Genomic DNA, 115343 nt, shown 5'->3' with positions numbered 1-115343 from the left:
TGAGGCAGCCGCTTTTTTGGGGTTTGAAGTTGAGAACAAGGAAGGTCATGAAAAAAGTGATACATATCCAAAAAATGTTGCATATACGCCAATTATGAAACCGCATACAATTTGGTTATCAACAAAACGAGAGAAAAGGGGATGACAGGATGAATAAGCGTAAAAAGATGGCTTCGCTGCTGCTCGGGTGCATGATGCTGACTGTATTCAGCGGCTGCGGCGGGAGCGCTGGGGACAGCGCACAGCCGCAAATTTCAGAACAGGACTTTGAGCCTTACGGGAAATACGAAACGCCGGTGGAATTTACGATCGGCCGGAATACCAATCATGTGAACAACCTGCCTCCCGGCGATACGATTGAGGACAATTTGGCTACCCGCTATGTGGAAGACCGGGTGAACGTAAAAGCTAAGGTGGCTTGGGAGACGGACGATATGGATCAGAAGCTGTCGCTGTCGATGACAACGGGCGATCTGCCGGATGTGATGCTGGTCAGCCGCGATATCTTCAACCAGCTGGTGGATAACGACCTGATTGCCGATATGACGGAGGTGTACGAGAAGACCGCATCCGACGGCGTCAAGAATATCTACGCTTCTTATGGCGACTTGCTGCTGGACCAAGTCAAGGTGGACGGTAAAATCATGGGCCTTCCGATGACGAATATCGGAAACCAGCACCAACTGCTGTGGGTACGGAAGGACTGGGTGGATAAAGTCGGCGCACAGATGCCGGAATCCGTTGAGGATGTATGGAATCTCGCCAGAACGTTCGTAGAGAAAGACGCCTCGGGAACAGGCAAAACGGTTGGGATGGTGATGGATGCCAATGCCATGAACTTTACACCCGTTTTTGCTGCACGCGGTGCTTTTCCAATGAATTGGATCGAGAAGGATGGCCAGGTTGTGTATGGATCGGTTCAGCCCGAGATGAAGCAAGCGTTGGCGGAGCTGAGCGCCATGTACAAAGAAGGTCTGATTGATAAACAGTTCGCCGTCCGAACGAATGAAGAGAAGGAAGCGCTTGTGATCAACGGGCAGGCAGGGATACTGTTTAACCCATGGTGGATCGGCTACACCAACTACAAGGATTCCATCAAGCAGGATCCCGATGCTGTCTGGGTTGCTGTATCGGCACCCGTGGATGAGAACGGCAAGTTCAAGACCATCCGTCAGGATCCGGTGGGCGGCGGTATCGTCGTAGTCAAGAAGGATTTCGCCCATCCCGAAGCGATCATGAAATCGGTCAATCTAACAACGGATTTCCTGTACTCCTTAACCGATGATGCGGTCAATTATAAGAAAGAGCACCCCGATGAGATGCTGACAGACGCAAGCCGCTGGAATAATGATCCGACACAAATTCCGATGCAAGTGGACTATGACGATGTGTTGAAACGTTATTACGAGGATCTGATGAAGGCGGATGAATCCGGTGATGCTTCCTCCGTGCAGGAAGATCGGGTGGTGTCCTTCAAGGCGTATCAGGAATTCAAGGAAAAAGGAAATGCCATCGACGTGAACACATACGGCGAATACCTCTCCCGCATTGAAGGTCAGCGCGAAGCGAACAATCCGAATCTGGAAGTGATTCCTGCCGGCTTCTATGGAACCACCGAGACGATGAAGCTGAAGTGGGCCAACCTCCAAAAGCTCGAAGAGGAGACCATATTGAAAATTATTATGGGACAAGCTCCCGTTGATGAATTCGATAAGTTCGTGGACACCTGGAAGCGTACCGGAGGCGATGAGATTACGGAAGAGGTCAACGAGATGAGCAGTAGATAAAGATAGCATGGGCCTTGGCGCGGAGGGCTATGGTGGTCAGCCGCGCGGGCTTTTTTATTCGATAAGGCTTGTCCTGACAGGGACATGATGGAGGTGAAGCGGACGATGGCGCAAGTGGAAACAACCGTCAATCAAGAGCTGGAAGTACGATACCGTAGGAAAAAGAAACGTAAAACCTTTGACGAAATGACCTATCATGCGATGCTGCTGCCTGGCATGGCCATGCTGTTCATTTTCTCGATTGTGCCGATGTTCGGGGTGGTCATGGCTTTTCAGAAGTTCATCCCCGCAAAAGGAATACTCGGTTCCGCATGGGCAGGTCTCGACAATTTCACGTATATGTTTCAATTGCCGGATGCCAAGCAGATCTTCGTCAATACGCTGGTCATCGCGGTCGGGAAGATTGTTCTCGGATTGATTGTGCCGATCGTATTCGCCTTGCTGCTTAATGAGGTGCGTCTGAAGCTTTTCAAAAGCACGATTCAAACCATTGTGTATTTGCCGCATTTTATGTCATGGGTGGTCCTGGGCACGATGCTGACCATGATCTTTTCCTTTGACGGCATGATTAACAATTTCCTTGAGTTTCTGGGGCTGGAGCGGATCATGTTTCTGGCAAGCAACGACTGGTTCAGGCCGCTGCTCATCGTGACGGATACCTGGAAGGAATTCGGTTACGGGACGATTGTGTATTTGGCTGCATTGACGGCGATTAATCCGGCTTTGTATGAATCCGCCGCAATGGACGGCGCAAGCCGCTGGAAGCAGACCCTGAATATCACGCTGCCGGGCATGTTTCCGACGATCATCCTGCTGGGCACGCTGAGTCTCGGCAATGTGCTCAATGCGGGATTTGACCAGGTGTTCAACCTGTATAATCCGCTGGTCTACGAGACGGGTGATATTATCGATACATTTGTGTACCGCATGGGTCTGATCAATATGCAGTATTCATTTGCAACCGCGATTGGACTGATGAAGTCGGTTATCAGCTTTGTACTGATCGTGATTTCCTACAGGCTGGCATCGAGGTATGCGGGGTACAGAATTTTCTAGGAGGGTTAGCATGATTCAATCGAAAACATTAGGATCCAGGCTATCCCGCCTGATGATTATGTTCGCTTTGGTGCTCATTACGTTTGTGTCGCTGGCCCCCATCGTCAACACGATCATGGTGTCCGTCAGCAGCAGTGCGGCCGTTAATGCAGGACGCGTCTATTTCTTCCCGGTGGAGCTGAACTTCTCTTCCTACGGGCAGATCCTGAACGACGCGAAGTTTTGGAAGGCGTTCCTCATATCCGTGGAACGGGTGCTGCTTGGGGGAGCGATCAACATGATCTTAACCATCCTTATGGCTTACCCATTGTCACGGAGCGTCACGCAGTTCCGATCGAGAAACAAATACATGTGGATTATCGTGTTTACCATGCTCTTCAGTGGAGGAATCGTCCCCTGGTATATGGTGATCAGCAAGCTGGGGTTGATCAACAGCATCTGGGCGTTGGTTCTGCCGGGTGCGGTTCCAGTCTTCAACGTGATTCTCCTGATGAACTTCTTCAAGGGCATTCCGAAGGAGCTGGAGGAGGCTGCATTCATAGACGGTGCCGGTCCGCTGAAAATCCTGCTCAAGATCTTCATCCCGATCTCCATGCCCAGTCTGGCGACCATTACGCTGTTTGTCATCGTCGGTCACTGGAACAATTTTTTTGACGGGATCATCCTGATCAATGACAGCGAGAAAATACCGCTTCAGACCTATCTCCAGCAGCTCAGCCTGACGCGCGACCAGATGCAGAATCTCTCGGTCGAACAGCTTCAGCAGTTCAATAAAATCTCCAACACGACCCTGAACTCTGCCAAAATTCTGGTCTCCATGATTCCAATTCTGCTCATCTATCCATTTTTGCAGCGTTATTTAATCCACGGAATCGTCCTGGGGGCCGTGAAGGAATAGTTCAATACACGGAGTAGGTATCGACAGGGAACAGCGCTATTGCATGAATCTTTCGGAGCGAAAGATCATACGGCGCTGTTTTGTCATGTATGGGATTGTTTAGAGGGGAATGATGATCTGATTATTTATGTAAGCGGTTATCCGCGCAACATGGACAAATTAAACATATCATGTTATATTGTTATATGAATTAGCATGTTTTGGAGTGCCGTTGGAGGGATATCAATTTGAAAGATGCAGCTTCCGCAAAGCCGATGTATGAACAGATTTTTAACGAGATGAAGCGAAAGATTTCCACACATATTTTCCGCATTGGCGATAAAGTTCCTTCGGAGAAGGAACTCGCGGACGAATACGGAGTTAGTCGAATTACAAGCAAGAAGGCATTAGATATGCTGGCGGCTGAAGGCGTGATTGTGCGTAAACCGGGCAAGGGATCCTTCGTAGCTGACCCGGATGAGCCCGTGGCACAGAGGGAATCATTTTCCTCAGAAGGCGGAGTTGTCAGAGCAGCTAGCCAAGAGAAGATGATCGGTCTTGTCATTACAGATTTTTCTTCAAGCTACGGAACACGCCTTGTCTACAGCATGGAGCAGTATTCGAGGGAGAATGACTGTTTTCTGGTACTGCGCAGAACGTTTGGAGACCAGGATAATGAGGAATTATCCATTCAGAAGCTGCGCAATCTCGGCGTGAACGGTCTCATCGTGTTTCCCGCTCAGGGGGAATATTTCAATGCCGAAATATTGAAGCTGGTCATTGCCCGTTTTCCGCTTGTTCTGATTGATCGCAAGCTGAAGGGAGTAGCAGCGGCTTCCATCAGTACAGATAATCTGGGAGCAGCCGTTCAGGTAGTGGAGCATTTATTTGATTTGGGACACCGTTATATATCCCTGCTGTCTCCTCCGCCGAGGGACACGACAGCGGTTGAAGAGCGGATTGAAGGGTTCGTGCAGGCTCATGCCGCCCGGGGCATCGCGTTTGATAAGGAGATCTGGATTAGTGACGTGACGGCCACTTTGCCCAATGCCTTCCATGAGAGCAATATTGAACGGGAAATCCAGCGGATCGTGCAGCACTTGCAGGATAACCCGGCGATTACTGCCTTTTTTGCGATCGAATATAACATTGCATTGCTGGCCAAGGTAGCTGCAGAGCGCCTCGGTTTGCGGGTGCCGGAGGATTTATCCATCGTATGCTTTGACAGTCCGCAGCTGAATATCGGTGAGGGCTATTTGTTTACCCATATGCGGCAGAACGAGGAAGAAATGGGGAGGCTGGCGATTGAGACGGTACTTGGCATCATGAATCACGATGATGTAGCAGTCGAGAAGCGATTGCCTGCGGAATTGGTGGTTGGAGCATCTACCGGTCCTGTAAAGAGTCAGTGAGAGTGATATATTTGTATTCTTGTCCGCTATAGATATACATGAACAAACCATGTGCTCGGGTAAATGCGAGCGCATGGTTTGTTGTTTTTCTTTTGAATGGATAACTGCTTCATTATTCAAGTAGAGATCGCAGTTAATATGATATAGCATTTCGTTTTTATATATTTACTCAAAGCGGTGTTTCTTTGCCATTCGCTTCACATTTATTTTTCTACTTCAATATCGCTCAAATGAATAGCTCTTGTATGCTTTGTAGGATTCCAATTCACGTTCTTCATCGTAATGAGTGACCAAAGGAACAGCGGGACGTAAGTTAGATTGAAGAAGTACAGGTATGCATAGCTCCGAAAGAGGCTTACTTTATTTTTCGAGTCAAGAAACTGTGCGTATCCTACATAAATGAATTGGAATAACAAGCACATCATCCAAACTTGCCAAGGAATCAAATGATGAGCATCTAATAAGTCGGTAGCCATAGACATGAGAACAAGGAGACCTGTTGCTGCACTCAAAACAATTTTGCCAGGATTAATAAGGTACATAAAACCATCAAAAGCTTTGAAGTCCAGCTTGCTAATGAATCTCCAAATTAATTTGTGAGCGTATTTGAAGCAGACATCCCAATGCCCTCTTGCCCATCGGAGACGCTGAATGCAGGAAGATTTGAAGCTTTCCGGCTTTTCATCGTACACGCGCGCAAAGTGGCACCATGTAGCTGGTACTCCTTCAAGCAAACACTGCATAGTAAACTCAAGGTCTTCCGTTAAGGATCGAGCGGTCCAACCGATCGTTTTGAATAGAGTCGTGTCTACGCAGAACCCGGTTCCACCGATCGCGTTTCCTAACCCCAATCTGGACTTGGCAAGCTGCCAAGAGCGGTTCATGAAAATGTAGCTTACGGAGTAACCTATGGTCACCCAGTTGTCATCTGGATTCTTGGAATCCAGGTAACATTGTATTAATTGATCTCCGTTCAACAAGTGGTTATTCATTTCCCTTAAATAGTTCAACGAGACGAGGTTGTCGGCATCGAAGAAGGCGATACCGTCAAAATCATCGATTAACCTGTCGCCATACTGCTCAATTGCGTATTTGATTCCGTAAGGTTTCCCCTTTTGCTCTCCTGGCAGGTATGTATGTTCAATAACGGTAGCACCAAGTTTTCCAGCGATCTTACTTGTTTTATCCTTACATCCATCAGCAATAACGCACACTTCATAGAGCTCCTTCGGGTAATCCATGTTATGAAGATTCTCTACAAGGTGTCCGATAACCGCTTCTTCGTTGTGTGCAGGAATCATCAGAAGAAATCTTTTTAAAGGCTTATGTTCTTTCAGTCTCTTGGGTTTTCCAAAGCCAAAGAGACTGATCAGCATCCAATATGCCCAGAAGAACAGTAGGAGGTATTGAATAAGGGTTAATCCAACACCAAATGCATACTCAAAATTCATTACTAGCCCGCCCTTTTTTACAAATTCCTTGCTGGATTGATAACGATAGAATAATAGAATGTAATACAGGAAGATGAATATGAATGGGCAAGGATATAGAAAAAGGCAACCCCATTCGCCCCCATCATGTGGCGATGAGATTGCCTTGGCAGCCAATTAATCGAACTTGATCACGCCCGTGGTATGGAGCAGCACCAGTAATACGAGAACCGGCGCGATATAACGGAGCATGAACAGCCATACCCGGAACCAGCCGGCTTTAAGGCCTGCCGCATCTGCCGCTCTCTTCCAGAAGTACCCTGCAAAGATAGTGGTGATCAGACCCCCGAGCGGAAGCAGAATATTCGATGTGACGAAATCCAGCCAGTCAAAGAAGTTTTTGCCGCCGATATCGGTAAGCCCGGGTACGATGCCGAATGACAACGCGGAGGGTAGACCGACCAGCATAACCAGCGCGCCGATGACCAATACAGCTTTGGTACGTCCCCAATTCCAGCGGTCCATGACATAAGAGGTTGGGACCTCCATCAATGAGACGGAAGAGGTTAAGGCGGCGATGGCTAGAAGTATGAAGAACAATCCCCCGAAAAAAGAACCCAGCGGCATGGCCGAGAAGGCAGCCGGCAAGGCAATGAAGACAAGAGAAGGGCCGGCATTGGGCTCGATCCCGAAGGAAGCGGTTGTCGGGAATATAATAAGCCCGGCAATAAACGCATAAATCAGGTCGCCCGCGCCGATGGCGAGGGTTGCCGGACCTAGCGATTGCCGCTTATCCACATAAGCGCCGTAGGTCAACAGAATCCCCATCCCAAGCGAGAGGGAGAAGAAGGCGTGTCCCAACGCGACCAGCGCCGCTTCCGGGCTCAGCTTCGAGAAATCAGGATTTAAGAAGAAGGATACGCCTTCGCCGGCTCCAGGCAAGGTTACCGCGCGGATCATTAATACGATCAACAGAATGATCAGGCCCGGGATCAGAACCTTGTTGAATTTTTCGATTCCTCCGGAGATGCCTTTAGCTACCACCCATCCTGAGATCGCAATAGCGACGATTTGCCATATAATCGGCATGTAACCTTCCGTAAACGCAGTAAATTGGCCACCGAAATCGGTGTTGTTATACAGATTGCCGCTAAATGACATGACCGCATAATGAAGCGTCCAGCCTGCCACAATGACATAGAAGGTCAGAATGAGAAATGGTGCAATAACCTGGAGCAATCCCAGGTGCCCGAAGGCTTTCGGTCCGCCCGCTTTGACAAAGGAAGTTGCGGCACTCCCGCGGCCAGCTCGTCCAATGGCGAGTTCTGCCAGCAGGACAGGCAAACCGATCACGATGAGACAGACGATAAAGAGCAGGAAGAATGCTGCACCGCCATGTTCTCCCGTAATGTAAGGGAACTTCCACATGTTTCCGAGGCCGACAGAGCTCCCGATCGCGGCCAGAATAAATCCAGCAGAGGAAAACCGATCATTTTTTCCTGTTGAAGCTGGGTTGTTGAGCTGAGATTTCATAGATGTTCCCCCAGTTGATTAAAGTTAAGTTCCTCTATTATATTTCATGTTCTGTCAGAAAGGCATAAGTAATTTTTCCTAAGGAATCAGAACCCGTATTTTTATTATGCTGCGAACGCAAAGTTTTCAATACTAACATTAACCACGATTTGTAAATAAATAAACCTTAAACACCAAGTTTAAGGAAGTGAAGAGACTTTGGGTAGGGAAAAAATCACAAATGCGCCTGTCGATAATGAATGCTGGCAGGGGTTGACAAATATCTTGGTTTATTATATCTTTATATTAAGATAACTGTTTGATCAAAATCATATGGAAAAGAGGGATATCATGATTCAAAGCTTAACCCGGATTAATGAATTGGCTAAAAAACAGCGGGAGGGCACACTCACTGCTGCGGAAAAAGCCGAACAGCAAGTTTTACGCACGGACTATCTGCGTGAAATTCGCGGACAGGTGCTAAGCACCTTTTCGGGATTAAGCATCGTGGATCCCGCCGGAAATGATGTGACACCTGCGAAACTTCGTAATGAGCAGAAAAAGCTGAGAGAAAATTAAAGTTTCGGTGACTGTGTAACGCCCTTACACAATAAACATAATGAAACAAGAAGAAAGGGTCGCCATGTATCATGGTAATCCCTTTCTTCTTATTTTAAACGTAGATACGTGGGGACTCTCCTATCCAAACCGCTCCGTCTTATACCATTTGGACTCCCTGCCCGTGATTTTATCCACGATCATGGAGTAGAAGGCCTTAACGGATATAACAAGAAACAGCTGGGCGTAGGTGAAGTACGACACGCAGGATAGAATGAAGTTACGTGTGTTGCTCTGGCCGATGTCCGTTGCGAGCGCCAGGTTAATCTGCAGGACGTAGATGTAATACATTAAGGCCCAGGCAATAATGAGATACATATAGACATCGCCCTCAAACCTGAAGGGAGAGACGACGGCCGGATTAAACAGCGCGATGATTTGATACACAATATTGGTCACAAAAATAATATCCGAGATGATGATGGCAATCATAAACCAGAAGTAACTGGCCGCATAATACAGCACATGCAGCTTAATCCGCCAGCTTGTCCGATCGAACAGATGATGAATGTTATCTGTGACGACGCTGTAGTTGCCTTTGGCCCAGCGTTCACGCTGCTTCATGTACACCTTCAGGTCCTCGGGCTCTTGCTGATAAGCTTCGGCTTGGGGTGCCAGCGCAATCAGCTGGCCTCTTGTCAGGATCTCGAACGAAATTGCGGTATCTTCGGTGATCGCATGCTCATCCCATCCGCCGATGTCCTGAATGAGCGCGGTTTTCACGATAAAGTTCGTGCCGGGAATGGTACCCAGCTTAAACAGCTGCCATAACCCGGTATGATGTACGCGCTGAATGGTCACCAGCTCCAGATTGATACAGCGGGACAGAAAATTCTGTCCGCGGTTCCGGGCCTTGTTGCGGCCGAAGACGGCCCCGTAGCGTTCGGGCTGCTCCATCGCTTTCTGCGTCAGGAATAACAGCGCATTTTTCTCGGGTGCGGCATCCGCGTCGTAGACACAGATCCATTCGCCTGTTGCCCTTGAGCGCATCGTTCAGGGCGCCTGATTTGCCGCCGGTTCCGGTTCTCTCCAGAATAAGAAAGTCGCGGTCCCGGTAATGTTCATTGGCTTTCAGCGCCATTAAGCGCTCGACCGTATGATCCTTGCAATTGTCGGCGATGACAATCACCTGCATTTTGTGATGCGGGTAATTCATCTGCAGAATGTGCTCTACCGTTGCCTGGATGACCAATTCCTCGTTATGCGCGGGCACCATGACCGTCACGGTGGGGAAATCCTCCAGATTGCTCGGATTCACCAGCTTCTGCCGGTTTTGTTTATGAATGAACACGATGGCCCCGGCCATGATAATGATCGATTCCAGCACGGCAATCCATATACTGATAATGGAGATGACCAGGAAAAAGTCAGTCACTGAACTTCCCCCGATCGTATTTTCGTTTGACTTTCGAACGGAAGCTTAAGGTGGAAATCGTCAGAATGATGATGGCTATGGAGAACATGATGCTGACCCCGATGCACAGAGGGATAAACCAGTTGGTATACGACATCGGCTGCAAGCCTCCTTTTGATTGATGGTGGCAACTTAACTTGATTAAATATATTCCCCGATGAGGTCGGTTTCGGTATTCCGTTCTAATGCAGAGATGACGTCATCGATATTTTCGTATCGGCTGAATTGCTCCTTCTGGAACACAAGGCCGCCGGCGCGGACTACAAGCTTGAGGGACATGCCTTTCTTGTCACGGAAGGGCACGTTCATCATGGCGATTTTGATGCGGTCCATGAGGCTTTTGAGGTACTCCGGCTTGGTGAGCGGGCACAGAATGATAAAGCGTCCTTCGCCAATAGAGAATTTATAGTCCTCGTAACGAATCTGCTTCTGAATTGTGCTCGACAGTTCCATAATCAGCTTGGCAAAACGGTGGGATCCGACAGACTCCCTGGTCAGGGGGAGAAAATCGAGCTTAAACATCATGATGCAGAAGCTGTACTGATCCGCATACCGATTGGCCAGATTGGCTTGTTTCACCAGCGTATCTGCGAAGGCATCCTTGCTGCCAAGAGAGGTGTCGATATCAATATCCGGATTTGTTTTTCTTAATTGCTCGAGACGTCGGATAAACCTGCGGCTTCGCACCAGAGCCAGTTTGATGAAGATGGCAACGGCAGTATTGGCGGGCAGCAGCAGAATCCAGGACAGCGTGAGCGCATTGACCGGGGCCAGCGTGGACAACCATACGAAATAAGTGACCAGATACACAAAAGCCGCCACCGTCGACACGCCTACCGGAAGAAAGAAGCCGATCAATAAGGCGGCCAGTGTGCCAACGCTGAACAGGAATTCCGTGAAAGTAAAACTTTGATTTACATAGATGTTCCAGAATATGAACAACTGCTGGACCACGGCGAGAGCAATCAGCAGAAAATATCCGAATTCGACGCGACGTAAAGGAGTGGATTTTTTCATGTTTTACCTACTTTCTAAACTCTTCAACCTTTTATCGCTGTAGTTAAGCCATTCCATATGTTATTTAAAAATTACCCAAATGTCGATAGATTTATCGAATGTTGTCATAATCTGCATATTGGATGACGAACGCTGTGTTGGTTGACCTTCAAACTCTCTGATAAACTGACCCTTCCGGGAATCCGGGGATATGGGGTAGAGTAGAGAATAACATCTTCAGATGTCACAGGCGGTATGGCTCATTTGTCTTATAAGTGGTGTAGCTTTCATGCCGAAAATATACAGAGTAAGAAGGTGTGTCTGATGTTATTGGATCAAATCTATACCGAATACAAGCCGATGATGTTCGGCCTGGCTTACCGGATGCTGGGGAGTGCAGCGGATGCGGAGGACATCGTACAGGATGTTTTTTCCCAATTTGTACAAATGGATCGGGGAGAAGTGCTGAACGAGAAAGCGTATTTGGCCAAAATGACAACGAACCGCTGCATCAACCTGTTGAAATCGTCCAGACGCCAGCGCGAGACGTATACCGGTCCCTGGCTCCCGGAGCCGATGCCGGATTATGACATGCTGACGCGGTCCGATCCTGCGGAACGCCGCGAAACGATTGGTTATGCCTACCTGGTGCTGCTTCAGCGGTTAACGCCGCTGGAGCGTGCCATTTATATCGCCAAGGATACGCTGGGTCTTGAATACCCGATCATAGCGGAGATGCTTGGAAAGACGGAGATCAGCTGCCGCAAAACCTTCAGCCGTGCCAAGCAGAAAATGGGCCAGGCCACGGAAAGGGCTAATGGAGAAACCGCCCGGACGGAAACGCAGGAACGCTTCGTTGAAGCATTCCTGCGGGCGTCCGATATGGGCAATTTTAAGCCGCTGCTGTCTTTTTTGAAGGAAGAGGTTACGCTGCTATCGGATGGCGGCGGCAAAGCGAAGGCTGCCATTAATCCGATACTGGGCGTGGAACGGGTACGTGCGTTTTTCGAGGGGTTGTCTGCCAAAGGCTCGTTTCGAGAAGGCTTTGAGCCTGTTTCCGTAAACGGAGAGCCCGGCTTATTGCTGAAGCGGGACGGCAGGGTCTCCATGGTGCTAACGGTAGAGTGGGAACCCGACTTATCCCGCATCCGCCAGATTTTCCTTGTGGTGAATCCGGATAAATTGCAGCTATTTAATCAAAACAGCCCGGGAACAGCCCTGTAGCGACACCGATCCGATTCCAGGCATTGATCGTTGTGATCGCCATGACCAAATCGACGAATTGTTTCTCGTCAAAATGCTTGCGGACGCGTTCGTATACCTCTACAGGAACGCCGGCCTCGGACAGCTTGGTGACGCACTCTGTCAATTCGATGACGGCCCGTTCCTCGTCGGAATATATCGGAACTTCGCGCCACATGGGCAGCAGGAGGAGGCGGTCCACGCTTTCGCCCATGGAGAGCAGATCCTTGGAATGCATATCCACGCAGAAGGAGCAGCCGTTGATCTGGGATGCCCTGAGCTTAATGATCTCGTACAGCTTGTGATCGAGTCCGCTTTTTTGGGCCGCTTGCTCCAGGGCAAGCAGGGTTTTGAAGGCTTCGGGATTGGCTGATCGGTAATTCATTCGCAGTTCCATGTTCAGTTCCCCTTTACGTATGATTTTGGATGTTCACCCATATGACAGTTAGCCGTGCAGAATTGTGACATGTTCAAACGGAAAAAAGAAAGAAACCCTCAAAAGGTGGAGAACGGAAGACAGAAAAAGGAATGGCGCTTCTTGGCAGAAGCGCCGTTCCGGGTACTGTTTATGTCCATCCAGAGGGTTTCTTTTATCGTTTATTCCGTATATGTTATTTTCCGGCCTTAAGCGGAACGCGCAGGACATCGTCCCGTTTATGGGTGGTATAGTTCCAAGCGTAAATGTTGAGCTCGGTCTTGTCGAAATTCTCATACACGTCCATATGTTTATTGTTGTCATCGCCGAGCAGGCCGATCATGGCCGGCATGCCATAATTTCGGTCTTCACCGTCAAGATAATAGGTTTGGTTGACGCCGCCGAACGTCGGGTCGGAGCTGAAGGATTCCACATAGAGATTATTGTCCTTCATGTAATAGGTCCATGTGATCGGATAACCTGCAATGCTGGACGTTAAGCTTTGATGCTCAGCTGAGATGCCGGTCAAGCGGATTGGATTCTTGTCTCCGGCATGTTCATCAACGCGGTGCTTGGCGATCAGGGACACCGGCTGGTTCGCCAGGGAGGCCGCATTCAGTCCGGCCATTTCAAAGCGCAGCTCCGTTGTTCTGGGTTGCCCCTGAACATACCACATACCTCCGTCCAACAGCGTCCCGCCTACATCCAGTTGATAATTCATGTAAGGAACACGGGTATACTTTTCTTCATGGGTCAGGATCAGCCTTACTTGGGTCGGCGTAACAATCATTTCATGGATTTTTGTTCCTCCAGGAACTTGATCAACAGGGATATTCAGCGCTTCTTTAAATGTGCCGTTGTCCATTTGCGTCTTGGACAAGGCCATATTTAAGCTCCAAGTACCCTCTGCGGTTTCAAGCGTGCGATCGTAAGCAAGCTGGAACCTCGTACCCTCAGAACGTAGGGAGTCAGACTTGAATACTTGCTGGCTCAGGTATTCTCCGGAGGCTGCCGGGGTTCCAAAAGTAGGGGGTTTAACCTCCTTAATCATCTCTTTCTTGTCATCGATCGCCTGAATTCGTACCCAGCTTCTGCTATTCATTTCGGGATCCGTAAACGTAATGGCCGATTGGATCAGGACATTTCCTTCGGTTTGTTCGAAAGATTGCAGGGTCACGCTGTCGATGCCATCCTTCTGAATAGGGAATACCTGTGTATTTTCATCGTTAGGGTCGTAGTTGATGGACTGTATTCCATCGCCGGTAAAGTGGATATTCCCCATGGCAAACTCAATATCCGCCGATTGGCCGTCAGCCACCCAATCGGTCTCAAAATACCCCTGGAATACGCCTGCATCCGCGTTCCACTGATGGGAATAACGGCCCTCGATGGAATGGCCCTTCTTATCTTTAAGCCCAATATGATCAAAGGCTACTTGCTCGCCAGCTCGTGATGAACCTGGATCCAGACTGTAGAGCAGGAACGTTCGGTTCTCATCGATAAACGCCGTGTGAACTATTAAGGTTATGCCATTCTTTGTAACGGATTGCTCAATCGTCTGGCCAAGCCCCTGCTCCAATGCAGTCTGGATACCGGCCCTGTAAGACAGAAGATTGGACCAATCATAGTTCAGGGCTGCATAGACCGGCGTTGCCATCAAAGCGACGGATATCCCGGTGATGATTGCAATCCGCTTTCGTTTTCGCGGGCGAAGCGGAATCGATTCACCTCCGGCCACCTTCAGTTCATTGTGCTGGATACTGCTCCACATCCGGTCAAAATCAGGATAAGACACGTTATTCGCCGTTTTCATCTGGTTTTTCAAATTGTCCTCAAAACGTTCCAAATTGGTTCTCTCCCTTCAGCCAGAAGCCGTTATGGTGTTCAAGTTTTTTGCGCATGATTTTCAATGCTTTGTGAAGCCTTGATTTAACCGTCCCGACGGGAATCTTCAGCGTTTCGGCGATTTCCGCCAACGACAGCTCACCGATATAGCGGAGCGTGACAACCGCCATCAGCTTGTCCGGAAGCTGCCGCAGCAGTTTCTCCCATTCCGCCGCCGCTGCTTTTTCCAATACGATGGTGTCTACGGATTTAACCGATGCCGTGGTCTGCTCGTGGAGCCACTCGACCTGGCTTTGCTTGTCTCGCTGGGTCTGATTCCTTCTAAGCAGGTTCAAGCAATGATTCATCGCGATGCGCATGATCCAGGCGCGTGTATGTTCAACGTTTCTCCAATCCTGGCGAAATACAGTGACGAATACATCGTGGCAGAGGTCTTCCGCATCTTGGGCGTTCCGCAGCATATAGTAGCAGGTGCGGTACACATCCTTGTTATAAGAATCGAATAACTCGCGTTCCGTCAATCCGAAGCACTCCTTTCTTCGCGTTATGTCTAATAAACAAATGACTCTAGGAAAGGGTTCATCTTTTTTTGCTCTCTTAAGCAACGAAGGCCTGAGTCCTTCTCTGTAACGGTTCATGATTTAATTGATTTCATTCTAACAAAAAAAGAACATCTGCCCTCAGTATAAAAAGAAGGGCAGATGTTCTATGGAACATCGGTAAGTTTAGAAGACGCTGACAGAAAGGCGCAATGGAATCTGGCGACTAAGCAAACTTATATATGAGTCATCGCTAAGATATGAGTTATCGCTAAGCTATGCGGAACCAGCTGATTTGCACTTCGCCTTGCATGATGAGGAAGACGTCAGACCGTCCTGTTAATCCCGTCAATTCGGACTGGACTGTCGTCCAGGCTTGGCGCCCTCCAGTCGGCAGAACCTTGCAGCTTCCAGCTGCAGGACCATCCGGGCTGCCGGTCGTAATGACGATTTCGCCGCCCTTGATATGTCCGCTCACCCTAGCTTGGAACGTTACCGAAGCGTCGCCGAGATCCACGTCATGGAAAGCGATCCAGCCCGTTTCACCGGTTAAACGGATGCTTTCGCCGCCTTCACGGCATTCATCCAGGAAGACACCCTGGTAGTCGTCATAATTCACCGCTCGAGCAGGCTCGCGCAGCGTGCGTGGTGGGATCGTCTCCCCTTCGACTTGAAGGGCTGCGGTGACCGGCAATTGGCTGGAGGACGGTCCAGCCATGAGCGTATAGGTTCCCTTTTCAACGCAATAGCGATCCCGGGTGACATCCCAGAAGGCCAGATCCTCCGCTTTGAGCTCAAAGCTTACCGTTTCCGAAGCGCCCGGGGCCAGATGGATGCGACGGAAGCCTTTCAACGATTTGAGAGGACGGATGACGCGGGAGGAACCAGCCTTCACATACAGCTGAACCACCTCATCCCCAGCCAACTGGCCCTCATTCTTGACGGCAACGGTGACGGTTACGCTGCCTTCAGCCGTGATTTTCAGCTGGCTTAGCGACAGACCGCTGTAATGGAAGCGGGAATAGCTGAGACCATGACCGAACGGGTACAGCACATCCCCGTCGAAATATTGATAGGTCCGCTTCCCTTTGATGATGTCGTAATCCATCAGATCCGGAAGCTGTTCGGTCGACTTGTACCACGTCATGTTTAAGCGGCCGCCCGGATTGTAATCTCCGTACAGAACGTCGGCAACTGCATGGCCCAGCTCCTGCCCGGCGTGAGATGTGAAGAGGATGGATGGCACATGCTCCTGTTCCCAGTTCACGGCGAACGGATACCCGCCTACGATGACAACCACCGTATTGGGATTAGCTTCGTACACCGCCTGAATTAAGGCTTGCTGGGCGGGCGGGAGCGTAATGTCGGGACGGTCGATCGTTTCCTTGCCGTTAATGAACGGACTGTTCCCCACGAATACCAGGGCGGTTTCAGCCGATGCTGCCGCTGCGACGGCTTCAGCGATGCCGTCCTGAACCGTCTCGATGACAAATGGCGTTCCCGTATCCTCAGTACCGCCAACGACAAGCCGTCCATGCTCATCCAGCAGGATCGGTTTGCCTTCCCAATTCTTCATCATAAAGCTTCCATCCAGTAACGCCTCAAAGCTGAAAGCCTCTTTTACGAACCAGCCACGAGCTTCGTCGGCCGTTGCGTGCAGTCCCGTTTCGGTTTCGGTTACGAATTTGCCGCTGCTGGCGAGCCGGAGTGTGACGGAACCCCAGCCCCAGTCGTTCCGCTCGAACACCGCTGCATTGGTAGATTCAGCCGTGTTTGCAAGCAGCCGGCCATTCTCTTCCGAAGATAGGGCGACATATTGACCACTAACAGCAGAACGAAGACGTACCTGATCTAATCCCGTATGAAAATGGACGCTGCGGTCCTGCATTTTCTCCTGCACGCCCTGAAGCGGCGTAATCCGGTATGGAGGCGTGCCGCTGTACCAATCCGTAAATGCTTCGTTAGCCAGGGGCCCGATGACAGCAGCGGATTTCAACTGATCGCGCTGAAGGGGCAGCAATCCGTCGTTTTTCAGCAGCACGATCGATTCCCGGGCGGCCCGCAGAGATAGTTCGGCATGCTCGGACGCGCAGAGCTTTGACTCCGGAACATGGCTGTAAGGATTCCGTTCTTCCGGATCGAACTCGCCGAGGCGGAACCGGACACGGAAGGAATTGCGGATGGCATGATCGAGATCCTGCTCTTCCAATAACCCTTGCTCCAATGCGTCACGGAGCGCGCGGAAGGAGATGTCCTGGTCGTCGGTGATGCTGTCGATTCCGGCTTTAACGGAGCCGGCAACGGCCTCTGCATAGGAAGAGACATAATGATGGTCCATAACGGTGCCCAGAACGTCACCCGCGTCTCCAACCACGAATCCGTCCATGCCCCATTCCTGTTTGACGATGTCGTTTACTTCATGGTTCAGGTTGCACGGCGTGCCGTTGATGCCGTTATACGCGGTCATCATGGAACCGGCTTTCCCTTCCCGGAACGGTGCCTCGAAAGCCTTCAGATAATACTCACGCTTGTTTCTCGGATCGATGCTTACCGAGGCGCTGCCGCGGTCAACTTCGTTGTTATTGCCGTAGAAGTGTTTCAGCGTAGCTACGGTTTTATAGTAGAAGGGATGGTCTCCCTGCATGCCCTTCACAAGCTCGGTGGCGAGTTCCCCGGTCAGATGCGGGTCTTCCCCGTAGGCTTCTTCGGTGCGTCCCCAGCGAGGGTCGCGTTCCAGATCCACCGTGGGCGCCCAGATGGTCAATCCGTTGATGGCCCGGTCGCGCTGGTAATAGACGCGGGCTTCCTCCGCGATGACGGATCCGATCTCCCGCATTAGCTCGGGATTCCAGGTGCACGCAAGCCCGGTATTTTGCGGGAACACGGTTGCTTCGCCAAGCCATGCCACGCCGTGAGCGCCTTCGGTGCCATGTTTATATTTTTGCACGCCGAGGCGGGGGATTTCCGCCTGGTATTGGCACATTAATTCGATTTTCTCGTCCAAGGTAAATCGGGATACAAGATCGTTAACCCGTTCTTCCAGCGGAAGATCCGGATTCTGGAATGGATATTTCATGGAGCAAAACCTCATTTCTATGCATAGTTGGAATGGAAACGCTATCAGTTATACATGCGATAAGTTCATGCTTCTCTTATTTCGGTTGGTCCAATCCCATCATAGCGTGCACAGCGGAGTTGTAATACACCGAGAATTAGCGCATTTTTCATGTGATAATCTCGATTCCTTCAGGACAACTAATTTGGCGCCCTCGTTGCCTCTGAGCCTCAGTTGATAACCTGGTAGTGATTGGGAACGGGTTCGGGAGGCTGGAGGATGAACAGGTTGCCGGGGATATCCCTGTACCTTTTGTAACCCACTCATAAGATCAAGCGTTTAGATTAATGAATGAAATGAATGGAGGAAACGAAAGAGAGGAGTGATTTTATTCCAAGAGTAAAGAAAATCATAATGGCAATGGCAGTGGTGCTCTTAGCAGTTACTATAGTGATTATCTATTATTCTGTTCGATTGCCTTCTAAAAGCGTCATTGCCCATTCTACTAAAATAGAAAAGATCTCTTTTCTTTACCTGAAAGGAGCTAACATGACACCTTACCTTATCGAATTCGAAGACAAAAATGAAGAGCTCGACCAATTAATGAGCATTTTAGATTCCGTTTCGTATACGAGATCGCCGCGATCGTTTTTCAACAGAAACATAAGAAATGATGGAGGTCCTACGTTTGCATTCATTATTTTTTACCGTGATCGTGACGGAGAAATGAGTGATTATTTTTTGGATATGAATCAAGGGGGCTATGTTTTAAGGGGAGGAAAGAAAATGTATAAGATGGTCGATAGGGAAAAGGAGGTTTTTGATCAGCTATCTACATGGCTTTTTGAAAAAGCTGTTAGAATGCTTGTAAACTAGAAGCTGAAAAAAATGAACCGCGAAATGAACGCATGAAATATGAAACCTCTCCGATGAAAAGGGATGCTTATGCGCCTTTCGTTTCTTCGTGAGAGGTTTCTTCTCATTTGTCAGTTACATTCGGCAAATCTCTCGGGGACAGTCCTCACAGTGGCAAATATTCCTTAAATAGTCGGGATCATTGAGAACGATGCGTCCCCGTTCGGTAGAAATGACGCCAAGATCCTTAAGCTCGTTCAATATCCGGTTAACGCTTTCACGGGTAGAACCAATCATCTCCGCCATTTCCAGATTCGTAATCCGCTTGCCGATGATGGCTCGTGTTTCCTTGTTTGTCCCGCTCGTCCCGTACATATTGTACAGCCGCAGGAGCAGAGAGCACAGGGCGCCGGATTTACCATGCAGCAGCAGATCGCGTAATTTGCTTTGCGCGGTGCGCTGCATGAGTGCCATCCAGCCCATATACTCCACGGCAAAGTCACCGTTGGTTCGGATGACTTTATCCAGTTCGGCCTGCGGCACAATTCCGACTTCACTATCCTCCAAGGCTTTGGATTCGAATTGATGAACGGCTCGTCCGAACGGATCGGGTTCACCGAACAGATCGCCGGGAATGTGAAGCGATAAGGTGGCCGACGATCCGTCTTCCAGCAGCTTGGATACCTTCAGGCTTCCACGATTTACAAAGTACAGCCGGTCTGCAGGATCATTCTCCTGGTATAGATAATCACCTGCAAACAAACGGACAGGCTCGGCCAATTCCCGGATCAGAGCGAGATGCGGTTGTGAATAGACGGAGGAAGTGCCTGCTGGAAACAGCCCTCCATCCCATGCATCGGATCTTATAGCACGATTCTGTTTCATACCATCTTCTCCTTCCATAAGTTTATTCGGCAAGCTGGTAATCGCCATTGGTCAGTTTAAATGTTTGGGTCAGACCTGAGGTGAGATAGATTTGATGATCGGTGGTGACGAAAATAGCCTCGGCATCGCCGCGGCTCTCTACCAGTTTCCGCCCTTCCGTTAGTCCAAGCGAGAAGACGGAGGTCGACATGGCGTCAGCATCCATGGATGTGTCGGTCACTATGGTAACGCTGAGCAGGTCATTGTCGACCGGATAACCGGTGAAAGGGCTCAGGATATGATGATACACTTTTCCCTCTGCTTCAAAGAAACGCTCGTACACGCCGGAGGTCACGATGGTCTTATTGATGACTTCAAGCGTACCCAGGGATTGCCCGCGATCTTTACCAGGATCCTGGATGCCGATATTCCACGGCGAACCGTTCGGTTTTGATCCCATGGCAAGGATGTTACCCCCAAGGTCGATGATGGCCGAATGAAACTCCTGCTGCTGCAAATAATCTGCGATGACGTCCGCCGCATACCCTTTGGCGATGGCCCCCAGATCCAGCGACATTCCTCCTTTCTTCAGCAGGATGGCATGGGATGCCGGATTTAAAATGACATCCTTATAGTTCATTCGCTTCATGGCAGCATCCAGTTCATCCTCTTCCGGCACAATGGGGTGTTCACCGCCAATGCCCCAGAGGTCTACAAGCGGACCTATGGTCGGTTCGAAATGTCCACCTGAAGCCGCTGCGTAATCGATGGCGGTTTGGACAACCTTGAAGGTTTCCTCGGATACGCTCACTTCGGATTGGCCCGCCGCTTGATTGACCCGATCGATCTCGCTGCCCGCCAGCTTCCGGTTCATGCGTTGGTCGATACGCTCTAGCAGTGCGCCTATCTCATCGAAATGCTGGGACGTCATCCGTTCATCGTAAACGCGGAGACTTACAATGGTATCGAATATAAAGTAACGTTCGGTTGCCGGCTCGTTACTGGCGGCTACCTTCTGATCTGCTGTGGTTGTGCAGCCAATCGATCCCGTCATCAACAGGGTGAGCATGATCAACAGGCTGCTGTAGGAAAGAAGCTTCCTATACATGACAGTGCCTCCTCTTTTCAGTTCTGGTGCTGTTCTAAATCGACTTCCGATGATCCCAGCGTATCAGACCCGTACCTTGCTGAATGTGAGAAAAATCATTTCTGGCACTTGGTGCAGCACTGATAATGAAGATAAGCAAAGCGAAGTGGAGAGATGCTGATGAAACGCGGAGATATTGGAATAGCGCTCGTGCTGATTGCGGTTGTCGCCTGGTTTGGAATATCCAAGTTTATGGGAGAAGACGGAGCGGCGGAGGGAACCTATGCCATGATCGAGGTGAATGGAAAGCATTATGATACGGTGGCGCTTACGGAAGAGCCCCGAGATATAGAAATCCGGACGGAGCGGGGATATAACCTCTTGCGGGTCTCCCGCGAGGGTATCGAGATGGTGGAGTCGGATTGTCCGGATCAGCTCTGCGTGGGGTTCGGCCACGTTCACGACATTCATGACACCATCGTATGTTTGCCTAATCGCGTGTTCGTCGAAGTGACCGGAGATCAAGATGAAGGAAGTGAGCCGGATGCCGTTGTCTCCTGATCCCTATGCTCTCCGCAAGCTGGTCGTGATTGCCATCTGCGCCTCCTTATCGGTGGTGCTTGGCATTGTGGAGGCCCTGATTCCATTCGCGGTCACGATACCCGGTGCGAAGCTGGGACTTGGCAATATTTTGGTGCTGACCTGTTTAGTTTGCCTGGGGGGCAGGGATGCCCTGTGGCTTATTGTTTTAAAAACACTGCTGACAGCCTTTATACTCGGAAGCTTCTCGACCTTCCTATTCAGTATGTTCGGGGCGCTGGCAAGTTATCTGGTGATGTATGTCATGCTTAGGCTCGGGGGCCATAGTTTCAGCTTAACGGGCGTGAGTATCGCAGGCGGCATCGCTCATAATGTTGGTCAATTAACGGCAGCCTCGCTGGTATTGGGAACAACCAAAATTTATTATTACCTGCCATTTCTGCTCGGGGCGGGTGTCGTGACAGGGATCTTTGTGGGATGGGCTGCAAAACATCTGATCGAATCCCTGCGACGTATCGATCCGTTTGGCATGTTTCATACGGAAACCTAGGGAGGAGGCGTTAGGCATGGGCACAATGGATAAGTCAGAGCATGCAGTAAAGCTCAAGCATGTATATTACGGTCAGGGCTGCACGAACGTGCTCAAGGACGTCTCGCTGACGATTCCCCATGGGCAGTGGGTATGCATCGCCGGAAAGAATGGGGCAGGCAAGTCTACGCTGATTCGGTTGTTAAACGGTTTGCTCCTCATGAGCCGGGGGCGCATCCTTATCGATGGCATAGAACAGAACGGCTGTACGCTGGGGGAGATTCGCCGGCGTATAGGCATGGTGTTTGCCAATCCCGATGATCAGTTTGTCGGCTTGACCGTAGAGGATGACATTGCGTTCGGTTTGGAGAATCTGTGCTTGAGCCGGGAAGAGATGCTGCGGCGGATTCGGGTATACGCGGAGCGGCTGGACATTGTCCATCTGTTAGACCGGCATCCGGCAACCCTGTCCGGCGGACAGAAGCAGCGCGCTGCTATTGCTGCCGTACTGGCCATGGAGCCTTCTATCATTGTCTTGGACGAGGCAGCTTCCATGCTGGATGAGAAAGCTAAGCATGAGCTGCTGGATTTCATGCGAACGATGCATGCCGAAGGCCGATACACCATCATCTCCATCACCCATGATGTAGAGGAGATGGCCGAAGCAGACCGAATGATCGTGCTGGATGGCGGAATGGTGACGGCGGACGGAAGTCCAAGGGAGCTGCTGCTGCAGGAAGAGCTGCTCCAGCGTTGCAGGCTAAAGGTGCCTTTTGCCCTCCAGCTGTGCAGGGAGCTCAAAGCGCGGGGAATTGATATCGGCGAGCTGGTTAGGGAGAAGGAGGTGCTGGAGGCGTTATGGTCATATCATTCGAAGAGGTTTCTTACCGCTACCGGGACCGGGGGATGAGCCCGATTCTTGGACTCGACGGCCTTCATCTGGAGCTGGAGGAAGGCAGAATGATTGCCGTTCTCGGTGCGCCGGGTTCGGGAAAATCAACGCTTCTCCAGCATATGAACGGATTGATACGGGCTGATGAGGGCTTGATTCGCATAATGGATTTCCGCCTTGAACCGGGTGACAGCAAGAAGGTCCCTGCCGGTCTGCGGCAGCGCGTCGGCCTTGTTTTTCAATACCCGGAACAGCAGCTGTTTGAAGAAACGGTGGAGAAGGATTTGCTGTTCGGGCCGCTTAATTTCGGGATGAGCCCAGCCGAAGCCGCCGAGGCGGTCCGCAGAGCGGCATCCTTCGTCGGATTGGACGAGGAGCTGCTGGCACAGAGTCCCTTCAAGTTAAGCTCGGGTCAGATGCGAAAAGCGGCCGTAGCTGCCGTACTGGCGGCTGACCCCGACATTTTGGCTTTGGATGAGCCTACCGCCTCCCTTGATCCTGCCAGTCGCGAGGATTTGCTGGAACGGCTGCATGGATTAACGAGGACCCAGGGCAAGACGGTTCTCCTCGTCTCCCACCGGTTAGAGGAAGTCGAGGCCTATGCGGACGAATTCGTTGTCATTAAAGATGGCCGAGTCGTATTTCAAGGAACGGCCAAGGAACTGGTACACCGGCAGGAGGTGCTGGAGCAGGCAGGATTGATGGCTCCGTCGTCTGTGCGGATGGCGGGCAAGCTGGCATCGCAGCTTGGAGTACAGCCTCCGGAGATGCCACCGGATGCGGCTGCGCTGGCGGACTGGTACGCAGGGCAGCTTGAAATGTAGGGCAGAGCGAAGCAGAGGCGAAAGGAGGAAGCATGGATGAAACGAAAAATCATCCTGGGCCGGTATATGGAAGGCGATTCATGGGTTCACCGCCTGGATCCGCGTGCCAAAACGGCTGCCATGCCGCTCTTTATGGTGGCCGTGTTCCTGGTAGACGGATATATGGAGGTGCTCGCGCTGCTGCTGTTCACTGCGGCGGTGATCCGGGCTACGGGTATCCCGTACCGCTATTTCATCAGAGCTATGAAGCCGCTGATGTTCCTGCTGTTGTTTATCCTGGTATTTCACATTGTATATGATGCGGGAGGCGGGAAGCTGCTGGATATGGGCGCGTTCAAGGTGTATGCGGGCGGATTGGAAAAAGGTATCGTATCCGCCTCCCGGATGGCGCTCTTCATCATGTTGGCGGCGGTGCTGACCTTCACGACCCAGCCGGAGCAGCTGGCCCAGGGTCTGGGCAGCCTCCTGCGGCCCCTGACCTATATCGGCGTGCCGACCGACCGGCTGGTGCTGATGCTCGGCATTGCCCTCCGGTTCATTCCGACCATCTTCGAGGAAGCGGAGCGGCTGTGGAAGGCACAGCAGTCCAGGGGACTTGACCTGTCGTCGCGGCCGCTGAAGGAGAAGGCACGGCTGATCATTGCCCTGCTGGTGCCAGTAACGACAGGCGCGTTCCGGCGCGCCATCGGGCTTGCCGATTCCATGGAAGCCAGAGGCTACCGGCTGGGTGCTCGGCGAAGCAGGTTCAGGGCCTTTGTATGGAAGCGGGCGGACACGCTGTTTGTCGCCTTGTTCCTGCTGCCCGTGGCCGCGGCCGCGCTGCTGTAGTAGTGGCTTGAGGAAATGAAAACCGCAGTCCTTCAGGACTGTGGTGTAACAACCTTTGCACGTTACAAAAAGCAGCCGATCATGGTGATCAGCTGCGTCTCTTCCCAATTAAGCTGTGGTTTGCCGTCCCTCGGTTTCACTGGCGAATTGTATGTCGTGCACCGTTGCTTCCACAGCTGCAAACTGAAGAAGCTTCATTCCCTCCTCCGTCAGTGCGTTTTTTTCCTCCAAGGTTAGCTTTCCAAAAGGTTCAACAACCAATGTGGCTGAGCTGCGTTCGGGGACAATTCTCCACGTGCCGCAAACGAAACCATCCAGGAGGAAGGTAGCTTTCATACCGTTCTTCATCATAACTAGCTTACGATGCTCATCCGCAATAATGCGAGTACGATTCGCATGTGAAGCAAGCACGTTGTCGTACTTCGGCAGAAAGCGCGGCGGGGCAGGTGTATCAGAATCTGGTTGAGGGGCATCCGGGACGTCGAATAGCTCTTGGCCATCTTCATCCCGATAGACTAACAGGTTCGGCCGAAGACCCTCGACGACTTCCTTAAGCTTGGTAAGCCCGGACCAAGTCTGCATGTCTTGGGTAGTGGCAGGACCGAACGCCTCCAGATACCGCATGATCATTTCCTCGAGCGTTGTATTGTCGTTCAGCGAACGCCCTATCCAATGTGTTGCCGTCGTGCATCTGGTTTGTCCGCCAACTCCCCATATTCCCCGAGGCGGAACTTGAACGAGCGGCAATAGGTTTCGCAGTGAATAGGCCAGCGATGAAGGGGGATGCTCCGGCCACCGATGATTCATAAGCTCTCCCATCTCTTTGATGGTACGGGGGGCTTCCTCCAGAAGCGCCCGTCCATAGGCAACAACATCTCCCATATCTAATCCTGTGATCCCTTTGGCATGCGTACTGTTCTTATACAGGTCACGATCAAGTACAGGCTGAACCAGAGGACGCAATCTCAAAGCATCTTGTTCCGTGGTCAGATGGATGGTTGACCGCATTAAAGCCATGCGAACTGCCCGTCGATCCAGGAGCATTTGTGCCAAATCGTCATGCATAAAGTTCTCAAGCCTCGTCCAAAGACCAATATATGCAGCTTCCGGGACTTGCGCCTGCATCCCGACCAAGTGCTCCAGCGTCTGAGTAACCGTGAGACTCGATCGGCGAAGCAGCAGCTGCCGATCGAGTAAACTTCGGTTCAAGGCACGCCTGCTCAATAAGCCCATATTGCGTGAGCGCCCAGGTAATGGCATCATCCTCGGAACTGACGGAAGAACTTCCGCAAATCTTCTGTAAGGATATCCGGTACTTCCATGGCTGCAAAATGTCCGCCGCGTTCATATTCGCACCAGTGAACGATGTTGGTATTATCCCGTTCGGCAAAACGCCTGATCGATTGAAAATCGTTCGCAAATACCGCGATCCCTGTCGGTGCGTGGCTTACTTCATGCTGTCCCCCGGAGTGGGCGTCTTCATAATACTGCCGCGCGGAAGATCCTGCCGTACCTGTCAGCCAATACATCATCACTTGTGTCAAGATTTGATCTTGCGTAAGCAAATTGCTTTCTCCCATTCCCATTAGGAGCTCATTCCAAGCAAGCTGGCCGACTGGCGAATCCGTCAAGGCATACGCCAAGGTCTGGGGCCTGGTGGATTGGATGGCTGAAAATCCTGCCTTCTCGCTGAAGTTCGACAGGACTTGAAGCCGCCGCATCTCCTCCTCGCTTAAATCTGCCATTTCTGCTGGATCCCCCGATGGAAACGAAAACAGCTGCAGCACATGCACACCGACAACATGCTCCGGATCCACCATTCCCAATGCGCGGGTAATCAATGACCCCCCGTCGCCGCCATGAGCGGCATATTGCTCATATCCCAAGCGGTTCATGAGTGTTGCCCATGCGCGGGCAATGCGGTGAGAGCTCCATCCTTTATCGCGGGTCGGGCCTGAGAAGGTATACCCGGGTACAGAAGGAATAACGACATGGAAGGCATCTGCTGCATCGCCGCCATGCTTGCGAGGATCTGTTAAGAGATCGATCATATCGATAAACTCGGCGAACGAACCCGGCCATCCGTGCGTCAGAATTAGTGGCATTGCGTTCGGTTCTTCTGAACGGACATGAATGAAGTGGACATTCGCTCCATCAATCTCCGTCATATACTGCGGATATTGATTGAACTTTTCTTCATATTTACGCCAGTCGAAGTCGTTTAGCCAATAGTCGGCCATTTCCTTTACCACTTGAAGCGGCGTTCCGTATGACCACTCGACCCCAGGGAGCTCATCCGGCCAACGTGTGTGGATAAGGCGGCGCTCCAAATCGTCCAATTCCGCTTGCGGGATCTCGATTCGGAATGGGCGAATCGCCTCCCCCAAGTTCTCCGTATGATTTCTTTCTTCTACTCGTGTGTTGTATTTATTCATTGTAATTTCCTCCTGATCGTTTACTAGAATGTATGGCTAGCGAATGCTGTGTTCCTACTGATAACGAGCAGCATTTACCTTTCTGATATCAGGATATTAAAAAAAGTATGACAGCAGCTTGTCATACTTACAGATACCGTTTCGACTTTATTTTCGGGACTCTCTCTTGGGGCTTTTTTTTGTCTCAATAAACAAGTTTAGGCATTAATCATTTTTCAGGATCGTTTATAGTTTTATGGGCCATATCCATCGCCCGTTTATCATCGAAGATAGACGACATGCTGTGAAAGGCCATTCCTGGTTTCAAACACCGACATCATGCTGTCATAATTTTACCTTTATCCTTGCGTATATCAATGATCCATTATCCGAGGAGGCTCTTCAAATGAACAATAAAATTATGGTATGTGCGGGTAAGATGTGTGTGAAACTTAATGGTGAAGAAGCAATTGAGGCCGTTGCGGTCACCATTCGCAATGAAATCGATCAATTAGGCATACAGCAGCAAATCGAGGTTGGTCTTGGAAAGTGTATGAGGTCCTGCAGAAAAGGCTGTGTCGTGACAACACAGCCGGATATGAACAAATATTTCAGGGTAACTCCAGACTCCGGGCGGGAGATCGTCAACACGGTAGCCCAATTGCAAATGTATTGATCCTATTATTTGCATCGAATACTCTGTACCGATTCGATATTGGAATAACGGTGCCACGGACAAACTCGATTCTAGAAGAAGGCTTCTATCTTATGCCATGGCTAGCGTAAGGAGTCTTATTTTTGTGAGTTTTTATAAACACAGCTTGTAGAGAACGAAATAAAAAACACCGATTCTTTACGGAACGGTGTTTTTGTCATACCTATTCATTCATCGGCATCGGCGTATCCGTCGGCTCGATCCCCTCGTAGGCCCGGTCCACGGACTGCCGGATTTCCTTCAGGCTCAGCCCCTGCTGCCTGCCGTCCAGGTACATGTTCGTGACGTCCAGGCAGGTTTGGCAGAATTTCGCGTGCGTGGTTGGCGTGAGTCTGCCGTCTTCCTCTTGAGCATAGTAGCAATTGAGGTTGCTGCTATGGCCGGCATCGCCGCATCCGCAGAAGCAGGGCATGAAGGCCAAGTGGCTGGCATGGAGGATGGCCGCATTGTATTCCTTCACGCTGGATATATGCGGAAGAGGCGTATCGGGATGCAGCAGGTAGTCGGTTTTTCCGTCGGAACGGCCAGCAAGAGCTTCCGCATAGAGAATGTCGCTGCGATACGCGCCGCTTACTACTTGAACGCCGTTCACGCCTTCAAAGGTTTGCAGCGTAAGCGCGATGGCTTCTTCCGCCCGTTCTCCCTGCTTAGAGCCGGTAAAGGCACGAAACGATGGGGACAGCTCTACCACGGTCACCCCGTGCTCGGTTCGGATTTCCACGAAGGTTACGCCATCAGGGATGGCGCTTTCAAGTTCAGGTGGTAACAGATCTCCCAGCTGGGTCAGCATCGTCATGGCACTGACCTTGGGATAACGGACGGAGGTATCCGTCTGCACGTACTGGGATACGGGCGTGAATAAACCGGAAAACGGGTCATAGGCATGGAGGGTTACGCTGGGCATCGCGCTGGGGATGGCGGAAAGAATCGTCCCCTTGGGCGGACGTGCACCGTTCGCAGCGATATCTTCCAGTTCGCGCAGGATCCTGTCGCTTGATATGTCCTCGGTCAGTCTCCCGAGTTCTTCATCCTGAGCGTTCAGGAACAGGATGGTCGGGTGCTCCGTAATGCCGTACGGGTTAACGGCTTCCGTATCCTCCGAAATGCTGAAATACTGGTAACGGTAGGCTGGCGAGGTTGCTTCCATCTGTTCCATGACACCCAGCGCTTTGGAGCAGCCGCCGCAGCCCTTGAGCGCAAAGATGGCGATGGAGCTCACTTGCGTGTCACCAGTCCTCTGTTCTTCGAGTGGAGATGTCTTGAACAGCATGAAGCCCCCCGCACCAAGCAGGATCAGGAAGGCCGCCAGCGCAATTCGCCACCGCCAGATTCGTGTGCGATTCATGTTTCTAAAACATCCTTTCATATCGAACAGGGATGCATCCGTGACGGATGTATCCCTGTTCGTTTGGAGTATATGGCTTCATGTCTGTCTTTAGGGCAGGAAATAATGGAGCAATGCCTGCAAATCACGCTGAGCGGGGTGATCCGCGAAGTTGCCGATCATCCGCTGAGCCTGTTTCGTATACGATCGGGCAAGCTCCTCGGTTTGCTTAATGGCGCCGCTTGCGGCGATGCGCTGGATGACCTCGTCCATGTCAGCCTCCGCTGAGTGGGGGCCAAGCTGCCTGATCTTCGGTGCAAGGGCAGGATCGTTTAGGGCGTAGAGCACCGGCAGCGTAATATTGCCGTTTCGCAGGTCTGCGCCAGCCGGCTTGCCGATGGCCTCTTTGGGCTTCGTGAAATCGAGCAGATCATCCTGGATTTGAAATGCCATGCCGAGCGACTCCCCGAATTGAAAGAGCCGCTCAGCGGTTCCGGCATCCGCATGGGCTGCTTCCGCGCCCGCCTTCAAGCAGTGGGCCATCAACAGGGCCGTTTTGCAGCGCGTTTTCTCCAAATACTGCTCCATCGTCAGCCCGAAGTCGAAGCGGTGATGCAGCTGATCGTACTCTCCCATGCATAGCTCGGTGACCAGGGCTGCAAGCTCGGCTAATCGGTAGGCCTCGTCTTCGGAGACGTCTTCGCTGCTCCCGTCCGGGTCGTCGCCCGGATGATTGGCGGCCCATTCGATGGCACGGGCAATCATGTAGTTGCCGATGTGCACCGCCGTCTGGACATCGGTCGTCTCGTGCAGGGTCGGCCTGCCGCGCCGCATATCGGATTGATCGATAATGTCATCGTGCACCAGCGAGGCCATGTGCAGGTATTCAAGCAGTACGGCGGTTTTCATGACGGCCGGCTCATGGCCGCTTTCCCCGAAACGGCTGCCGAGCACGACCATAAGCGGGCGCAGCCTCTTGCCGCCGGCGTTAATGAGATCCATAACGCTGCTCAGCACCACGGAGGAAGGGGGGAGGTCGCGGTCTGAGCTGACGACCTCCCGGAGCAGGCGATCGAAGGAAGCGAGATCCACTCCGATTTGGTTATGAAGGTTCATCTGTATCCGCGCCCCTTTCCACGGCTCCTTACGCGCTCCGCTGCTCCAGATAGCTGCGGATTTCGCGCTTAAGCTCGTGTAATATCCTTTCGGGTGAAACGTTCTTGAGCAGGCTGAGCTGCATGCGCTTATGAAAGGGGAGAAGCCGGGACAGCAGCTTCCATTCCTTCCGTTTGACGGCAATCCGGTACATGAGTCCAGTCAAATAATCGCCGTCCAGCAGCAAACGCGTCAGTCTCTCGTTATCCTTCGCTTGCAGCTTGCCATGCTTGTTTAGCGCAGTATGAATCAGGATGCAGCAAGCCAGCACCGTCATTTTGCGTGAATAGGCAAGTTCATAAGCGTTGAGCATATCGGCGATGTCCCTCACCGGTCTGTTATCTATCTCCATCCAATCGATATCCGTTCCGGAATCGATATGCGACCGAAGCAGGTCGATCGTATCCTGTAATAGCTTCATATCCATCGTTATTGACTCCTTCCGGAAGGTTCGTGTTGATTAAGAGTGTGAATGCCGGCAGAACGGTTAGGGCTTGAGCTTGATACGGCAAAGCGCGATACGATCAGCCCGTTCTATTGAATAGAGAAGAATTAGTCCGTATACACGTACCAGCGCCTTACGATCGGTATTCGTTTCCATACCTTCTTCAGCCAAGGGTATACATAGTAGTCCAGTCCGAACGTGCTGCCTGATCCGCCGATTAAGGCGATCCCTGCTGCCAGGTACCACAGCATTTCGTTTGGTGCCATCCCCGATACCCAAACCATCGCGCCCATGGCGATGCTGGCTACGGCTGCAGGTGCCGTGAACAATCCGACGATCAGCAGGATGCCGACGATCAGCTCAGCCAATACCATCGAGGTCTGAAATACATAGGCAAGCGAAGTATAGCCGCCGTCGCCGGTATAGAACATCAGGTCCATCGACCAATCGACAATGGATTTCATAAAATCCGGAACCGGGAGGGCGGATACCGCTTCAGCAGTATAAGCGGAGGCGGCAGACACTGCGTCTGCGGCTCCGGCTCCGGCTGCATCGGCGCCTGCAGCAGAAGCTGCGCTTACGCCGTCGGCTGCTTTGGCAGGAATGAGGAACACTTTATCCGGATCATCGATAATCTTGTGGATTTTATCCCATCCCTGTGAGAGCCACATCCATCCGGCAAAAATCCGCAGCGGAACGAGCCAGAAATTCGGAGACCGCTTGGCAAAATGTCCGCCCACAAAGCTGCGGTTGTTCCGGACATGGAAGAATTCATGCAGCAGGTAGTGATATACCTTGTTGAAGCCGCAAACCTGGAACAAATAGAGCATGTTGATCAGATGTTTGACCAGCATGGCCGGGAAGCCGCTGAGCCTGAACATATGGCCCGGAACCCCCACGTTAGCTACTCCGTAGCGGCTGCCGATACAGACCATCGTGCCGTGGAACGTCGGCTTATAGGATTTCATCGGTTTGTTCGATAATTCAGCCACGATGTTATGCGCAATGACCGGGGCCGCGAGTTCCGCGTTTTCTACCATTTGAGGTACGGGTGCAGCCGCGCCTTCAGGAATGTAGAAAATATTGTCCCCGACGACATATACGTTTGGATGGGCAGGAACTTGAAGCTTGTCGTTGGTCAAAATACGCTTGCGGCCTTTTTGCTCGACATCCATATTGCCGACCACATCGGAGCCTTCCACCCCGGCGGTCCAAATCACGGTACGGGATTTGATGTCGCTGCCGCCGACGGTAACGCCGTCCGGTTTCACTTCCGTAATCTTGGAGCCTGTGATGATGTTGACGTTCATTTTGCGCAGCCGTTTCTCGGCTTTGCGGATCAATGGCTCGGGCAGGATCGGCAGGATCTTGTCGACCATGTCGGCAACGTGCAGCGTAACCTCGCTTGGATCCACGTAGAATTCCTTACATAATTGTTGCGTGAATTCGGCCAACTCGCCGATCATTTCAACCCCGGTGAATCCGCCGCCGACCACGACGAAGGTCAGCATTTCTTTGCGGACCTGCGGGTCGCGCTCCAGCACGGCTTTTCGGAACATATTCAGGGTGTGTTCTTTCAGACGGACCGCATCGTCATACGACCATAAGGTAAAGGCGTGTTGATCTGCGCCCGGTATGCCGAAGAAGGTTGGTTTGCTGCCTGTTCCGATGACCAGATAATCGTAGGAATAGGTTTGTTTCTCTCCACGGAGTGTTTGGCCGTCAAAGTCGATGCCGTCGATTTCATCCAGCACTACGTCTACATTGCGGAACCCGGAGAACACTTTTTTTAGGTCGATTTTGATGGAATCCTCCTCGACCCGGTTCGCGGCTACTTCATGCAGCTCGGTCAGCAGTGTATGATACGGCTTGCGGTCGATGAGTGTTATCCGCAAATCCTTCTGTTTGCGCAGTCGTTTAGCCAGCTTCTTGGCGGTAAGTATACCGCCATATCCGCCGCCCAGCACGATAATCTGTTTCATGCGAATCTCCCCTCAAGGAATAGTTGTCTTCTATCTATCGCTCTTGTGCTTATTTGGCGCCTTCGAGTGCTTTTGTTGCCAGCTCTACAAATCCGTTGACGTGGATCGACACACCGGAGATGGCATCGGTTTTGCCGTCTTCCGCCGTTACGATGGCTTGCGGATCTTGTTTTTCAATCAAATACTGCTCGGCTTGATAAGCCTGTTCATGCCATTCGGATTGAGCTCCGCCGTTCTTCATGCCGTATTCACCGGATTTGGAACGGGTAACTTTATCGGTACCGCCGTCTTTATGGATGCCGTTCCAGCTGACAGCGGCGATCTTGCCGTTAATAACGGTAACGTCGACGGTTTCCTTCCAGCCGGACTTAGCGTCAAAATCAGCCCCTTCTGCGTGATAGCTGCCGTCTTTGTACGGTCCTGCTTCAACAGGTCCCGCCGCCAGCGCTTTTGCTGCCAGTTCGGTAAATCCGTTGACATGGATCGATACCCCGGATACGGCATCCGTGCGGCCTTCGTCGTTTAAGGTCAAGCCTTCAACCGACTGCTGAGCCACGAGGTATTCCTCCATTTTGGCTGCCTGCTCATGCCATTCCGCTTGAGCGCCGCCTTTTTCCTTCATGCCGTAGAAGCCTTTTTCGGAAAATGTCTTTTTGTCCAAGCCGCCGTCCTTATGAAGTCCGTTCCAGTTGGCGCTGACGATCTTGCCGCCTTCGACCTTAATGGCAACAAGTTCCTTCCAGCCGGAGTCTTCGGCAAACTCGCCTTCAGCGTAATATAAGCCGTCCTGCAGGTTTCCTTCTTGTGCAGGCTGTTCCGCATTAGTTGTGGTATCCGTGTTTTGGCTTTCTGCCGGTTTGTCCGTAGTGACAGGCTCTTTGTCTCCGTTGCCTCCGCAGCCTACGAGCAGCGCAAACATCAACATGACAGAGAGGGATAGAGAGAGTGTCCTTTTCATTCTGGTTTCCTCCTATAATTTTGTGAATTACTTCACAAATATTGTTCTTGAGTTCATTTTATTCTTAAAAGGAATAGTTATCGGTGAAAAAAATCACAAACAGTGTCGGTGCTTCATGTTCGAGTTGATTCCCGTCGATTGCACATGAAGCACCATGGGTCAGATAATGCCTCGAATGTCATCCAGCGATTGGATGCCTTCGCTTTCCATCAATTCCATCAGTTCTTCGGCCAGGGTATCGCCTGCGCGCAGGTTGATGAAGTTGTAGGTTCCGATCTGTACGGCTGCCGCACCTGCCATGATGAATTCGAGGATGTCCTCGGCGCTGCTGATTCCGCCGATTCCAACAACCGGGATGGATACCGACCGTGCCACCTGATGGACCATGCGGAGCGCTATCGGCTTAATTGCCGGTCCCGACAATCCGGCGTAGGCTCTGTCAAAAACGCTGCGACGTTCCCGAATATCAATCGCCATCGCTTGGATCGTATTGATGAGCGAAAGACCATCAGCGCCTTCGGCTTCACACATGCGTGCCATTTCCTTCAAATCCCTTGCACCGGGAGAGAGCTTGACGAGCAGCGGCAGCGTGGTCGCTTTCCGGACTGCGCGAACCACCTCTTGAGCCTGCTCATTCTCAACGCCGAAGGCCAGCCCGCCTTCCTTGATGTTGGGGCAGGAGATGTTGAGCTCAATCATGTCGACGGCTCGTTTGCCGGATGACCGTAACTTGAGGCTGGCTTCGGTGAGCAGCTCGGCGCCCTCCGTGTATTCCCGTATGGTGCCGCCGCCAAGATTGACGATGACTGCCGTCCCGTGCGAGGTCATCTCGGATAATTCATGCTCCAGAAAAGCGTGGATGCCCGGATTCTCAAGGCCAATGCTGTTCATGATGCCGGATGGCGTTTCATAAAGCCGTGTTCCTGAATTCCCGAATCGTGGAGTCAGGGTCAATCCCTTGGAGATTATACCTCCAAGCTTGCGAAGCGGATACAGATCCGAATACGGTTTGCCGAATCCGAACGTACCCGATGCCGCCAAAATCGGGTTCGCCAGCGGTACGCCCGCCAGTTCACAATCGATGGAGATCATTCCAGTTCACCTCCTTCGCCGGAAATACGGGGCCATCGGTGCATACCTTGCGGCTTGAGCCAGCGGAGGTTAACGTGCAGCTGTTGCAAGCACCGATGCCGCAGCCCATTCGCTTCTCGATGGAGACGTAGAGTTTGGCATTGGTACCTTCCGCTTTTTGGGCCAGACTGTACATCATGGCAACCGGTCCGCATGCGAATATCGTGTCATAGCGGCTCGGGTCCACGGCATCTACAATGGTGCCGCCGGATTTGACGGTGACATTGCGGCTGATTTCGTGAAATCCGTTGACCGCGAAGGGCACCCCGGTATATCCCAGATAGACGCTGGATTCAGGAATTTCCTTCGCTGCCAGCAGCAGCGGGGCTGCTCCAATGCCGCCTCCTACCAGTGCCGTCCGGCCTTGGGGTTCGGGGAATCCTTGCCCGAAGGGCCCCTCCAGCTGAATCTTGTCACCCGCTTGAAGCGCTGACAGCAGCCATGTGCCAGTTCCGTGCACGCGATATAAGAAGGAAACGGAGTCCTCCGTCAGATTATGGATGCTGATCGGTCGTGACAGCACGGGATAGGCATCCCAGCAGCGAAGCATGAAGAACTGTCCCATTCGTGCCGAATAGCTGCCTTGAACGGTAAGTCGATAGATGCGATGGGCCAGTCTGACATTTTGAATAACAAGGGCCACGTCCTCATTCTCCTCCCTTGGCGTACTTTTTCCGCCCGCTATGTTCCTTGCTACAGTATCACAGACCGATAACGCTACCTGTGACTTTTCTCATATTCGGGCATTATCTGGGCTTGATACCTTTTGTATACATATACGAGACAAAAAAAGGGGGACCATAAAATGAGAACACTGGTAATCGTTGCACATCCGGGTCTGCATGAGGGATCAAGGATCAATCGCGAACTAATCGAAACGGTGAGACATCATCATGACGTGACGGTGCATGACCTCTATCATCGGTATCCGGACGGACACATCGATATCGAGGCCGAACATCAATTGCTGCTCCAGCATGACCGCCTCGTGTTTCAATTCCCTTTTTGGTGGTACAGTTCTCCGCCCCTTCTGAAGCATTGGTTCGACGAGGTGCTGACCTTTGGATGGGCGTATGGTCCCGGCGGGGGCAAGCTCCATGGAAAAGAGTGGGGTATAGCCGTTACGACCGGCGGAGCCGCGGAAGCCTATGGCAGCGAAGGATACAACCGCTACACGGTAGAAGAGCTAACCCGGCCCTATGAAGTGACGGCGAGCCTGGTGGGCGCGTTGTACTTGCCGGTATTTACCGTTCATAATGCCATGCAGCTGACGGATGAAGAGCTGCGGCGTCATGCGGAGGATTTTGCGTTGCATGTTACGGGAGCGGTGAGATCCAGGTAAAGGTTGCTATTAAAGCGCAAGCTCCCTATCAGTGTTGGTTCGATTTATGGTTGAGGGTGGATAAAACGACAGAATGTAAGCTCCAAACTCTAAATGGTGAATGTGGAGGCGGTAGCCCGTTGAAAAGTGAAGAACTGAATTGCTGATAAGTTAGCCTGGCGCCGAAGCTGCCGGGCTTTTTGGTGGTACTGAAAAATTTATGTACATTCTGGCATATCCCGAGCGATCAGGGGAGATTCTTCTGGGACTGCTGCGATTCTGTTTATATAGGTTGCTGTTCTTATAGAAGATCAATCCTTCGATTTCCGTTAGCAGGCTAAACTTTTGCAAAAGAAAAAGCGAGATCTTGGCTCTCGCTTTTTTCTCTTTTATAGAGAGGTGCCGTTATCCGTTCGGGGCGTATAAGCTACACCTTTTCCAGCGCACCGGCTGCGATCTCTTGGATATAATGGCAGGCCGCCTGATGGCCTCCGCGCTCATCGACTTCCCGAAGTGATGGCGCCTCGGATCTGCAGCGATCCGTGGCATACATGCAGCGGGTATGAAACCGGCAGCCGGAAGGCGGGTTTATCGGGGACGGGACATCCCCCTTGAGAATGATGCGTTCCTTCTTGCGCTCGGGATCCAGCGTCGGGATGGCTGACAGCAGGGCGCGGGTGTAAGGATGCTGCGGGCGCCGGAAGAGGGAGTGCTTATCCGCGATTTCCACGATTTTCCCCAGATACATCACAATAATCCGGTCCGAAATATGCCGGACAACCCCGAGATCATGAGAGATAAACAGATAGGTCAGCTTGAATTCGGTTTGCAGCGACTTCATCAGATTGAGAACCTGTGCCTGGATGGACACGTCAAGCGCAGAGACCGCTTCATCGCTGATGATCAGCCTGGGATTCACGGATAAGGCGCGGGCGATCCCAATTCGCTGCCGTTGTCCGCCGCTGAATTCATGCGGGTACCGATTGGCTTGATAGGCGGCCAGGCCGACCGTTTCGAGAAGCTCGATGGCCCGTCCCCGCCGGTCCTTCTTTGGAACAACATTCTGAATGTCCATCGCTTCTTCCAGCACTTGCAGCGCTGTTTTCCTGGGATTCAGCGAAGCATAGGGGTCCTGAAAAATCATTTGCAAGTCTTTACGCCTTCGATTCATCTGGGCTTTGTTCAGGGAGAGCAGATCGCTTCCTTCGAACATCACCTCGCCGGAGGTCGGTTCGTCCAGCCTCAGGATAGCCCGGCCCGTGGTTGATTTGCCGCAGCCGGATTCGCCCACGATACTGACAGTTTCCCCCTCACGTACGGAGAACGAAATATCATCCACGGCTTTTACGACGTTGACGGTACGGCCCAGGACGCCGCCCTTGATCGGAAAATACTGCTTGAGATTTTTTACCGTTAACAGCTCTTTGCTCATGGCAGAACGTTCACCTCGCTTTCCGGCTCCCATTGATCGGTATATTTCCAACACCTGACTTGCTGGTTATCCTCCAGCGCCTGAAGCTCCGGCAGTTTGTTATAGCACAGCTTGGCTGCATGGGGACAGCGGGGGGCAAAGCGGCAGCCTTCCTGTGGGTCATAGGGACTTGGAACCGAGCCTTTAATCGGCTCCAGCGTTTCCTTATCGATATCATGCCGTGGCAGTGAGTTCATCAGGCCAATGGTGTAGGGGTGCTTCGGATGTTTGAAGAGGGTTCGTACATCGGTATATTCCACGACTTTTCCGCAGTACATGACGGCTACTTCATCGCAGGTTTCGGCGACGATGCCCAGATCATGCGTGATAAAAATAATCGACATCTGCAGCTTCTGCTGCAGCTCCTTCATCAGCTCCAGAATTTGAGCCTGAATGGTCACGTCCAGCGCCGTGGTCGGCTCGTCTGCAATAAGCAGATCTGGATTGCATGCCAACGCCATGGCAATCATGACACGTTGGCGCATACCGCCGGATAACTGGAAGGGGTACTGTCGGACTCTTTTTTCCGGAGAGGGAATGCCGACCAGTTTCAACATCTCAACGGCTTTGTCCATCGCTTGTTTCTTGCTCAGATTCTCATGGATCTGGTAGGCCTCCGCGATCTGATCGCCCACGGTGAAGACCGGGTTGAGCGATGTCATCGGCTCCTGGAAGATCATCGAGATCTGGTTGCCTCTTATTTTGCGCATCTGCCGCTCGGATTGTTCGAGCAGATTCACACCGTTATATAGGATTTGGCCACCGACGATTTGTCCCGGATGAAAGATCAGCCGCAGGATGGACAGGGACAATATGCTTTTTCCTGAACCGGATTCGCCCACGATCCCGAGCGTCCTCCCCTTGCGTACGGTTAGGCTGATATCATCCACAGCTTTTACTTCGCCTAGCTCGGTGAAAAAAGAGGTTCGCAGGTTCTTGATCGTAAGCAAGCTTGATGCGTGCTGTTCCATCTTGTCTAAGCTCCCTTCGCTTTCAATTGGCTTTGGAAATCGTTTGTCCGTGTGGACTCGCAAATGGATCGGTTTTCGGTAAATAGCGGATTATGTGTCCAAAATTGGCTCAAAAACAGCTCGTTTTTTACAGCAAACAGGGGATCCTATGCCTTCCGGCCCGAAACAGACCGCTTTTCGGTAAATAACCGATCATGCGTCCGCATGGTACTCACCAACAGCTCGATTGTTCTGGATTAGCGATATTTGATGATATTAGAGGACTGTAGTTCCGCTATTTATTTGTTTTCTGCCACTTAGTGGAGGTATGAGGACATGAGATCCGCTATTGCAAGTTATTACGGGCTAAATTCGCGAATTTGGGTACATTAACGGATCCTGTGTCCGGATTGCCTCCCAAATGGATCGGTTTTCGGTAAATAGCGGATCGTGTGACCGAAGGGACTCCTTAACAGCTCGTTTTTAGAGCAAATAGCGGATCCTATGTCTGCCGGCCCGAAACAGCTCGTTTTCAGCAAATAGCCAATCCTGCGTCCGCATGGTAATCCCAAACAGCTCGATTGTTCTGGATTAGCGATATTTGATGATATTAGAGGACTGTAGTTCCGCTATTTCTTTGTTTTCCGCCTTTTAGTGGAGGTATGAGGACACGAGATCCGCTATTGCAAGTTATTACGGGCTAAATTCGTGATTTTGGGTGCATTAAAGGATCCTCTGTCCAGATGGACTCGCAAATGAATCGGTTTTCGGTAAAAAAGCGGATCTTGTGTCCGGACGGGCCCCAAAACGGCTCGATTACAGTAATTAGTGGGTTAAATGTCCGCACAGCCTCGAAAATAGGTCGATTATCGGCAAATAGCGGATCGTGTGTCCGTATTAGCCCCCAAATAGCTCAATTACAGTAACTAGTGGGTTTAAAATCCGCAATAGCCCGTAACTTCTATACATCGAAGGTGTGTATGGACTTAAAACGGCTCAGTATGGCTGCATTAGCGTAGTTGAGGACCGTGGTTCCGTTATTTCTTAATTCTTCGCCTTTTAGCAGCAGGTTGAGGACACCAGATCCGTTATTGCGAGAAATTCCAGGAGTAATCCGTGATTTTGGATGCATTAACGAATCGTGTGTCCGCATGTACACGAAAATAGGTCGATTATCAGCAAATAGCGGATCGTGTGTCCGAATGGGCTCCCAGGTCGTGTGTCCCGATAGGCCCCAAATGTTCGATTAGCGGATCCTGTGTCCGTATGGGCCCCCAAACGGCTCGACTACAGTAATCAGTGGGTTATAAGTCCGCAAAATAGCTCGGTTTTCGCCAGATAGTGAATCCCGCCGTGTCCGTCTACACTCAAACCGCGATAGACGGGAACTCGCCAATCAATCGAAATCAATGCGCTTGTTGAAGTAGCGGTAGGAGATGTCCACGAGCAGGTTTACGAGCACGAACATGATGGAGAGCACCAGCACGGTTGCCTGTACGACCGGAAAATCCCTTGCCCGGATCGAGTCGATGACGTAGCGCCCCATGCCGTTCACGGCGAATACGGACTCGGTCAGTACCGCTCCGCCCAGCAGGCCGCCAAATTCCAGGCCGATGACGGTAATGACGGGAATCATGGCGTTTTTCAAGGCATGCCGGTAGATAATGACCCGCTCCCGGACGCCCTTGGCTTGGGCGGTTCGGATATAATCCTGGCCGATGACCTCCAGCATGCTGGAACGGGTCATTCGGGCAATAATCGCGGCGCCGCCGGTCCCGAGCGTAATCACGGGCAGGACGGTTTGCGACCACGTGCCCCAGCCGGAGGGACGGAACCAGCCCAAATCCACGGCAAAATATTGGATCAGCATGAGCCCCAGCCAGAAATTTGGCATCGACAGTCCGAACAGGGCGATGAACATGACGCCAATATCGGCAGGCGAGCTTTTTTTGACAGCGGAGATGATGCCGGCCAGAATGCCGAGGAATACGGCCAGGATCGTAGAGTACACGGCTAGCTCGACGGTGATCCAGAACCGGCTTTTGAATATTTCATCGGCGATGGGGCGGCTGCTGCGGATCGAATCTCCCAAATCTCCCTGCAGCAAGCCGCTGACGTAGTTCCAATACTGAAGCGGCAGCGGATCGTTCAATCCCAGGTTCTCGCGGATCCTCTCAACCTGCTCTTTGGGTGCCCCTTCACCGATAATGACCTGCGCCGCGTCTCCCGGAATGAGATGCATCAGCAGGAAGACAACGATGGTTACGCCAATGACAACGGGTATCGTCTGAATCAGCCTTCGAATGGAATAGATGAGCATGGCCAGGCAGCTCCTTTCATTATTTTTTCATTTTCGGGTCAAGAACATCTCGCAAGCCGTCGCCCAGCAGATTAAACGCGATGACAACGAACACGATCGATAAACCGGGGAACAGGGCAACATGGGGGTGATCCATAATATAGTTGCGCCCATCATTCAGCATCGCTCCCCACTCCGGCGTCGGCGGCTGTGCGCCAAGACCGAGGAAGGACAGGCCGCTGGCGGTCAGGATAGCGACGGCAATCCGCAGCGTAGCCTGCACGATGATAGGGGATGTGATATTCGGCAAAATATGCCCGAAGATGATTCGTCCATCGCTTGCGCCAAGCGAACGCATGGCATCAATATATTCGAGCTTGCGGACGGCCAGCGTCGAGCCGCGCACGACTCTGGCAAAGGTGGGGATCGAGAAGATGCTGACGGCGATGATCACGTTGAACAGATTTTTTCCAAGGACGCTGACAACCGCCAAAGCCAGCAGAATGCCGGGGAACGCCAGCATAACATCGGTAATTCTCATAATGAGTGCATCCCATTTACCTCCGTAATAGCCGGAGATGATTCCGAGCACGACACCAAAGGCTGCTCCGATGATGACCGAGATAAAACCGACCGAGAGGGTGAGACGCATGCCATGGATAATCCTTGTAAAAATATCTCTTCCGTTGTGGTCCGTACCAAACCAGTGGGCAGAGGACGGCTTCAGCAGTTTCGTAGAATAATCTACTTTGGTCGGATCATACTGGGTGAGCAGGGGGCCGAAAATCGCGATAAGAATCATCAGCAGGAGAAAATAGCCCCCGAATAAGGCTGCTTTGTTCTTCTTCAGACGGTGGTAGAAAGATTTCCATTGTGCAAGTCGGGTTCCACTAGGGAGCGATTCTTGTGCTCTGGCATCAGCGGTCATGTTAGGCACGTGAAATCATCCTTTCTCCAAGTATGGATGTCAGAATTGGTGTCGTAGAAACGTGAGGTAAATCTGGCTTCTACTGGTATAAATATCAAATAGTAAAATATATGTTAACTGTGTATGAAATATTTTCCTATTTTGATTGCGAAGGGGGAGTTTGTTTCACATGACAGGTAATAGAAGATTCAAATGGCTTGTCTGCATCCTGTTTATACTTACCGTAATGATGTCGGCGTGCGGCAGTCCAAGCAAGAGCAGTAACCCCGAAACGCCGCCAAGCGGCACCAATACGCCAGCTCCTGAGCCGGGGGCCAAAGATCCTCCCGAAGGAACGGCCAATACCGGTGCGAATGAGCTTGTGATTGCCTGGCTTTCTGATCCGCCATCCATGGACCCTCATATGTCGACGGACCAGCAAACGAGCGTAATGACAACGCATATCTATAACACGCTGGTGATTCATGATAAGGATCTGAATATTCAACCGGGGCTTGCCGAGAGCTGGAAAGCAATCGATGAATTGACCTGGGAGTTCAAGCTGAGACAAGGCGTGAAGTTTACGGACGGCTCACCATTCAATGCAGAGGTAGTCAAAGCCAACATTGATCGGATGCAGGATCCGGAGGTTGCTTCTCCCCGCGCATCGCTTGTCGGCATGATTAAAGAGGTTAAAGTGGTTGACGAATACACGGTGCAGCTCGTGACCGAGTATGCCTTCTCGCCGCTGCTTGCCCATCTGGCCCATTCTGCGGTGAGCATGATTAGTGCGGAAGCCATCAAGCTGGATTACGAGAAGCTGAAGGCAGGAGAGAAAGCAGGCGCGTATCTGGCGCAGAACCCTGTAGGCACGGGCGTATTCAAATTAGAGAGCTGGAACCCGGGACAGGAAGTGAAGCTGGTTGCGAATGCCGATTATTGGGGAGATAAAGCGAAGGTTGAACGGGTCACGTTCAAGGTCGTAAGCGAAGAGGGAACGCGGATCGCGGAGCTGGAAACCGGCTATGCGCATATTATCGATCCGGTGTCGCCGAGCAGCATCAGCCGCATTGAGAGCACGGACGGCATGTCCCTGAACCGTCAGGCATCGCTGAGTCTGTCTTATATCGGGTTTAACAATAATAAAGAGCCGTTCAACGATGTGCGGGTGCGGCAAGCCCTATCGATGGCCATCAATAAGGATGAGATCATCTCGGGCATTTACGAAGGCACGGGCATCCCTGCCGTCGGTCCGCTGGCACCGGACGTGAACGGTTATGATGCTACCGTCAAGCCGATTGAACATAACATCGACAAAGCGAAAGAGCTAATGAAAGAGGCCGGCTACGAGGGTGGCTTCTCGACGACCATCTGGACCAATGACAATCCGGAACGGATTAAGATCGCCGAGTACGTACAATCCAAGCTGAAGGAATTGAACGTCGAAGTCAAAATCGAAGTGGTGGAGTGGGGAGCATATCTGGCACAAACCGCAGAAGGCAAGCATGATATGTTTGTTCTCGGATGGTCCACGGTAACGGCTGATGCCGACTATGGCATGTATGAATTGTTCCATTCCAAAAATGTAGGGGAGCCGGGCAACCGTACCTTTACGAAGGATCCGGAACTGGATAAACTGCTGGATGACGGGCGCAAAGAGAATGATCCGGAGCAGCGCAAGCTCATCTATAAACAGGCGCAAGAGAAGCTGGTTGAGTTAGCGCCGATGCTGTATATCCATCATCAGGAGTATTTAAACGGAGTCAGCAGCAAGGTGGAGGGCTTCTGGCGGCATCCGAACGGCATCATGCAGCTGCATCAGGTCTCCATTCAGCCATAAGGATGTCTGAAAGCTTTATAGCTTTGAATGATCGTAATTTATAGAGTAGTTTATAGCAAAGAGGCCGCTATACCAGGCCTCTTTTTTAATGTTTTTAGAGCCCTTGGACAGGTAAGCAGGGCCTAGCCACTGGATCATTAGCGTGCTCGTTTAGGTTTCTGGATAGACCCTGCAGCATGCCGAGTGAACGGTTGCCATGTTTTTCGATGTCAAAAAATGATGTAAAAAAGTTTAACACATTCATTGACATGTATATACGCTTAAGTATATATTCAAATCATGAATACATCAGCTATGCAATTAACCCTGTTTACGATCTCAGAGCCGAACCGCTTCAACATCGTTGAGCTCTTAAAGCAAGGCTCGAGATCGGTCAGCGACATCGTAGAGATTCTGGGCATCGGCCAGCCCCAAGTATCCCGCCATCTTCGGATACTGAGCGAGGCCGGGCTGGTGAAAGTCCGTAAGAAGGCACAGCAGCGCATCTATAGTCTTGAAGCCCAGCCGTTTCAGGATCTGGACGTCTGGTTCGATTCGTTCAGTCGACTATGGGAAGAAAGACTCGACAAGTTCGAGGACTATATGAGCGACTTCAACGGAAAGGAGAGTTAATCAATTTTTTAGTAGATCCACAGGAAATTACGGCTCTGCGCGCAGAGCCGATTTCACAGAGAGGAGGAATTCATATGGGTAGAAAGACCATTGTCACGAAAGACCGGGAGCAGCGAAAGCTGATCGTGGAGCGTGTCGTATCGATACCACTGAAGCTGTCCTGGCAGGGATGGACGAAGCCGGAACACATCGAACGCTGGTGGGGGCCAAAGAATTGGAGTGCCACGGTATACGAGATGGATGTCAGACCGGGCGGCGTATGGCGCTACAAACTGGCTCCCGATGCGGTGGGAGAAGGGGAAGAAGCCTTTTGCAAGGCGACCTACTCCGAAGTGGTGGAGTTATCGAGGCTCGTATTTACAGACACATTCACGGATCAGAACTGGAATTCCGTAGCAGGCAGCGATATGTTGACCTCGGTTGCGTTTGAAGAGGACGGAGACGGAACGAGGCTAAGCATCATAACCCATTTTGCAAGTGCGAAGGAACTGGAAGCTGCGGAAGTCATGGGAATGGTGGAAGGATACACGGATACGCTGGAACGGTTCGAGGACGAAATAAGTTTGTACATAAAAGGACAATAGAAGGAGAGATGATCATGAACTACGTGACGTCGAATGACGGTACCCGAATTTTTTATGAAAAGAAAGGGGCTGGCCCGGCTGTCATTCTTGTAGCTGCAGCAGCTTCGGATCACAACGATACAAAGCGCCTTGGTGAGCTTCTATCTGAACATTTTACCGTCTGCAATTATGATCGACGGGGGCGAGGCAGCAGTACGGATACGGCTCCGTATGCCGTTGAACGTGAGATCGAAGATATTGATTCCCTTATTCAGGAGGCGGGCGGCAGCGCGTATGTATTCGGAAGTTCTTCGGGCGCTGTTCTGGCGCTGGATGCGGCGAGCAGACTCGGAAGCAGTAAAGTTAGAAAACTGTTCTTATATGAGCCGCCGTTTATCATTGACGATAGCCGCGAACCTATACCGGCGGAATACGTGCAGCATTTGAATGCGCTGATGGCCGAGCATCGACGCAGCGATGCCGTAGAATATTTCATGACGGCAGCGCTGGAAATCCCCGCGGAATATATAGAATTCATGAAGGCAGATCCTTCTTGGCAGGTTATGGAGGGCATGGCGCATACATTGGCTTATGACGGCATGATCATGGGGAGCACGCAATCCGGTCAACCGCTGCCAACGGCTCGCTGGGATGTCGACGTCCCGGTCATGGTGATGACGGGCGAGAACAGCGGACCTATGTTCCATGGGGCCGCGAGCGCATTGGTTGACTTGCTCCCTCAGTGCGAGCATCGGATGCTGTCTGGTCAGGACCATTCTGCCGTCGTGATGGCGCCGGAAGTGCTGGCTCCCGAGGTGTCGGGTTTTCTGCAGCCTTCAGCAGATCAAATACCGAGATAAGTGTGTTGGCTCGTTAAGAAACCGTGACCCTAAGGGCCACGGTTTCTTCCCGTTCCGGTCGAAGTATTTATTCGGTCTTCTCAAACGGCTCAATAAAATGATTAAAGGCGCTGGTGCGAAAAAGGTCGCGCCGGAATACAAAATGGACCTTGGAGCTGCGATAACGCTTGGGGATTTGGAAGGCCTGCAATTTCCCCGCATCGACCCAGTCCTTAACGGAAGAACGCGTTAGCAGCGAGATACCCAGCCCGGCGGCAACACCGCCCATGATAGCTTCCAGCGTGCCAAACTCCATAATATTCATGGGCCCCACGTTCTCTTCATGAAGCCATTGCTCCAATCGTTCACGGTGGTAGCAGCCCTTGCCAAAGAACAGCAGCGGTTTGGTGAGCAAATCGCGAAGCGCAGCCTCCGTCGGTTCCGAGATGAGGACAAGCTCCTCGTCAAAGGCCCGGATTTCGTCAAAATCCGGGTAATCCAGAGGTCCGCTGATAAACGCCCCATCCAGTTCATACTCATTAAGGGCTCGGACTAGGTCAGCTCTGTGGCCTGTAATCAATGACAGTTTCACATTAGGGTACCGTCTATGATAATCCAGCATGATCCCGGGAAGATGTACCGCGGCTGTGGTTTCCGATGAGCCGATCCGCAGCGGTCCCGACGGTTCTTCCGAGAATTGCGTCGATTTCACGGCTTCGTCAAGCAAACGCGTAATCTGATCGGCATATTTGAGCAGATTACAGCCGGCCGAAGTTAAGGCGACGCCGCGGCTGAGCCGATAGAACAGGGGCGTGTTCAGCTCCGATTCAAGCTGCCGGATTCTAGCGGTCACGTTCGATTGCACGTAACCTAGGCTTGCGGCAGCCTTGGTTATATTTCCTTCACGGGCAACAGCCTGGAATATCTTCAGATCCCCACTCTCCACCTTAGGAGCCTCCTTATATCCATCATTCACAGTGATGGCTCGAATCTTATTTAATTATTTTACATGATATGAAGGTCGGAATAAACTGAGGATACACTTGGTCAAGGAGAGGGGAATTCATGGCATGAGCAAACCGCGTATGTTGTTTCTGACGATATTTACGATGCTGGTCGCGGGACTTAACTTCCCGATCGGCAAAATGGCGCTGTCCTTCGGTTCCCCATTCGTGCTGCTGGCGATCCGGTTCGTGGGCGCGGGACTTCTGATGCTGCCCTTCATGGTAAGACGGCCTCATCCCAGGAGCAGCGCTGCCTGGCTGAAGCTGGCAACGATCGGTCTGTTTCAATCGGGACTCGTGATGAGTGGCATCTACCTGAGCATGCAGACCATTTCCTCCGGCAGCTCCTCGGTTTTGTCCTCCAGCAACCCGATCTGGTTCATCGTGTTCAGCTTCCTGATCTTCGGCATAAGGTACCGTCTTCTTCAGTGGGTGGGCGTGATCATCGGGTTTATCGGCGTGTTCATTACGCAAGGATTGGAGATGCAGATGCAGAGCGGATTCTGGTTTGCGCTGGGGGCGGGGATGGCCTGGGGCATGGCGACGCTGTTAAGCTCCCGTTGGGGCAAGGAGTTTGACGCTTGGGTCATGGCTGCCTATCAGATGCTGATTGGAGGCATCCTTCTGCTCATCGCAAGTCCGCTGCTGGAGCAGCCGCATTTTGTATGGGATTCGCCTCAGATCGTCAAGGAGCTCTTTGTTCTGGGCTGGATGATCCTGATGAGCTCGATTGCCCAGTTCGTCACGTGGTATTATGTGCTGCGTAATAGCGATCCCAATAAAGCTAACGTGTATCTGTTCCTCATTCCGGTGTTTGGCGTATTATCCGGATGGCTTATACTAGGCGAGCAGCTGCATTGGTACACCTTGGCTGGCACCGTGTGTATTGGACTTGGCATTTATCTGGTGAATCGGCCTGGACGAGTGGACGAACAAGAGATCCATTCACGATCAGGGAGCAGCACGGTACGGTATAAAGGGCAAAAAATCTAATGAATTTCGGATTTAGCAGGTCACGGCGATAGATTCGCGTGGCCTGCTTTTTGCTGTGACGAACAAAGAGTTCCTGGCCTGTGCAGTATTATGACAAGCAATGAGAAGGATGATCATGCAAGGAAAATCTCATCCAAGCAAAATAAGTAAATTTTATTAAAAATAAATCCGTGTTATATTAAATTTACTAACGCCTTTGGAGAGGGGATAGGATTCATGAGTGGTTTGAAGGAAATTGCAAAGCTCGCGGATGTCTCGGTGTCTACAGTGTCCAACGTGCTGAACGGGCGCAAGAACGTGGGGCGGGAGACAAGGGAGCGGGTGCTGAGATTATGCTCGGAGCACGGCTATTTTCCGCATAAGTCAACCAAATCCGATAAAAGCAACACGATTATATTCGTCTTCAGCGACTTTGATCGCGATTATTATTTAAAGATCATTAAGGGGATCAGCCATTGCCTGACGGAGAATGGATACGACCTTATCATCTGTACGAATAAATCCAGCACCAATTTTATGCGCAGCAAATTTGCAAGCGGTACCATAAGTTTGGATCGGAATATGACGGACGAATATTTAGTCTCGGTAGCCACGCCGCAATTCCCTGTCGTTCTCATGGATCGGATTATCGATAACGAGTACGCCAACACCAAAAGCGTGATCGTGGACAATTACCCGGTCATGTGTGAAATGGTCCAGGCCTTGGTGGATAAACAGTTTACGAATTTCGGATACATCGGCGGCTTGGAGTTTACCCTGGATCACAAGGAGCGGTTCGCCGGATTTATGGATACGCTTGCGAAGAATGGCATCGTGTTTGACCGTCGCAATTACTTCCATGGCGATTACAGCGAGGAAAGCGGATATCAGGCCGCCAAAATTCTAATCCTGAGCAATGCCTTGCCTGAAGTGCTGGTCTGTGCGAATGACAATATGGCTCTCGGCGCGATCAAAGCTTTGGAAGAGAACGGAATACGGGTCCCGGAGGATATCTCGATCACCGGATTCGATAACTCGGATGCGGCGGCGATGGCTGGTTTGACCACGATTGCGATCCCGCGTTATGAAAGCGGTTATTTGGCGGCGAAGGAGCTGCTCGAGATGATCAAGGGCACAACGGGCAGGGAGCCCTTTAAGCTGAATGCCACCATCCAGTGGAGAAAAACGGTGAGATAAACTTTATGATTGCAACTAGTAAAATATCAATAATTTTACTAGTTTTTTTACTTAGTATTTTTATGAAAACGCGTACAATTTTTATTGACAATCTAGGTGAACCGCCCTATGATGGGTTTGTAAACGTTTTACTTTATAGAGTCCTTAAGGGGGAGGCGTGTCACTTGAAAAAAGTAAAAAAGGTATTTAGCATACTTACAGCAACGGCTTTGGTTGCAACACTAGCAGCCTGCGGTGGTACATCCGACAAAGATTCTGGAGCAGCGTCCGGTGGTGATGGGGGAGATAAGCTGAAGAAAATTACGCTCTTCCAATCGAAAGTTGAAATTACAGAACCTCTTGAAGCTTTGGTTAAAACCTATAAAGAAGAAACCGGCAATGAGATTGAAGTATGGGGTGCCGCAGGTGACGCTTATTCGCAGCAGCTGGTAGCGAAGCTCAGCAGCAACCAGGGACCGACGATATTCAGCGTCGCTCCAGGGCCCGAGTCCGAGAAGCTGAAATCCTATTTCTCCGATTTGAGCGGCGAAGAGTATGTGAAGAACATCGCGCCTGACATGGAATTGAAGGTCGATGATAAAACGGTTGGCGTTCCATACGGCGTAGAGGGCTTCGGTCTCGTGTATAACAAGGATCTGGTGGATCCGGCTAACATGAAGGACCTGGATTCCTTCACCAAGACGCTGGAGCAGCTGAAGGCTGACGGCAAGAACGGTTTGAGCCTGTCCCAAGAGGCATACTTCCTGATCGGACATATCATCAACACGCCGTTTGCGCTTCAATCCGATCCGCTGGCCTTTATCGACCAGCTGAACAAGGGCGAAGTGAAGATGGCCGATACGAAGGAGTTCCAAGAGTGGGCCAAATTCATGGACGTAATCAAGGCCAACACCAAGAATCCGCTGGAAGTGAAATACGATAGCCAAATGGGCGACTTCGCTACGGAAAAAACGGCTATGGTGCACCAAGGCAACTGGAGTTATTCCATGCTTGCGGACTTCGGCGATTTCGGCTCCAAGGTGGGCATGATGCCGTTCCCGCTAGCCGGCAACGATAAAATCGCCGTCGGCGTGGCCAGCTACTGGGTCGTGAACAATCAGGCGGACGCTGAGGAAGTTAAAGCCGCGAACGCATTCCTGAACTGGCTCTTTACTAGCGACAGCGGCAAGAAAGCCATCGTGCACGATTTCAAATTCATCCCGGCTCTAACAAACATTGAAGCAGGCGATCTGGATCCATTGTCTCAAGCGGTGCACGAAGCAACCACGAAGGGTGAGACGATCACTTGGGCGTTGAACTACTTCCCTTCGGGTATCATCACCAATGACCTGGCTCCGGCTACGCAGGAGTACTTCATGAATCCGGGCATGACAGGAGAGCAGTTCCTGCAGAAGCTGGATGAAGTGTGGGCGAAAGCATCGAAATAATCGAGGCAAAGCGATAACCACCTGAAATAACAATTCCATGAAAATGAAAGCCTAGCCTCAGACGTTCCGATGATGAGCGTTAGGCTTTTGTTTTTTCTAACACGAATTCAAGGTTTGATGCCGCCTTGCGGGAATCATCCGGAACGGAAAGAAGGTATGGATTATGAGCAAAAGAAAGGATAAAGCCTGGTTTGCCCTGTTTACGGTGCCGCTTCTGTTTATTTTCACGACCGTGGTTCTCATCCCGTTTATTATCGGGATTGTGTACTCTTTCGTAAATTGGGATGGCATTCCGGCAAATCCCAAAGTATTCGTAGGATTTGATAATTACGTTCAGCTGTTCCAGGACGAACGATTCCTGTCATCGGCTTGGCATACGGTTCAATTCACGCTGCTCGCGCTGGTATGCGTCAACATTCTGGGCCTGGCCTTTGCCCTGTTGGTGACGACGAAGCTCCGCTCTAGAAATGCGGCGCGAACGATGTTCTTTATGCCGAACCTCATCGGCGGCCTGATTCTGGGCTACATCTGGCAGTTTATTTTTACGGATGCCTTCAGCTTCCTGGGCGAGAAGACCGGATTTGACAGCGTGTTCTTTAACTGGCTGCTGCATCCGCAGTTTGCGCTGTATGCCATCGTCGCCGTATTCACCTGGCAGCTGGCGGGTTATACGATGATCATCTACATCGCGGGCATCCAGGGGATTCCGGATGAATTGATGGAGGCAGCCAAGGTCGACGGCGCCAACCTGTGGCAGCGACTCAAGAGCATCGTGTTCCCGCTGTTAATGCCTTCGTTCACGATCTGTCTGTTCCTGACGCTGTCCGGGGCGTTCAAAATCTATGACGTGAACCTGTCGTTGACCAAGGGCGGACCGAGCAATGCGACGGAGATGTTTGCGATGAATATTTTCAACGAGATTTTTGCTTACGGTAATTATGGTTTAGGTCAGGCCAAAGCGATCATCTTCTTCCTGATTGTGGCCGGACTTACGCTGACGCAAGTTATCATCACGAAGAGAAGAGAGGTGCAGATGTAATGAAGAAATCAGGGAAATGGCTGCTCGACATTCTGCTGTTCCTCGCCTCGCTGGTCTTCTTGTCTCCGGTCTTCATCATGCTGATTAACTCTTTCAAGGATCGTGCGGAGCTGTATGAGAATGCACTCGCGTTGCCTTCCTCCTTCAGCTTTGAGTATTATAAATCCGCGATGGAGAAGATGAATTTCTTCACCGCTCTGGGCAACTCGCTGTATGTCACCGTCATCTCGGTGATTATCGTCATCGTGCTCGCCTCCATGACGGCATGGATGCTGGTGCGGACGGATAATAAGCTGAGCAAAGTTATTTTCTTCACCTTCGTGGCGACCATGCTGATTCCCTTCCAGACGCTGATGATGCCGCTGATGCAGGTGATGGACTGGATTCGCACCAATCTGCACATCCCGATGCTCAACACCCATGAGGGCTTGATTTATATGAACGTCGGCTTTACGTCCAGTATGGCGGTCTTCCTGTACCACGGGTTCATCAAATCCGTACCGGTTGCGCTGGAGGAGGCAGCTACGCTGGACGGCTGCTCCAAGCTGGGCGTGTTCTGGCGAATCGTGTTCCCGCTGCTGAAGAACATCAGCGTGACCATCGCGATCCTGAACGTCATTGCGCTGTGGAACGACTACCTGCTTCCATCGCTGACGCTGTCGGATAAAGGGCTGCGGACAATTCCGCTGTCGACCTTTTACTTCTTCGGGGAGTTCACGATTGTGTGGAACCAGGCGATGGCCGGTTTGACGCTGACGATCATCCCGGTTGTCATTTTCTATATTTTCGCCCAGAAATACATCATCAAAGGGATTGCGGCAGGTGCGGTAAAATGAGGCGGATCATTACGAGGGCCGACGATTATGCTTCCAGCCGTTCCGCTAATGCTGCGATTGCCAAGGCCGTTGAGGCCGGATTCATTAAAAACGTGTCCATCATGGCGCCCGGTCCTTATCTTGGTGAGGCCGCGCAGCTGTTGGCGCATCGCAAGGACATCTGCTTCGGTTTCCATATGACGCTGAACGCGGAGTGGGATAACGTACGCTGGGGACCTGTTGCCGCGAAGGAACAGGTTCCTTCGCTTGTCGATGAGGCCGGTTATTTCTATCAGGATCCGTTCCTGTTTCAGGATCATCCGCCTTTGCTGCAGGAGATCCTCCTGGAATGCGAAGCCCAGCTTGATAAACTGACCGCAGCAGGCTTCAGCATTTCTTATATTGATTCTCATATGCTGCCGGAGCGCTTCATACCCGGGCTGCAGGAAGAACTGGACCGCTGGATTGAAGCGAAGGGGCTAATCAACCATCGCCATTACTACAATTTTTTCCCGGGCGGCGTGCCGGACGGGGTTGAGTCGTTTGAAAGGGTCCTTGGCGGCTTAACGGATGACCAGTATTTCTTCCTGTCCCATCCGGCATTGTATTCGGAGGAAATGGTGCAGTGCGGCAATGCTCGAGTGGATGGGGAGGAGCTGGCGCGCGGACGCGATCAGGAGGCTTCTTTTCTTGCACGGGAGGACTTGAATGAGATTAGTGAGCGGCTTGGTTTTCGTGCCATACGTTATGATGAAGCGGTGCCATTACCTGGTGTATAATGGAAGGATCATAATGAAATTATCTTATTGATACAGGGAGAGGCGAAAGGAAGATGAACATGAAAACGGTTCAATTATTGCCAAGAAGCACCCCCGAAAATCAAGGAATCTCATCTCAGTCAATCGAACGCTTTATCCGATCGATTCAGTCAAAGGAGCTTGAACTCCACAGCTTCATGTTGGTACGGCATGGACATGTCGTGGCGGAAGGCTGGTGGAAGCCGTATCAGGCGGACAAACCGCATATGCTGTTCTCGTTAAGCAAGAGCTTTACCTCCACCGCGATTGGACTCTTGGTCCAGGAGGGCCAGATTACGCTGGAGGATCAGGTGATCGGCTTTTTCCCGGAAAATACGCCGGAGAATCCATCCCCGAATCTGTCCGCCATGACGATACGCGACTTGCTGATTATGGGAACGGGACATGCCCAGGAGCCTGCCAACCAGTCCGATATTTGGGTGGATGATTTTTTCAAGCAGGCAGTCGAGCATGAGCCCGGTACCCACTTTGTATACAACAGCGCAGCGACGTACATGCTTTCGGCCATTCTGCAGAAGGTTACCGGCATCACGCTGCTGGATTATTTGCAGCCTCGCCTGTTCGAACCGCTAGGCATTCATGGAGCCACATGGGAAAGCTGTCCGCAGGGAATCAACACCGGCGGATGGGGACTTAAGCTGAAGACCGAGGACATTGCCAAGTTCGGCCAGCTTTATCTTCAGAAGGGCGTATGGGAAGGCCAGCGGCTGATCCCGGAGGCGTGGATCGAGGAGGCGACCTCCAAGCAGATATCCAACGGACCTGCGGATTCCTCTTCGGATTGGACCGAGGGGTACGGGTATCAATTCTGGATGTGCCGACACGGGGCTTACCGCGGCGACGGCGCATTCGGACAATTCTGCGTCGTGCTGCCGGAGCAGGATGCGGTCATAGCGATTACCTCCGGCCTTGGGGACATGCAGGCTGTGCTAGATGAAGCATGGGAGCATCTGCAACCTTCGATGAGGCCTGATGCGCTGCCGATCGACACCGGAGCGGAGGCTTCTCTTACCGAAACGATGCAAGCGCTGAAGCTGGATCCGCCAAGCGATGAGTCGGCATCCCCGGTCGAGAAGGACGTCTCCGGGATCGTCTATGATCTCGAAGAGAATGAGGCGAAGCTGCGTTCGTTCTCCGTCCGGTTTGAAGAAAACGGCGCGGTAATGGAGCTTGAGGGGGAACACGGCGTCAATTCGGTTGTCTGTGGTCGCAACGCGTGGAAGACGGGAACCACGAAGCTGATCATGATGGCGGATAATGAATATGCTGCCTCCATGACCTGGAAGGATGAACGGACGTTGAAGCTGACCATCCGACTGACAGAGACGCCATTCTACTTAACCACGGAATGCACCTTTGGTGAGGAAGGCATTCGTCTTGCGCACTGGATGAATCAATCGTTCGAGGGCAAGGTGGTCCGGGAGATTAAGGGCAAGGTTAAGGCGTAAAGACGGTAAAAGAATCGCTGTACATAAAGAAACCTCTCCATTGTCATGGAGAGGTTTCTTTACATGGCGTAATCAGAATCGCTCCGATACCGCCTTCGCCTGTGTGAACAGGAGCAGGTAGTCGCGCCCGCCGGCTTTGGAATCGGTCCCGGACATATTGAAGCCGCCGAACGGGTGGATGCCTACCAAGGCGCCGGTGCATTTCCGGTTCAAATACAGGTTGCCGACATGGAAGTCGCGCCGGGCTTGCTCCAGGTGCGCGCGATTGTTCGAGATCACCGCGCCGGTCAGCCCGTAGTCGGTATTGTTGGCGAATTGGATCGCTTCATCGAAGGAGGCTGCCTTCGTGAAGGCCACGACCGGACCAAAGATTTCCTCCTGGGAAATACGAGCGGTGCTGGCGACGTCCGCGAAGATCGTCGGCTGTATGAAATACCCCTCCGGATCGCCGGGAAAACCGCCGAGGACCAGCCTGCCTTCGCTTTTCCCGATTTCGATATAGTCGAGAATTTTACGGTACGCCTTATCGTCGATGACGGGTCCTACCTGAGCCTCGGCATTGGAGGGGCTTCCGATCACCAGCTTCTTGGAGCGGTCAATCACCTTCTGCAGCACGATATCATAGACGTCCTCGTGCACGATGGCTCTGGAGCAGGCGGAGCATTTCTGCCCGGAGAAGCCGAATGCAGAAGCGGTAATCGCGTCCGCCGCGAGCTCCAAATCGGCTTCGTTGTCCACGATGATTGCATCTTTCCCGCCCATTTCGGCGATGACGCGCTTGATCCATCGTTGCCCCGGCTGCGTCTTGGCCGCGCGTTCCTGAATCCGCAGTCCGACGTCGCGTGACCCCGTAAAGCTGATGAACCTGGTCAATGGGTGATCCACCAAATAGTCGCCCACTTCCTGACCCGGGCCAGGCAGGAAATTAACGACTCCCGGAGGCAGGCTGACCTCTTCCAGTAGCTCCACGAATTTAGCGGCTATGACCGGGGTGGTGCTGGCCGGCTTCAGCACAACGGTGTTGCCGGAGACGATGGCAGCCGTTGTCATGCCGGCCATAATCGCTAGCGGGAAGTTCCACGGCGGAATGACGATGCCGACGCCAAGCGGGATGTAATAGAGATGATTCTCTTCCTCCTCGTGGACCGTCAGCGGCTGGGGCGCGCTCAGGCGCTGCATTTCGCGTGCATAGAATTCCATGAAATCGATCGCCTCGGCCGTATCGGCGTCGGCTTCGGCACGCGTCTTGCCGGCTTCGAGAGTCATGAGTGCGGAGAACTCGAGCTTGCGCCGCCGCATGATCGCCGCGGCCTTGAACAGATAGCGTGCCCGTTCGCTCGGCTCGGTGTGCTTCCACGTCTCAAAGGTATGCGCTGCCGTCTGAATGGCTTGTTCGGCAAGCTCGGTATCCGCCTGGGACACGACGCCGATGACTTGGCGTTTGCGCGCCGGATTGACCGAATTTGCGGTGCGCTCCGTATGGATTTTGGCACCGCCGATGACCAGCGGGTACGATTGGCCAAGCTCGGCTTCGACCCCGGATAACGCCGCGTCGTATAACTTGTTGTTCCATTCGTTGTTGAAGTCCATAAATGGTTCGTTCCGAAAAGATGCTCGCATGGGGAGGCCCCTCCTTAACATGATATGAATCGAAGCTTCTGGCCAATGGTCCAGCTGCGAATGCGTCATGGTGGCATGGTTAGGAACTCCTGGTGAAAACCTCTATGTAAGATATGTATGTCTTCCTGCATGCCGTCATGATTTTTGCATATGAGTTAGATAGAGTGCATTTTTGGTTTACCTTGCAGAGGGGGCGCGCGCATGGACGGAACCGAGCTTTACCGCAAAGTGATCCTGACGGTGTCCGGCAATAAACTCGTGAAATGGTTGTCGATCAAGTACGGCCGGAAATTGGCGGGCCGATTCATTGCCGGCGATACCTTGGATGAGGCGCTGGATGAAATCGAGAGGCTGAACGCGAAGGGCATTCTTGTCACGCTGGACCATCTGGGGGAGGGCATCCGGACGCTGGACGAAGCAGCCGGGTATCGGGAGGAATATTTGAAGCTGGTGGAAGGGATCGCGAGGCGTGGAGTGCAGTCGAACGTATCGCTGAAACCGACGCAGATGGGCATGGCGCTGGATCTGGAGAAGGCGTACGAGAACATCAAAATGGTGGCGAAAAAGGCGAAAGAGCACCGCAATTTCGTTCGCCTGGATATGGAGGATTCGCCATACACCCAGGCGACGATTGATATGACGCTGCGGCTCCATAAGGAGGGGCTGACCAACGTGGGGACCGTAATGCAAGCCTACTTGTTCCGTACGGAGGAGGACGTCAACAATTTGATGCATGCTGGCGTAAATCTGCGGTTGGTCAAGGGGGCGTACAAAGAGCCGGGAACCATCGCCTTTCAGCAGAAGCGGGAGGTCATTGACAACTATAAGAAGTTGATCAAAATGCATTTTGATCAGGGAGCCTACGTCGCGATTGCTTCGCACGACGACAACATCATCGACTGGGTGAAGGTGTTTGCCGAGCAGAGCCGCATAGGCAAACAGGAATTTGAGTTTCAGATGCTGTACGGGCTGCGGATGAACGATCAGGCTGCGCTTGCGCAGGACGGCTACCGTATCCGGTGTTATATGCCCTACGGAACGATGTGGTACCCGTATTTCACCCGGCGGCTGGCAGAGAAGCCGGCCAACCTGATGATGGTGCTCAAAAATATGTTCAAGTGAGCGGGGGAAAACAGCCAATTGCAATGGAAGCGAGAACGGTAGCTCTTTCTAGCAGCTGTCCTAGAAGGAATAATACGCCTCCGAGCAGTCCATCAGGAAGGAACGCTCCAGCGGCAGGCTGCCTAACCGCTTCCGGGTGATGTGCTGTTGCAGATTGGCCTCCAGATCGGCGAGGGCCGATACGGCGAGCTGCATTCGTACGGATCCCCACTGCTGCTGCTTCTGGGCATAGCGAACGGCCTCGGTCACGGGCATACCTCTCAGCCTCGTAAAGACGGATGCCCAGCGGACCAGATCCGCGAATTCTCTTGTGCTTGGAAGCGCATATTCGGCATACCCGGCCGCGTCTTTACAGCTGATTTTGAACAACCCGCAGTTCCAATCTCGGTCGCTCCAGGGGATAAAGCGTTCAGCCGAGCCCCGGTCGAAACGATATATCTCCATGCAGCGGATGAGCTCTGCATTTAATGCAGGCGATGTGGTTTCGATGACGGGGGCCAGTGCGGCCTCGATGAGTTTCGTCATGGTCTACGCTCCTTTATAGGAATGTTATATGCACGGCAAAAAGGCCCGGTGAGCAGAGTAACCCCGCTCTCCAGGCCTATTTATCGTTAGAGGCCCTGCTACAGTGGCCGCTTCGCTTAAGGCTCGGGTGGTGTTCTCTCTCAAATCGCGCCTACGAGGTTAGCTGACGGATTCGGGCTTGAGAGCACCCTACCGCGATGCCTGATCATCAGGCCTGCGGATTCACCCCATTCACCAACAGAAGCTCCGTTGGCGGTTTTGGTTCCCCCGTCTCCCGATCTGTCGAGAGCTCAGCGTAAACGAATGTTTCGAATGATGGATGAATCATACGCCGGAGGACTCTAAAAGTAAATGGCCATATTGAACGGATACATTCCGAAAATCGATGAAAACCGTAAAAGAAAACGCTTACATTCGGTCGTGACATCTATTATCATGGCAAAATCTCGGTATCTCGATAGATTGCGATAAATACAAGAAAACAAGAGAAATACATAGTATAGAGCAGAATTCAGGAGATAATGGAGCGAAATCGGTCAGATCCTGTTCGACATAAGGCTACATGTGTTTTTGCTCACATTTACTTCCTGCAAGGCCGGACGTATGATACGAACTATGAATTGACGGACATCGGCGGTTGGCATACAGGCAGCCGTTCCATGAAGACCTAAAGGCTGTGTGAGAGCTGCCGTGCTCTTTATGGATCGAATCTCGGGCGAGGGCAACATGGGCCTTCGCTGGAAATGCAGGATGATGCGACTCTCACCGCTCGAACCTGAAGCTGTGCTGTTTTGTCGGACCTGGATGTTAGTCAATGGCTAATAGAATAACATGCTACTCGTTTTTAATTTTCGCTGAGTCCTTGAATGGAAAAGGAACGGGGGAACCAGTCGGGAGATGCATTTGATCTCTCAGGGGTGAATCCCATGGACAAGATAACGGTCTATGGGTAGGGCGACTCTCACGCCCGAATCCGTCAGCTAACCTCGTAAGCGTATCGAGAGAGGCAACGATTGTCGTGGACTTGGGCCACGGTGTATTTCACCGTGTTCTGATGAAGAAGCCTGCGGGAAGAGTTCTTCTCTTTCCCCAGGCTTCTTTGTTGTTGTCTTCTCTTTCTGAACTTTTTAGGAGGAGAACAAAAGATGGAGAAACCGCAGGAGTTTATCCTGGTATCCGCGCCGAACAAGGCCGGGGAAGAATTTATCCGCCAGCTGATCTATATGCGCATTTCGTTTGCGGCCATAGCCAACAACCGGGTTGAGCAGGAGAGGCTGCGAGAACTAGGCTGCACCAACATGATTCTTATCGATACAAGGGATGAACAAACCTGGATCATTCCCGAGTTTCCCGTCAGCAAGGTGTATTTGTTCGAAAGCAGCTTGAACCTGTGCTGCCGCTATTTACGGATCTGCCGGACATGGACGACGGAGTCGATTTATGTGATTACCCATTCCAGCAATCCGCGATTGATATACAAGGGACTGGGTGCCGATGTGGTGCTTCATACGAACCATCATCAGGTATCCTTCCTGATTACATCCATTGTCAGCTAAGCTTCTTGGCTGATGTGACCATGAGGTTTTAGGAGGTTGTATTCATGCAGGATTTATATATGGTGCTTATCTTGGGAGGAACCTACGGACTGCTCATGCTGTTTATGTCCTGGTGCGGACGGGTCATTTCGGAACCGGAGGTGGATTAGTCGTGATGATCATTTTAATATGCACGCTCTTTATTTTTCTATATTTGATTTATGCGCTGATTCACCCTGAAAAATTCTAGGGGAACAGCTGAAGGAGGAAGGCATTCGTCATGGGCATTTTACAAATTGCCATCGTTATACTCGTTCTGGTGCTGCTGGTAAAGCCGCTCGGAACTTATCTATATCAGGTGTTTCGCAATGAGGGGAATGGAACGGATAAATGGTTCTCCTGGTTGGAGAAACCGATCTTCGCACTGATTGGCTTGAAAGAACGCAAGGGAATGACATGGAAAGGGTATGCCATCAGCTTTGTGATAACAAATATCGTGCTCGTCGCGGCGGGGTATTTGATTCTGCGGATGCAGAGAGTATTGCCCTTCAACCCGAACGGTATCGACAATATGGAATCGACCTTGTCATTTTCTACGATCATCAGCTTTATGACCAATACGAATCTTCAGCATTACAGCGGGGAGTCGGGATTATCCTATATGGCCCAGATGGCCGTCATTACGATGATGATGTTCACGTCCGCGGCGACCGGGCTGTGCGTGGCGATTGCGTTTATCCGGGCGGTGACCAGCAAAGGTACAACCGTTGGCAACTTTTTTGAGGATTTCGTCAAAGCCCACACCCGGGTGTTCATCCCGGCCGCATTTATCATTGCGATGGTACTGGTTGCGCTGCAGGTGCCGCAGACTTTGCAGCCTACGCTCAGCGTCACGACGCTTCAAGGAAGCGAGCAGCAAATAGCTGTAGGGCCGGTGGCTGCACTGGAATCGATCAAGCACCTGGGCACCAATGGCGGCGGGTTTATGGGGGTGAACTCGGCGCATCCGTTCGAGAACCCGTCCCCGCTGACCAATGTCATCGAAATCCTGTGCATGTGGAGTCTTGGGGCGGCGCTTCCGTATACATTTGGTTTGTTCGCGAAGAGCCGCAGACAAGGATGGATCATCTTCTCTGTGATGATGACCTTGTTCATCGGATTTCTGTCGCTGAACTATGCGGCTGAAACCAATGGCAATCCGGCGTTGAATCGGCTGGGCATCGACGCATCGCAAGGCAGCATGGAGGGCAAGGAAGTTCGGTTCGGGGTCGCCCAATCCTCCCTGTTCACCACGGTGACGACCGCGGCCACGACCGGGTCGGTCAACAACATGCATGATACGCTCACGCCGCTTGGAGGGATTACGCCGCTGTCCCTGATGATGCTGAACTCCGTTTTTGGCGGAAAAGGCGTCGGGCTGATGAACATGCTCATGTATGCAATATTGGCAGTGTTCCTGGCCGGTCTTATGGTTGGCCGAACACCCGAATTTCTAGGGAGGAAAATAGAGGCGCGGGAGATGAAGCTGATTGCGGTTGTTATCCTGGTGCATCCATTGATCATCCTGGCTCCGACCGCACTTGCGCTGATGACGGATGCAGGGCAGGCGGGCATTACCAATGCGGGCTTTCATGGCATCTCGCAGGTATTGTACGAATACACGTCTTCCGCGGCCAATAACGGTTCCGGATTTGAAGGTCTGTCGGATAACACGCCGTTCTGGAATATCACAACCGGACTGGTCATGCTATTCGGGCGTTACATTTCGATGATTGCCTTGCTGGCAGTGGGCGGCTCGTTGATGCGGAAGCAATGGGTTCCCGAGACGCTCGGGACGTTCCGGACAGATAATAAGCTGTTTGCCGGCATTCTGATCGCGGTGGTTCTGATTATCGGTGCATTGACCTTCCTGCCAGTACTTGTGCTCGGTCCGATTGCTGAGCATCTGACGATCCGTTAATAGAAAAGGTGGCCTATTTCCATGAATAATACGAGAAAAAAAGCGATGTCCAAAGAGATGGTCCGTCAGGCGCTGAGGGACAGCTTCACGAAGCTGAATCCCGTCCTGATGATGAGAAATCCGGTCATGTTTGTTGTGGAAGCCGGGACTCTGGTTGTTCTGTTGATGACGTTATTTCCATCCTATTTCGGGACAGAGGGCAATACCGGATTTAATGTGATTGTGTTTGTCATTCTGCTGTTGACGCTGCTGTTTGCAAACTTCGCAGAGGCGCTTGCCGAAGGACGCGGAAAGGCGCAGGCCGATTCCCTTAAGCAGTCGAAGCAGGAAATGACGGCACATAAAGTGATGGAGAACGGAGGGGTACAATCCGTGCCGTCCACGGATCTTCGCAAAGGAGATATCGTGATCGTCACGCAGGGCGAGATGATTCCCGGGGACGGGGAAGTCATTGCGGGCCTTGCGTCCGTTGACGAATCGGCGATTACCGGCGAGTCCGCCCCCGTCATTAAAGAAGCCGGCGGCGATTTCAGTTCGGTCACCGGGGGGACGCGGGTTGTCAGCGATACGATCCGCGTCCGGATTACGAGCGATCCCGGGGAATCGTTTATCGACCGGATGATCTCGCTTGTTGAAGGAGCCTCTCGCCAGAAGACGCCGAATGAAATTGCGCTGAATACGCTGTTGATCGTCTTAACGCTGATATTCCTGATCGTTGTCGTTACGCTGGCTCCGATTGCGAAGTATCTTGGCATCGAGCTGTCCGTTCCGGTGCTGATCTCGCTGCTGGTATGTCTCATCCCGACCACGATCGGGGGATTGCTGTCGGCGATCGGGATTGCCGGCATGGACCGGGTGACGCAGTTCAATGTGCTGGCGATGTCGGGCAAGGCGGTGGAGGCTGCCGGTGACATCAATACGATGATTCTGGATAAGACGGGTACCATTACGTTCGGGAACCGGATGGCCAGCCAGTTGATTGCCGTCGGCGGCGAATCGCACGCATCGCTTTCGCAATGGGCAGGTGTGAGCTCGCTGCTGGATGAAACGCCGGAAGGACGTTCCGTGCTGGAACTGCTGAAGCAGGAAGGTCTCGAAGCAGATTCAAGCATGACGGCTGAGGCGGAATTCATCGGATTTAAGGCAGAGACCCGGATGAGTGGGATGGACCTCAAGGATGGGCGAAAAGTCCGCAAGGGTGCGGTGGATGCCGTCAAGGCTTGGGTGTTGTCGCAAGGAGGCTCCATCCCTTCGGATTTGACGGCAAACGCTGACGCCATCGCGATAGAGGGTGGAACCCCGCTCGCTGTTGCCGTGGATAACCGCATCTATGGTCTAATCTACTTGAAGGATACCGTGAAGCCGGGGATGAAGGAACGGTTTGACCAGCTGCGTCGGATGGGCATCAAGACGATTATGTGCACGGGCGACAATCCGCTCACCGCAGCGACGATTGCCCGAGAAGCAGGCGTCGATGATTATATCGCCGAGAGCAAGCCCGAGGATAAGATTGCCGTGATCCGCCGAGAACAAGCCGAAGGCAAGCTGGTTGCGATGACTGGTGACGGTACGAACGACGCCCCGGCGCTGGCCCAGGCCGATGTAGGGCTGGCGATGAACAGCGGTACCACCGCAGCCAAGGAGGCGGCCAATATGGTGGATCTGGATTCGGATCCATCGAAGATTATCGAGGTGGTTGCCATCGGCAAGCAGCTGCTAATGACGCGCGGCGCGCTGACTACGTTCAGCGTCGCGAACGATGTCGCCAAATATTTTGCCATCATTCCGGCAATGTTCGCACCCGCCATTCCAAGCATGAATGTTCTGAATGTTATGGGACTGGGTTCTCCCATGTCGGCGATACTGTCGGCGCTGATCTTTAATGCCATCATCATTCCGCTGCTCATTCCGCTTGCGATGAAGGGCGTGGCTTATAAACCGATGAGCTCGTCGAAGCTGCTGCAGCGCAATGTGCTGGTCTATGGCTTAGGCGGCGTGATCGTACCGTTCCTCGGGATTAAGCTGATCGACATGATCGTCCATCTATGGATCTAGATATGATAATCGTACCGGGGAATAGAGATAACTCGAAAATGGTTTACGTGGAAGATATGAAGGAAGGGATCGAGGAACCATGAATAATCCATTGCAAAAATCATCACCGGCACCTCATGCTGTGGCGGATGCGGCCCGTATCTCCCTGGGCATGGCCCTAAGAACGAGCCTTGTATTTATCGTGTTATGCGGGGTTCTCTATCCGCTGATTACGACGGGAGCCGCGCAGCTGCTCATGCCGAAGCAAGCTGGCGGCAGCTTGGTCACGGATTCCGGCGGAAAGGTGGTCGGATCGGAATTGATCGGCCAGAACTTTACGGAGCCTCAATATTTTCACGGCAGGGTGTCCAGCATTGAATATAACGGAGCCGGCTCAGGCAGCAATAACTATGCACCTTCCAACCCGGACCTGATCGATCGGACGAAGGCCTCGATTGAAGCGTGGAAGGAGAGCAACCCGGACGTTCCGGTGAGCAAGGTTCCGATGGATCTGGTTACGAATTCCGCCTCCGGATTGGATCCACACATCTCGCCACAGGCCGCGGAAATTCAGATTCCGCGGATCAGCAAGCTGACCGGAATTACGGAGGCAGAACTTAATCAGTTGGTAGAGGAGCATATAGAGGGACGGGACTTGGGCGTGTTCGGTGAACCGCGCGTCAATGTGTTGAAGCTGAACCTGGCGCTTGCCGAGCTTTTTGATTGATCATGGACCCGTTTCGGAGAAAATCACCGGAGGAAATTTTAAGGTCGATTGCGAAGCTCCACCATGGAAGGCTTAAGGTATATATCGGGGCCGTAAGCGGTTCGGGAAAAACCTATCATATGCTTCGCGAAGGACATACCTTGAGACTGCAAGGCATCGATGTTGTCATATGCGCGGTATCCACGATGCAGCGTCCGGAAACGGTCGAGCAGGTCCGGAATCTGGAGCGGGTGCCCAGCATCCATTGGGTGGAGAACGGCGTAAAGAAGAAGGATCTTGATCTGGATCTGCTGGTGCAGCGCAACCCGGAGGTGGTACTTGTCGATGGGCTTGCCCACCGGAACCGGAAGGGGGCGAAGCATGCCACGCGGCTGGATGACATCCGATTTCTGTTAAGCCGGGGGATTAGCGTCATCACGACGGTCAATGTGTATGAGCTGGAGGACGTCCAGGGTATTGCAGTCAAGCTGACAGGCATTAAGGCTAGTTATACGGTTCCTGCCGATACGCTAGAAAACGCAGACGAGGTGGTGCTCATTGATGTAACGCCTGAAACGATGCTGGAGCGGGCACAAGGCGGCTTGCTCGGGGATGGCAGCGTATGGAAGGAGGGTAATCTGGCCGTGCTTCGGGAGCTAACGCTTCGCCTCGTAGCAGAAGGGGTAAACCACTCGCTGGAGCGGCACCGTAAGGAACGGGGATTGGTCGGCCCATCGGGAGCCCATGAGCGAATATTGGTATCCACCCAGTATCATTGGAACGGATCCATTTATATGCGGCGCGGACAGCAGATCGCGAAGAGATTGAACGGCGAGCTTATGGCCGTTACGTTTGTGAATCCGAGGTTAGAGCTCACGAAAGAGCAGGCGGCCTTCAAGCGATCTTTGCTGAAACTGTCGGAGCGTATCGGCGTCAAGCTTGAAGAGCTTCCTCTCCGCTCGCGTAGGAAGCTGGCCGACGTGCTTGTTCAATATGCGTTGGAGCACCATGTGACCCGCATTGTGCTGGGTCACTCGAAGCAGACCCGCCCGCAAGAGATGCGGCAGGGCTCGCTCCTTCAGGATCTGCTGAAGAAAACGCGCGGGATCGATATATTTATTGTGGCAGATCGGGCGGCGCATGACGGAGAACGGATCATCCCGGCGCAGATCCATCCGCGGCGAGTTTCCTCCGATTCGTTTCACCGATTGAATGAGCAAGAGCTGGACCGGAAGATGGAGCAGGTCAAGCGCGGGCGGTTTAAAGTCTATATCGGGGCTGCTCCGGGCGTGGGCAAGACGTATGCGATGCTGCGCGAAGGCAATGATCTGCTAAAGAAGGAGTTGGCCGTTCTTACCGGACTGTTGGAGACGCACGGCCGGATGGATACGCGATCACAGATCGGTGATCTTGAGGTTCTTCCGCGCAAAGAGATGGACTACCAGGGATCACGCCTTGAGGAGATGGATACCGATGAGATCATTCGTCGCAGGCCTGACGTGGTTCTTGTGGATGAGCTGGCGCATACGAATGTTCCCGGAAGCCAGCACAAGAAACGGTATGAAGACGTGCTGGATATTCTGTCGGCCGGCATCTCCGTCATTACGACCATGAACGTGCAGCATTTGGAGAGCTTGAATGATGCCGTCAAGCAAATGACCGGCGTTCGTGTTCGCGAGACGGTGCCTGATCATATTCTGCAATTGGCCGATGAGGTTCAGCTCATCGACGTCACGCCGGAGTCGCTGCGGCAGCGGATGAAGGACGGGAAAATTTATGCGCCGGAGAAAATCCCGCAAGCCCTTGGACATTTTTTTAAGACGGGAAATCTCATTGCCTTAAGAGAGCTTGCCTTAAGAGAAATTGCGGATGATGTGGACGAGAGACTGGAGTCATGGCAGCGCAGCAGTTCGCTGCGGGGGCCGTGGCGGCGCGAGGAGATTATCTATGTCATACTTGGTGAAGGTCCCCAGGGAGAGCGGCTCATTCGCCGCGGCTTCCGGATCGCCCATCGGCTGAAAGCGGCCTGGTATGTGGCATTCCCTCTGGAGCGGCATCACAGTCTGCCTCTTGATGACGAACAGCGCCTGACGGCGCTTCAGACTTTAACGGAACGTCTCGGGGGAACGTTCACTGTGCTGCCGGTAAACAAGGGGCCAACCCGCGCCGTTTCTTCTCAATTGGTCGCAGCAGCAGATGCGGTCAAGGCCACCCAGTTGATTATCGGGCAGCCGCAGATGGCCGGATGGAAGCTGTACGCCCAGCGGAGAATGATCCGGGGCCTGCTAAGAAGCGCAAGGCATATGGATGTGCTGGTGGTTGCGGATTACGATCCGCACGTTTGACGGCTTAAGCGGAGGGAGCTGAACGTTTTGAGAGGAGCGGGGACACAAGAGGCATTGAAAATGCAGGAAATGCAGGAAATGCAGCAAACGCAGTAAACGCAGCAAACGCAGTAAACGCAGGAAACCGCAGTAGACGCGGAGAACGCAACAATTCGGAAAGCAAGAACACCGAGAACGAACATGGAACGAACATGGAACGAACCCTCCGGAAGGCAAGAACACAGAAACCCAACAAACGTGGAAACGGAAGAACGCAAACATGACGAGTGAGTTATGCAATACTAACACAATTGACACGGATAACACCAAAAAGCCCACAGACCTATAATTAAAAGGTCCTGTGGGCTTTTCCATGCTGCCAAACTGCTGATACGCAGGCTTGTCCTATGATTCACCCGACAATGTGCGGTCGCCGGTCAAATATTTCTCGGTCAAGATGGAGAGCAGGCGAATGCCGACTTCATTCTCTCCGCCTTCGGGAATGATCAGGTCGGCGTACTTCTTGGAGGGTTCGATGAACGCCTCATGCATCGGCTTGACGGTTGTCAGATACTGATTATGGATCGACTGGATGGTCCGGCCGCGGTCCTCGATATCGCGTACGACCCGGCGAAGCAGGCGTACATCGGGATCGGTATCCACAAACACTTTAATGTGAAGCAGCTTGCGCAGATTCTCATCGGACAGCACGTGCAGGCCTTCAATGATGACGATGTTGTTCGGCTTCAGTTCGATGGTCTGATCCGTGAAACGGGCATGGGCGGTAAAATCATACACCGGTGCGAATGCGGGCTGTCCGGTTTTCAAAATGCCGAGATGTTCGACAAGCAGTTCGTTGTCAAAGGCAAACGGATGATCATAGTTAATCGCTTCGCGTTCCTCGAAACTGAGCTCCTTATGATCCTTGTAATAGTTATCCTGCGAAATAAAAGTGACTTTATCTGAACCAAGACGGTCAATGACAGAGCGGGCAACCGTCGTTTTGCCCGATCCGGTGCCGCCGGCGATACCAATTATGAGCATGGCGAATCCATAACCCTCCCTAGAGTTTGCAATTTTATTATTGTAGCACAGCATGCGCTTATTTTCACTATGGGGACATAGAGCAAAAGATGGGATTTCCCCTATGTTCTTTATTCTTACCATGGAATAGCTAACCGAATCTGTATGTCTTATCATAGAGGATAGACTAACCATTGAATTTTTTTCGGAGGGATGATCATGCATTATACGGCAATTTACTCATGCAAGCCCGCCCTATACATCCAGCAGGAAGAGCATCGTGGGAACATCGATTGGAACCGGTATGAAGCGGTAGCCCTGAGCGATACCGTGACCGGGCTTGCTGCAAAGGAAGCGACCGAGGTTCGCGCCTGCTGGAGCTCCGAATACCTTTATGTACGGTTTGTTTGCCAGGATTCTCATATCGTATCGGAGTACCAGCATCGGGATGATCCGCTGTATGAACAGGATGTCGTGGAATTGTTTATAGACGAAGCAGGAACGGGAATGGAATATATCGAGCTTGAGGTGAGTCCGAACAATATTATATTTGACGCCCTGATCCGTAATGATGGAGGGAAGTCGATCACAAGCAGCGATATTCATTGGGATCTTACCGGTCTTCAAACCTCGGTAGAGCATGACGGTAAGGGGAATTTGATTTATGAAATTCGCATTCCGGCTGCGACCTTCAAGAATCCTCCGCAAGCGGGACGAAGCTGGAACGTGAATTTTTACCGCATTGATGAGGACACCGAAGGAAACCGGGAATATCAGGCATGGAGCCCGACCGGTGAGGTGAATTACCATATTCCTTCGCGTTTTGGGAAGCTGGAGTTTGTCGATGTGATTTAGCATATCCATATAAACCAGAAGGCCGCATCGGTGGATTTTTATATCTGCAGTGCGGCATTCTTGTGTTAATCCTCCGATAGGAGAACGGGCTATCTCTGTCCCGCAATGGCCTATCCCTGGTATCGAATTAGCTGATTCCGGTCATGAAATAGCTGCGCTTCAGCAGCCAGAAATCCCCCAGGGTGTTTTCATAAAAGAACCAAAACGAACATCTCAAGAGGGATTTTGTCCCTTTTTTTGCATGCCGCAGGACATGTTGTTTTCATTGCAGCGTTCTATATACTTTTTAGTAAAAGGAAGCACTCGGCTTTGAGTGAACATGCAATCAACGGAGGTTATTTTATGAATGCTGTCATGGATAGACTGATGCTCGAGCTTGAGCAGCAGTTGGAGGAGAAGGTCGCCGAAGATCTTCGGGATTTGCTGGATGAATATAAACAATTGGAGGGGGCGGCACCTGACCAATTTCAACTTTTTGAAGCGGAGTTCGGGATCGAGCTGCCGCAGGACTTTCGTTCGTTTTACAGTAAGAAGAACGGCAGCGGATATGGGTTTCACGTGCTCTACCCCGGTAATGAAGGGGATGGGGAATACACGCCGTTTTATCTGATGAGCCTGGATGAGATGAGGGAGGTCAAAGCTTATTTCTGCGAACGGGATGAACCGCTGGATGCGTATTACAGTCCGGAGGAAATACAGCAGCTGGATCCGGAGATTAAGCCGTACCTGTTTCACAAGGCTTGGTATCCGTTTGCCACGATGGCAGGCGGGTCGTTGTATCTGATGCTGGATTTCGATCCGGCTGAGCCGGGAACGTCCGGGCAGATCATCATGTACGTGCATGATCCTGATTTTGTGTATTATATCGCGCCTTCCTTCACGGAGCTGCTTCAGGCGTCAAACCGCAATCTGCGCACCGATATTGAAGAGGTGGGCTACTGATGGAACGCCACGAAGCCTCCTGATGCTTGCAACAGCGTCGCTTGTGCGGGTCATCTGAAGAGAAGGACTTGCGAGGGGAGGTGACAGCATGAAAGGCAGGCGGGTCCTCTGGGGAGTGATCATACTGGTGGCAGCCACGTTGTTGATACCTGGTTACTTTATTGGGCGCACGTATGGGCTTTTTCAGAATGAGGTGGTCCTGGCCAAATACCAGCTGGCCGTTGATGTGGATGGTGAACAAGTAGATGCTTGGCCGCTGCTGGCCGGCTTTGCCGCAACCGATAAACAAGGGGAACTTCGTCCGTTGTACTACAGGTTGGAAGGGTCTGACCTCAACATGCTGTATCAATTGGCATATGGGCAGTTCGAGGTGGAGGCTTCAAAGGATAATCCTTTCTTGGCAGGGAGGGTCCAGTATGGCCATCTGGAGAACGATTATATCAAGACGCAAAAAGAGTATGTGAACGCAAAGGAATGCCGGCAGAACATGATCTTTTATAATGACCGTAAAGAGCCGATATTTACATATGATCCGGACGCCAAGGCGGATGGGGAGATGGTGAAAGAAATAATCACCGCAGGCATGACACGTTCCAACGGCCAAGGAGGATCGGGAGTCGTAGAGGACAAGTATCTGAATGTCACCCGATTGTTCGAGGAGAAGCTGGGCATCAGCATGCGGGTCCAGGTGGATAAGGAACGCAGGCTGGCCACGCTCCATCTGGAGCGGCTTAAATAGAATGCAGGTATCTAAAAAGCGAGGTGTTTTACATATGCAGCATACGAAAATGACTCAAGAGGTGGACCTCACTATTTCGCACCATCAGATCCAAGTCCGCTCACGGGACTTTGATGAGGATTTGTGCCAATGGGGAGAAACCAATATCAAGCAGGGCGTTGTCATACATCCCGGTTATCTCACCTTTGATCCTATCCCTGATGATGCATTCGGCGCCTGGGTGAAGCTGGCCTTGAAAGAGGCGTTCATCGAAGATCCGAAAGCGCAGCGGCGGATGGTCGTGCCGTTTGACGTTCTGGATCCCGGGAAGCTGGAGCTGTTGTCGGTCATGTCGGACGCCGCTATTGAGCTTCCGCTGCAAGCAGCGCGATATGCACTGTACTTTGAGATTTGCGAGGATGAAGAAGTGTATTATCGCTTCACTTTTGTTTATGAGGGAGAAAGGGTTCAAGCTCGGTATCTGATGGATGATGAATGGGGCGGCAAGGCTGGAGAAGCATTGTCGTTGGGGTATTGTTGACGGATTGCTGCACTATAACAGGCAGCGGAAGGCCTCGCTTGAGGTAAACGTTTTTAACTTAACATGAAAATATGAAGAGGCCGTCTCCGTGTTGGAGAGGGCCTCTTTTTTACCGTATGCTGTGCTGTCCCTGCCTGTGGAAAGATCGTGTGCAGGAGGCGCAGATGTTAAATAGGGTGGATCTATTATTTTGCAGCGGTCACCGTTATCTGGCCATGCTTGCTCTGATCTGCATTCAGATTCAGAACGTCTGTCAGGAAAGCAAGCGGAACATAGACGTGGCCTTTTTTCATGACAGGAGCCGAACCCAGCGAACGTGGGGCCATTTTGCCCAAAGTGTAAGCATCCTTGTTCAGCTTCACCGCGCTCCAGACGGCTCCCTTGGAGATTTCCGTGGTTTTGCTCTTGCCGTTCCACTTGACATTGAACTGCAGCTGGCGCAGCACGGATACCTGAACCATGAGCTTGCCGTTGTTATCTTTGTAATAAGCGCCTGATTTCAACACGGCTGCAGCAGGCTTTATGTTGGATCCTTTACCCGGCAGCTTTACGGCAAATTCCGGTGTACCTGTGGCTCCAGGGGCAATGCTGTATTTTTGGAATACGATATAGGCCTTTCCGTCCGCGACATAGAAGGCTTGCTCCGCGTCTATGCCTTGAAACCCGTCTTCGTTCGCGAAGTAATGGTCTTGATCCGCGGCAATCGCCGTTTTGACCGCTTGATCCACGATGGATTTGTAATCCTTGCCGAACAGGTCTTCAAGCGTCACGCGCTGTGCTTCGGCTTCGTTCGTGAAGTTGTACGTATCCACGCGGGGATCGCCATTGTTCATCCCGATGCCTTCGGTGATGACCTTAAGGGAGATCAAGCTGTCGTCTTTACCATCCGATGTGAGCTCATAAGTGATGTTCAGATGATAAGGGTGCATGGTATAGCCGTTCTTTTGTGCATTTGCAGCAGCTTCCGCCGCTTCTTTCTCCCATTTGTCCATATCCTTGGAGGCATGGGATTCGATAATGTCGTTCAACTGGTCTTGATATTTGGCGTCAGTCAAACCTTGTAATACAGGGATCTTAATATTGGTTTCCAGCCATTTTTGCTTGGATTGCAGCGTTTTGGATGTTATCAGTTGCGGGGCAACGGTTGGAGCGGTCACCCGATTCGTGCTCGCTGCAGCTTTGGTTTCGGCATGGACATGAGCGGATGGCAGACCCGAAGCGGAGATCATCAGGATGCCCGCTAATCCGGCAGCCGCCAGGGTTTTGGTGATTGGGGTTGTGTGCTTCATTGTTTTTTTCATGTTATGTTACCTCCATGTATATGGTTGATATCTACTATTTGTGATCTGCATTCGCCTTGATCTATCGGATGTATTTGCTGCTGACGAGATGGTCTGCGATTACTTCTGTTGGGATCGTAAATTCCACGACGCCCATATAGCCGGGTGCAACTTCGTATTCATTGAAGCTGATGACCAGTTTGCCGTCTTGGTTGATATAGAAATTTTGGTCCTTGGCGATCGTGTGGAACAGATCCTCTGGTGCATCGGACTCCACGCCAGGCTGCTCCACCCAGTAGATGTTGTCCGAATTATTCTGCATCTGGTAGCGCATCTGCTCCTTGATATTGCCGCTGATGACCTGGATATAACGATCATCCTTGAACAGACTCGGTAGCGTGATCACCATCTGGTTCTTCTTGTCGATCGTATCGTATTTTCTGGATTCGGCAGAGCCTCCAGCAGATTCGACAATATAACGCGAAAGCGTCAGCAGTTGTTCATTGTCGGTAATCACTTCATAACCGCTAGTAAGACTCAGATGCGCGCCGCCTTCTTTATTTAACAGGGCCACTTCGTCTTTGAAGTTCTCATACAGTTTCTTGTTTTCTTCCAGGTATTTGTTATTCAGGGTTTGCTCAAGCTCCGTATTTCCTAGGTTGGCAATGCCGGGTGTTTCGATATGCACTTCCGTGTTATCGTCTTGCTCGGCATATTCACGGATGGTGATCACCTTGATGATATGGCCCAGAACCGGCACATCGGACATGGCCTGGGCCAAGGCAGGGCTGGTATTCACTCCGGCGAACAGTAGGATGCATGCAGCTGCGCTACTAGCGAGCCAGGGCAGCGCTCTATTTTTTTTTCGTCTGGTTGCTATGGTCTTGTTGACAATCGAGCTTAGTTCGTCAGGAATAGGAGTGCTCTCGTACTGCTCTTTCATCCTATTCAGCTTGTCATGCATTATCGTTGTGCCTCCTCTTGATCTTCCTCGCTTAAGTTCACCCGCAGTCTCTGTAATCCTTGGTATAATCTCGTTTTCACCGTGCTGACGTTCTCGTGGAGCACTTCGGCAATTTCGTCAATCTTCATATCTTCAAAAAACCGGAGTATGATGACGACCCGATACTTGTCGGGTAATTCCTCCAAAGATTGGGCCAGATCCAGATTCGGATAGTGGTCATGGCTGCCGGGTAATATAACCTCCAGGTTCTCGTCGTCCATGACGTGGACTTTTTTCTGTTTTCTAATGAAATCCAGGGAGGTTGTTACAATAATTCGGAAAAACCAGCTTTTTAGTGAACCCGTCTGCTTCAGCTTTTCCATGGATATAAATGCTTTGTGGATCGCGTCCTGAACGATATCGAGGGCATCCTCTTTATTTCTAACGTAGCTGTATGCCAGCCGGTAGGCGCTGTCCTGATGTTCGGTTATGCATTGGATAAGAAGCTTCTCAAGCTTCCGGCCGCCTCTCATGTAAATATGACACTCCTTTGGGCCCGCGCGGGTAACCATCAATTGCAATTGACTTACGGAAGCAAGACGTGCGAGTCTTGCAAAAAGTTTGATTCTACGAAAAAAAATTTTATATGCGTTTCTGTCTCATTATTCAGCCCAGCCTTCCAGAATCGCAACAAGAAAAAGACCCCAGTTTTCACTGGGGTCCGGGACGCATGGGTTATTCGTGCTCATATTTCTGGATAACAATCGCCGAATTATGTCCGCCGAAGCCGAAGGAATTCGACATGCCAATCCGAAGCTCGGCGTTTCTCGCCTGGTTCGGTACGTAATCCAAATCGCATGCCGGATCGGCATGTTCCAGATTGATCGTCGGCGGTATGACGCCTTCCTGCAAGGATTTCACGAGGGCGATGGCCTCCACGCCGCCGGATGCGCCCAGCATATGTCCGGTCATCGACTTGTTCGCCGTTACCGGAATGCGATACGCCTCCTTGCCAAACACCTGCTTAATGGCCGCTGTCTCCGAACGGTCACCGATGACCGTGCTTGTGGCATGGGCGCTGATGACATCCACGTCGGCTGGGGCGAGGTTCGCCTCGGTCAGGGCCAGCTTCATCGCCCGTGCCGCGCCGTTGCCGTCTTCCGGCGTGGCGACCATATGATAGGCATCCGAGCTGGCACCGTAACCGATGACCTCGCCCAGAATGACGGCGCCTCTGCGTAAGGCATGGGAGAGCGACTCCAGAACGAGGATGCCGGCACCTTCCGCCATGACAAATCCGTCCCGGTCCGTATCAAACGGCCGGCTGGCCCGGCCCGGTTCATCGTTGCGGGATGAAAGGGCGGTTGCGTTCGCGAAGCTGGCCAGCGAAATATCGGTCAACGCCGCTTCAGATCCTCCCGCAATAATCACGTCGGACCGGCCAGCCTGAATGTTAAAGAAAGCCTCGCCGATCGCGGTATTGCCGATCGAACATGCCGTAACCGGGGCCAGCGTGGAGCCCAGCGCCTTGTATTTAATGCTGATGAGCGCGGCCGCCATATTGGGAATCATCATGGGTACCAGGGTTGGACTGACCCGTTCGGGCCCCCGCGATGACAGCGTGCCGCTCTGATTCATCAGGGTCTGGATGCCGCCGATTCCGGAGCCGACGTAGACCCCCATCCGCTCATGATCGATCTGATCAAGATCGAGTCCCGACTGACTTATGGCTTGATCCGCCGCAGCCAGAGCAAACTGGCAGAAGCGGTCCATACGCCGGGCTTCCTTGGCGCCGAACAGCGCGTTTGCGTCGAATTCCTTTACGGCACCTGCTATTTGTACCTTCTGTCTTGATGTGTCCAAAGTTTCTATATGTGTAATACCGGACTCTCCTCGTACAAGCCGGGACCAGAACGTCTCAACATCATGGCCCAGCGGCGATATGACGCCCATACCGGTGATAACGACTCTTTCCATGGTTCAACAGCCTCCTTTAAGACTTTATAACTTGTCAATCTTAAGGTTATAATGTCACGTGTAGTATCCTATTACAAGATACCGTTTATCCTAGTATAAATACTGCTATCCTTAGTTGGATGAAGGAGGCTTATAAGATGAATTCCCAGGTTAGACTCCAAGCGTTGTCGGCTTTCCTGAAAGGACAGCGTGCCAAAATCTCGCCCGAGTCCGTCGGATTGCCGCCCGGGTCACGAAGAAGGACACCGGGCTTGCGCAGAGAAGAGGTGGCCCAGCTGGCGGGTGTCAGCACCACTTGGTACACCTGGCTCGAGCAGGGACGCGACATCCAGGTGTCGTCGTCCGTGCTGGACTGCGTCGCCAATGCGCTACAGCTGAACGCGGATGAGCGAAGATATCTGTATTCTCTGGCGCTGGAGAGCGGGGCGGAGCCTTATACGGTCAAACAAGAAGCGGTGCAGATCAGCCCGTCTCTGCAAAAAATCATCACCGAGCTGAAATATTGCCCCGTCATGATATCGGATCGGATGTGCAACATCGTGGGATGGAACCGTGCGGCTGCGTATGTGTTCCTTGATTTTGACCGTATTCCGCCCGAGGAGCGGAATATGATCCGGCTGCTTTTCACCCGCAGGGAGTTTCAGCGGCTGGCGGTAAATTGGGAGCAGTTCGCCAGCGGCTTCCTGTCGATGTTCCGATCCTATTACGGTCAATATGTCGAGGATGAGTGGTATGACCGTTTTCTGGAAGAGATGAAGCAAGGGCATCCGGATTTCAATCGGATGTGGGAGCAGAGCCAGGTCAGCTACGCCCCGGAAGTACATCTGGAATTCCGGCATGCCAAGGCCGGGAAAATGGTATATGAGCTCACGTCGCTCAAAGTGTACGGAAATAATGATCTGCGGTGCAGCATTTATACGCCAGCTCCGGATACGACCACGGAAGCAAAGCTGCGGCAGCTGATGGAGGAGAAGTAGCGGAGGGAGTGGGACCCGGTGATGCTATAGAAGGGATTTGCGGGGGCCGATGACGCTATCGAGGGGAGTGGCAGGGCTGGGTGATGCTATTGAGGGGAGTGGCGGCGCTGGCTGCTCCTGTTGCTCCCGGTGTAGGATTCGGTTGCTGCTTGCTGTTGATGCGCTGAGGTAAGGGACTCCAGTGGCGTGTGCACTTGCTGTACCAAGAGTAGGGATTTCGTTGCTGTTGCACTAGCTGCACCTGAAGTAGAGGACTCCAGTTCCGATTGCACTTGCTACACCAAGAGTAGGGATTTCGTTGCTGTTACACAAGCCGCGCCTGAAGTAGAGGACTCCAGTTCCGATTGCACTTGCTGCACCAAGAGTAGGGATTTCGCGCCGACACTTACTGTTCTTGAAGTCATCTACTACTTGTTGCTCCCGACCTATCGGACTCCAGTTCCGCTATATTATGAGAAAACGCCATATTTTCAAACTTAGCGGACACCAGGTACGTTATTGGGCTCGTATTCGGCGTTTTCATCGTTTTTTACAGTAAATAACGGAACTAGGGTCCGTTCGAGTTCAAAAAAGGTGGATTTTTTCCTGAATAACGTATTCTGTGTCCGGTTATGGATGGTATCGCCACCTATTGACCTGCTACCAGGGCCAACGTTCTGGTACTGACTATCTTGCGCAGGTGAGGCGGAATCCATGCCGACACTTACTGTTCTTGAAGTCATCTACTACTTGTTGCTCCCGACCTATCGGACTCCAGTTCCGCTATATTATGAGATAACGCCATATTTTCAAACTTAGCGGACACCAGGTACGTTATTGGGCTCATATTCGGCGTTTTCATTGTTTTTTTTAGTAAATAACGGAACTAGGGTCTGTACGAGTTCAAAAATGGTGGATTTTTTCCTAAATAACCTATCCTGTGTCCGTTTATGGATGGTATCGCTGCCTATAACCCTGCTACCAGGCGCGACGTTCTGGTACTGACTATCTTGCGCAGGTGAGGCGGATTTTGCGCCGACACTTACTGTTCTTGAAGTCATCTACTACTTGTTGCTCCCGACCTATCGGACTCCAGTTCCGCTATATTATGAGAAAACGCCATATTTTCAAACTTAGCGGACACTAGGTACGTTATTGGGCTCATATTCGGCGTTTGCTTCTTTTTTTGGAGCAAATAACGGAACTAGGGTCCGTTCGAGTTAAAAAAAGGTGGATTTTTTCCTAAATAACGTATTCTGTGTCCGGTTATGAATGGTATCGCCACCTATTGACCTGCTACCAGGCCCGACATTCTGGTACTGACTATCTTGCGCAGGTGAGGCGGATTACCCTCTAAGCAAGAGTATCTCAAGTTGATGCGGATTATCTTCTAAGCAAGAGTATCTCAAGTTGGTGCGGATTATCTTCTAAGCAAGAGTATCTCAAGTTGATGCGGATTACCTTCTAAGCAAGAGTATCTTAAGTTGAGTCGGATTACCTTCTAAGCAAGAGTATCTTAAGTTGAGTCGGATTATCCTCGTAAGCGAGAGTCTCTAAGTTTGAACCGGATTACCCAAGACACTGGACTTCAACTGGTTTGAACCTTAGAATCCTTAGTCATACAAGCTTCATGCGCGTAAACAAAACGAAATCCCGCTAAGCATTAAACTCCTCCAAATAACAAAAACCCCGTGTTGGCTCAGTGCCTCCGAAAAATGGCAAGTTTTTCAGTGGCCGTGTCCGCACACGGGGCTTTCTACTATTTAATGGTTATAGAGCTGCATCTGGAAGCCGCCCAGAAATTCCTCAGGCATTCCGCTGTGCTTCACCCCTTCGGGCCCGAGAACCATGCTAGCCTGACCGTTTACTCCTTGATAGCCGAGATTATGCCCAGTCGCGCCGCAGCGTGAAGAGATCCTTCAGCTCATCGGTGGACAGCTCGGTAATCCAGCCCTCGCTGCTTGCGATAACCTGATCGCTCAGCTGCTGCTTGCTCTCCAGCATCTCATCGATCCGCTCTTCGAGCGTCCCCATGGAGATGAACTTGTACACTTGGACATCCTTGGTCTGTCCCATCCGATAAGCGCGGTCGGTCGCCTGATTCTCGACCGCGGGGTTCCACCAGCGGTCGAAGTGGAACACATGGTTCGCCGCGGTCAGATTCAGACCTACGCCGCCGGCCTTGATGGAGAGAATCATGACATTCGGCTGCTCTTCGGGCGGCAGGGTCTGGGATTGGAACTGCTCGATCATGCGGTCGCGCGTCCGCTTCGGCGTGCTGCCGTTCAAATACAGCACGGGCTCACCCAGCTCTTGATGCAGCACCTGCCGCATCATCTCGCCCATGCCGATATACTGGGTGAAGATCAGGCAGCGCTCGCCTTCGTCCCGCAGTTCCTTCACCATGGACAGCAGCCGCTCCAGCTTCGCTGAACGGTTGACCACGGCCTCGGTATCAAGCAAGCCGCCGCCTCCCGGCAGTTCCGGGAGCGGCTCCTTCGTCAGCAGAGCCGGATGGTCGCAGAGCTGCTTGAACTGCGTCAGAGCTGCCAGAATGGCGCCTTTGCGCTCAATGCCCTCAAGCTTTTGCATGCGTTCCAGGAGACTGCTCACGGTCTGATCATAAAGCGCGCCTTGCTCGGCCGTAAGATGGATATAAGTCTTCATCTCGTTTTTGTCCGGCAGGTCGAGCTGAATCGAGGGATCCTTTTTCTTGCGCCGAAGCATGAAGGGCTTGATCAGCTTCTGCAGATCGGCCGTGCGCTGCTCGTTCTTGTCTTTTTCGATGGCCTGGATGAACCGGAGATTGAACGCCCGCAGGCTTCCAAGATATCCGGGATTGATGAAGTCATAGATGGACCACAGTTCGGATAACCGGTTCTCAATCGGTGTGCCGGTCAGCGCGACGCGATGCCTTGCCGGAAAGCTCCGCACGGCAGCGGATTGCTTGGTGTCCGCATTTTTAATGTTCTGGGCCTCGTCGATGCCGATCGTTTCCCACTTCATGTCTCTTAACATTTCTTGATCAAGCGTCGCCGTAGCATAAGAGGTAAGGATAATATCGGCTTGGTAAGCCTCATGATAGAAATCCTCGCTGCTGCTGCGTTTCCCGCCGTAGTGCAGCATGACCCGGAGCGACGGGGCAAACCGTTCAAGCTCCTTCTGCCAATTGCCCAGCACTGAGGTGGGACAGATCAGCAGGGAGGGGAGGCGTCTTTCTTCCCGCTGCACCGTTATCTCCTTCACGTGCAGCAGGTAGGCGATAAACTGCACGGTTTTGCCAAGACCCATGTCATCGGCAAGGCATGCACCGAGCCCGTAACGCCGCAAAAAGGCAAGCCAGGCAAAGCCGTCATGCTGATAAGTCCGCAGCTCGGCCTTCAGCCCAGCCGGGACAGGGAGGCTCGGCCATTCGTTTTGGCGGCCGAGCTGGCCTATGAGCTTCACGAGGTGCTCGTTCAGTTCCACCTCAAGCTTGATCCGCTGCGGATCCTGTGTTTCCTCCGAATCCTGCTTCGTCTGCTCCGACTCATCGTTGTTCCCGAGCAGATGAAGGTGCAGAATATCTTGAAACGATAGGCCTTCCTCACGGTCTACGCCCGCCATCATCTGGCGGATTTGGGCAACCAGGGCGGGATCCAGCGGAATCCACTGCCCCCGGAACCGTACCAGCCGTTCGTTCCGGGCAACAAGCTCGGCGAATTCTGCCTCGGAAAGGGTAGCTTCCCCGATGGCGATGCGCCAATCGAAATTGACCAGCGCGTCCAGACCGAACAGGGAACCGCCGCTGCTTCGCTCGGCGTTCTCGCCCTCGCCCGAGCGTACCTTCGCCCGCAGCTTGGGCTTCTTCTTGCTGGCGGCTTCCCACCATGCGGGCAGCAGGACCAGCCAGCCTGATTGGAGCAGCCGCTGGCTGTCGTCGGTCAGGAACTGCCATGCGGCCTCGTCGGACAGCGGTCTACCGAGCACGTCTTCAGCCGGAGCGTGAAGCACTCTTGCCGGCAGTGCTGCCTGCAATCCTTGGAGCCAGCCGGGGGACCGCTCCTTGATATGGGGTGTCCATGTCTCGGGCCACGATCCATATGCCTGCCCGTCTTCAGCAAGACGAACGGCTGCAAGCGCCGCGGCGTCTTGCTTGTCTTGCAATACAAGACGAAGACGCCATGCGGCTTCTTCTTCATCAGGCTCCAACAATTGCAGCAGCGGCCGGAATGGAGCGGTATCCGGTCGCCATCCGATGGCGATCAGCCATGACTTGTCGTCCATGCCCTCGGCTGCCGTGCGGTTCCGCGAGAAGAGAAGCGGGTATTCTCTGCGCAGGTCAGCCGCCGCCTCTTCGCTGCCGTAACACTGGTCTTGAACGGCGGCGGAGAACGCTGCCCGCAAGCCTTCATTCCATATCTCATCAGCATTCAACAGGGACAGACGGGGCTGCTCTTCCGCTGTGAACGCCTCTGTATCCCAGATCCATTGCAGCTTGCCCGATTTGAAGGCGCTCAAGCTCGGGGCATATTGCTTATCCTGAATGCAAGCTGCCAGCGAAGGCGCAAGTTCAATGAAGGGAAGGCAATCCTCGTCCCATACCCATTCAATATGTTCGAGCAGCCGTCCATCCGCAAAGAACGGTATGACCTGCTCGGAAGGCAGGATGACCACTTCCATGTCCTGAACGGATTGAACGGTAAGCTCTATTCCGTAGAAGGAAGGTTCGTGCCACGCGAATAAACGGTGCTTCAGGTATTGTCCGGACACATAACCCTGCATGACCGTAGAGCCGTATATGACGGCATCTCCGTATTCGCTTAGCGCCATGTGGACCGTGATGGTTTCAGTGTGTCTGCTCATGATATCAGCTTTCCTCTCCGCAGCTCTTCCTGGAATGCGCGAAGCCGGCTGTTTCGTACAGATAACGAGATAATGAACAGATCCCAGCGCTCCTGCTGCTTGAGCTTTTTATATAGCTTGGCTAACCGTTTGAGCAGCTTGACGGCTGCTTTATAGCCGGCTCGGTTCTTATGAAGGATGTACCGCTCGACGGCCTGATGGTAAAAAGGCAGCAGCAGCTCGGGGGCGTTCTTCTCGATCGGTGCCAGCTCGCTGACCCGGAGCTCCAGCGGCTCCCGGCCTGTGCTTAGTTGATAGTCGATCCATTCCCGCCATCTGCCGTGCGTGATCAATGCATTCTGATAGATGTCCTTCGAATAAGGAAGCATGTCGGCAAGACTGCTCCACATCCGTTCAGCCTCCTCGGGCAAATGCTCTATGACGGCATCCCAGTAGTATTGATAGCTGCTGAGATGCTCGTTGCGGTGACTGCCAAGCAGCGGGCCGATCTCCGGGAGCCAGCGGGCCAAGCGGTCCCATTGCTGCCCTGAATGCAGCATGTCGAAGAAGCCAAGGACGGAAGCCGGGGGCAGGCTGCTGACCTTGTCTGCTTGCCTGATCAGGTCCCAGGACGATTCGTCTTCTCCGAGATAGAAGGACATTAGGCTCTGCGCCATATACCATGAGGCGCGTGAAAGGCTGCTGCCGAATTCGGCTTCAGCTGCCTGCAGCTGCTCTAACTCCGCCTGGATGAAGCTGCTGTCTCTTTTCGCAAACGGATAGATCCAGTACATCCAGAGCTGCATATAGACCTGGGCGTAAAATTTGCGGTTCCGCGGCTCGCTCAGCATGCTCCGCCGGGCAAACGAAATGGTCTCGGTCAGCCGCTCCCTGAATGCCTCACCATGTTCGCTGACCTCCAGCCCTTCGTGGAAGATGCGCTCGATTCTGGCCAGGATATGATCCGCTGCCACCTGCGTATGATAGCCGATGTAGGAGCCGGAGGAATTCCAGGCACTGGCGGGCTGCTTGACGAGCTTCTCGAGAATGAAGAGATGCGCATGAAGCTCGTATAACGGATCCAGATCCGGCGGAAGCGGTGGTTTAATGTGATGGAGGGAAGCCAGCGCATTTTTGGCGTAAAACGAATTCTGCGTATTCGTTCCCAGCGAAGCCGTGCAAACTTCGAACAGCTCATGCCATGCGGAGATCGGCAGTTCGGGCAAATGGTCCGCCTTGACTCTCCATTTTGATGCTCCGGCAGACGGTCGGTCCTGCGCTGGGCTGAAGCCGGACTCGCTTCGGTCATACGAAGAGGTGGAAGCATATGTGGTGGAATGCGCATTAACCAGGGCGTGAATGGAACGACCCTGAAGTTGAGCATAGTCAAGCAGAACAGCCACCATATGCTTGCAGCCATCCTTAACGGGACAGCTGCATTTGCTGTCGCTCAGGGAGTGAAGATGAAGCTTGGTACGATAGGTTTCCGTTCCATCCACGGAAGCCTCGACCACACCGGACTCATCCGCCGGCTCGCTTGCGTGGACACGGCCTTGCTTGTAATACTGAAATCCCCGTTTAATGGTCAAATCGCTGAAAAATCCGGCGGTTTGTTGAATCAGCGTCTGCCATTGTATATCATCTAACGTTTCATTTGAGTTCATCATCGGACGGTCTCCTAAGAGAAATAATTCTAAGTATCCATTTAATCTATCACATTCCCATAGATGAAGAAACAAGTCAGGGCAGCTTCTCGCTGGAAAAGCCCGGCAGCAGGCTGCACGGGCTCTCTTTTATGGGCGGAGCAATATGTTTTCGCCCTAAACCTAATACTGAATCGTAAACCGGCCGATCTGATCGCATTCCTCGGCGAACCAGACCTCGCCGCCGGAATCCACGGTTATGCCATGAGGTTCTGCGGAGGGGGTAGGGATTGGATACTCGGTAATGTCCCCGGTACAGGTAATTCGTCCGATTTGATTGGCTCCCCATTCGGTAAACCATAGATCCCCGGAAACGCCCGCCGTGATGGCATGGGGTCTGGCATTCCCGGACGGGAGCCTGAATTCCGTAATTTCCCCGGCCGTTGTGATTCGACCGATTTGATTGCCATTGATTTGAACAAACCATAGAGCGCCATCGGCACCTGTCGTGATGCCGACCGGCCCGGATTGCTCTGTTGGAATTCGGTATTCGGTAATCTTCCCGTCCACCGTAATTCGGCCGATGCAGTTGTTCTGGTTTTCCGTAAACCACAACGCGCCGTCCGGACCGGCTGTAATATAGGAAGGGTACGATCCTTCGCATGGTAAGTCATATTCCGTAATAATGCCTGCCGGCGTTATCCTTCCGATTCGGTTGCCGCTTAGCTCGGTGAACCACATGACTCCATCCGGACCCTCCGCCAGGCCGTAAGGGGACGAATTGGCTTCAGGCAGTTCGAATTCCGTAAATGTTCCTTCCATTGTCATTCTTCCGATTTTATTCGCTTTGTACTCCGTAAACCAGAGGTCACCGGTATGGGCAGAGAGGATGGACATGACCCCGGCATCCGGAGTCGGCACTTCGAACGTGCGCATATCCCCATCCTTGGTGAGCCGTCCGATCCGGTTTCCTTTTTGTTCCGTGAACCATATGGTCCCATCTTGTCTTGCCGTAATACCATAAGGTCCCGATTCCCGATTCGCTGTCTTGTATTCCTGTGCGGCGATCTGCATGCAAACATGCCTCCTGTTTAGAAAGTAGTTGTTAGGAATGCTTTATAAGACGGATTCATCATTTGTCTGAGCGTAAACATGTCTCTCGCTCCGGTTGCCCGTAATCGGGGAGGTTCAGTCTTCAGTCTTGGATGTTTGGATGAGTGCCTGTCATGGATAATCTCCATTCTCTCAATTGGTGTTTTTAAAGTAGAAAAAACCTCCCACTCCGAGATTTCGGAATAGGAGGCTAATATGAACAAGAAAGATGCGGACTTTCATGTAGAAGTCTCAAACATCCACCTGTTACATATAAAAAAGCCGCACGAATCCTATCCCGAAAACCTCGTATCGAAATCGAAGTGTTTTCCAAATGCTTGGGACAGGATTAGTAGATCATTGGCTTTTGGTTCACCCTTTCATTTCTGGTTGCCTAGACTTTACCATAGGAGATTCAGTGGTTTCAACCCTGAATTAACTGAAGTTCACCTTCACAACCGCCGGTTTCTTTTCTCATCGATGTAGAGTTCGACAGCTGTTATGGCGCGAATCAAAAGTTTGATGAGCAGATACAATGCATACAAACCAAGCAGCATAAAAAGTCCGTTTATGATTAAGATCAACATGGGCCATAAATTAAACATGGAACTGGAACTACCTATTATACTCATATGGCTCGCCTCCCTTCAATATTTTCCTTGCAGGGTTCTCCCGGAACCGGAATGATAACCTGGAACTCCTTATTCCATAATATAACAATCATATCTGATTCTAACATAACAGAAGGGGCGTGGTCATGATTTTTGACATGGAATGGGGTGAATGATTGGATGCCCGGCAGGAAGGGGACGACAGAGGAAGTATTTATATCATTTATGGATATGAACGAACCTACCCCGGTCACGATACGTTTTAGTTATATAGCATTACCGAATATTACAAACCAAGGAGATTTAGAGAACATGATCACCCGGAAATGGACAAAAATAGCAGTAAGCAGCGCTATAGCGGCCACGATGCTGATGAGTACCTTCGTACAGGCTCAGGCTGAAGCTGCACCCAAGAAGGAAATGGAATTAAACATCAATCATTGGATTGTTACGACGGATGTTAATCCCGTCATCGTGAAGCAGACCACGCTGGTACCCTTGCGCGTTATGAAGTACTACATGAAACCTATGGAGCTTCACTGGAACAACAAAAACAAGACGGTAACTGTCAACACAGGTGCCGATCAAGTCACATTAGAGATGGGAAGCCTGAAGGCGAAGGGAAAAGGAAAGGCATATTCACTATCCATTCCCGCAGCGTTAAAGGATGGCCACGTTATGGTTCCGATCCGATTTATAGCGGAGCTGTACGATGCAGAAGTAGGCTGGGATACGAAGGAGAGAATGATTTACATCTATACTCCGGATGTCGACGTGTCAACGGCGGAGGAGAACGGGGATGTAAAGCTGTATCCGGTAAGCGCAACGAAATACGGAAGATATGAAGGCATGGTGGTCGAGGTTGAGGGAAGGAAGCGGGTCTTTGAAGACTGGAACGGCGGGGACGGTACGCGTAAACCCGTCATTCAATATCAGGATGTGACAGGCGATGGCAAGCCTGATGTTGTGGTGTTCTACGTGGACGGGACCGGCACGGGTCTTTACATGGGGGAGATGCATGTAGTCGACGCAGAGACTCTGAAGGAAATCCCTATCGAATCATTGGAGCAGGCGGTATTGAGCCATGTGCAATCCAACATCGAGAAGTATGCGGATCACTTTGTTATCAAGCTTGTGATCGACGGGAAGGAGTATGTCCAAAGGGTCGAGGATGATTCCAAGGATAAAAGCTACTTGTATGATAAGGTTGGCTTCGGGGCCGTCGTCAGGCACAAACTAGCGGAAGGCCGGCTTGTTACGGAAGCGGCAGGGAGCATAAGTCCGGCCGGTTTTGCAGGGGATCTGCAAATAACGTATCGATTTCAAGAAGAGTTGAACCGGTTTGTGGTGGATAGCATCGAATACAGTCTGGAAGAGTAGGAGAAGTAATCGCTTATTGCACACGGAACTTTAGAACTACATATAAACGCATATCCAATAAGAGGGTATAAACTTGAACAAGAAGTCATTAATCTTGATAGAATGATAGGTCTTTCTAGTAAAAAGGGCGATGCGGCGCCCTTTTTTTGTGTTTTTTAATCCAATCCCTCCTGATTTATCCCCTCCCCGATCTCCGAAAAGGAACGAATGGAAGTGGCATATATGGAACATATGCAAGAAGATTTCATCCCCTTTCATAGGCCTTTGTTACCATTTACTTGAGTCTAAAGATTCCTCTAAGATAGTTAATAAACCTGACACATTTTTACTAGGAAAAGAGAGTGATTTCAAAGTAAACGCATTCAATGTCAAGTAATATAACAAGCCCATACCATGGGGACTTTGAACGAGGTGTTTTTGTGCAGCAATGGCTTGGGAAATCGCTAAAGCATAAATTGTCGCTACTTATTATTGTCGCTACGCTGGTGCCGCTGCTGTTTCTTGGTATTTTCTCTTTTAACATAGCCAAGAGCCTGACGGAGGAGAAGGCCAAGATTACAGGAATGAATACGCTTCGGCAGCTGGAAGCTTACCTGGATACGATGGTCAAAGACGTGGAGAACATCTCGCTGTTTCTCATCGGGCATACCGGAGTTCAAGCCTATCTGAAGACCGAGCAGAGCAACTATGTCCAGCAGACGACGGTTATCAATTTTTTGACGAACCTGGCCTTTTCCAAAGATTATATCGCCAACATCATTGTCGAACCGCTCGGCAGCAAAGATGCAATCTCGCATAAATCCTTGGTACGCTCCGAGTTCCGGAATATTACCGAGGTGGTCCCTGACTATTACGAGCAGCATCCCAAATGGTGGTCCTTTGTTCATCGCCAGTGGACCTTCGAAGGCGTTAGGAAAGTCATTACGTTGGCCAGACCGATCCGGAGCACGGATAAATATAAGCCGATCGGGAACCTGCAGATCAACCTGGACCAGGGCGTCATTGCCAATCAATTCCGGCAGGCCGTTCTAGAGAAGACCGGGTTTGTCCTTCTTCTTGACGAGAATAATCGGATTATCGCCGGTCCGCCGGATATGGAGACCAATCTTACGCTTGCAGATTATTATCCTGCGATTGGAGAGTTTGAGGGGCTCAGCGGAAATATAGACTATGGCGAGGGGAGCAACAAGAAGACCATTCTCTATAAGAAAATGTCCAGCGTGAACTGGAAACTGGTCGGCATCATTCCTTCTCAGGAATACCGTTCCCAGAACCAGTACTTTATCAAATTGACGGCAGTTGCGGTCACGGTGGCCATCCTGCTCGCCATTATACTGGTACTTTTCCTGATCCAGAAAATTACGAATCCGCTGTCTGTGCTAACGAAGTTTCTCAAGAACTCAAGCCCGGAGGAGCCGCTGCCTGCGCTCCCGGTTAAGACGGTCGATGAGGTCGGACAGCTCATTATCAGTTATAACCGGCTCAGTTCGCGAATTGTGAAGCTTACCGATGAAGTGAAGCTGAACGAGTCGCTGAAGAAGGAGGCGGATATGCATGCGCTGCAAGTGCAGATCAATCCGCATTTCCTCTACAATACGCTGTCATCCATCCATTGGCTGGCGCTGATGAACCAGGATGTGAAAATTGCCGAGATGGTGGGATCGCTCAGTGATTTCCTGAGGTTCAGCCTCAATAACGGGCAGGAATATTGCACGATTCAGCAGGAAATTATGCATGTCCGTCATTACGTGAATATCCAAACCATCCGCTATCCGGAAAAGTTCAAGTTTGAGGTTCATGTGGAGGAAGAGCTGTATCAGCACACCATGTTAAAGCTGCTGCTGCAGCCGTTGGTTGAAAACTCCATGCTGCATGGTATTTTGAGCCGTGACGGGATGGGGACGATTACGATTCGCGGGCACCGCGAGCCTGAAGGGATCCACTTCGTGGTGGAGGATGATGGCATCGGAATGACGACGGATCGCCTGAAATGGCTTCAGGATCAGCTGGTTGAGAATCCGCTGCAGTACGAGAAGGGGCAGACCCCGCGCGGAAGCTACGGGCTGCGAAATGTCCATAAACGGCTGCTCCTTCATTACGGCAAGGATGCGGGCTTGCGTGTGGAGAGTACGGAAGGAGCCGGAACGCGTGTGATGTTTACAATACCTGATTTACCTGAAATTCAACAATCTGAATTATCCAGCAAAGGGGATGGCGACAATGAAGGTACTGATCGTTGATGATGAAGTAATCATTCGAAATGGTCTGAGTACAGTGATCAATTGGGCCGATAACGGCTTTACGGTGCTGACGCCCGCGGCTTCAGCGGAGGAAGCCCTTCAGCGTATTCCCGTTGAAATGCCCGAAATTATTTTTACCGATATTCGCATGACAGGCTTGAGCGGACTGGATATGGCACATGAAGTCAAGCAGCAGTATCCCGAGATCGAAATCATTGTGATATCGGGATATGATGAATTCTCATATGCGCAGCAGGCCATGCGGGAAGGCGTAAGTGACTATTTGCTGAAGACGAGCAGGCCCGGGGAAATTATCGAGGCTGCTGTCCAAGCAAGAGAGCGTTTGTTACAGCGCAGGCTTACACAAGCGAAGGGAAGGGCGCAGGAGTTGGTAGTCAGCCGGGGTTTCCTGAGAAGGCTGCTTGCTTCCGGCACTCCGCTGGACGAGCATGCCGAGGCCGAATTGTGTGAGCGATACCCGGAGCTGCGTTTGGAATCGAACGGCTCGGTGCTGCAGATCTGGATACTGTCGGTATATCCGCTGCATCCAGAAGAAGAGGAACAATCTAACGTTAGCGAACTGCATCGATTAATCGGCACGGAGTTGGCCGAAGAGCTGCAATGCGCGTGGCTGGAGTGGAACGGCTCCTTGCTTCTGTTGGTGCGGGCAGAGCCGAATCATGGCTGGGGGCGGGTAGATTCCGCTCTGCGGAAGATGGAATCCACGCACGCCTGCCGCATCACGGCTGCCAGCGGCCGACGGGTCGCAAACGCCAGGGAGCTGCACATTGCGCTGGCTACCGCGGTAGAGGCCAGCTCCTACGAATGGCTGCTGCAATCGGAACGGCATATCCGTTATGAAGATATCAAAGGACGTACAGGCATCCGCACGGTCTGTTCGATGGAGGAAGAAACCAAGATGTCATCCCTGCTGCGTTCGGGAGAATCCGCCGACTTGCAGGCATGGGTGACGGATTTGCTTCGGCGCATCCAAAGTCAGGGCCAGGCAACGCCTGGCTCGGTTCAGGCTTACCTGCATTCCCTGATCGTCTCGGCACAGCGCTGGCTTATACGGGCTGCGACGTCTATTGGCTATACCAGTCCGGTGAAAGTGGAAGAGACGTACGATATCCGCGAGTTGACCAATAATCCGGAGAAGGTGCTGGTCGATTCACTCGGGCTCATCATGAAGGAGTACCGTGACATGGTGTCGACGACAAGTCCCGTCCAGCGAGCGATCTCCTTCATTCATGAGCATCTGGGACAGAGCTTGTCTCTCCAACAAGTGGCCAAGCATGTTCATATGAACCCCAATTATTTCAGCGAGATGTTCAAGAAGGAAACCGGACAGAACTATATCGAATTCGTGACCCAGGCCAAACTGCGAAAAGCAATGCACCTGTTAAGGGAAACGCCAGCCAAGATCAGTGAAATCGCGAATGAAATCGGCTATGAGGATATTAAGTATTTTAACCGCCTGTTCAAGAAATGGACGGGACAAACCCCGTCGGAGTATCGGGCAAATCCTGAATTTTGTCCCTCTATGGACTGAATTATATCCCCTATGTAAGCGTTATATCCTTTTATATACTTGGACTAATCATCTAAGACGTTTCATCATTTTCGTATATTAAAAAGGGGGATTGACCATGAGACCAAAACGTAAAATAGGTCTTGTACTGCTGATGATGTCACTGGTCCTTGCAGCTTGCGGAGGCGGGCAGGGCAAAGAGCAGGCGGGAGGAAATGAGGGTAATCAAGAGAAGGTCAAGCTGACCATCTGGCATAACTTTGCCGGTGACGACCTGCGCGCAAAATCAGTCCGAAGCTTTATCGATCAGTTTGCTCAGGACCATCCTGAAGTGACGCTCGATGCACAAGCGATTCCGCCGGACGGTTATCGTCAACGTCTGAGTACGGTTGCGGCTGCGAATGAAATGCCGGATGTATTCTTCGTATATGCAGGAAGTCAGTCAGCCGAGCTTCATCAGGCGAAGCTCCTTCAGCCGATTACAGAGGTGCTCGATGCGCATTCGGATTGGAAAGATAAATTCCTGCCGGGAGCGTTTGATCCGTACGAGTTCGAGGACGGCCAGATCTACTCCGCTCCACTAGGCATGTCGGCAACTTCGATTCTCTATTACAACAAAGCATTGTTTGACAAACATAACGTAAAAGTTCCAACGACTTGGGAAGAAATGATGGCGGCGGTTAAAACGTTCAATGATAACGGCATTACGCCGATCGCGCTCGGAAACAAAGCGCCATGGGTTGCGCAATCCACCATTATCGGATCGATTGCCGACCGTGTGACAGGCACCGAATGGTTTAAGAAAGCGGCAGCACAGGATGGCGCGAAATTTACCGATCCTGAGTTTATCGAAGCGCTTGGATATTTCAAAGAGCTGGTAGATAACAAAGCCTTCCAGGAAGGCGCGAACAGCATCGACAACACGCAAGCCGAGCAGTATTTCATCCAAGGCAATGCAGCGATGATGATCAGCGGCGCATGGACCCTCACGAACCTGGCGGCTTCTTCCTCGGAAGAGCAGATGAAGGATATTGAAGTGACGACTCTGCCTGCGATCCCTGGAGGCAAAGGCGAAGCTAACACCATCTCCGGCGGAGCTGGCGGCGGTCTGGCCCTTAGCAGTAGAACGGAAGGGAAAGCGAAAGAATTGGCGCTCGAACTGATTTATGCCGTGAGTGGACCGGAAGCGCAAAAAGCGATTGCCGAGAGCAACTCCATGGTGATGTACGATACTGAAATCGATGAGTCCAAAGTTACTTCCTTGTACTACAAAGCCTTTAACCTGGTGAAATCCACAGGCATTACGCCGGTATACGATGCATATCTGTCTGCAGAGGCGGCTGAAGTCATCAACAACGGTCTGCAGGAAATTATGATGGGCGGTCCCGTCGAAGGTGTGGCCCAGAAGCTGCAGGACGCGCAAGCCAGATCCGCTACTCCATAAGAAACCATTCACCACTGCATAAGGATTAGGAGGGAGGAGGCTGCCATGCCTACAGCGATGAGAAGCAAAGGATTTATAGCCATAGCTCTTCTTCCTGCGCTTCTGTTGTTTCTGATATTTGTCATTATTCCGGTCTTCTGGTCAGCTTACTACGGATTTTTCAGTTGGAAAGGGTTCGGAGACGCCACATTTATCGGCCTTGATAATTATATAGAGATGTTCAAGGATCCAATCTTCTGGCGGGCGCTTCGAAACAACCTGATTCTGGTTGTATCATCCATTATCGGTCAGGTTCCAATCGCGTTGATTCTGGCCATTGTATTGTTCAAGAATTCGTTCTTCTCCAGGTTCATCCGGTCTGCCGTATTCATGCCGATGGTTCTCTCCACGGTTGTTGTCGGTCTGATCTGGGGTTATATTTACCACCCGCAGTTCGGGATTGCCAACTATGTGCTGGAGATGCTCGGTCTGGAATCATGGACCCGCGCCTGGCTGTCTGATCCGAAAGTGAACATGCTGGCGATCTCGATCCCGATTAACTGGGCGAACGTCGGTCCTTATCTGGTGATTTTTATTGCGGCTCTGCAAAATATTTCACCGGAGATCCATGATGCGGCCAAAATCGATGGATCCACGGGCTGGAACAAGCTGATGCAAATCACACTGCCGATGATATGGAGCACGGTTGTCGTGACGATTGTGCTCTGTATCTCGGGTAGCCTGAAGGCTTTTGACCATGTCATCGTCATGACGGGCGGCGGACCGGCACAATCGACCGAGCTGCTTGCCACGTATATGTACAACAGCACGTTCAGCGTGTACCGTTACGGTTACGGCTCTGCCGTTTCCACGATGATTATGATTGTCAGCGCCATTCTTATTGCACTTAACTATTTCGCAACGCGCAGAAAGTCAAGTTAACATGAAGGAGGGAGCGATGTGAATTCACAGACGACCGGGACCGGAAATGCTTCAGGGAAACGCGTTATCACGAAGGGGTTAACCGGGATCGTAAAATTGCTGCTGCTTGTGTATGCGATTCTTACGCTCTATCCCTTGTACTGGCTTTTTACGAGCGCGTTTAAATCGAATCAGGATTTCTTCACCAACCCTTACGGCTTGCCGAAGGAGTGGATGACCGAGAATTTATTCCGGGCATGGGAGCTTGGAAATATGGGCAGAGCGATGCTGAATTCAACGGTTGTGACGATTACAGCCGTCGTTCTGACCATCCTGCTCAGTGTACTTGCGGCGTATGTACTGTCCAGATTCGAGTTTCGGTTCAAAAAGCTGGTGGTCGTGTTGTTTACGACCGGGCTGCTGATTCCGATTCACAGTACGTTGGTGCCTTTGTTTATTATGATGAAAAATATCGGCTTACTCGACACGTACGGTGCGCTCATTCTGCCGTATACGGCATTTGAGCTGCCGATCGCAATCTTCCTGGCGATGGCCTACATGTCATCCATTCCTAGAGAGATTGAAGAAGCGGCCATGATTGACGGTAGCGGCTGGTGGGGAATCTTCGGCAGAATGATTCTTCCGCTCTGTACGCCCATTGTGGCAACGATATCGATTCTGGCATTCCTCCGATTCTGGAATGACTTCTCCTTTGCACTCGTATTTATTAATACGCAAGCGCTAAAGACGCTTCCGCTCAGTCTGTCTCTGTTCTCGGACGGCTTCGGTACGGATTACAGCTTGACGATGGGAGCGATGGCGATCGCAGTCATTCCGACGATCGTGGCCTACCTGATCCTGCAGGAGCAGATCATGAAGGGCATGGTGGCAGGATCCATCAAAGGTTAATTCTCCAGCCATTTCAATATTCTTGAAAGAAAGAGCCTCTTCCGGTCAACGGAAGGGGCTTTTCGTAGTATTAGGTCAACCAGGATCATCAGGTTGGTCTAATTCCCGTATTGCGGTTTGTTTAAGTACCGAAGTTGGCAAAGTTTTCGCTTCTCCCTCAAAAATATTCATGCACGATTTTCGGCTACGCCATGCCGGCATATCCAATATAATAGGAACACCAGGACAAAGAGAGCATAATGGCATGGCTTGCAAGCGACAGTCATTTAGAGTAAGTACATGAGATCGAGGGAGGAACCCCAAGTGATATCGGCTGCGAATCGACAGGAGTATTACCAGGCATTGCTGGAAAAGAAATCGGAGTACGAGGGCGTTTTTTATGTTGGCGTGAAAACAACGGGGGTATTCTGCCGCCCAACATGCCCAGCCCGGAAACCGAAGATGGAAAATTGCGAATTTTACGAGACGGCTCAAGAAGCGCTGCTTGCTTCCTTCAGACCATGTAAACGATGCCGTCCGCTATCACACCCCAATCAGGTGTCAGACCTGGTCCGGCTGCTCGTCGAGGCGGTGGAAGAAAACCCGGAGAAAAGATGGACTAACCAGGACTTTCAGAAGCTGTCAGTGGATGCTTCGACCGCAAGGCGCCAATTCAAGAAGCGGTTCGGGATGACCTTCGTTGAATATGCACGGGCACGGCGGATGGGACTTGCCCTGAAGCAAATCCGGGAGGGGCACGCCGTCATCGATGCGCAGCTGTCAACCGGCTACGAGTCCAGCAGCGGCTTTAGGGATGCATTTTCCCGCATCATGGGCGCGGCGCCTAGCCGATCGGGGCACCATAACATCTTAAAAGCTTCATGGATCGATACGCGTCTCGGACCGATGATGGCCATCGCAGATGAGGATGCGCTGTATTTACTCGAATTTGTAGACCGACGGGGCTTGGAGCGTGAGGTTGAGCGTCTTCGGCAGAGAACCAAGTCGGCAATCGTTCCGGGTTACACAGCTCCGATTCGTTCGATCGAGCTTGAGCTCGGCGCGTATTTTGACGGGAAGTTAACGGAATTCAAGACGCCCTTGTTCCTGTTAGGATCGCCATTTCAAAAAGAAGTATGGGACCAGTTACTGCAGATTCCACCCGGACAAACGTCTTCGTATGGCGAGATTGCAGCAACCATGGGAAGGCCCACCGCTTATCGTGCCGTTGCCCAAGCGAATGGCGCCAACCAGCTCGCGATTGTCATTCCATGCCACCGAGTGATCAATACGAGCGGCGAATTGGGCGGATACGGCGGAGGATTGTCGCGCAAGCAGTGGCTGCTGCATCATGAGAAATCGATGAGCAATGCAACCATACATGAATTGTAGACTTTGGTCGTAGAAAAGGTCTTACCTATAGGTAAGACCTTTTCTGTATAGATCGTGCAGTCATTGGTATGACGTAATGATATGCAGAATGTTTAAAATAAATAGCATACCTTACATCAGAGGAAAAGGGAGCGTGAACATTGTGCAGAATCACGGACAACTGCCTCAGTGGGCAAACAACTATTTGCAATATATTCAAGTCCCGATAAGGGAGGCTTCATTGGAATATTTAACCGAAATTTGCACCGCACATCATCAGCGTGTACCGTTCGAGAACATTACCACGTTGCTGCAGTATCAAGAATATCATCAAAAAGGAAGATTGGAGCAGGATGAGAAGAGATTCGTAGATCAGCTGTGGCAGCTGAATGCGGGAGGCACTTGTTATATGATTAACAGCAGTCTTCATCAGCTCTTGAACCAGCTTGGTTTCGAAACCCGATATACGCTGCTGGGCGGGGGACATGTTGGGTTACTGGTGCGGATCCCGGGTGAGCAAGAAGAAGTGTACGTGGATTGCGGAAACTCCGCCCCTTTTTTCGAACCCGTACGTTTGGAGAGCGATCCCGAGCAAGTTTCCCAATATGCCGGGATTGAAGTCAGATTGCGCCCAGGGGATGAACCGGGAACATATACGTACTATCGGTATGTGGATGGTCGGCTGATTACAGAATTGGTTTGGTCATTCGACACGCGGGTAACGTATCAATTCGATGATTTCCAGCCGGCCATTGCAAGCTATTTTCAACCGAATGATCTCTTTACCTCTTCATTACGCTGTCAGCTGTGGCAACTGGATCAGCAGCGCTCGCTGTCTCTGGTCGACAATGTACTGAGTATCCGGTATGCAAACGGGAAGGTAGAAAAGCGCATTTTATCCGATCTCAGCGAGCTGCGAGAGGTCATCGATCATGAGTTTCATCTCCCTAAATTGCCTGTTGAAGATGCCGTGAAGGTTCTTCAGGAACTCGGATTTAATATTTTTAAAGGCAGCGCCATGACGATTTCCCTTGAGTAGAACGTTAAGAAACATACGTATTCATTCTGTCGATAAGTCGACGGATGGTTTGATCGTGGAATGAATTGGTATGAGCACGTCTCTATCTGTTGCGGATATGCTACAATTTAACTAGTTATAGCGCTCGGGACTTCATTCAGCAGTGACTCCAATATACAATTAACCCGAAAAATACGGCGCTCAGTTGGAGGTTAGAGATGAATCTCACCAAGAATAAGAGTTACGTATTTTTCTGGTTAGCTTCCACCATTTCATATTTTGGCACGTATATTACCACACTTGCTCTCCAAGTACTGGTGGTGGTTAATCTGGAAGGCAGTACCGTTGATGTGGGCTGGATCAACTCCTCGAGGTGGCTGCCTTATGTGCTGCTGGGATTGGTGGCTGGAGTGATTATTGATCGCGTCAGTCGTCGGAACATCCTGGTACTGACCGATCTGGGGCGGGGAATCTTGCTCGTAGCGATTTGCCTACTGGCATTGTTCGATGAAATCAATGTGGGCATTCTGATGATCATCATGATACTCTTCGGGGCGATGTCGTTATTCAATGATGCTGCATCTCAATCTATTGTGCCCCAACTCGTGCCGAGAAGGTTGTTATTGCCCGCTTATGCACGGTTGGAGCAAAGCGCAGCCGTTGCGGAAACCAGCGGCCCCGCAGCTGCTGGTTTATTAATCTCCATCGTTACGGCTCCGTTTGCAATCTTGGTTAACGCAGCTTCGTATCTATTTTCAGGGCTGGTCATGGCTTTCATTAAACATCAGCCCATACCGGAAAAGGCCTCGAATGAACGCATACTTGAATTGATAAAGGAAGGATTGCGCTGGGTCTACCGGCATCCATTTCTCAGCACGCTGGCACTCAATACCCATGCGTGGTTTCTATTTAACAGTATGCTGGGTACGGTGCTGGTAACTTACGCTCTCACCGAATTAGGGTTTCATGCGTCAACCCTGGGACTGGTCATGACATCAGCAGGGTTTGGCGCTGTTATAGGCACGACGTTATCAACCCGGGTCAGCAAGCGATTTGGAATTGGACGCAGCATCACGTTTGCCAGACTTTTGTATGCACCGGCGGTCCTGTCCATGGCTCTGGCACCACCCACTGACAACGGTGATCTGTCGATTCAGACCTTCCTCATGATCGGATTTGGGCAACTGTTTTATGGTTTAGCATTAGGTATTGAGGGTCCGATTGAGATGGGTTACCGGCAGACGATCACACCCGCACACTTGCATGGGCGTATGAATGCCACCATGAGGTCTATCAACCGCAGTATGATCGTTATTGGAGCGCCTCTGGGTGGCTTCATCGCTGATGTATTTGGATTTCGCACAGCATTAGGCGTTGTTATCACCGGACTGGCTGTAGTCGGAATTTGGTTCGTGTTCTCACCGATGCGGGCTGCCCGGATGGATGATACGACGGATGTGAGTAATTAGATCGATACGTTCTGCACGGTCATAGTGCCGTTACCTATGGAATCTTAGCTCCCCGCACGATTTCAATATCAACCACACACAGTACGGTTCCGCAGGTACGAAAGAGAGGGAAAGACCAGATGATGGTTTCGATTCTAGCTTTGGCGGCAGCCGTTTCGGGCGGCATTGTCGCCTCCGGGGCGGGGGTGGCTATTTTGGCCTATGTTTGTATTCTTTTTGATCGGTTTTTCTGGAAAGAAGGGGAGAACGGCCGAATTTCCTGACTTCGGACGGGCTCAAAGCCATCGGCACGCTCTTGGTTGCGGCCGTATTCATGGTCTTGGCCTATGCCTGTACCTTGACCAGCGGCTCTTTGATCCGTATTAACGGGATGGACCTTGTCTTCCAATACGAGCAAGGAAAGAAGCTGCTGTTTATCGGATTGGCCTCCGCTGCATGGTTTGTTGCCAGCTTTCTGTGGCTGCTCCCGTACATTGTGGAGATCAAGCCGCGGGAGTGGAATCGCAATCACCTGATAGGGGTCGGCGTTTATTTCGCACTTGTTTTTACCGCCGCCGGTGCCGCGATGTTATGAATGTGGCCTGAATAAGCAGTCTAGAACGTATCGAGTTACTAATGTGCAAAGCAGCCTAGCTCCTGCCTTAAAGGATGAGCCGGGGCTGCTTTTTGCTACCCCATTATATAGAAGGAAAAAATTTAGCGTGGGCTCTTCTCCTGCCCCGGCCTTGCCGGCACCGTTGCCGTTTCCCGGAATTTGACCGGGGATACGCCATAGTTGGCACGGAATACCCGGTGAAAGTAGGAGTAGCTGGCGAAGCCGCAGGTTTCCGCGATTTCTTCCAATGTCATCGTGCTGTATTTGATGCGCTCGACGGCTGCGTTCAGCCTGATCTCGAGGGCGTATTGGATCATGGTTTTTCCGTAATACTCCTTAAACAGCTTAACCGCCCGGGATAAGCTGAGCCCGACATGGGAAGCGGCCTCTTCCAGCTTAAAGGTAAGGGTGGCATGCTCCTCCACGAATCGCTTCAGCCGCAGGGCAGTGAAGGCAAGGCGATCGGTCGGCTTGATCTCGGTAATGGCGCGGTCCAGGCAGAGGCAGAGACTGCGCAGCAGGTAGTCGGTCAGTTCCCCGATTTCCCCTTCAAGGCCGCGCCGCTTCTCCAGCAGCATTTGTCTCCACAAACCCAGCAAATAATCGTCGAGCCCCACGTGACTGACGACAGGGCGGGGGATACGGTTCCACCAGTCATCAATCCAGGAGCCGTCGCAGAATATAAAATAATCCCCGCTGGATACCCGGCCATCCTCACCGTCTTCCTTCACCCGCAGCTCGTATTCATCGCCGGGCTTCAACAGCAGCAGGTCGCCTGCCTGCACGTGGTGCTCGATGCCGTTGCAGTAGATTTCGCAGGAGCCTTCGGTTTGGAGTCGGAACAGATAGGTTGTCAAGCCGCCCCGATGGCTGTTGCTGAATTGCTGAAAGTGATAGGAATAGTCGCAGATGAGCAGCCTTGCTTCCATAATGGTAACAACCCCCAGTAAAAATATAAGCAGATAGTTCATGTTGCAGCAATATTGTTTATGTTCATTTTAGCCTATTTGCATGTATGATAGTAGCAGATAGAGCAGTAACTCATTTTTGGAATCGAGGTGCGCTATAATGAGAAGAATGAACATTGGTTTGCAATTGTATACGCTGCGCGATGAAACGGCACAGGATTTCCGCGGTACGCTCCGCAAAGTCGCTGAATTGGGTTATGAAGGCGTGGAATTCGCAGGTTATGGAGACATTCCGGCCGAGGAAATGAAAACGCTTCTTCAAGAGCTTGGCCTGAAAGCGATCGGCAGTCACGTGGGCCTGCATCTGCTTCGCGCAGACCTGCAGAAGGAAATTGATTACCTGAAAACCATTGGCGCTAAATATATGATGTGTCCATATGTGGCCGAAGAAGATCGTAAAGATGCCGAGGATTGGAAGAACCTCTTCTCCTTCTTGGAGGAAGTAGGGGCTGAAGCCCGCAAGCAGGGACTGATCTTTGGATACCATAACCATGCATTCGAGTTCGAAGCCGAGGTTGATGGCCAGTTCGTCTTTGATGCAATGTATTCCGCAACGACGCCGGAAGCCGTGCAAGTGGAGATGGACGTATGCTGGGTACAATTCGCCGGACAAGATCCGCTTGCCTATATTCCGAAATACGCAGGACGTCTTCCGCTGCTTCACCTGAAAGATTTCAGCAAGGATGCGGAAGGCAACATGAAAACGCTGGAGCTGAGCCAAGGCTCGGTTAACCTGCCGGGCGTCATTCAGGCTGCATCCGATGCAGGTACGGAATGGCTGATCGTCGAGCAGGACGTATGTCAGAATCCGCCGCTGCAAAGCGTGGAGAACAGCATGAACTGGCTGAAGCAGAACTACCTGAACCAATTTTAATTTATGAGCACAAAGGAGACTTTCGATGAGTAAAATTAAAGTGGCAGTGTTTGGCTGCGGCGCGATCGCCCAGCGCAGACATATTCCTGAATATGCGAACAATGCTAACGTGGAGCTGGTTGCTTTTGCCGATCCGGTAAAAGAACGCGCCGAAGAGATGGCAGCCCAGTATGGCGGTAAAGCCTACGCAGACTACCAAGAACTGTTGAAGAACGAGAAGCTGGACGCCGTTAGCGTATGTACGCCGAACTATCTGCATGCTCCGATGAGCATCGTGGCTGCGAATGCCGGCCTTCATGTGCTGGTGGAGAAGCCGATGGCTACGACGGCTGAAGAAGGAGAGCAAATGATCGAGGCCGCCCGCAAGAACGGGGTGTACCTGATGGTAGGCCACAATCAGCGCCTCATGCCTCCGCACGTAAAAGCGAAGGAAATTCTGGATTCCGGCAAGCTCGGTAAAGTGCTTACCTTCCGTACTTCCTTCGGCCACGGCGGTCCGGAGAGCTGGAGCCTGGATGGACGCGACAGCTGGTTCTTCCGCAAAGAAGAAGCGATTATGGGCGCCATGGGCGATCTCGGCGTGCACAAATCCGACTTTATCCGTTATTTGCTGAACGATGAAATCGTGGAAGTGGCAGGTTTCATCGGTACGGTCCATAAAGAAGGAACCGATGTGGACGACAACGCGACTTGCATCGTTCGCATGAAGAGCGGGGCCGTGGGCACGCTGATGGCAAGCTGGACGCATTACAGATCCGGCGATAACGGAACAGTGTTATGGTGCGAGAAGGGTGCCATGAAGATCGGTACCGTTAACGGCGACGAGGTGGTTGTGGAGCTGACCGACGGTACGGTGGAGACCTACAAGGTTGGCGCCATGGCAACCAATGAGAAGCAGGTTCCGAGCGGCGTCATCGACGCTTTCGTTGAATCCATTCTCACGAACACGCCGCCTAGCATTTCCGGTGAGGAAGGACTGCGTTCCTTGAACGTGATCCTGGGTGCATTCGAATCCCAAGAGACCGGTAAAATCGTGAAGCTGTAATAAATGAGAGTAGAGGGAGGCCGTATGCGTACGGTCTCCTTTTGTTTCTACGGGACAGTAACGCATAGCTTCGGGAAGTTAAGCATATAAAAAGAGCCGCTCTGCCATGTTCATGGAGAGCGGCCTTTTCGCGTATAGAGAATTTACTTAGGCATACGTGTTGTCCGATACATCCCATCCATCTTGATGCTGTCTCCATCCTCTGTGACGGGGATGAAGATCGGCCGTTCATCCGGCGTGCGGTTGGGGGTATGCACGGTCAGCATCAGCTGCCCGTTCCAGGTACGGAACACCATGCCGTGCCCGCCGTCGCTGGCGTATAAGGGTTCTGGCTCTTGAAGCCAGGGACCCGTCAGCTTGCCGGTTGTCGACTTGGCCACGCCGAGCGCGTATCGGCCATCCACAAAGCTGGCCCATAATAGGAGCAGACTCCCTGACGTTGTCCGAAACAGAAACGGTCCGTCCGTCACGTAGTTGCCCGATCCGGGAAAGCGGAGCGAGTGGAAAGGCGTGGCCCAAGCGGCTTCGGAGGCACGGAACAGTGTCACGGGCTCCGAGGCTGCTTCCATGAGATCGGGACTCAGGCGCATGGCGCAGATCTCGCCGTCCCCGACCTGCTGCCATTCATGGCAGAACACCATCCACGGCTGATCCGTTTCGTCGATATAGAGCGTGCCGTCCAGGGAACTCCAGTCGGCTGGGGTCACGGGCCCTTCGCTATGGAGGGAGAAGGGCCCCGTCGGCTGCTCAGCCGACAGCACCGCAGTGCCCAGCCGATCGTTATCTTTTCGGCGGAAGGTGGCAAACATGATGTAACGCCCATGGTAGTAGTAGACTTCGGGTGCCCAGAAGTTCACGTCCGCAAAGAAACCGTCCGGTTTGCGAAAGACCGTGTAAGGGCCTTCCCAATCGTCGAGATCACGGCTGATATAGACATCGAAGCCGGTCCCTTCCTTCCAAATATTTTTGTCGGTGCTGCCGTACATGTAGTATATTCGTTGTGCCGGGTCAGGCAGTACGTAGGGGTCCCGAAGCTGAATGTCTTGAGTTTTCACGCTTAAGCGTTCACCTCCTTCAATTAACGATAGGCAGGATAGATGATGCCGATATCCCTCTCCGTCTTTAAATCTCCGTCTGAATACAGCTGCATCTCATTGCCTTTGATCCGGATCGGAATGGATGTGCTTTGATAGCGGAGCTCGCCTTCAATGGTACGCACGCTCATGCCGATCACGCCCTCCAATTGTCCACTGCGGTCCGTGACCAGCCGAATCCCGGCGGGGCCTTGAATATGAACGCGGCCTTCCCGGTATACAGTAACGTTGTCCGGGGTATTCACCAATTCGTAGTGCAGTCCGTTCACGGTTCGGCTATAGGCCGTGTTGCCGGCGACTTCTTCGCCATGATCCATGTCGACGGGTAGAAGACCGGTAAACCATAACCGATCTGATCCGATCGGCATGATGCCGCAGAGCCGTTCCACGTAATCCAGCAGGCACAGAATGGAAGGGGAATACACCTCGGTAAAGCCCTCTTCACCGGTCCAAGGGCTCAAGGTTTGCGGGAAGCGCTTCGCCTTGGACAAGGCGGACAGAATGGGCTGCAGCACCCAGGTCAGCTCGACATAGCGGTGGTGATGTTCAAAGGCATGCGGCGCCCGGACCAAGCTCAGGAAATTGGACGGCCCGCCCCAGCTGTTGTAAGAGGAGGACGGATCGAACCGCGGATCGTCCATTGCGATGGACGTAAACGGATATTTGGCGAAGAATTTGCGGGTATTCAGCAAATAGCGACGCAGCATGTTGTCAAACAGCTCGCGGTCGCCCACCTCGCAGGCCATCACGCGCAGCAGCACGTCGGATTGGACCCGGACCAGTTCGTCGTTCCGATCCCGGTCGTAGAAGAATTGATCCTCCTCGTCATAACAATATCGGAAGAGGCTGTTCAGGCTGGCTTCGGCTTTGACCCTCCAATCGGCTCCGGATTCACCGAGCTCTTCGGCTATGCGGGCTAAATACATGCGCTGGCAGTAGATATTGGCCGTCAAGTCCGGTGCCAGGAAGGGCAGTACCGGGGAGTCCGGGTGGGAGGCGGCAGCATCGTTCCTATAGGGCGTGTCCGGAACATGCCAGAACCTGGGCGACAGATCATGCCCGGTATCAAAGGTGCTGAAAGCCTCCACGCAGCCGGTCCCCCGGGTGCTGCGGTAACGCGCGATCCAATCGTCGTAACGCGACATGGCTTGGTACATGGTCTTCAGGAAGGAGAGGTCCCTTCCATGAAGCTCATAGTGGTTCCAGACGCAGCGCGCCAGCGGCGTGACGAGCTGGATCTGGCGGAATGAAGGGCCGCTCTCCGTCAGTTTATAAGGGAGCAGCCCATCCTCCCTTTGCTGATCCGCAAAGGAGAGGTACGTGGTTTCCGAGACCGAAGGGATCAGTCGCGATAGCAGTTCCGCGTTGATGGTGCCGGTGCTCTCCAGCCAGCAGCCAAGATAGATACCGCCCTCCTGCAGAATCGGATCGGTGCCGTTCATCGGCATGATGCAGGCCAACAGCTTCTCCAGCGCGTTATAATAGGTTGCTTCGAGCTGTCCGCCCGATGCCGCGAATCGGACGCCAGTCGTCTGCCACTCCTGCAGCAGCTTCCGGTCTTCCGGCTTACCCGGGTGCACCTGATCCGGTATCGAAATCCGGCGCAGCCGGTCCAGCATAACTTCTGTCATGTCCGCCTCCTTGAAAGCTTGTTATTGATTCGATTCAAATATGCGCACGGTGCCGTTATAGAAGTCCGCAACGGCCTGCTCGACGTTTTTCCGGCCGAAACCGATCTCCTGGGTCGTCGTCTGGGCCAGCTTGGAGAACTCGGCGAATCCCGGCGGATTATAACTTACGTCAAAAGGCTCAGTTTTCGTGGCTTCTGATACGAGACTCGTGTAATTGTATACAATCTCTTCCACGGGGCCTGCTTCCTCCTGGAGAAGGTTGCGGTTGGCTTCCGTTACCGGCACGCCGCGGTCGTTACCGAGGATTTTGGCCGCTTCGGGATCATTGATCCAGAAGTCCATGAGCGTGGCGACCTCCTTCGGATGCTTGGTGTTGGCATATCCGGATAGTCCTTGGCTGGACTCGAATACTACGCCCGTTCCCTTCGGGCCTCTAGGTACCGGGTGGAGGATGAGCGGATCTTTCGTCAGGCTCTGGAATGCGGCCAGCTGATTGGAAGGGAGGAGGCTCATGGCCGCTTTGCCCGTAATCAACAAGGATTTGCTGGTATCATCGTGCGGGTTGGACACCTGAAGTTCAGGCGTAACGACACCTCCGACTTTCGATGCCTGCTCCCAATACTCGAACCATTCCTGAATGTCTTCCTGGTTAAAACCAAGCTTTCCGTTCTCCATGTCATACAGCTGTTTTCCGCGCTGCTTCAGAAAGATATCCATTCCGTCGACGGTAAAATTATAAGTGCCGTATACGCCGTCGCCAAGCTTGTCGGACAATTCTTTGCTGATGGCGGCATATTCCTCCCAATCCCAATCCTGCTCCGGCAGAGGAATGCCAGCCTTTTCGAACAGAGCCTTGTTGATGACGATTCCCCGGGCGTTAGCGCCGGCCGAAATATGCTGCAGCTTCCCATCCAGACGTCCGTATTCCACCATAGTGGCATCCATGCCGTCCAGCTTCAGTTCGCTGCCGACATACGGATCCAGGTTTAGCAGCACATCTTTTTTGGCGTAGTCCACCACGTTTCCGCCCAGGAAGAAGATATCCGGTGCGGTGCCGGAAGCGAGCTGGGTGTTCAGCTTATCGAAATATCCGGAGGAAGGCGAGAATTCGCCGACGATTTTGATGTTCGGATGCTTGCTCTGGAACACCTTCAGGGCTTCGTTCGTAATATCGGCCCGTTTCTGGTCGCCCCACCACATCATGCGCAGCTCGACCTGGCCGCTCGGCTCGGCCCCTGCGTCCGTACTCCCGCCTTCTCCAGTGTGATCCGTTCCGGAACAAGCGGTGACAAATAACAGGAGCGAAGCCAATATTCCAACGAAACATTTCTTCAACATGGATAATCCCCCAGTCTAATCATAATTGGTTCATTTGCAGCACGCCTTCGCACGACAGAGCTTCTGAGACTACTTCAGGCCGGTCGTGGCAATGCCTTCGAGAAAATAGCGTTGAAACACCAGAAAGATGATCGTCACAGGCAGCAGCGACAGCGTGGACATGGCGAGCAGGGCCCCCCAATCCGATTGCCCCGAAGGATCGAACAGGGATCGGATCCCCAGCTGTACAGTAAACAAATCAATCTTGCTTAAATAGATCATCTGGCTGAAGAAGTCGTCCCAGCTCCAGATGAAGGTGAAGATGGCCGTCGTAATCAGCGCAGGGACGAGAAGCGGCACCACGATGCGGAAGAAGATCTGCGATTGTCCGCAGCCGTCGATGGTCGCGCTCTCGTCCAGCTCCCGCGGAATGCCGCGGATGAACTGAACCATCAGCAGAATGAAGAAGGAGTCATGCGCCAGCCATTTGGGCAGGATGAGCGGAAAATACGTATTGATCCAATGAAGCTCGTTATACAGAATGTATTGAGGCACGAGCGTTACGTGGTAAGGCAGCATAATCGTCACCAGCATGATGCTGAACCACAAGCCTTTGAATTTGAACTTCAATCGCGAGAAGGCGTAGGCTGCCAGGGAACAGGAGACGATGTTCCCGATGACGCTCATGACCGAGATCAGCACGGAGTTGCCGAAGAACCGCCCGAAGGAAATGCCCTGGAGCCCGCTCCAGCCGTTCACGTAATGATCCAGTGTGAAGGCCGTCGGAATGAGGCTGCTGTTGGTAAAGATAAGATGATTCGGTTTAAACGAGCTGAAGACGAGCCACAGCACCGGATACAGCATGAGCAGGCCGAGGAGGATAATGGCGGCATGCCTCCCGGCTTGGACGAGTTGTCGCTTAAGCGGCATGTCTATTACCTCCCTTCCTGGTTATCCCCGTAGAAGACCCAGAATTTTGATGTGAGAAAAACGATTCCGGTGAACACGCCGATGATGACCAGCATGATCCATGCCAGCGCCGAGGCATAACCCATATCGAAGAACGAGAAGCCTTTCAGATACAGGTACAAGGTGTAGAACATCGTGGCGTCGAGCGGCCCTCCCCGCCCGTCTCCGATGACATAGGCCGGCGTGAAGGCTTGGAACGAATTGATCATGCTCATGATCAGATTGAAAAAGATAACGGGTGACAGCATGGGCAGCGTGATGCCGAAGAACTGACGAATCTTTCCGGCACCGTCTACGCCGGATGCTTCATATAAATCAGTCGGAATCTGTTTCAGACCGGCAAGGAAGATGACCATGGCCGATCCGAACTGCCAGACGGACAGCGTGATGATCGTATACACCACATAGTCGGGGTGGGCGATCCACGAGGGGCCCGAGATGCCGAACCAGCCGAGGAACTGGTTGACCAGACCGCTACCGTCAAAGATTTGGCGCCAGACGATGGCAATGGCAACGCTGCCTCCCAACAAGGAAGGGATATAGTACACGGTCCGGTAAATGCCGAGTCCGCGGATGCCCTTGTTCAAGGCCAAGGCGACCAGCAGCGCGAACGCAAGTCTCAGCGGCACGGATAAGAACACATAGTAGAACGTTAGCCACAAGGATCTTTGAAACGTATCGTCCTCGGTAAAAATCTGGACATAGTTGCTGAGTCCCGTCCAAGTCGGCGATGAGAGCAGGTTGAATTTGGTCATGGATAAGTACAGCGATGCAATCATCGGCCCCAGCGTCAGACAGAAGAAACCGATGAGCCAAGGCAGAAGAAACAAGTAGGCTGTCTTATTCTGCTGGCCGTATAAGGGCCTGGACAGCTTTCTCATAATGTACCTCCCTTCAGGATGGATGAGCATGGGCGGTTACCTGACGGCTTGAAGCCGCTTACAATCGGGATGTCGGTGCGCCTGGTAAACTCATCATACCGGGGGAGGAGAAAGGGCGGAATCTCATTTCTTCGGATCATCGCGTTCGATTTTTTCGGATTGCGACAGTCGGAACTCGGAAGGGCTCTGATTGAACATTTTTTTGAATTTGGAGCTGAAATAGCCGGGAGAAGAGAAGCCCGTCAGCTCGGCTATGTCCCATACCGTCAATCGGGTCTCCTGCAGCAGGCGTACGGCGTGTTTCATCCGAACTTCCGTAACGTACTGGATGAACGAGACTCCAGCCCCTTCCTTGAACATCTCCGAGAAGTAGGTAGGGTGGTAGTTATACTGCTCGGCCAGCGAGGTCAGCGATAATTCCTGCATGTAATTTTCCTTGATATACCGCTTGGCGGATTCAATCAGGGTAGCGTCTTTGTCTCCGGATTCCAGGTGGTGGTCCACAAAATCCTGCGCCCACTGCATCAGCAGGCGTTCCGCCTGCTCCGGGGTCTCCAGCCATAAAACCCATTCGGGTGAAATCCATAGAGGCCCCCCTCCCTGTGAATGCCGTATGTTGTCGACGGCGGCCGATTCCATAATCAGCGTAATTTGAAAAAGGCTCCGTACCAAGCGGGAAGGCGATAGCCGGAATGCCTCGCCCAGTTCCCTCCGGATGATGCTGCGGAAGGATTCCAATTCGCCCCGGATCAGGCAGCGATGAAGCGCGCGGCTTGTTTCCTCCGGCAGCAGCGGACTTTGGTCGGTTACGGGTGCCTGATCCGGTCCGTTCTGGCGTCCTGCCAGATTCCAGGCCAGGAGGGAGTGGATATAACCCTCTTTCCATCGCTCAAGTCCCGATACGGGCAGCCCGAGTCCCACCTGCACCTCCACGGTTAAATACGATGATGCCTGCGCGGCGAGTTTATCCGCGAATTCATGCTGAATGCCGTCAAGCGCAATGAAATGCATGATGCCGGGATGAGCTGTATCATGAAACACTTGAACGCCGCCCGGATAAGACTCGGCGATTTCATGGCAGACCATTTGAAACGGAAGGCGGAGATATTCGGGCGCGCGGCCTTCGGGTGCTTTCTGCATGCCGGATTCCCTCATGCCCGCGGTGATGAAGCAAACGCACCCGTCCTGCCAGTCCTCCAGGTGGAACAGTCGAATCCGTTCCGGCAGGGAGGCGGGGGGCAGACGATTGCCGCGCACGAGATCCAGCAGGAAGCGCTCCTTCATTTCTTTGTAATACTGGGATAGCCGCCACTGCATCATTGCCGCATCATCCCGTACCTTGCGGTTCTTATCCAATTCCTGTTTGATTTTGCTTAAGGCGGATTTCAGGTCGCCCCGGGCTACGGGCTTCAGCAAGTAGTCCATGGCCTGGCTGCGGACGCCCGCTCTGGCGTATTGAAAATCCTCGTATCCTGTAATGATGATGATCTGGATGGTCGGATTGTGGCTCCGGCAAACATCGAGCAGCTGGACGCCGTCCATGACGGGCATGTTCATGTCGGTAATGAGCAGGTCATACGAATGGGATTTCAAGAGCTCTTCAGCTTCCAGGCCGTTCCCGGCCTCCCCCGAAATGGCAAAGCCCATACTTTCCCAGTCGACTTTCAGCTTTAGTCCTTCACGAACCTCGATCTCGTCATCTGCGATCAATACGTTGTACATGATATTCCTCCTGTACCGGTAGAATCAGTTCGATGCATGTGCCGACTTCGCTCCCGTTCCGAATATGAACGGCAAATAAGTCGCCGTAATGCAAGCGGCAGCGTGCAATCACGTTGCCGAGTCCAATGTGCCAGCTCTCGCTTCGGAGGATCGGCTCTAATTGAGAGGCCGCCGCGGGATCCTGGAGTTTGCGGATGATCTCGGAGGGCATGCCTGGACCGTTATCCGCGACGTGGAGGTGCAGGCGATTGCCCTGCCTGCTGATCCGGATGTCCACCTGTGCCGTGGTTTGATGCTGAAAGCTGTACTTGACCGCATTCTCGATCAGCGGCTGCAGAATGAACTTGATCATCACCAGTGAATCCAGCCGGCCTTCCTCGTGGATGGAGATGTCGAGTTTATGCCCGAAGCGGGTTTGCAGAATGGAGATATAGTGGCGGACATAAGCCAGTTCTTCGGCTAAGAGGACCCGGTCGTCACTGGTATTCATGGAGAAGCGCATCATTTTGCCCAGGTCCTCGATCACCTGCACGGTGTCGTCCGTTCGGCGCTGCATGGCAAGACTGCTCACCAGCTCCAGGGTGTTAAACATGAAGTGGGGATTGATCTGCATGAGCAGCGCTTTATATTCGGCTTGCTGGCGGAGCAGCTTCAGCTCGAATTCGTTCTGGATATGCTGCCGCAGGCGGCTGACCATATAGCGGAAGGTGGAGATGACGTAACTGACCTCGCTCTTTACGTTTTTGTCGGGAGGCAGCACGGACTCGGCCTGGTCGAATGCTCCGCGCTGCACCTGCCTCATCGCCAGCACCAGACGCGTTAAAGGCTTGGTGACGCCATAGGAGAGCCATGCGGCGGCAAACAGGGAGGCCAGGATCAGAACGACCGTAACCACCAGAATCGTGCTCTGAAGCTTGTGAAGAGAGGAGTACAGCTCCTTTTCCGGCGCTAGTCCAGCCAGCATCCAGCCGGTGCGCCCCAGCTTCTTGTAAACCAGAATGTCCCGCTGCCCTTCATCGTTGGTCAGATAGACAACGCCCGATTTCAGCGGGCCGTTTCGAATGCGATCGATCTCCGATAGGGCTTCGGTGCCAAGTTCATGCGCCTGCTGGGATAGAATCGGGCTTCCTTGCTCGTTCAACAGAAAAATCGTGCTGTTCTTGGCCAGATGGATCCGGGTGAGCGGCTCCAGAAAATAAGACTCGCTGACGTTAACCTTCATCACGTTCTGCGCCGTGGCATGATGGAAGGTCCCGATGGGCATCAGCAGGCTGACGACGGGATTGCCGTGATCCCGGACACGTTCATGCTGGTCCGTATGCGCTGGCAGCCAGCGGTCTCCGGACGCGAAGAAGTTCGTGTACCACGATTCCCGCAAAAAGGCCGGGTCGCTTTCGACTTGGTTCTCGCCGCCGATCCGAAGTCCGCTGCGCCGGTAGATGGACACATCGGAGATACTGGTGTAGCTGTTAGTCGCCTGGGTCAGAAATCGGCTCATGGCAAGATTGGCCAGCATTTTCTCCCCTTCGGGCAGCAGCGGGTCACTGATGGCGTTATCCCAGTTCTTGGCCGTGTCGCTGTTGAACACGAGGGAAGCGACATCATAAATCTGCATCTGGACCATATCGACGTAGGAGCCGTATTCCTCCATCTTCTCAAGGGCAGAGGATTCGATGTAGGAGCGGATCACGGTGCGCGATTCCGTAAACAGCAGGAAGGAGAGCGTGCCGAAAGAGAGGACGAAGAGTGCGACGATAAAGGCGATCAAACGGCTCTTTAATGAGAAGAACATCCATTTCCTCCTTTACGAAAAGCGGATTTCTAGGCGGTCTGCGACATGTGAAAAAAGGCTGCGCAAATACGCAGCCTTTGAAGGGAAAATTGCTTGAAGCAGCCGTGTACGGCTTAGAAACGAACCAGATTGTCGATTCGTACAGGCATGCCGGTGGCGATGGCGCGGTTGGCTGCAATTCCTGTCAGTATGGATCTCGCCCCATCGATATGGTTGGCCGCACGGGCATACGGATCTTCCACCGGTTCCCCGAACAGATCATTCAGCAGCACAGGGTCGCCTCCGCCATGTCCGCCTTTTTGCTCCTCGACGTGAACCTCGTACGGGGCATCGAACATCGGAAGCACCCGCAGCGTTTTCCCGATTAACGCGCCTTCTTGGCTTTTGTCGCCCAGTGAATTGACGTAGGATTGTTCAACGATGTTCATCTCGATCCGGCCTTTGGTGCCGTTGATGGCGATGCGATAGCCTTCCCACGGCTGATAGGCGACCAGCGAATACGTTAAAATGGCCTTGTTCTGATACCGCACGAGGACGCCCATTGTATCCTCAATGTTGATGCCGTCCCCGAATACGCTTTGATCCCGCTGGTAGCCATCCTCCGGCTCGGCATCCAGGTACATGGCTTTGAGATGCGCATCCGAATCCAGATGGAGCGCGAACGGGTCCTCTTTGGCAATGGGGTTCCCGGTTGCGCGATTGTAGAATTGCGTAACGCCCCGCGCTTCGGCATTCTCTCTACCATAATACATGAGATCTCCAAATGCGAAAACGGTTTCAGGATGGGAACCGATCCAGAAGTTGACCAGGTCGAAGTGATGGGTGGATTTATGGACGAGCAATCCGCCGCTGTTCCGCTTGTCCCGGTGCCAGCGCCGGAAGTAGTCTGCGCCGTGGCGGGTATTCAGCAGCCATTCGAAGTGAACCGAGGTCACCTGGCCGATGGTGTCATTCATGATCAATTCCCGGACCTTGGTATGGTGGGGGGCGTAACGGTAGTTAAAGGTGACCCTGATGTTTTGCCCGGTCCGCTTAGCGGCATCCAGGATAGCCTGGCATTTCTCCTCATCGATGGTCATCGGCTTCTCGGTTACGACGTCACATCCAAGCTCCATCGCGCGAATAATGTATTTGTGATGGGTCCGGTCGATGCTGGTCACGATGACGAAGTCGGGCTTCTCGTTCTCGATCATCCGGTCGAATTGGTCTGCGGGGTAGGTAGGCACCTCGGTGTATTTGTATTTTTCCCGCAGCAGCTGATTCGCGTAATTCATGCGGGTTTGGTTGATATCGCAAAAGGCAGCAAGCTCGGATTTGTCGCGGAAATTCTGCGCCAGTGCGCCATAAAAGAATTCGGCGCGGCCGCCGGTACCGACCAATACATAACGTTTCTTGTCACTCATCTCTATCGCCTCCTTGAATATAGCTCTAGCCTATAACAAGGGAGCACTGCTTTCGCCGCATTTCATGCGTAATCGCTTTCAAATGCCGCATATTTTGCTATAATCCTAGGAAAGGGGGCAGCCGCATGACCAAGCCGTTTCGAGCAGATTACCACGATCCCACCGGATATTTGAACATGGAGTATGACCGCCGCATTGGCTATTTCTCAATGACGGTCGATCATCTCCACGATCATTATGAGCTGTACTACCTGTTATCGGGCGAGCGAATCTACTTCATCAAGGATCGCTCCTACAGGGTTCGGGCCGGTGATCTTGTCTTCGTGGACCGGGATGCCGTTCATAAGACACTGGACAGCGGGAGGCCCGATCATGATCGCCTTGTCCTCTATATAAGCCCGGAATTGTTCGCGGATCTGGCCGTACCGCCTGAGCTGGCCGAAGGGCTGAAGGAGCCGTTCGGCTGGGATGTTCCGATTCTAAGGCTGCCTTCGCCAGCGAGTGAAACGGTGGAGCGAATGGTCGGTGAAATGGTGAATGAGATGATCCATCTCCAGGCGGGAAGCAGCTGGCTGCTGCGGCACCGAACGGTCGAATTGCTGCTCTTCGCCTACCGCAGCCAGCATTTGGGTGCGGTTCGTTCAGCCGATACGGAGCCGGTTCTTCATCCGAAGACCCAGGCGGTGGTCCGGTATCTTAACGATAATTATCAGAAGGCTTTAACGCTGCCCGAGGTAGCGGAGGCGTTCCGAATCAGCCCGCACTATCTCAGCCGGCTGTTCAAGCAGACGACGGGGTTTACCTTTAGCGATTATCTGAACCTGCTTCGGGTTAAGGAAGCGCAGCGTCTCCTGCGGGAGAGCGATGATTCCATCACGGATATCGCTTGGCGAGCGGGCTTCAGCAACTTCTCCCATTTCGGGAAGATGTTCAAGCGGACGGTTCAGTTGTCGCCGAGGACATACAGGAAGCAGTATAAGGAGCGAGGGCGATTTGACCTATAGAACATAATGGAGGGAATTTACGTCTATGACATAGAGGGAGTTGATGCTATGCGTATGATGTGCGTGATACTCATGGTTGTCGTTCTAATATCAGGGTGTGCCTCAGAACAGCGTATGGACAGCGATGCTACGCTTGATAAGGTTATGGACAGAGTACCAACGTGCGGGGCGAGCTTGGAAACGATTAACCATGTTGTCGAAACTATGGAGAACGAAAATGGCTTCACGGTTATAATCGCGCAAGATTGCGAACCGGAACATGGGGAAGGGCCGCAGATGCGGTCAACCTATACGTATACCGTAACCTCGGATCTTGTGCAGTTGGTTGATATGAAAAGATGATGGAATATCGAACAGCCTGAACGGGAGCGAGAGGAGCTCGGTTCTGTTCAGGCTGTTTTACGTATCATTGGAGGATGTTCTCTTTATCTATAGCTCCTTACGGTATCAGGCGAAGACTGGCACAGAATGTTATGCATCATAGGTTATGGTCGCAGGCTCCGGAAAAATTGTCTCACATCTGAAATCAACAAATCCGGCGCATCGATTCCCGGGAAATGGGTTCCCCTGTCGTACTCGTTCCAGCGCACAATGTTGTTGTTCTGCTCTCCGATATGTTTGATCGCGACATCGGACTGTTGGAATACAGCGACGCCAACAGGTACTGGGGACGGATCTTTGGGCGCCCATGCCGCAGGGTCATGCGAATTCTCGTAATACATGCGGGCCGAGGAATTAGCCGTTCCCGTCAGCCAGTACAGCATCAGATTGGTTAGGAACCGATCACGGTCCACTGCTTCCGGATAGTCCCCGAAGCCATAGAACAATTCGGATGTCCATGCAAGCAGCCCAACCGGCGAATCGGTCAGACCGTATGCCAGAGTCTGAGGGCGGGAGGACTGAATGGAATTAAACCCGAAGCGTTCGCTCATAAATTGCCCGAGGCGTGCAAGCCGGATCTTTTCCGCTTCCGTAAATGATGCAGCAACTGAATCATCAACCGGACCAAACGGAACAAAACCCATCGTAGCCGCATTTACATGTACCCCTGACACCTGTGTCGCAGCAATACGCCCTAGTTCCGGTGCAATAATAGCCCCCATATCGCCGCCCTGAACGCCATAACGTTCATAACCAAGGCGGCTCATCAACTCGCCAAAGGCTTTAGCCGTGCGGCCGGAAGTCCAGCCTGCCTCGGTTGTCGGACCGGAGAGACCAAAGCCGGGGATGGACGGGATCACCAGATGGAATGCATCCCGAGCATCTCCGCCGTAGGAGGTTGGGTCTGTCAGCGGTCCAATCAGATCCAGAAACTCTACGGGAGATCCCGGCCAGCCGTGAATCAGCAGGAGCGGCATGGCCTCCGGTTCGGCAGAAGGGATATGGAAGAAGTGGATATGGGCACCGTCGATGATGGTGGAATACTGCGGGTGAGCGTTCAGCTCTTCTTCCGCTTTGCGCCAGTCATAAGAGGTTCTCCAGTAGTCTGCCACAGGTTTGACGAATTCAAGCGGAGCGCCGTAATTCCAGCCGGAGCCCGGAAGCTGGTCCGGCCAGCGGGTCAGATCCAGCCGGGTGTTCAGGTTGTCGAGCTCTGCCTGCGGGATGTCGATGCGGAACGGGCGGATCTCCGCCTCCGTGTTCAAATTGCGGCCGGATGTCGTTTGATTTGTCATGATTTATTTCCTCCTCTTATTGTGTTGGCTTATGTTTTTATTATATGGGGGTGTTCCTGACAGCATTATGTCAAGGTTTCCGGAGTGCCTTAAAAGAAATAGATCGACTTCCATCTTATGCCGACGTATTGTTAAATTAGACTTTCGCTGGAAGGGATTGACGTGACCCGCATTGCAATTGATAACGCCTTAGGGAACATATGGCCATCACTGCTTTTACAATAAGGACTGCGTTTAACGGAGAGCAATAGATGCTCTGCCAAATCACATGAATGGAGGTCAAATCCGGATGAAGATTGAGCGCTTGCTTGCGATCACCATGATGCTGCTTAGTCAGCGGAGGGTGAGTGCCACCATGCTGGCTGAGAAATTCGAGGTTTCGCTGCGTACCATATATCGCGATATGGAGACCATTAACGGTGCCGGCATTCCCATCGTGTCCTATACCGGAGCGGACGGCGGCTATGAGATTATGGAGCAGTTCCGTATTGAGAGACAGCTTGTCACATTTGAGGATTTGCAGTCTATATTGGTAGCGCTCAAGGGTGTGCAATCTTCCCTGGATGATCAGGAGATGGAAACGCTGCTGACCAAAATCAAGGCGCTGGTTAAACGGGCCGACCAGTATCAGATGGAGGAGACCGGAGATACGCTGCTCTTCGATACCAATCTGTGGCATGGCGGGGGAATATCGGACAAGTCTATCCTCACCACGCTCCGCCAAGCAGCCAGAAACCGGACGGTCACCACGTTTCTGTATACGAATACGGCGGGCGATGCCGAGCACCGCATCGTGGAGCCGATTGGTCTGGCCTGGAAAGGCTATGCCTGGTATCTGTATGCATACTGCAGGCTTCGGGAAGATTACCGGACCTTCCGCATCTCTCGCATGAGTGAGCTGCGTATTCACATTGAGACATTCATGGATCGGGGTGTCACATTAGCCCAATTGGACGCCAGATGGGGCAACCAGGAAACAGGCCCCGGCGTGGATCTTGTGCTGCGCTTCCGGCCACGGGTTCGGGTGCAGGTGGAGGAGGCGTTCGGACTTCAGCATGTGCAGATCCAAGAGGACGGAACGCTGCTGGTTCGGGTCACCTATCCGGACAATCATTGGCTGTACGGCATGCTGCTCGGCTATGGACCGGATTTGTACATCGTGGAGCCGTCCTTTGTGGCCGAACGTGTGAAGAAGTATGCGGAGCAGGTGGTGAAGACGTACGGAGGCATCTGAGTTGGTCATTTATCCTATCTTCGCAGCGCGTGCCGTCGCGCCTATTCGAGAGTCTGTTATTTTGGGGCCGCCGGTCGGGTGCGGGAGTATGACAACTAAACAACCCTATGCGAGAAGGGGGTAATAGAGGCTGTAGCCCTAGTCCCTAATAGAGGCACCACGTTCATCGAGTTGGATCAGCCCGTGACTGTGGTGCTTTTTGGTGTGCATATGGTATCTTGGAAGTGAACGAAAAACGCCATGTTTAATAGATTGGTTGAGAGGATCGACAGCCAAAATGAAAACAAAAATACAAGAGTTGCCGCTGTCGCCGGGCGTATATCTCATGAGAGATTCGCGGGGAACGGTCATTTATGTTGGCAAATCCAAAAGTCTCAAGAAGAGAGTACAATCGTATTTTTACAACAATAAATCGCACTCCCCCAAAGTGAAGAGGCTGGTTCAGCATGTCAAAGACCTGGAGCATATCGTCACCGACACGGAGTTTGAGGCGTTTATGCTGGAATGCAGGCTTATTCAGGACTTAAAGCCGATGTATAACCGCAAGATGAAAAATCCGTTAGGTTATAGTTATATCGTATTGCGGCAAAAGCGAGATGGGCGATGGCTGGAAATTACAGATACGCTGGATGAAGGCGGTCAGGACCGGTCTCGTTTTTTCGGCCCCTATACAGCCAGCAGACATAGTCTTGAACATGCAGTGCAAAAGATTAAGGAATGCTGCAAAATCGCCTGCAGTCATACACCTGCCGCTTCTTCGATAAATACTCCCTGCTTGAATTATTCGATCGACCTCTGTCTTGGCAAGTGTCTTGGCGGCGAAACCGCGCGGCAATTTGATGAAATCATGGATCGATTCATTGCTCTGCTTCAAGGGGACGACCGACGTTTATATGATGAGATGGAGCGAAACATGCGGGGCGCCGCAGCGCGTTTCGATTTTGAACAGGCTGCAAAATACAGGGACGGCATGGAGGCGGTGAACCTGCTCTTAAGTAAACGGGATGTGATCGAGTTCGCCGAAGAGAATCACAGCATCATTGTCTACGAGTATCTAGACGAAGATACGATCAAGTTATTCCTGATTAAGAGGAACGTTGTGCTGCACAGCGAGCGATGCTCTGTGGCTGCAACAGTGGAAATTGAATCGTTGAGGCGGAGGGTCAAAGCCTTGATGCTCAGCTATTTCACGAGGGATACGGAATGCGATGCTGCCGAGGTTACCCGGGAAGATATCGACGCTGCACAAATCATCTACAGCTATTTGCAGAGCAGCGCCTGCCGTTATCTTGTTCTTCAGGATTCATGGCTCGAAGAGGATGGGGAGCCTGATATGGAGGCTGCACTGCGGGATTTTTTGAATAATTGAGTTGTGTCATCTTAATTTGAGGAGTCGTTATCAT

At 52.1% G+C, this 115343-nt stretch carries 99 protein-coding genes, 1 pseudogene and 2 riboswitches; of the genes and pseudogenes, 54 read left to right on the top strand and 46 right to left on the bottom strand.

The window, feature by feature from the left end:
• The first annotated feature begins 149 nt into the window (after positions 1-149).
• The 4 genes from M4D81_RS13025 (at position 150) to M4D81_RS13010 (ending at position 5132) form a co-directional block, all read left to right on the top strand.
• Positions 150-1787, top strand: a complete 1638-nt coding sequence (locus M4D81_RS13025) for an extracellular solute-binding protein (protein WP_260066757.1) — start codon at positions 150-152, stop codon at positions 1785-1787.
• 105 nt (positions 1788-1892) lie between these two features.
• Positions 1893-2843, top strand: a complete 951-nt coding sequence (locus tag M4D81_RS13020; RefSeq protein WP_083397542.1) for an ABC transporter permease — start codon at positions 1893-1895, stop codon at positions 2841-2843.
• A 10-nt stretch (positions 2844-2853) separates the two neighbouring features.
• Positions 2854-3741 (top strand): carbohydrate ABC transporter permease, encoded by an 888-nt coding sequence (locus M4D81_RS13015; protein WP_260066755.1) that lies wholly within the window; start codon positions 2854-2856, stop codon positions 3739-3741.
• 227 nt (positions 3742-3968) lie between these two features.
• Positions 3969-5132: a GntR family transcriptional regulator gene (locus M4D81_RS13010; RefSeq protein ID WP_083397541.1), complete on the top strand. Its 1164-nt coding sequence runs from the start codon at positions 3969-3971 to the stop codon at positions 5130-5132.
• A gap of 203 nt (positions 5133-5335) precedes the next feature.
• Here M4D81_RS13010 and M4D81_RS13005 read toward each other — a convergent pair whose 3' ends face one another.
• A complete protein-coding gene (locus M4D81_RS13005; protein WP_260066754.1) occupies positions 5336-6583 on the bottom strand; it encodes a glycosyltransferase family 2 protein in 1248 nt (415 codons plus the stop codon).
• A gap of 156 nt (positions 6584-6739) precedes the next feature.
• Positions 6740-8095, bottom strand: coding sequence for a sodium-dependent transporter (locus M4D81_RS13000; RefSeq protein ID WP_260066753.1), 1356 nt, complete (start codon positions 8093-8095; stop codon positions 6740-6742).
• A 330-nt stretch (positions 8096-8425) separates the two neighbouring features.
• On the opposite strand from M4D81_RS13000, the gene M4D81_RS12995 reads away from it, so the two are divergent.
• Complete coding sequence (locus M4D81_RS12995; protein WP_071219177.1) at positions 8426-8653, top strand: DUF896 domain-containing protein; 228 nt, start codon at positions 8426-8428, stop codon at positions 8651-8653.
• A gap of 120 nt (positions 8654-8773) precedes the next feature.
• Here the strand turns inward: M4D81_RS12995 and M4D81_RS12990 are convergent.
• The 3 genes and pseudogenes from M4D81_RS12990 to M4D81_RS12980 form a co-directional block, all read right to left on the bottom strand.
• A pseudogene (locus M4D81_RS12990) lies at positions 8774-10067 on the bottom strand (glycosyltransferase family 2 protein).
• Positions 10060-10203 carry a hypothetical protein gene (locus M4D81_RS12985; RefSeq protein ID WP_260066752.1) on the bottom strand — a complete coding sequence of 48 codons (144 nt, stop codon included), beginning with the start codon at positions 10201-10203 and terminating at the stop codon, positions 10060-10062. The pseudogene M4D81_RS12990 and the gene M4D81_RS12985 overlap by 8 nt, the downstream one beginning before the upstream one ends.
• 44 nt (positions 10204-10247) lie before the next feature.
• Complete coding sequence (locus tag M4D81_RS12980; protein ID WP_260066751.1) at positions 10248-11123, bottom strand: diguanylate cyclase domain-containing protein; 876 nt, start codon at positions 11121-11123, stop codon at positions 10248-10250.
• Positions 11124-11426: 303 nt separating this feature from the next.
• Between M4D81_RS12980 and M4D81_RS12975 the strand changes: the two genes are divergently transcribed.
• Entirely contained in the window at positions 11427-12326 is a 900-nt protein-coding gene (locus tag M4D81_RS12975) for a sigma-70 family RNA polymerase sigma factor (protein ID WP_220686825.1), read from the top strand.
• Here the strand turns inward: M4D81_RS12975 and M4D81_RS12970 are convergent.
• The 4 genes from M4D81_RS12970 to M4D81_RS12955 form a co-directional block, all read right to left on the bottom strand.
• A complete protein-coding gene (locus M4D81_RS12970) occupies positions 12295-12741 on the bottom strand; it encodes a carboxymuconolactone decarboxylase family protein (protein WP_194540560.1) in 447 nt (148 codons plus the stop codon). The genes M4D81_RS12975 and M4D81_RS12970 overlap by 32 nt on opposite strands.
• 214 nt (positions 12742-12955) lie before the next feature.
• Positions 12956-14605 (bottom strand): DUF4179 domain-containing protein, encoded by a 1650-nt coding sequence (locus M4D81_RS12965; protein ID WP_260066741.1) that lies wholly within the window; start codon positions 14603-14605, stop codon positions 12956-12958.
• Positions 14592-15125 (bottom strand): RNA polymerase sigma factor, encoded by a 534-nt coding sequence (locus M4D81_RS12960; protein WP_194540562.1) that lies wholly within the window; start codon positions 15123-15125, stop codon positions 14592-14594. Before M4D81_RS12960 ends, M4D81_RS12965 begins: the two co-directional genes overlap by 14 nt.
• A 289-nt stretch (positions 15126-15414) precedes the next feature.
• A complete protein-coding gene (locus M4D81_RS12955) occupies positions 15415-18219 on the bottom strand; it encodes a glycoside hydrolase family 3 protein (RefSeq protein ID WP_260066739.1) in 2805 nt (934 codons plus the stop codon).
• Between the two features lie 339 nt (positions 18220-18558).
• On the opposite strand from M4D81_RS12955, the gene M4D81_RS12950 reads away from it, so the two are divergent.
• The gene (locus M4D81_RS12950) at positions 18559-19074 is read left to right on the top strand and encodes a hypothetical protein (protein WP_260066737.1); all 516 of its coding nucleotides are present in this window, start codon (positions 18559-18561) and stop codon (positions 19072-19074) included.
• A 114-nt stretch (positions 19075-19188) separates the two neighbouring features.
• On the opposite strand, the gene M4D81_RS12945 is transcribed toward M4D81_RS12950, so the two are convergent.
• Both M4D81_RS12945 and M4D81_RS12940 read right to left on the bottom strand, forming a co-directional pair.
• Positions 19189-19938 carry a Crp/Fnr family transcriptional regulator gene (locus M4D81_RS12945; RefSeq protein ID WP_220686822.1) on the bottom strand — a complete coding sequence of 250 codons (750 nt, stop codon included), beginning with the start codon at positions 19936-19938 and terminating at the stop codon, positions 19189-19191.
• Positions 19939-19960: 22 nt separating this feature from the next.
• Complete coding sequence (locus tag M4D81_RS12940) at positions 19961-21025, bottom strand: FAD:protein FMN transferase (RefSeq protein WP_220686821.1); 1065 nt, start codon at positions 21023-21025, stop codon at positions 19961-19963.
• A gap of 159 nt (positions 21026-21184) precedes the next feature.
• On the opposite strand from M4D81_RS12940, the gene M4D81_RS12935 reads away from it, so the two are divergent.
• Genes M4D81_RS12935 through M4D81_RS12915 form a run of 5 tightly spaced genes read left to right on the top strand, consistent with a single transcriptional unit; the run spans position 21185 to position 24617 of the window.
• Positions 21185-21565 carry a NusG domain II-containing protein gene (locus M4D81_RS12935; protein WP_260066733.1) on the top strand — a complete coding sequence of 127 codons (381 nt, stop codon included), beginning with the start codon at positions 21185-21187 and terminating at the stop codon, positions 21563-21565.
• Positions 21549-22094 (top strand): Gx transporter family protein, encoded by a 546-nt coding sequence (locus tag M4D81_RS12930; RefSeq protein ID WP_260066892.1) that lies wholly within the window; start codon positions 21549-21551, stop codon positions 22092-22094. The genes M4D81_RS12935 and M4D81_RS12930 overlap by 17 nt, the downstream gene beginning before the upstream one ends.
• A 16-nt stretch (positions 22095-22110) precedes the next feature.
• Positions 22111-22983 (top strand): energy-coupling factor transporter ATPase, encoded by an 873-nt coding sequence (locus tag M4D81_RS12925; protein ID WP_260066731.1) that lies wholly within the window; start codon positions 22111-22113, stop codon positions 22981-22983.
• A complete protein-coding gene (locus tag M4D81_RS12920; RefSeq protein WP_260066729.1) occupies positions 22932-23789 on the top strand; it encodes an ATP-binding cassette domain-containing protein in 858 nt (285 codons plus the stop codon). The genes M4D81_RS12925 and M4D81_RS12920 overlap by 52 nt, the downstream gene beginning before the upstream one ends.
• 36 nt (positions 23790-23825) lie before the next feature.
• Positions 23826-24617 carry an energy-coupling factor transporter transmembrane component T family protein gene (locus M4D81_RS12915; RefSeq protein WP_260066727.1) on the top strand — a complete coding sequence of 264 codons (792 nt, stop codon included), beginning with the start codon at positions 23826-23828 and terminating at the stop codon, positions 24615-24617.
• A gap of 108 nt (positions 24618-24725) precedes the next feature.
• Here M4D81_RS12915 and M4D81_RS12910 read toward each other — a convergent pair whose 3' ends face one another.
• The gene (locus M4D81_RS12910) at positions 24726-25826 is read right to left on the bottom strand and encodes a winged helix DNA-binding domain-containing protein (protein ID WP_260066726.1); all 1101 of its coding nucleotides are present in this window, start codon (positions 25824-25826) and stop codon (positions 24726-24728) included.
• Between the two features lie 50 nt (positions 25827-25876).
• The gene (locus M4D81_RS12905; RefSeq protein ID WP_260066724.1) at positions 25877-27052 is read right to left on the bottom strand and encodes an epoxide hydrolase family protein; all 1176 of its coding nucleotides are present in this window, start codon (positions 27050-27052) and stop codon (positions 25877-25879) included.
• A 385-nt stretch (positions 27053-27437) separates the two neighbouring features.
• On the opposite strand from M4D81_RS12905, the gene M4D81_RS12900 reads away from it, so the two are divergent.
• Positions 27438-27707: a (2Fe-2S) ferredoxin domain-containing protein gene (locus tag M4D81_RS12900; protein ID WP_260066723.1), complete on the top strand. Its 270-nt coding sequence runs from the start codon at positions 27438-27440 to the stop codon at positions 27705-27707.
• Positions 27708-27909: 202 nt separating this feature from the next.
• Here the strand turns inward: M4D81_RS12900 and M4D81_RS12895 are convergent, their stop codons facing one another.
• The 7 genes from M4D81_RS12895 to M4D81_RS12865 all read right to left on the bottom strand — a co-directional run bounded on the left by M4D81_RS12895 (position 27910) and on the right by M4D81_RS12865 (position 35384).
• Complete coding sequence (locus M4D81_RS12895; protein ID WP_260066722.1) at positions 27910-29091, bottom strand: PCYCGC motif-containing (lipo)protein; 1182 nt, start codon at positions 29089-29091, stop codon at positions 27910-27912.
• A 90-nt stretch (positions 29092-29181) separates the two neighbouring features.
• Positions 29182-30186 (bottom strand): polyprenyl synthetase family protein, encoded by a 1005-nt coding sequence (locus tag M4D81_RS12890; RefSeq protein ID WP_260066720.1) that lies wholly within the window; start codon positions 30184-30186, stop codon positions 29182-29184.
• Positions 30187-30214: 28 nt separating this feature from the next.
• Complete coding sequence (locus M4D81_RS12885; protein ID WP_260066718.1) at positions 30215-30652, bottom strand: hypothetical protein; 438 nt, start codon at positions 30650-30652, stop codon at positions 30215-30217.
• Positions 30653-30777: 125 nt separating this feature from the next.
• The gene (locus M4D81_RS12880; protein WP_260066715.1) at positions 30778-32652 is read right to left on the bottom strand and encodes an FAD-dependent oxidoreductase; all 1875 of its coding nucleotides are present in this window, start codon (positions 32650-32652) and stop codon (positions 30778-30780) included.
• A 49-nt stretch (positions 32653-32701) separates the two neighbouring features.
• The gene (locus M4D81_RS12875) at positions 32702-33610 is read right to left on the bottom strand and encodes an FMN-binding protein (RefSeq protein WP_260066713.1); all 909 of its coding nucleotides are present in this window, start codon (positions 33608-33610) and stop codon (positions 32702-32704) included.
• Positions 33611-33769: 159 nt separating this feature from the next.
• Positions 33770-34702 (bottom strand): dihydroorotate dehydrogenase, encoded by a 933-nt coding sequence (locus tag M4D81_RS12870; RefSeq protein ID WP_260066711.1) that lies wholly within the window; start codon positions 34700-34702, stop codon positions 33770-33772.
• Complete coding sequence (locus tag M4D81_RS12865) at positions 34683-35384, bottom strand: dihydroorotate dehydrogenase electron transfer subunit (RefSeq protein ID WP_260066709.1); 702 nt, start codon at positions 35382-35384, stop codon at positions 34683-34685. The genes M4D81_RS12870 and M4D81_RS12865 overlap by 20 nt, the downstream gene beginning before the upstream one ends.
• A 162-nt stretch (positions 35385-35546) precedes the next feature.
• On the opposite strand from M4D81_RS12865, the gene M4D81_RS12860 reads away from it, so the two are divergent.
• A complete protein-coding gene (locus M4D81_RS12860) occupies positions 35547-36083 on the top strand; it encodes an NAD(P)H-dependent oxidoreductase (RefSeq protein WP_260066707.1) in 537 nt (178 codons plus the stop codon).
• A gap of 406 nt (positions 36084-36489) precedes the next feature.
• On the opposite strand, the gene M4D81_RS12855 is transcribed toward M4D81_RS12860, so the two are convergent.
• The 4 genes from M4D81_RS12855 to nikC all read right to left on the bottom strand — a co-directional run bounded on the left by M4D81_RS12855 (position 36490) and on the right by nikC (position 41719).
• Complete coding sequence (locus M4D81_RS12855; protein WP_260066706.1) at positions 36490-37494, bottom strand: ABC transporter ATP-binding protein; 1005 nt, start codon at positions 37492-37494, stop codon at positions 36490-36492.
• Positions 37491-38504 carry an ABC transporter ATP-binding protein gene (locus M4D81_RS12850; RefSeq protein ID WP_260066705.1) on the bottom strand — a complete coding sequence of 338 codons (1014 nt, stop codon included), beginning with the start codon at positions 38502-38504 and terminating at the stop codon, positions 37491-37493. Before M4D81_RS12850 ends, M4D81_RS12855 begins: the two co-directional genes overlap by 4 nt.
• 1375 nt (positions 38505-39879) lie before the next feature.
• Positions 39880-40803, bottom strand: coding sequence for an ABC transporter permease (locus tag M4D81_RS12845; protein ID WP_071219144.1), 924 nt, complete (start codon positions 40801-40803; stop codon positions 39880-39882).
• Between the two features lie 19 nt (positions 40804-40822).
• Positions 40823-41719 carry a nickel transporter permease gene (gene nikC / locus M4D81_RS12840; RefSeq protein ID WP_397376683.1) on the bottom strand — a complete coding sequence of 299 codons (897 nt, stop codon included), beginning with the start codon at positions 41717-41719 and terminating at the stop codon, positions 40823-40825.
• A 160-nt stretch (positions 41720-41879) separates the two neighbouring features.
• Here nikC and M4D81_RS12835 point away from each other — a divergent pair, with 160 nt between their 5' ends.
• The 4 genes from M4D81_RS12835 to M4D81_RS12820 all read left to right on the top strand — a co-directional run bounded on the left by M4D81_RS12835 (position 41880) and on the right by M4D81_RS12820 (position 45564).
• Positions 41880-43529 carry a glutathione ABC transporter substrate-binding protein gene (locus M4D81_RS12835; RefSeq protein ID WP_071219142.1) on the top strand — a complete coding sequence of 550 codons (1650 nt, stop codon included), beginning with the start codon at positions 41880-41882 and terminating at the stop codon, positions 43527-43529.
• Positions 43530-43808: 279 nt separating this feature from the next.
• Positions 43809-44141 carry an ArsR/SmtB family transcription factor gene (locus M4D81_RS12830; protein WP_071219141.1) on the top strand — a complete coding sequence of 111 codons (333 nt, stop codon included), beginning with the start codon at positions 43809-43811 and terminating at the stop codon, positions 44139-44141.
• Between the two features lie 74 nt (positions 44142-44215).
• The gene (locus M4D81_RS12825; RefSeq protein WP_071219140.1) at positions 44216-44725 is read left to right on the top strand and encodes an SRPBCC family protein; all 510 of its coding nucleotides are present in this window, start codon (positions 44216-44218) and stop codon (positions 44723-44725) included.
• Between the two features lie 14 nt (positions 44726-44739).
• A complete protein-coding gene (locus tag M4D81_RS12820; RefSeq protein ID WP_260066702.1) occupies positions 44740-45564 on the top strand; it encodes an alpha/beta fold hydrolase in 825 nt (274 codons plus the stop codon).
• A 67-nt stretch (positions 45565-45631) separates the two neighbouring features.
• Here the strand turns inward: M4D81_RS12820 and M4D81_RS12815 are convergent, their stop codons facing one another.
• Complete coding sequence (locus M4D81_RS12815) at positions 45632-46489, bottom strand: LysR family transcriptional regulator (RefSeq protein ID WP_260066700.1); 858 nt, start codon at positions 46487-46489, stop codon at positions 45632-45634.
• Between the two features lie 124 nt (positions 46490-46613).
• Between M4D81_RS12815 and M4D81_RS12810 the strand changes: the two genes are divergently transcribed.
• The 7 genes from M4D81_RS12810 to M4D81_RS12780 all read left to right on the top strand — a co-directional run bounded on the left by M4D81_RS12810 (position 46614) and on the right by M4D81_RS12780 (position 54263).
• On the top strand, positions 46614-47540 hold the full coding sequence (locus tag M4D81_RS12810) for a DMT family transporter (RefSeq protein WP_260066698.1): 927 nt from the start codon (positions 46614-46616) through the stop codon (positions 47538-47540).
• A 216-nt stretch (positions 47541-47756) separates the two neighbouring features.
• Positions 47757-48716, top strand: coding sequence for a LacI family DNA-binding transcriptional regulator (locus M4D81_RS12805; protein WP_071219137.1), 960 nt, complete (start codon positions 47757-47759; stop codon positions 48714-48716).
• Between the two features lie 164 nt (positions 48717-48880).
• Positions 48881-50143, top strand: coding sequence for an ABC transporter substrate-binding protein (locus tag M4D81_RS12800; protein WP_260066697.1), 1263 nt, complete (start codon positions 48881-48883; stop codon positions 50141-50143).
• A 163-nt stretch (positions 50144-50306) separates the two neighbouring features.
• A complete protein-coding gene (locus tag M4D81_RS12795; protein ID WP_071219135.1) occupies positions 50307-51182 on the top strand; it encodes a carbohydrate ABC transporter permease in 876 nt (291 codons plus the stop codon).
• A complete protein-coding gene (locus M4D81_RS12790; protein ID WP_071219134.1) occupies positions 51182-52018 on the top strand; it encodes a carbohydrate ABC transporter permease in 837 nt (278 codons plus the stop codon). Before M4D81_RS12795 ends, M4D81_RS12790 begins: the two co-directional genes overlap by 1 nt.
• Positions 52015-52776, top strand: coding sequence for a polysaccharide deacetylase family protein (locus M4D81_RS12785; RefSeq protein ID WP_260066694.1), 762 nt, complete (start codon positions 52015-52017; stop codon positions 52774-52776). The genes M4D81_RS12790 and M4D81_RS12785 overlap by 4 nt, the downstream gene beginning before the upstream one ends.
• Before the next feature lie 59 nt (positions 52777-52835).
• Positions 52836-54263, top strand: a complete 1428-nt coding sequence (locus M4D81_RS12780; protein ID WP_260066692.1) for a serine hydrolase domain-containing protein — start codon at positions 52836-52838, stop codon at positions 54261-54263.
• A gap of 72 nt (positions 54264-54335) precedes the next feature.
• Here the strand turns inward: M4D81_RS12780 and pruA are convergent, their stop codons facing one another.
• Entirely contained in the window at positions 54336-55883 is a 1548-nt protein-coding gene (gene pruA / locus M4D81_RS12775; RefSeq protein WP_260066690.1) for an L-glutamate gamma-semialdehyde dehydrogenase, read from the bottom strand.
• A 201-nt stretch (positions 55884-56084) separates the two neighbouring features.
• On the opposite strand from pruA, the gene M4D81_RS12770 reads away from it, so the two are divergent.
• Complete coding sequence (locus tag M4D81_RS12770) at positions 56085-57005, top strand: proline dehydrogenase family protein (protein ID WP_260066688.1); 921 nt, start codon at positions 56085-56087, stop codon at positions 57003-57005.
• A 60-nt stretch (positions 57006-57065) separates the two neighbouring features.
• Here M4D81_RS12770 and M4D81_RS12765 read toward each other — a convergent pair whose 3' ends face one another.
• On the bottom strand, positions 57066-57530 hold the full coding sequence (locus tag M4D81_RS12765; RefSeq protein WP_260066686.1) for a hypothetical protein: 465 nt from the start codon (positions 57528-57530) through the stop codon (positions 57066-57068).
• Positions 57531-57662: 132 nt separating this feature from the next.
• Positions 57663-57836, bottom strand: a riboswitch (cyclic di-AMP (ydaO/yuaA leader).
• A 536-nt stretch (positions 57837-58372) separates the two neighbouring features.
• A riboswitch (cyclic di-AMP (ydaO/yuaA leader) is annotated at positions 58373-58541 on the top strand.
• Between the two features lie 134 nt (positions 58542-58675).
• On the opposite strand from M4D81_RS12765, the gene M4D81_RS12760 reads away from it, so the two are divergent.
• The 6 genes from M4D81_RS12760 (at position 58676) to M4D81_RS12740 (ending at position 66110) form a co-directional block, all read left to right on the top strand.
• Positions 58676-59086 carry a hypothetical protein gene (locus M4D81_RS12760; protein ID WP_071219129.1) on the top strand — a complete coding sequence of 137 codons (411 nt, stop codon included), beginning with the start codon at positions 58676-58678 and terminating at the stop codon, positions 59084-59086.
• A gap of 154 nt (positions 59087-59240) precedes the next feature.
• The gene (locus M4D81_RS34790) at positions 59241-59315 is read left to right on the top strand and encodes a potassium-transporting ATPase subunit F (protein WP_074961812.1); all 75 of its coding nucleotides are present in this window, start codon (positions 59241-59243) and stop codon (positions 59313-59315) included.
• Positions 59316-59345: 30 nt separating this feature from the next.
• A complete protein-coding gene (gene kdpA, locus M4D81_RS12755; RefSeq protein WP_260066684.1) occupies positions 59346-61025 on the top strand; it encodes a potassium-transporting ATPase subunit KdpA in 1680 nt (559 codons plus the stop codon).
• A gap of 21 nt (positions 61026-61046) precedes the next feature.
• Positions 61047-63080 (top strand): potassium-transporting ATPase subunit KdpB, encoded by a 2034-nt coding sequence (gene kdpB / locus M4D81_RS12750; RefSeq protein ID WP_260066683.1) that lies wholly within the window; start codon positions 61047-61049, stop codon positions 63078-63080.
• A 79-nt stretch (positions 63081-63159) separates the two neighbouring features.
• Positions 63160-63786, top strand: a complete 627-nt coding sequence (gene kdpC, locus M4D81_RS12745) for a potassium-transporting ATPase subunit KdpC (protein ID WP_260066681.1) — start codon at positions 63160-63162, stop codon at positions 63784-63786.
• A gap of 2 nt (positions 63787-63788) precedes the next feature.
• Positions 63789-66110 (top strand): histidine kinase, encoded by a 2322-nt coding sequence (locus M4D81_RS12740; protein WP_260066890.1) that lies wholly within the window; start codon positions 63789-63791, stop codon positions 66108-66110.
• 384 nt (positions 66111-66494) lie between these two features.
• On the opposite strand, the gene udk is transcribed toward M4D81_RS12740, so the two are convergent.
• Positions 66495-67133 (bottom strand): uridine kinase, encoded by a 639-nt coding sequence (gene udk / locus M4D81_RS12735; protein WP_071219124.1) that lies wholly within the window; start codon positions 67131-67133, stop codon positions 66495-66497.
• Between the two features lie 198 nt (positions 67134-67331).
• Here udk and M4D81_RS12730 point away from each other — a divergent pair, with 198 nt between their 5' ends.
• The 4 genes from M4D81_RS12730 to comJ all read left to right on the top strand — a co-directional run bounded on the left by M4D81_RS12730 (position 67332) and on the right by comJ (position 70168).
• Positions 67332-67967: a carbohydrate-binding family 9-like protein gene (locus M4D81_RS12730; protein ID WP_260066679.1), complete on the top strand. Its 636-nt coding sequence runs from the start codon at positions 67332-67334 to the stop codon at positions 67965-67967.
• A gap of 342 nt (positions 67968-68309) precedes the next feature.
• Positions 68310-68909 (top strand): SMI1/KNR4 family protein, encoded by a 600-nt coding sequence (locus tag M4D81_RS12725; RefSeq protein ID WP_260066889.1) that lies wholly within the window; start codon positions 68310-68312, stop codon positions 68907-68909.
• Positions 68910-68997: 88 nt separating this feature from the next.
• The gene (locus tag M4D81_RS12720) at positions 68998-69648 is read left to right on the top strand and encodes a hypothetical protein (protein WP_260066678.1); all 651 of its coding nucleotides are present in this window, start codon (positions 68998-69000) and stop codon (positions 69646-69648) included.
• Positions 69649-69682: 34 nt separating this feature from the next.
• Positions 69683-70168, top strand: coding sequence for a competence protein ComJ (gene comJ / locus M4D81_RS12715; RefSeq protein ID WP_071219121.1), 486 nt, complete (start codon positions 69683-69685; stop codon positions 70166-70168).
• A 185-nt stretch (positions 70169-70353) separates the two neighbouring features.
• Here comJ and M4D81_RS12710 read toward each other — a convergent pair whose 3' ends face one another.
• From M4D81_RS12710 to fabF, 4 genes are all read right to left on the bottom strand, one after another.
• Positions 70354-71469, bottom strand: coding sequence for a DUF3298 domain-containing protein (locus M4D81_RS12710; protein WP_260066674.1), 1116 nt, complete (start codon positions 71467-71469; stop codon positions 70354-70356).
• 61 nt (positions 71470-71530) lie between these two features.
• Positions 71531-72412: an anti-sigma-V factor RsiV gene (rsiV, locus tag M4D81_RS12705; RefSeq protein ID WP_260066672.1), complete on the bottom strand. Its 882-nt coding sequence runs from the start codon at positions 72410-72412 to the stop codon at positions 71531-71533.
• A complete protein-coding gene (locus M4D81_RS12700) occupies positions 72412-72924 on the bottom strand; it encodes an RNA polymerase sigma factor SigV (protein WP_071219118.1) in 513 nt (170 codons plus the stop codon). The genes rsiV and M4D81_RS12700 overlap by 1 nt, the downstream gene beginning before the upstream one ends.
• Before the next feature lie 202 nt (positions 72925-73126).
• Entirely contained in the window at positions 73127-74368 is a 1242-nt protein-coding gene (gene fabF / locus M4D81_RS12695; protein WP_260066670.1) for a beta-ketoacyl-ACP synthase II, read from the bottom strand.
• 137 nt (positions 74369-74505) lie between these two features.
• Here fabF and M4D81_RS12690 point away from each other — a divergent pair, with 137 nt between their 5' ends.
• Positions 74506-75345: a helix-turn-helix transcriptional regulator gene (locus tag M4D81_RS12690; RefSeq protein ID WP_260066668.1), complete on the top strand. Its 840-nt coding sequence runs from the start codon at positions 74506-74508 to the stop codon at positions 75343-75345.
• A gap of 275 nt (positions 75346-75620) precedes the next feature.
• Here the strand turns inward: M4D81_RS12690 and M4D81_RS12685 are convergent, their stop codons facing one another.
• The 4 genes from M4D81_RS12685 to vgb(C) form a co-directional block, all read right to left on the bottom strand.
• The gene (locus M4D81_RS12685) at positions 75621-75749 is read right to left on the bottom strand and encodes a hypothetical protein (protein WP_260066667.1); all 129 of its coding nucleotides are present in this window, start codon (positions 75747-75749) and stop codon (positions 75621-75623) included.
• 1459 nt (positions 75750-77208) lie between these two features.
• Positions 77209-80169 carry a DEAD/DEAH box helicase gene (locus M4D81_RS12680; RefSeq protein WP_260066665.1) on the bottom strand — a complete coding sequence of 987 codons (2961 nt, stop codon included), beginning with the start codon at positions 80167-80169 and terminating at the stop codon, positions 77209-77211.
• Entirely contained in the window at positions 80166-81815 is a 1650-nt protein-coding gene (locus M4D81_RS12675) for an SWIM zinc finger family protein (RefSeq protein WP_260066663.1), read from the bottom strand. Before M4D81_RS12675 ends, M4D81_RS12680 begins: the two co-directional genes overlap by 4 nt.
• A 159-nt stretch (positions 81816-81974) precedes the next feature.
• Positions 81975-82865, bottom strand: a complete 891-nt coding sequence (vgb(C), locus tag M4D81_RS12670) for a streptogramin B lyase Vgb(C) (RefSeq protein WP_260066661.1) — start codon at positions 82863-82865, stop codon at positions 81975-81977.
• A 941-nt stretch (positions 82866-83806) separates the two neighbouring features.
• Between vgb(C) and M4D81_RS12665 the strand changes: the two genes are divergently transcribed.
• The 11 genes from M4D81_RS12665 (at position 83807) to M4D81_RS12615 (ending at position 96309) form a co-directional block, all read left to right on the top strand.
• Positions 83807-84874, top strand: a complete 1068-nt coding sequence (locus M4D81_RS12665) for a copper amine oxidase N-terminal domain-containing protein (RefSeq protein WP_260066660.1) — start codon at positions 83807-83809, stop codon at positions 84872-84874.
• A gap of 419 nt (positions 84875-85293) precedes the next feature.
• On the top strand, positions 85294-87114 hold the full coding sequence (locus M4D81_RS12660; protein ID WP_260066659.1) for a cache domain-containing sensor histidine kinase: 1821 nt from the start codon (positions 85294-85296) through the stop codon (positions 87112-87114).
• Entirely contained in the window at positions 87095-88666 is a 1572-nt protein-coding gene (locus M4D81_RS12655) for a response regulator transcription factor (RefSeq protein WP_260066658.1), read from the top strand. The genes M4D81_RS12660 and M4D81_RS12655 overlap by 20 nt, the downstream gene beginning before the upstream one ends.
• A 97-nt stretch (positions 88667-88763) precedes the next feature.
• Positions 88764-90089: an extracellular solute-binding protein gene (locus M4D81_RS12650; protein WP_260066657.1), complete on the top strand. Its 1326-nt coding sequence runs from the start codon at positions 88764-88766 to the stop codon at positions 90087-90089.
• Positions 90090-90134: 45 nt separating this feature from the next.
• Complete coding sequence (locus M4D81_RS12645; protein ID WP_260066655.1) at positions 90135-91010, top strand: carbohydrate ABC transporter permease; 876 nt, start codon at positions 90135-90137, stop codon at positions 91008-91010.
• Between the two features lie 18 nt (positions 91011-91028).
• Entirely contained in the window at positions 91029-91898 is an 870-nt protein-coding gene (locus M4D81_RS12640) for a carbohydrate ABC transporter permease (RefSeq protein ID WP_260066654.1), read from the top strand.
• A gap of 303 nt (positions 91899-92201) precedes the next feature.
• Positions 92202-93269: a bifunctional transcriptional activator/DNA repair enzyme AdaA gene (locus M4D81_RS12635; protein WP_260066653.1), complete on the top strand. Its 1068-nt coding sequence runs from the start codon at positions 92202-92204 to the stop codon at positions 93267-93269.
• 133 nt (positions 93270-93402) lie between these two features.
• The gene (locus M4D81_RS12630) at positions 93403-94287 is read left to right on the top strand and encodes an arylamine N-acetyltransferase (RefSeq protein ID WP_260066652.1); all 885 of its coding nucleotides are present in this window, start codon (positions 93403-93405) and stop codon (positions 94285-94287) included.
• Positions 94288-94484: 197 nt separating this feature from the next.
• Positions 94485-95735: an MFS transporter gene (locus M4D81_RS12625; RefSeq protein WP_260066650.1), complete on the top strand. Its 1251-nt coding sequence runs from the start codon at positions 94485-94487 to the stop codon at positions 95733-95735.
• Positions 95736-95854: 119 nt separating this feature from the next.
• Positions 95855-95998, top strand: a complete 144-nt coding sequence (locus tag M4D81_RS12620; protein WP_260066645.1) for a hypothetical protein — start codon at positions 95855-95857, stop codon at positions 95996-95998.
• Between the two features lie 50 nt (positions 95999-96048).
• Positions 96049-96309 carry a hypothetical protein gene (locus tag M4D81_RS12615; RefSeq protein ID WP_260066643.1) on the top strand — a complete coding sequence of 87 codons (261 nt, stop codon included), beginning with the start codon at positions 96049-96051 and terminating at the stop codon, positions 96307-96309.
• Between the two features lie 122 nt (positions 96310-96431).
• Here the strand turns inward: M4D81_RS12615 and M4D81_RS12610 are convergent, their stop codons facing one another.
• Positions 96432-97259: a helix-turn-helix domain-containing protein gene (locus tag M4D81_RS12610; protein ID WP_071222296.1), complete on the bottom strand. Its 828-nt coding sequence runs from the start codon at positions 97257-97259 to the stop codon at positions 96432-96434.
• Positions 97260-97398: 139 nt separating this feature from the next.
• Between M4D81_RS12610 and M4D81_RS12605 the strand changes: the two genes are divergently transcribed.
• The gene (locus tag M4D81_RS12605; RefSeq protein ID WP_260066642.1) at positions 97399-98172 is read left to right on the top strand and encodes a sugar phosphate isomerase/epimerase family protein; all 774 of its coding nucleotides are present in this window, start codon (positions 97399-97401) and stop codon (positions 98170-98172) included.
• Positions 98173-98197: 25 nt separating this feature from the next.
• Positions 98198-99217, top strand: a complete 1020-nt coding sequence (locus tag M4D81_RS12600) for a Gfo/Idh/MocA family protein (RefSeq protein ID WP_260066641.1) — start codon at positions 98198-98200, stop codon at positions 99215-99217.
• 143 nt (positions 99218-99360) lie between these two features.
• Here the strand turns inward: M4D81_RS12600 and M4D81_RS12595 are convergent, their stop codons facing one another.
• From M4D81_RS12595 to M4D81_RS12560, 8 genes are all read right to left on the bottom strand, one after another.
• Complete coding sequence (locus M4D81_RS12595) at positions 99361-100272, bottom strand: glycoside hydrolase family 43 protein (protein ID WP_260066639.1); 912 nt, start codon at positions 100270-100272, stop codon at positions 99361-99363.
• Between the two features lie 23 nt (positions 100273-100295).
• A complete protein-coding gene (locus M4D81_RS12590) occupies positions 100296-101942 on the bottom strand; it encodes an MGH1-like glycoside hydrolase domain-containing protein (RefSeq protein WP_260066637.1) in 1647 nt (548 codons plus the stop codon).
• A gap of 21 nt (positions 101943-101963) precedes the next feature.
• Positions 101964-103280 (bottom strand): ABC transporter substrate-binding protein, encoded by a 1317-nt coding sequence (locus M4D81_RS12585; protein WP_260066636.1) that lies wholly within the window; start codon positions 103278-103280, stop codon positions 101964-101966.
• Positions 103281-103349: 69 nt separating this feature from the next.
• A complete protein-coding gene (locus tag M4D81_RS12580; protein ID WP_012818681.1) occupies positions 103350-104189 on the bottom strand; it encodes a carbohydrate ABC transporter permease in 840 nt (279 codons plus the stop codon).
• 5 nt (positions 104190-104194) lie between these two features.
• A complete protein-coding gene (locus tag M4D81_RS12575; RefSeq protein WP_260066634.1) occupies positions 104195-105109 on the bottom strand; it encodes a carbohydrate ABC transporter permease in 915 nt (304 codons plus the stop codon).
• A gap of 123 nt (positions 105110-105232) precedes the next feature.
• On the bottom strand, positions 105233-106831 hold the full coding sequence (locus M4D81_RS12570; protein WP_260066632.1) for a response regulator: 1599 nt from the start codon (positions 106829-106831) through the stop codon (positions 105233-105235).
• A complete protein-coding gene (locus tag M4D81_RS12565) occupies positions 106806-108623 on the bottom strand; it encodes a cache domain-containing sensor histidine kinase (protein WP_260066630.1) in 1818 nt (605 codons plus the stop codon). Before M4D81_RS12565 ends, M4D81_RS12570 begins: the two co-directional genes overlap by 26 nt.
• A 113-nt stretch (positions 108624-108736) precedes the next feature.
• Positions 108737-110026 (bottom strand): Gfo/Idh/MocA family oxidoreductase, encoded by a 1290-nt coding sequence (locus M4D81_RS12560; protein WP_260066628.1) that lies wholly within the window; start codon positions 110024-110026, stop codon positions 108737-108739.
• Between the two features lie 125 nt (positions 110027-110151).
• Between M4D81_RS12560 and M4D81_RS12555 the strand changes: the two genes are divergently transcribed.
• Together M4D81_RS12555 and M4D81_RS12550 are read left to right on the top strand one after the other, a co-directional pair.
• A complete protein-coding gene (locus M4D81_RS12555) occupies positions 110152-111030 on the top strand; it encodes an AraC family transcriptional regulator (RefSeq protein ID WP_260066626.1) in 879 nt (292 codons plus the stop codon).
• Between the two features lie 48 nt (positions 111031-111078).
• Entirely contained in the window at positions 111079-111372 is a 294-nt protein-coding gene (locus tag M4D81_RS12550; protein WP_260066624.1) for a hypothetical protein, read from the top strand.
• Between the two features lie 143 nt (positions 111373-111515).
• On the opposite strand, the gene M4D81_RS12545 is transcribed toward M4D81_RS12550, so the two are convergent.
• Entirely contained in the window at positions 111516-112706 is a 1191-nt protein-coding gene (locus tag M4D81_RS12545; RefSeq protein ID WP_260066623.1) for an epoxide hydrolase family protein, read from the bottom strand.
• Positions 112707-112995: 289 nt separating this feature from the next.
• Between M4D81_RS12545 and M4D81_RS12540 the strand changes: the two genes are divergently transcribed.
• On the top strand, positions 112996-113940 hold the full coding sequence (locus tag M4D81_RS12540) for a helix-turn-helix transcriptional regulator (RefSeq protein ID WP_260066621.1): 945 nt from the start codon (positions 112996-112998) through the stop codon (positions 113938-113940).
• 277 nt (positions 113941-114217) lie between these two features.
• Positions 114218-115309 (top strand): GIY-YIG nuclease family protein, encoded by a 1092-nt coding sequence (locus tag M4D81_RS12535; RefSeq protein WP_260066620.1) that lies wholly within the window; start codon positions 114218-114220, stop codon positions 115307-115309.
• Positions 115310-115343 lie beyond the last annotated feature (34 nt).

The sequence above is a fragment of the Paenibacillus sp. p3-SID867 genome (assembly GCF_025142895.1).
Taxonomy (GTDB): domain Bacteria; phylum Bacillota; class Bacilli; order Paenibacillales; family Paenibacillaceae; genus Paenibacillus_AQ.
This window is presented reverse-complemented; position numbering and strand designations above follow the sequence as displayed.

What these genes read in the sequence shown, in the direction of transcription:
- M4D81_RS12805 (WP_071219137.1), top strand. Translation starts at nt 47,757, where the DNA reads ATGAGTGGTTTGAAGGAAATTGCAAAGCTCGCGGATGTCTCGGTGTCT.
- M4D81_RS12970 (WP_194540560.1), bottom strand. Translation starts at nt 12,741, where the DNA reads ATGGAACTGCGAATGAATTACCGATCAGCCAATCCCGAAGCCTTCAAA.
- M4D81_RS13015 (WP_260066755.1), top strand. Translation starts at nt 2,854, where the DNA reads ATGATTCAATCGAAAACATTAGGATCCAGGCTATCCCGCCTGATGATT.
- udk (WP_071219124.1), bottom strand. Translation starts at nt 67,133, where the DNA reads ATGCTCATAATTGGTATCGCCGGCGGCACCGGATCGGGCAAAACGACG.
- M4D81_RS12615 (WP_260066643.1), top strand. Translation starts at nt 96,049, where the DNA reads ATGGTCTTGGCCTATGCCTGTACCTTGACCAGCGGCTCTTTGATCCGT.
- M4D81_RS12545 (WP_260066623.1), bottom strand. Translation starts at nt 112,706, where the DNA reads ATGACAAATCAAACGACATCCGGCCGCAATTTGAACACGGAGGCGGAG.
- M4D81_RS12845 (WP_071219144.1), bottom strand. Translation starts at nt 40,803, where the DNA reads ATGCTCATCTATTCCATTCGAAGGCTGATTCAGACGATACCCGTTGTC.
- M4D81_RS12935 (WP_260066733.1), top strand. Translation starts at nt 21,185, where the DNA reads ATGAAACGCGGAGATATTGGAATAGCGCTCGTGCTGATTGCGGTTGTC.
- M4D81_RS12915 (WP_260066727.1), top strand. Translation starts at nt 23,826, where the DNA reads ATGAAACGAAAAATCATCCTGGGCCGGTATATGGAAGGCGATTCATGG.
- M4D81_RS13000 (WP_260066753.1), bottom strand. Translation starts at nt 8,095, where the DNA reads ATGAAATCTCAGCTCAACAACCCAGCTTCAACAGGAAAAAATGATCGG.
- kdpA (WP_260066684.1), top strand. Translation starts at nt 59,346, where the DNA reads ATGGGCATTTTACAAATTGCCATCGTTATACTCGTTCTGGTGCTGCTG.
- M4D81_RS12790 (WP_071219134.1), top strand. Translation starts at nt 51,182, where the DNA reads ATGAAGAAATCAGGGAAATGGCTGCTCGACATTCTGCTGTTCCTCGCC.
- M4D81_RS12765 (WP_260066686.1), bottom strand. Translation starts at nt 57,530, where the DNA reads ATGACGAAACTCATCGAGGCCGCACTGGCCCCCGTCATCGAAACCACA.
- M4D81_RS12540 (WP_260066621.1), top strand. Translation starts at nt 112,996, where the DNA reads ATGAAGATTGAGCGCTTGCTTGCGATCACCATGATGCTGCTTAGTCAG.
- M4D81_RS12770 (WP_260066688.1), top strand. Translation starts at nt 56,085, where the DNA reads ATGGACGGAACCGAGCTTTACCGCAAAGTGATCCTGACGGTGTCCGGC.
- M4D81_RS12795 (WP_071219135.1), top strand. Translation starts at nt 50,307, where the DNA reads ATGAGCAAAAGAAAGGATAAAGCCTGGTTTGCCCTGTTTACGGTGCCG.
- M4D81_RS13025 (WP_260066757.1), top strand. Translation starts at nt 150, where the DNA reads ATGAATAAGCGTAAAAAGATGGCTTCGCTGCTGCTCGGGTGCATGATG.
- M4D81_RS12675 (WP_260066663.1), bottom strand. Translation starts at nt 81,815, where the DNA reads ATGATGAACTCAAATGAAACGTTAGATGATATACAATGGCAGACGCTG.
- M4D81_RS12850 (WP_260066705.1), bottom strand. Translation starts at nt 38,504, where the DNA reads ATGGAACAGCACGCATCAAGCTTGCTTACGATCAAGAACCTGCGAACC.
- kdpC (WP_260066681.1), top strand. Translation starts at nt 63,160, where the DNA reads ATGAATAATCCATTGCAAAAATCATCACCGGCACCTCATGCTGTGGCG.
- M4D81_RS12810 (WP_260066698.1), top strand. Translation starts at nt 46,614, where the DNA reads ATGAGCAAACCGCGTATGTTGTTTCTGACGATATTTACGATGCTGGTC.
- M4D81_RS12975 (WP_220686825.1), top strand. Translation starts at nt 11,427, where the DNA reads ATGTTATTGGATCAAATCTATACCGAATACAAGCCGATGATGTTCGGC.
- kdpB (WP_260066683.1), top strand. Translation starts at nt 61,047, where the DNA reads ATGAATAATACGAGAAAAAAAGCGATGTCCAAAGAGATGGTCCGTCAG.
- M4D81_RS12985 (WP_260066752.1), bottom strand. Translation starts at nt 10,203, where the DNA reads ATGTCGTATACCAACTGGTTTATCCCTCTGTGCATCGGGGTCAGCATC.
- M4D81_RS12550 (WP_260066624.1), top strand. Translation starts at nt 111,079, where the DNA reads ATGCGTATGATGTGCGTGATACTCATGGTTGTCGTTCTAATATCAGGG.
- M4D81_RS12585 (WP_260066636.1), bottom strand. Translation starts at nt 103,280, where the DNA reads ATGTTGAAGAAATGTTTCGTTGGAATATTGGCTTCGCTCCTGTTATTT.
- M4D81_RS12905 (WP_260066724.1), bottom strand. Translation starts at nt 27,052, where the DNA reads ATGAATAAATACAACACACGAGTAGAAGAAAGAAATCATACGGAGAAC.
- M4D81_RS12955 (WP_260066739.1), bottom strand. Translation starts at nt 18,219, where the DNA reads ATGAAATATCCATTCCAGAATCCGGATCTTCCGCTGGAAGAACGGGTT.
- M4D81_RS12650 (WP_260066657.1), top strand. Translation starts at nt 88,764, where the DNA reads ATGAGACCAAAACGTAAAATAGGTCTTGTACTGCTGATGATGTCACTG.
- M4D81_RS12730 (WP_260066679.1), top strand. Translation starts at nt 67,332, where the DNA reads ATGCATTATACGGCAATTTACTCATGCAAGCCCGCCCTATACATCCAG.
- M4D81_RS12890 (WP_260066720.1), bottom strand. Translation starts at nt 30,186, where the DNA reads ATGAACCTTCATAACCAAATCGGAGTGGATCTCGCTTCCTTCGATCGC.
- M4D81_RS12940 (WP_220686821.1), bottom strand. Translation starts at nt 21,025, where the DNA reads ATGTATAGGAAGCTTCTTTCCTACAGCAGCCTGTTGATCATGCTCACC.
- M4D81_RS12655 (WP_260066658.1), top strand. Translation starts at nt 87,095, where the DNA reads ATGAAGGTACTGATCGTTGATGATGAAGTAATCATTCGAAATGGTCTG.
- M4D81_RS12930 (WP_260066892.1), top strand. Translation starts at nt 21,549, where the DNA reads ATGCCGTTGTCTCCTGATCCCTATGCTCTCCGCAAGCTGGTCGTGATT.
- M4D81_RS12620 (WP_260066645.1), top strand. Translation starts at nt 95,855, where the DNA reads ATGATGGTTTCGATTCTAGCTTTGGCGGCAGCCGTTTCGGGCGGCATT.
- M4D81_RS12895 (WP_260066722.1), bottom strand. Translation starts at nt 29,091, where the DNA reads ATGAATCGCACACGAATCTGGCGGTGGCGAATTGCGCTGGCGGCCTTC.
- M4D81_RS12885 (WP_260066718.1), bottom strand. Translation starts at nt 30,652, where the DNA reads ATGGATATGAAGCTATTACAGGATACGATCGACCTGCTTCGGTCGCAT.
- M4D81_RS12605 (WP_260066642.1), top strand. Translation starts at nt 97,399, where the DNA reads ATGAGAAGAATGAACATTGGTTTGCAATTGTATACGCTGCGCGATGAA.
- M4D81_RS12645 (WP_260066655.1), top strand. Translation starts at nt 90,135, where the DNA reads ATGCCTACAGCGATGAGAAGCAAAGGATTTATAGCCATAGCTCTTCTT.
- M4D81_RS12690 (WP_260066668.1), top strand. Translation starts at nt 74,506, where the DNA reads ATGAATTCCCAGGTTAGACTCCAAGCGTTGTCGGCTTTCCTGAAAGGA.
- M4D81_RS12600 (WP_260066641.1), top strand. Translation starts at nt 98,198, where the DNA reads ATGAGTAAAATTAAAGTGGCAGTGTTTGGCTGCGGCGCGATCGCCCAG.
- M4D81_RS12870 (WP_260066711.1), bottom strand. Translation starts at nt 34,702, where the DNA reads ATGATCTCCATCGATTGTGAACTGGCGGGCGTACCGCTGGCGAACCCG.
- M4D81_RS12785 (WP_260066694.1), top strand. Translation starts at nt 52,015, where the DNA reads ATGAGGCGGATCATTACGAGGGCCGACGATTATGCTTCCAGCCGTTCC.
- M4D81_RS12760 (WP_071219129.1), top strand. Translation starts at nt 58,676, where the DNA reads ATGGAGAAACCGCAGGAGTTTATCCTGGTATCCGCGCCGAACAAGGCC.
- fabF (WP_260066670.1), bottom strand. Translation starts at nt 74,368, where the DNA reads ATGGAAAGAGTCGTTATCACCGGTATGGGCGTCATATCGCCGCTGGGC.
- M4D81_RS12565 (WP_260066630.1), bottom strand. Translation starts at nt 108,623, where the DNA reads ATGTTCTTCTCATTAAAGAGCCGTTTGATCGCCTTTATCGTCGCACTC.
- comJ (WP_071219121.1), top strand. Translation starts at nt 69,683, where the DNA reads ATGCAGCATACGAAAATGACTCAAGAGGTGGACCTCACTATTTCGCAC.
- M4D81_RS12855 (WP_260066706.1), bottom strand. Translation starts at nt 37,494, where the DNA reads ATGAGCAAAGAGCTGTTAACGGTAAAAAATCTCAAGCAGTATTTTCCG.
- M4D81_RS12925 (WP_260066731.1), top strand. Translation starts at nt 22,111, where the DNA reads ATGGGCACAATGGATAAGTCAGAGCATGCAGTAAAGCTCAAGCATGTA.
- M4D81_RS12880 (WP_260066715.1), bottom strand. Translation starts at nt 32,652, where the DNA reads ATGAAACAGATTATCGTGCTGGGCGGCGGATATGGCGGTATACTTACC.
- rsiV (WP_260066672.1), bottom strand. Translation starts at nt 72,412, where the DNA reads ATGCATGACAAGCTGAATAGGATGAAAGAGCAGTACGAGAGCACTCCT.
- M4D81_RS12860 (WP_260066707.1), top strand. Translation starts at nt 35,547, where the DNA reads ATGAGAACACTGGTAATCGTTGCACATCCGGGTCTGCATGAGGGATCA.
- M4D81_RS12835 (WP_071219142.1), top strand. Translation starts at nt 41,880, where the DNA reads ATGACAGGTAATAGAAGATTCAAATGGCTTGTCTGCATCCTGTTTATA.
- M4D81_RS12830 (WP_071219141.1), top strand. Translation starts at nt 43,809, where the DNA reads ATGAATACATCAGCTATGCAATTAACCCTGTTTACGATCTCAGAGCCG.
- M4D81_RS12995 (WP_071219177.1), top strand. Translation starts at nt 8,426, where the DNA reads ATGATTCAAAGCTTAACCCGGATTAATGAATTGGCTAAAAAACAGCGG.
- M4D81_RS12700 (WP_071219118.1), bottom strand. Translation starts at nt 72,924, where the DNA reads ATGAGAGGCGGCCGGAAGCTTGAGAAGCTTCTTATCCAATGCATAACC.
- M4D81_RS12780 (WP_260066692.1), top strand. Translation starts at nt 52,836, where the DNA reads ATGAAAACGGTTCAATTATTGCCAAGAAGCACCCCCGAAAATCAAGGA.
- M4D81_RS12920 (WP_260066729.1), top strand. Translation starts at nt 22,932, where the DNA reads ATGGTCATATCATTCGAAGAGGTTTCTTACCGCTACCGGGACCGGGGG.
- M4D81_RS12665 (WP_260066660.1), top strand. Translation starts at nt 83,807, where the DNA reads ATGATCACCCGGAAATGGACAAAAATAGCAGTAAGCAGCGCTATAGCG.
- M4D81_RS13020 (WP_083397542.1), top strand. Translation starts at nt 1,893, where the DNA reads ATGGCGCAAGTGGAAACAACCGTCAATCAAGAGCTGGAAGTACGATAC.
- M4D81_RS13005 (WP_260066754.1), bottom strand. Translation starts at nt 6,583, where the DNA reads ATGAATTTTGAGTATGCATTTGGTGTTGGATTAACCCTTATTCAATAC.
- M4D81_RS12720 (WP_260066678.1), top strand. Translation starts at nt 68,998, where the DNA reads ATGAAAGGCAGGCGGGTCCTCTGGGGAGTGATCATACTGGTGGCAGCC.
- M4D81_RS12685 (WP_260066667.1), bottom strand. Translation starts at nt 75,749, where the DNA reads ATGACTTCAAGAACAGTAAGTGTCGGCGCGAAATCCCTACTCTTGGTG.
- M4D81_RS12900 (WP_260066723.1), top strand. Translation starts at nt 27,438, where the DNA reads ATGAACAATAAAATTATGGTATGTGCGGGTAAGATGTGTGTGAAACTT.
- M4D81_RS12945 (WP_220686822.1), bottom strand. Translation starts at nt 19,938, where the DNA reads ATGAAACAGAATCGTGCTATAAGATCCGATGCATGGGATGGAGGGCTG.
- M4D81_RS12535 (WP_260066620.1), top strand. Translation starts at nt 114,218, where the DNA reads ATGAAAACAAAAATACAAGAGTTGCCGCTGTCGCCGGGCGTATATCTC.
- M4D81_RS12875 (WP_260066713.1), bottom strand. Translation starts at nt 33,610, where the DNA reads ATGAAAAGGACACTCTCTCTATCCCTCTCTGTCATGTTGATGTTTGCG.
- M4D81_RS12625 (WP_260066650.1), top strand. Translation starts at nt 94,485, where the DNA reads ATGAATCTCACCAAGAATAAGAGTTACGTATTTTTCTGGTTAGCTTCC.
- M4D81_RS12740 (WP_260066890.1), top strand. Translation starts at nt 63,789, where the DNA reads ATGGACCCGTTTCGGAGAAAATCACCGGAGGAAATTTTAAGGTCGATT.
- M4D81_RS12570 (WP_260066632.1), bottom strand. Translation starts at nt 106,831, where the DNA reads ATGTACAACGTATTGATCGCAGATGACGAGATCGAGGTTCGTGAAGGA.
- M4D81_RS12680 (WP_260066665.1), bottom strand. Translation starts at nt 80,169, where the DNA reads ATGAGCAGACACACTGAAACCATCACGGTCCACATGGCGCTAAGCGAA.
- M4D81_RS12590 (WP_260066637.1), bottom strand. Translation starts at nt 101,942, where the DNA reads ATGACAGAAGTTATGCTGGACCGGCTGCGCCGGATTTCGATACCGGAT.
- M4D81_RS12555 (WP_260066626.1), top strand. Translation starts at nt 110,152, where the DNA reads ATGACCAAGCCGTTTCGAGCAGATTACCACGATCCCACCGGATATTTG.
- M4D81_RS12950 (WP_260066737.1), top strand. Translation starts at nt 18,559, where the DNA reads ATGGAGGAAACGAAAGAGAGGAGTGATTTTATTCCAAGAGTAAAGAAA.
- M4D81_RS12710 (WP_260066674.1), bottom strand. Translation starts at nt 71,469, where the DNA reads ATGAAAAAAACAATGAAGCACACAACCCCAATCACCAAAACCCTGGCG.
- M4D81_RS12725 (WP_260066889.1), top strand. Translation starts at nt 68,310, where the DNA reads ATGAATGCTGTCATGGATAGACTGATGCTCGAGCTTGAGCAGCAGTTG.
- M4D81_RS12575 (WP_260066634.1), bottom strand. Translation starts at nt 105,109, where the DNA reads ATGAGAAAGCTGTCCAGGCCCTTATACGGCCAGCAGAATAAGACAGCC.
- M4D81_RS12580 (WP_012818681.1), bottom strand. Translation starts at nt 104,189, where the DNA reads ATGCCGCTTAAGCGACAACTCGTCCAAGCCGGGAGGCATGCCGCCATT.
- pruA (WP_260066690.1), bottom strand. Translation starts at nt 55,883, where the DNA reads ATGCGAGCATCTTTTCGGAACGAACCATTTATGGACTTCAACAACGAA.
- M4D81_RS12980 (WP_260066751.1), bottom strand. Translation starts at nt 11,123, where the DNA reads ATGAAAAAATCCACTCCTTTACGTCGCGTCGAATTCGGATATTTTCTG.
- M4D81_RS12820 (WP_260066702.1), top strand. Translation starts at nt 44,740, where the DNA reads ATGAACTACGTGACGTCGAATGACGGTACCCGAATTTTTTATGAAAAG.
- M4D81_RS12610 (WP_071222296.1), bottom strand. Translation starts at nt 97,259, where the DNA reads ATGGAAGCAAGGCTGCTCATCTGCGACTATTCCTATCACTTTCAGCAA.
- M4D81_RS12560 (WP_260066628.1), bottom strand. Translation starts at nt 110,026, where the DNA reads ATGAGTGACAAGAAACGTTATGTATTGGTCGGTACCGGCGGCCGCGCC.
- M4D81_RS12825 (WP_071219140.1), top strand. Translation starts at nt 44,216, where the DNA reads ATGGGTAGAAAGACCATTGTCACGAAAGACCGGGAGCAGCGAAAGCTG.